The 115,343-nt window shown below is 58.9% G+C and carries 93 protein-coding genes, 1 tRNA gene and 2 pseudogenes (2 of these 96 running past the window's edge); 35 read left to right on the top strand and 61 right to left on the bottom strand.

From position 1 onward, the window contains the following. Nucleotides 1-1,329, bottom strand: the 5' portion of a protein-coding gene (locus ACOYW2_RS25845) for a long-chain-fatty-acid--CoA ligase (RefSeq protein WP_482768435.1). Its footprint begins 306 nt before the window's first position; only the first 1,329 of its 1,635 coding nucleotides appear in the window; its start codon is at nucleotides 1,327-1,329; the stop codon falls past the left edge of the window. A 220-nt stretch (nucleotides 1,330-1,549) separates the two neighbouring features. Next, the gene (locus tag ACOYW2_RS25840) at nucleotides 1,550-2,332 is read right to left on the bottom strand and encodes an acyl-[acyl-carrier-protein] thioesterase (RefSeq protein ID WP_482768434.1); all 783 of its coding nucleotides are present in this window, start codon (nucleotides 2,330-2,332) and stop codon (nucleotides 1,550-1,552) included. A 523-nt stretch (nucleotides 2,333-2,855) separates the two neighbouring features. Between ACOYW2_RS25840 and ACOYW2_RS25835 the strand changes: the two genes are divergently transcribed. Beyond that, the gene (locus tag ACOYW2_RS25835) at nucleotides 2,856-4,574 is read left to right on the top strand and encodes a SulP family inorganic anion transporter (RefSeq protein WP_482768433.1); all 1,719 of its coding nucleotides are present in this window, start codon (nucleotides 2,856-2,858) and stop codon (nucleotides 4,572-4,574) included. 581 nt (nucleotides 4,575-5,155) lie between these two features. Here the strand turns inward: ACOYW2_RS25835 and ACOYW2_RS25830 are convergent. Together ACOYW2_RS25830 and ACOYW2_RS25825 are read right to left on the bottom strand one after the other, a co-directional pair. Next, nucleotides 5,156-6,781 (bottom strand): FAD-binding dehydrogenase, encoded by a 1,626-nt coding sequence (locus ACOYW2_RS25830; protein WP_482768432.1) that lies wholly within the window; start codon nucleotides 6,779-6,781, stop codon nucleotides 5,156-5,158. Nucleotides 6,782-7,131: 350 nt separating this feature from the next. Further along, the gene (locus ACOYW2_RS25825) at nucleotides 7,132-7,728 is read right to left on the bottom strand and encodes a TetR family transcriptional regulator (RefSeq protein ID WP_482768431.1); all 597 of its coding nucleotides are present in this window, start codon (nucleotides 7,726-7,728) and stop codon (nucleotides 7,132-7,134) included. Between the two features lie 207 nt (nucleotides 7,729-7,935). Between ACOYW2_RS25825 and ACOYW2_RS25820 the strand changes: the two genes are divergently transcribed. From ACOYW2_RS25820 to ACOYW2_RS25770, 11 genes are all read left to right on the top strand, one after another. After that, complete coding sequence (locus ACOYW2_RS25820; RefSeq protein ID WP_180138406.1) at nucleotides 7,936-8,115, top strand: hypothetical protein; 180 nt, start codon at nucleotides 7,936-7,938, stop codon at nucleotides 8,113-8,115. Between the two features lie 109 nt (nucleotides 8,116-8,224). Beyond that, nucleotides 8,225-8,821 (top strand): biotin--[acetyl-CoA-carboxylase] ligase, encoded by a 597-nt coding sequence (locus ACOYW2_RS25815; protein WP_482768430.1) that lies wholly within the window; start codon nucleotides 8,225-8,227, stop codon nucleotides 8,819-8,821. 2 nt (nucleotides 8,822-8,823) lie between these two features. Then, nucleotides 8,824-9,225 (top strand): biotin--[acetyl-CoA-carboxylase] ligase, encoded by a 402-nt coding sequence (locus ACOYW2_RS25810; RefSeq protein ID WP_482768429.1) that lies wholly within the window; start codon nucleotides 8,824-8,826, stop codon nucleotides 9,223-9,225. A gap of 484 nt (nucleotides 9,226-9,709) precedes the next feature. Beyond that, nucleotides 9,710-11,371 carry a methyl-accepting chemotaxis protein gene (locus ACOYW2_RS25805; RefSeq protein ID WP_482418652.1) on the top strand — a complete coding sequence of 554 codons (1,662 nt, stop codon included), beginning with the start codon at nucleotides 9,710-9,712 and terminating at the stop codon, nucleotides 11,369-11,371. A 75-nt stretch (nucleotides 11,372-11,446) separates the two neighbouring features. Continuing rightward, nucleotides 11,447-11,701, top strand: a complete 255-nt coding sequence (locus ACOYW2_RS25800) for a CcdB family protein (protein ID WP_482768428.1) — start codon at nucleotides 11,447-11,449, stop codon at nucleotides 11,699-11,701. A gap of 174 nt (nucleotides 11,702-11,875) precedes the next feature. After that, nucleotides 11,876-13,087, top strand: coding sequence for an exonuclease SbcCD subunit D C-terminal domain-containing protein (locus ACOYW2_RS25795; RefSeq protein WP_482768427.1), 1,212 nt, complete (start codon nucleotides 11,876-11,878; stop codon nucleotides 13,085-13,087). Continuing rightward, a complete protein-coding gene (locus ACOYW2_RS25790; RefSeq protein ID WP_482768426.1) occupies nucleotides 13,084-14,769 on the top strand; it encodes an AAA family ATPase in 1,686 nt (561 codons plus the stop codon). The genes ACOYW2_RS25795 and ACOYW2_RS25790 overlap by 4 nt, the downstream gene beginning before the upstream one ends. Continuing rightward, nucleotides 14,739-16,535, top strand: a complete 1,797-nt coding sequence (locus ACOYW2_RS25785) for an SbcC/MukB-like Walker B domain-containing protein (protein WP_482768425.1) — start codon at nucleotides 14,739-14,741, stop codon at nucleotides 16,533-16,535. Before ACOYW2_RS25790 ends, ACOYW2_RS25785 begins: the two co-directional genes overlap by 31 nt. Before the next feature lie 761 nt (nucleotides 16,536-17,296). After that, nucleotides 17,297-19,462 carry an SF1B family DNA helicase RecD2 gene (gene recD2 / locus ACOYW2_RS25780; protein WP_482768424.1) on the top strand — a complete coding sequence of 722 codons (2,166 nt, stop codon included), beginning with the start codon at nucleotides 17,297-17,299 and terminating at the stop codon, nucleotides 19,460-19,462. A gap of 478 nt (nucleotides 19,463-19,940) precedes the next feature. Then, nucleotides 19,941-20,570: a hypothetical protein gene (locus ACOYW2_RS25775; protein WP_482768423.1), complete on the top strand. Its 630-nt coding sequence runs from the start codon at nucleotides 19,941-19,943 to the stop codon at nucleotides 20,568-20,570. Nucleotides 20,571-21,122: 552 nt separating this feature from the next. After that, the gene (locus tag ACOYW2_RS25770) at nucleotides 21,123-21,704 is read left to right on the top strand and encodes a GyrI-like domain-containing protein (protein ID WP_482768422.1); all 582 of its coding nucleotides are present in this window, start codon (nucleotides 21,123-21,125) and stop codon (nucleotides 21,702-21,704) included. Nucleotides 21,705-21,750: 46 nt separating this feature from the next. Here the strand turns inward: ACOYW2_RS25770 and ACOYW2_RS25765 are convergent. The 5 genes from ACOYW2_RS25765 to ACOYW2_RS25745 all read right to left on the bottom strand — a co-directional run bounded on the left by ACOYW2_RS25765 (nucleotide 21,751) and on the right by ACOYW2_RS25745 (nucleotide 26,442). Then, nucleotides 21,751-21,826: transfer RNA gene (locus ACOYW2_RS25765), tRNA-Val, on the bottom strand. A 137-nt stretch (nucleotides 21,827-21,963) separates the two neighbouring features. Next, complete coding sequence (locus tag ACOYW2_RS25760) at nucleotides 21,964-23,169, bottom strand: hypothetical protein (protein WP_482768421.1); 1,206 nt, start codon at nucleotides 23,167-23,169, stop codon at nucleotides 21,964-21,966. A gap of 15 nt (nucleotides 23,170-23,184) precedes the next feature. Beyond that, the gene (locus tag ACOYW2_RS25755; RefSeq protein ID WP_482768420.1) at nucleotides 23,185-24,165 is read right to left on the bottom strand and encodes a polyprenyl synthetase family protein; all 981 of its coding nucleotides are present in this window, start codon (nucleotides 24,163-24,165) and stop codon (nucleotides 23,185-23,187) included. Further along, complete coding sequence (gene rimO, locus ACOYW2_RS25750; RefSeq protein ID WP_482768419.1) at nucleotides 24,162-25,496, bottom strand: 30S ribosomal protein S12 methylthiotransferase RimO; 1,335 nt, start codon at nucleotides 25,494-25,496, stop codon at nucleotides 24,162-24,164. Before rimO ends, ACOYW2_RS25755 begins: the two co-directional genes overlap by 4 nt. Nucleotides 25,497-25,620: 124 nt before the next feature. Next, on the bottom strand, nucleotides 25,621-26,442 hold the full coding sequence (locus ACOYW2_RS25745) for a crotonase/enoyl-CoA hydratase family protein (RefSeq protein WP_482768418.1): 822 nt from the start codon (nucleotides 26,440-26,442) through the stop codon (nucleotides 25,621-25,623). Nucleotides 26,443-26,909: 467 nt separating this feature from the next. On the opposite strand from ACOYW2_RS25745, the gene ACOYW2_RS25740 reads away from it, so the two are divergent. Beyond that, nucleotides 26,910-27,932, top strand: a complete 1,023-nt coding sequence (locus tag ACOYW2_RS25740; protein ID WP_482420558.1) for a tRNA dihydrouridine synthase — start codon at nucleotides 26,910-26,912, stop codon at nucleotides 27,930-27,932. A 308-nt stretch (nucleotides 27,933-28,240) separates the two neighbouring features. Continuing rightward, complete coding sequence (locus tag ACOYW2_RS25735; RefSeq protein WP_482768417.1) at nucleotides 28,241-29,521, top strand: HD domain-containing phosphohydrolase; 1,281 nt, start codon at nucleotides 28,241-28,243, stop codon at nucleotides 29,519-29,521. A 262-nt stretch (nucleotides 29,522-29,783) separates the two neighbouring features. Here ACOYW2_RS25735 and ACOYW2_RS25730 read toward each other — a convergent pair whose 3' ends face one another. The 3 genes from ACOYW2_RS25730 to ACOYW2_RS25720 all read right to left on the bottom strand — a co-directional run bounded on the left by ACOYW2_RS25730 (nucleotide 29,784) and on the right by ACOYW2_RS25720 (nucleotide 34,305). After that, the gene (locus tag ACOYW2_RS25730; RefSeq protein WP_482768416.1) at nucleotides 29,784-31,079 is read right to left on the bottom strand and encodes a (Fe-S)-binding protein; all 1,296 of its coding nucleotides are present in this window, start codon (nucleotides 31,077-31,079) and stop codon (nucleotides 29,784-29,786) included. A 3-nt stretch (nucleotides 31,080-31,082) separates the two neighbouring features. Next, complete coding sequence (locus tag ACOYW2_RS25725) at nucleotides 31,083-32,465, bottom strand: FAD-binding oxidoreductase (RefSeq protein WP_180138375.1); 1,383 nt, start codon at nucleotides 32,463-32,465, stop codon at nucleotides 31,083-31,085. 145 nt (nucleotides 32,466-32,610) lie between these two features. Continuing rightward, on the bottom strand, nucleotides 32,611-34,305 hold the full coding sequence (locus ACOYW2_RS25720; RefSeq protein WP_482768415.1) for an L-lactate permease: 1,695 nt from the start codon (nucleotides 34,303-34,305) through the stop codon (nucleotides 32,611-32,613). Nucleotides 34,306-35,217: 912 nt separating this feature from the next. Between ACOYW2_RS25720 and ACOYW2_RS25715 the strand changes: the two genes are divergently transcribed. The 6 genes from ACOYW2_RS25715 to ACOYW2_RS25690 all read left to right on the top strand — a co-directional run bounded on the left by ACOYW2_RS25715 (nucleotide 35,218) and on the right by ACOYW2_RS25690 (nucleotide 41,814). Continuing rightward, on the top strand, nucleotides 35,218-35,397 hold the full coding sequence (locus tag ACOYW2_RS25715) for a hypothetical protein (protein ID WP_482420553.1): 180 nt from the start codon (nucleotides 35,218-35,220) through the stop codon (nucleotides 35,395-35,397). Continuing rightward, nucleotides 35,387-38,617, top strand: a complete 3,231-nt coding sequence (locus ACOYW2_RS25710) for a hybrid sensor histidine kinase/response regulator (RefSeq protein ID WP_482768414.1) — start codon at nucleotides 35,387-35,389, stop codon at nucleotides 38,615-38,617. The genes ACOYW2_RS25715 and ACOYW2_RS25710 overlap by 11 nt, the downstream gene beginning before the upstream one ends. Further along, nucleotides 38,614-38,841 carry a response regulator gene (locus ACOYW2_RS25705; RefSeq protein ID WP_482768413.1) on the top strand — a complete coding sequence of 76 codons (228 nt, stop codon included), beginning with the start codon at nucleotides 38,614-38,616 and terminating at the stop codon, nucleotides 38,839-38,841. Before ACOYW2_RS25710 ends, ACOYW2_RS25705 begins: the two co-directional genes overlap by 4 nt. Next, nucleotides 38,838-40,064 carry a sigma-54-dependent transcriptional regulator gene (locus ACOYW2_RS25700; protein WP_482768412.1) on the top strand — a complete coding sequence of 409 codons (1,227 nt, stop codon included), beginning with the start codon at nucleotides 38,838-38,840 and terminating at the stop codon, nucleotides 40,062-40,064. The genes ACOYW2_RS25705 and ACOYW2_RS25700 overlap by 4 nt, the downstream gene beginning before the upstream one ends. Before the next feature lie 854 nt (nucleotides 40,065-40,918). Beyond that, nucleotides 40,919-41,221, top strand: coding sequence for a Dabb family protein (locus ACOYW2_RS25695; RefSeq protein WP_482418635.1), 303 nt, complete (start codon nucleotides 40,919-40,921; stop codon nucleotides 41,219-41,221). 323 nt (nucleotides 41,222-41,544) lie between these two features. Continuing rightward, nucleotides 41,545-41,814, top strand: coding sequence for a hypothetical protein (locus ACOYW2_RS25690; protein ID WP_180138370.1), 270 nt, complete (start codon nucleotides 41,545-41,547; stop codon nucleotides 41,812-41,814). A gap of 147 nt (nucleotides 41,815-41,961) precedes the next feature. Here the strand turns inward: ACOYW2_RS25690 and nifJ are convergent, their stop codons facing one another. Next, nucleotides 41,962-45,501 carry a pyruvate:ferredoxin (flavodoxin) oxidoreductase gene (nifJ, locus tag ACOYW2_RS25685; protein ID WP_482418634.1) on the bottom strand — a complete coding sequence of 1,180 codons (3,540 nt, stop codon included), beginning with the start codon at nucleotides 45,499-45,501 and terminating at the stop codon, nucleotides 41,962-41,964. A 309-nt stretch (nucleotides 45,502-45,810) separates the two neighbouring features. Here nifJ and ACOYW2_RS25680 point away from each other — a divergent pair, with 309 nt between their 5' ends. Further along, nucleotides 45,811-45,993 (top strand): hypothetical protein, encoded by a 183-nt coding sequence (locus tag ACOYW2_RS25680; protein ID WP_482418633.1) that lies wholly within the window; start codon nucleotides 45,811-45,813, stop codon nucleotides 45,991-45,993. 727 nt (nucleotides 45,994-46,720) lie between these two features. On the opposite strand, the gene ldhH is transcribed toward ACOYW2_RS25680, so the two are convergent. After that, nucleotides 46,721-48,910, bottom strand: a complete 2,190-nt coding sequence (gene ldhH / locus ACOYW2_RS25675; RefSeq protein ID WP_482768411.1) for an L-lactate dehydrogenase (quinone) large subunit LdhH — start codon at nucleotides 48,908-48,910, stop codon at nucleotides 46,721-46,723. Further along, nucleotides 48,907-49,473: a LutC/YkgG family protein gene (locus ACOYW2_RS25670; RefSeq protein ID WP_482768410.1), complete on the bottom strand. Its 567-nt coding sequence runs from the start codon at nucleotides 49,471-49,473 to the stop codon at nucleotides 48,907-48,909. Before ACOYW2_RS25670 ends, ldhH begins: the two co-directional genes overlap by 4 nt. Before the next feature lie 658 nt (nucleotides 49,474-50,131). Between ACOYW2_RS25670 and ACOYW2_RS25665 the strand changes: the two genes are divergently transcribed. After that, entirely contained in the window at nucleotides 50,132-50,863 is a 732-nt protein-coding gene (locus tag ACOYW2_RS25665; RefSeq protein WP_482768409.1) for a FadR/GntR family transcriptional regulator, read from the top strand. Nucleotides 50,864-51,171: 308 nt separating this feature from the next. Here ACOYW2_RS25665 and ACOYW2_RS25660 read toward each other — a convergent pair whose 3' ends face one another. From ACOYW2_RS25660 to mobA, 6 genes are all read right to left on the bottom strand, one after another. Next, nucleotides 51,172-51,840 carry a YkgJ family cysteine cluster protein gene (locus tag ACOYW2_RS25660; protein ID WP_482768408.1) on the bottom strand — a complete coding sequence of 223 codons (669 nt, stop codon included), beginning with the start codon at nucleotides 51,838-51,840 and terminating at the stop codon, nucleotides 51,172-51,174. A gap of 723 nt (nucleotides 51,841-52,563) precedes the next feature. Further along, nucleotides 52,564-53,802, bottom strand: a complete 1,239-nt coding sequence (gene mltA, locus ACOYW2_RS25655) for a murein transglycosylase A (protein WP_482768407.1) — start codon at nucleotides 53,800-53,802, stop codon at nucleotides 52,564-52,566. Next, the gene (locus tag ACOYW2_RS25650; RefSeq protein ID WP_482768406.1) at nucleotides 53,799-55,214 is read right to left on the bottom strand and encodes a DNA recombination protein RmuC; all 1,416 of its coding nucleotides are present in this window, start codon (nucleotides 55,212-55,214) and stop codon (nucleotides 53,799-53,801) included. Before ACOYW2_RS25650 ends, mltA begins: the two co-directional genes overlap by 4 nt. 29 nt (nucleotides 55,215-55,243) lie before the next feature. After that, nucleotides 55,244-55,726, bottom strand: a complete 483-nt coding sequence (gene moaC, locus ACOYW2_RS25645; protein ID WP_482420543.1) for a cyclic pyranopterin monophosphate synthase MoaC — start codon at nucleotides 55,724-55,726, stop codon at nucleotides 55,244-55,246. Between the two features lie 442 nt (nucleotides 55,727-56,168). After that, entirely contained in the window at nucleotides 56,169-56,537 is a 369-nt protein-coding gene (locus ACOYW2_RS25640; RefSeq protein ID WP_482768405.1) for a molybdenum cofactor biosynthesis protein MoaE, read from the bottom strand. Between the two features lie 463 nt (nucleotides 56,538-57,000). Further along, complete coding sequence (gene mobA, locus ACOYW2_RS25635; RefSeq protein ID WP_482418624.1) at nucleotides 57,001-57,615, bottom strand: molybdenum cofactor guanylyltransferase; 615 nt, start codon at nucleotides 57,613-57,615, stop codon at nucleotides 57,001-57,003. Between the two features lie 335 nt (nucleotides 57,616-57,950). On the opposite strand from mobA, the gene pyrR reads away from it, so the two are divergent. Next, nucleotides 57,951-58,490, top strand: coding sequence for a bifunctional pyr operon transcriptional regulator/uracil phosphoribosyltransferase PyrR (gene pyrR / locus ACOYW2_RS25630; protein WP_482768404.1), 540 nt, complete (start codon nucleotides 57,951-57,953; stop codon nucleotides 58,488-58,490). Nucleotides 58,491-58,500: 10 nt separating this feature from the next. Then, a complete protein-coding gene (locus tag ACOYW2_RS25625; RefSeq protein WP_482420541.1) occupies nucleotides 58,501-59,004 on the top strand; it encodes a MogA/MoaB family molybdenum cofactor biosynthesis protein in 504 nt (167 codons plus the stop codon). A gap of 246 nt (nucleotides 59,005-59,250) precedes the next feature. On the opposite strand, the gene ACOYW2_RS25620 is transcribed toward ACOYW2_RS25625, so the two are convergent. Then, entirely contained in the window at nucleotides 59,251-59,862 is a 612-nt protein-coding gene (locus ACOYW2_RS25620; RefSeq protein WP_482768403.1) for a phosphate-starvation-inducible PsiE family protein, read from the bottom strand. Nucleotides 59,863-60,149: 287 nt separating this feature from the next. Here ACOYW2_RS25620 and ACOYW2_RS25615 point away from each other — a divergent pair, with 287 nt between their 5' ends. The 6 genes from ACOYW2_RS25615 to ACOYW2_RS25590 all read left to right on the top strand — a co-directional run bounded on the left by ACOYW2_RS25615 (nucleotide 60,150) and on the right by ACOYW2_RS25590 (nucleotide 66,727). Then, on the top strand, nucleotides 60,150-60,968 hold the full coding sequence (locus ACOYW2_RS25615) for a phosphate ABC transporter substrate-binding protein (RefSeq protein WP_482418621.1): 819 nt from the start codon (nucleotides 60,150-60,152) through the stop codon (nucleotides 60,966-60,968). 115 nt (nucleotides 60,969-61,083) lie between these two features. Next, nucleotides 61,084-62,061, top strand: coding sequence for a phosphate ABC transporter permease subunit PstC (gene pstC, locus ACOYW2_RS25610; protein WP_482768402.1), 978 nt, complete (start codon nucleotides 61,084-61,086; stop codon nucleotides 62,059-62,061). Nucleotides 62,062-62,063: 2 nt separating this feature from the next. Further along, a complete protein-coding gene (gene pstA / locus ACOYW2_RS25605) occupies nucleotides 62,064-62,948 on the top strand; it encodes a phosphate ABC transporter permease PstA (protein ID WP_482768401.1) in 885 nt (294 codons plus the stop codon). Between the two features lie 196 nt (nucleotides 62,949-63,144). Beyond that, nucleotides 63,145-63,921, top strand: coding sequence for a phosphate ABC transporter ATP-binding protein PstB (pstB, locus tag ACOYW2_RS25600; protein ID WP_482418618.1), 777 nt, complete (start codon nucleotides 63,145-63,147; stop codon nucleotides 63,919-63,921). Nucleotides 63,922-64,174: 253 nt separating this feature from the next. Further along, nucleotides 64,175-64,837: a phosphate signaling complex protein PhoU gene (gene phoU / locus ACOYW2_RS25595; protein ID WP_482418617.1), complete on the top strand. Its 663-nt coding sequence runs from the start codon at nucleotides 64,175-64,177 to the stop codon at nucleotides 64,835-64,837. A gap of 255 nt (nucleotides 64,838-65,092) precedes the next feature. Then, entirely contained in the window at nucleotides 65,093-66,727 is a 1,635-nt protein-coding gene (locus ACOYW2_RS25590) for a glycosyltransferase family 39 protein (RefSeq protein WP_482768400.1), read from the top strand. 87 nt (nucleotides 66,728-66,814) lie between these two features. On the opposite strand, the gene ACOYW2_RS25585 is transcribed toward ACOYW2_RS25590, so the two are convergent. From ACOYW2_RS25585 to ACOYW2_RS25465, 25 genes and pseudogenes are all read right to left on the bottom strand, one after another. Beyond that, nucleotides 66,815-68,581 carry an ATP-binding protein gene (locus ACOYW2_RS25585; protein ID WP_482768399.1) on the bottom strand — a complete coding sequence of 589 codons (1,767 nt, stop codon included), beginning with the start codon at nucleotides 68,579-68,581 and terminating at the stop codon, nucleotides 66,815-66,817. Nucleotides 68,582-68,639: 58 nt separating this feature from the next. Next, nucleotides 68,640-69,338, bottom strand: coding sequence for a response regulator (locus ACOYW2_RS25580; protein ID WP_482418613.1), 699 nt, complete (start codon nucleotides 69,336-69,338; stop codon nucleotides 68,640-68,642). Nucleotides 69,339-69,567: 229 nt separating this feature from the next. Then, complete coding sequence (locus tag ACOYW2_RS25575) at nucleotides 69,568-69,780, bottom strand: hypothetical protein (protein WP_482768398.1); 213 nt, start codon at nucleotides 69,778-69,780, stop codon at nucleotides 69,568-69,570. Between the two features lie 30 nt (nucleotides 69,781-69,810). Beyond that, nucleotides 69,811-70,053, bottom strand: coding sequence for a hypothetical protein (locus ACOYW2_RS25570; RefSeq protein ID WP_482420533.1), 243 nt, complete (start codon nucleotides 70,051-70,053; stop codon nucleotides 69,811-69,813). A 492-nt stretch (nucleotides 70,054-70,545) separates the two neighbouring features. After that, nucleotides 70,546-71,325 (bottom strand): alpha/beta fold hydrolase, encoded by a 780-nt coding sequence (locus ACOYW2_RS25565; protein ID WP_482768397.1) that lies wholly within the window; start codon nucleotides 71,323-71,325, stop codon nucleotides 70,546-70,548. Continuing rightward, entirely contained in the window at nucleotides 71,318-71,878 is a 561-nt protein-coding gene (locus tag ACOYW2_RS25560) for a DUF84 family protein (RefSeq protein ID WP_482768396.1), read from the bottom strand. The genes ACOYW2_RS25565 and ACOYW2_RS25560 overlap by 8 nt, the downstream gene beginning before the upstream one ends. After that, nucleotides 71,878-72,255, bottom strand: a pseudogene (locus ACOYW2_RS25555) (ketopantoate reductase family protein); the annotation flags it as partial. The pseudogene ACOYW2_RS25555 and the gene ACOYW2_RS25560, both read right to left, overlap by 1 nt. 15 nt (nucleotides 72,256-72,270) lie before the next feature. Next, the gene (locus tag ACOYW2_RS25550; protein WP_482768395.1) at nucleotides 72,271-72,660 is read right to left on the bottom strand and encodes a ketopantoate reductase family protein; all 390 of its coding nucleotides are present in this window, start codon (nucleotides 72,658-72,660) and stop codon (nucleotides 72,271-72,273) included. Between the two features lie 416 nt (nucleotides 72,661-73,076). Then, on the bottom strand, nucleotides 73,077-74,372 hold the full coding sequence (locus ACOYW2_RS25545; protein ID WP_482768394.1) for a helix-turn-helix domain-containing protein: 1,296 nt from the start codon (nucleotides 74,370-74,372) through the stop codon (nucleotides 73,077-73,079). A 212-nt stretch (nucleotides 74,373-74,584) separates the two neighbouring features. Continuing rightward, nucleotides 74,585-76,393 carry an acyl-CoA dehydrogenase gene (locus ACOYW2_RS25540; RefSeq protein WP_482768393.1) on the bottom strand — a complete coding sequence of 603 codons (1,809 nt, stop codon included), beginning with the start codon at nucleotides 76,391-76,393 and terminating at the stop codon, nucleotides 74,585-74,587. 283 nt (nucleotides 76,394-76,676) lie between these two features. Further along, nucleotides 76,677-77,306 carry a TetR/AcrR family transcriptional regulator gene (locus ACOYW2_RS25535; RefSeq protein ID WP_482418608.1) on the bottom strand — a complete coding sequence of 210 codons (630 nt, stop codon included), beginning with the start codon at nucleotides 77,304-77,306 and terminating at the stop codon, nucleotides 76,677-76,679. 200 nt (nucleotides 77,307-77,506) lie between these two features. Continuing rightward, nucleotides 77,507-78,514, bottom strand: a complete 1,008-nt coding sequence (locus ACOYW2_RS25530) for a radical SAM protein (RefSeq protein ID WP_482768392.1) — start codon at nucleotides 78,512-78,514, stop codon at nucleotides 77,507-77,509. 145 nt (nucleotides 78,515-78,659) lie between these two features. Next, the gene (locus ACOYW2_RS25525; protein ID WP_180138258.1) at nucleotides 78,660-79,214 is read right to left on the bottom strand and encodes a cyclic nucleotide-binding domain-containing protein; all 555 of its coding nucleotides are present in this window, start codon (nucleotides 79,212-79,214) and stop codon (nucleotides 78,660-78,662) included. A 352-nt stretch (nucleotides 79,215-79,566) separates the two neighbouring features. Continuing rightward, nucleotides 79,567-81,714 carry a carbamoyl-phosphate synthase large subunit gene (carB, locus tag ACOYW2_RS25520; RefSeq protein WP_482423837.1) on the bottom strand — a complete coding sequence of 716 codons (2,148 nt, stop codon included), beginning with the start codon at nucleotides 81,712-81,714 and terminating at the stop codon, nucleotides 79,567-79,569. Between the two features lie 22 nt (nucleotides 81,715-81,736). Further along, complete coding sequence (locus tag ACOYW2_RS25515) at nucleotides 81,737-82,765, bottom strand: ATP-binding protein (RefSeq protein ID WP_482768391.1); 1,029 nt, start codon at nucleotides 82,763-82,765, stop codon at nucleotides 81,737-81,739. 342 nt (nucleotides 82,766-83,107) lie between these two features. Then, the gene (gene carA / locus ACOYW2_RS25510) at nucleotides 83,108-84,244 is read right to left on the bottom strand and encodes a glutamine-hydrolyzing carbamoyl-phosphate synthase small subunit (protein ID WP_482768390.1); all 1,137 of its coding nucleotides are present in this window, start codon (nucleotides 84,242-84,244) and stop codon (nucleotides 83,108-83,110) included. Nucleotides 84,245-84,530: 286 nt separating this feature from the next. Then, nucleotides 84,531-86,873, bottom strand: a complete 2,343-nt coding sequence (locus ACOYW2_RS25505) for an FAD-dependent oxidoreductase (protein ID WP_482768389.1) — start codon at nucleotides 86,871-86,873, stop codon at nucleotides 84,531-84,533. A gap of 5 nt (nucleotides 86,874-86,878) precedes the next feature. Further along, nucleotides 86,879-88,018: an FMN-binding glutamate synthase family protein gene (locus tag ACOYW2_RS25500; protein WP_482768388.1), complete on the bottom strand. Its 1,140-nt coding sequence runs from the start codon at nucleotides 88,016-88,018 to the stop codon at nucleotides 86,879-86,881. Then, nucleotides 87,982-88,512: a 4Fe-4S binding protein gene (locus ACOYW2_RS25495; RefSeq protein WP_482420520.1), complete on the bottom strand. Its 531-nt coding sequence runs from the start codon at nucleotides 88,510-88,512 to the stop codon at nucleotides 87,982-87,984. Before ACOYW2_RS25495 ends, ACOYW2_RS25500 begins: the two co-directional genes overlap by 37 nt. Next, nucleotides 88,476-89,606, bottom strand: coding sequence for a class II glutamine amidotransferase domain-containing protein (locus ACOYW2_RS25490; RefSeq protein WP_180138248.1), 1,131 nt, complete (start codon nucleotides 89,604-89,606; stop codon nucleotides 88,476-88,478). The genes ACOYW2_RS25495 and ACOYW2_RS25490 overlap by 37 nt, the downstream gene beginning before the upstream one ends. Nucleotides 89,607-90,627: 1,021 nt before the next feature. Continuing rightward, nucleotides 90,628-91,737, bottom strand: coding sequence for an aspartate-semialdehyde dehydrogenase (gene asd / locus ACOYW2_RS25485; RefSeq protein ID WP_482768387.1), 1,110 nt, complete (start codon nucleotides 91,735-91,737; stop codon nucleotides 90,628-90,630). A gap of 191 nt (nucleotides 91,738-91,928) precedes the next feature. Next, nucleotides 91,929-92,462: a tetratricopeptide repeat protein gene (locus tag ACOYW2_RS25480; protein ID WP_482768386.1), complete on the bottom strand. Its 534-nt coding sequence runs from the start codon at nucleotides 92,460-92,462 to the stop codon at nucleotides 91,929-91,931. Between the two features lie 581 nt (nucleotides 92,463-93,043). Next, nucleotides 93,044-93,676: pseudogene (prmA, locus tag ACOYW2_RS25475) on the bottom strand (50S ribosomal protein L11 methyltransferase); the annotation flags it as partial. A 121-nt stretch (nucleotides 93,677-93,797) separates the two neighbouring features. Then, nucleotides 93,798-93,935 carry a hypothetical protein gene (locus ACOYW2_RS25470; RefSeq protein ID WP_482420516.1) on the bottom strand — a complete coding sequence of 46 codons (138 nt, stop codon included), beginning with the start codon at nucleotides 93,933-93,935 and terminating at the stop codon, nucleotides 93,798-93,800. Nucleotides 93,936-94,429: 494 nt separating this feature from the next. Then, entirely contained in the window at nucleotides 94,430-95,776 is a 1,347-nt protein-coding gene (locus tag ACOYW2_RS25465; RefSeq protein ID WP_482768385.1) for a radical SAM protein, read from the bottom strand. A gap of 420 nt (nucleotides 95,777-96,196) precedes the next feature. On the opposite strand from ACOYW2_RS25465, the gene ACOYW2_RS25460 reads away from it, so the two are divergent. The 3 genes from ACOYW2_RS25460 to ACOYW2_RS25450 all read left to right on the top strand — a co-directional run bounded on the left by ACOYW2_RS25460 (nucleotide 96,197) and on the right by ACOYW2_RS25450 (nucleotide 99,844). Then, a complete protein-coding gene (locus ACOYW2_RS25460; RefSeq protein WP_482768384.1) occupies nucleotides 96,197-98,707 on the top strand; it encodes a DEAD/DEAH box helicase in 2,511 nt (836 codons plus the stop codon). A 184-nt stretch (nucleotides 98,708-98,891) separates the two neighbouring features. Next, a complete protein-coding gene (locus tag ACOYW2_RS25455; protein ID WP_482768383.1) occupies nucleotides 98,892-99,500 on the top strand; it encodes an HAD family hydrolase in 609 nt (202 codons plus the stop codon). Then, on the top strand, nucleotides 99,497-99,844 hold the full coding sequence (locus ACOYW2_RS25450; RefSeq protein ID WP_482420511.1) for a TraR/DksA family transcriptional regulator: 348 nt from the start codon (nucleotides 99,497-99,499) through the stop codon (nucleotides 99,842-99,844). Before ACOYW2_RS25455 ends, ACOYW2_RS25450 begins: the two co-directional genes overlap by 4 nt. Nucleotides 99,845-100,452: 608 nt before the next feature. Here ACOYW2_RS25450 and ACOYW2_RS25445 read toward each other — a convergent pair. The 13 genes from ACOYW2_RS25445 to ACOYW2_RS25385 form a co-directional block, all read right to left on the bottom strand. Then, complete coding sequence (locus tag ACOYW2_RS25445) at nucleotides 100,453-101,250, bottom strand: 50S ribosomal protein L11 methyltransferase (RefSeq protein WP_482768382.1); 798 nt, start codon at nucleotides 101,248-101,250, stop codon at nucleotides 100,453-100,455. A gap of 336 nt (nucleotides 101,251-101,586) precedes the next feature. Continuing rightward, nucleotides 101,587-101,967: a hypothetical protein gene (locus tag ACOYW2_RS25440; RefSeq protein WP_246317736.1), complete on the bottom strand. Its 381-nt coding sequence runs from the start codon at nucleotides 101,965-101,967 to the stop codon at nucleotides 101,587-101,589. Further along, nucleotides 101,964-102,614, bottom strand: a complete 651-nt coding sequence (locus ACOYW2_RS25435) for a YkgJ family cysteine cluster protein (RefSeq protein ID WP_482768381.1) — start codon at nucleotides 102,612-102,614, stop codon at nucleotides 101,964-101,966. Before ACOYW2_RS25435 ends, ACOYW2_RS25440 begins: the two co-directional genes overlap by 4 nt. Before the next feature lie 136 nt (nucleotides 102,615-102,750). Beyond that, entirely contained in the window at nucleotides 102,751-104,130 is a 1,380-nt protein-coding gene (mnmE, locus tag ACOYW2_RS25430; RefSeq protein WP_482768380.1) for a tRNA uridine-5-carboxymethylaminomethyl(34) synthesis GTPase MnmE, read from the bottom strand. Nucleotides 104,131-104,460: 330 nt separating this feature from the next. Further along, nucleotides 104,461-105,276, bottom strand: a complete 816-nt coding sequence (jag, locus tag ACOYW2_RS25425) for an RNA-binding cell elongation regulator Jag/EloR (protein ID WP_482420508.1) — start codon at nucleotides 105,274-105,276, stop codon at nucleotides 104,461-104,463. Between the two features lie 15 nt (nucleotides 105,277-105,291). Then, nucleotides 105,292-106,536: a membrane protein insertase YidC gene (gene yidC / locus ACOYW2_RS25420; protein WP_482768379.1), complete on the bottom strand. Its 1,245-nt coding sequence runs from the start codon at nucleotides 106,534-106,536 to the stop codon at nucleotides 105,292-105,294. Continuing rightward, a complete protein-coding gene (yidC, locus tag ACOYW2_RS25415; RefSeq protein ID WP_482768378.1) occupies nucleotides 106,508-106,900 on the bottom strand; it encodes a membrane protein insertase YidC in 393 nt (130 codons plus the stop codon). The genes yidC (ACOYW2_RS25420) and yidC (ACOYW2_RS25415) overlap by 29 nt, the downstream gene beginning before the upstream one ends. A gap of 262 nt (nucleotides 106,901-107,162) precedes the next feature. Beyond that, nucleotides 107,163-107,411 carry a membrane protein insertion efficiency factor YidD gene (gene yidD, locus ACOYW2_RS25410; protein WP_425484394.1) on the bottom strand — a complete coding sequence of 83 codons (249 nt, stop codon included), beginning with the start codon at nucleotides 107,409-107,411 and terminating at the stop codon, nucleotides 107,163-107,165. Further along, nucleotides 107,368-107,724 (bottom strand): ribonuclease P protein component, encoded by a 357-nt coding sequence (rnpA, locus tag ACOYW2_RS25405; protein WP_180138225.1) that lies wholly within the window; start codon nucleotides 107,722-107,724, stop codon nucleotides 107,368-107,370. The genes yidD and rnpA overlap by 44 nt, the downstream gene beginning before the upstream one ends. 145 nt (nucleotides 107,725-107,869) lie before the next feature. Continuing rightward, nucleotides 107,870-108,004, bottom strand: a complete 135-nt coding sequence (rpmH, locus tag ACOYW2_RS25400) for a 50S ribosomal protein L34 (RefSeq protein WP_180138223.1) — start codon at nucleotides 108,002-108,004, stop codon at nucleotides 107,870-107,872. A 101-nt stretch (nucleotides 108,005-108,105) separates the two neighbouring features. Then, nucleotides 108,106-108,420 carry a hypothetical protein gene (locus ACOYW2_RS25395; RefSeq protein ID WP_482768377.1) on the bottom strand — a complete coding sequence of 105 codons (315 nt, stop codon included), beginning with the start codon at nucleotides 108,418-108,420 and terminating at the stop codon, nucleotides 108,106-108,108. After that, nucleotides 108,417-109,616 carry an Rne/Rng family ribonuclease gene (locus ACOYW2_RS25390; protein WP_482420504.1) on the bottom strand — a complete coding sequence of 400 codons (1,200 nt, stop codon included), beginning with the start codon at nucleotides 109,614-109,616 and terminating at the stop codon, nucleotides 108,417-108,419. Before ACOYW2_RS25390 ends, ACOYW2_RS25395 begins: the two co-directional genes overlap by 4 nt. Nucleotides 109,617-109,644: 28 nt before the next feature. Next, complete coding sequence (locus tag ACOYW2_RS25385) at nucleotides 109,645-112,173, bottom strand: TIGR03960 family B12-binding radical SAM protein (RefSeq protein WP_482768376.1); 2,529 nt, start codon at nucleotides 112,171-112,173, stop codon at nucleotides 109,645-109,647. 282 nt (nucleotides 112,174-112,455) lie between these two features. Between ACOYW2_RS25385 and asnS the strand changes: the two genes are divergently transcribed. Both asnS and ACOYW2_RS25375 read left to right on the top strand, forming a co-directional pair. Continuing rightward, nucleotides 112,456-113,817 carry an asparagine--tRNA ligase gene (asnS, locus tag ACOYW2_RS25380; RefSeq protein ID WP_482768375.1) on the top strand — a complete coding sequence of 454 codons (1,362 nt, stop codon included), beginning with the start codon at nucleotides 112,456-112,458 and terminating at the stop codon, nucleotides 113,815-113,817. 250 nt (nucleotides 113,818-114,067) lie between these two features. Further along, complete coding sequence (locus ACOYW2_RS25375) at nucleotides 114,068-114,514, top strand: methylglyoxal synthase (RefSeq protein ID WP_482418584.1); 447 nt, start codon at nucleotides 114,068-114,070, stop codon at nucleotides 114,512-114,514. Nucleotides 114,515-114,994: 480 nt separating this feature from the next. On the opposite strand, the gene ACOYW2_RS25370 is transcribed toward ACOYW2_RS25375, so the two are convergent. Beyond that, nucleotides 114,995-115,343 carry the final stretch of a response regulator gene (locus ACOYW2_RS25370; RefSeq protein ID WP_482418583.1) on the bottom strand. The gene runs 428 nt beyond the window's last position, so the window shows 349 of its 777 coding nt (coding positions 429-777); its start codon lies beyond the right edge, outside the window — the gene reads right to left on this strand; it ends in the stop codon at nucleotides 114,995-114,997.

Here is a 115,343-nt window from a genome sequence, read left to right as displayed (position 1 = left end):
ACCGCTTTTGATGACATCCTTCATGCGATCCGTGATCTGAATGTAGCCGTCCGGATCGATGATGCCCACGTCCCCGCTGTAAAGCCACCCGTCCCGCCACAGCTCGGTGCTTCGCTCCGCATCGGCCGCATAGCCCTGTGTCAGCCAGGGCGCCCGGAAAACCAGCTCCCCGGTGGAGACCCCGTCATGGGGCAGGAACCGGCCCACCTCGTCCACCACCTCCACCTCGGCAAGGGGAACCGGGCGCCCGGTTTTCACCACGGTCTCCATGAGCGCGTCGCGGTCCAAGCTCTCCCAGTCGGCCCCGGGCATGCCCAGGCTGATGAGGGGGCAGGTTTCGGACATGCCGAACCCCGCATACACCTTGATTCCGATCTTCCATGCATCTTCGGCCAGGCCCCTGGGGAGCCTCGCCCCGCCGATGATCACCTTCCAGCGGGACAGATCAAAGGAGGCCACCGCCGGGTTGGAGGTAATCATCTGAAGAATGGTGGGCACGCAGTGAGAGAAAGTCACCTTTTCGCCCACGATGAGCTTCAGGAGCATGGGCGGCTCGTACTTGCCGGGGTACACCTGCTTTACCCCCAGCAGGGTGGCCAGGTAGGGCATGCCCCAGGCATGGACATGGAACATGGGCGTCAGGGGCATGTACACGTCCCCGGAGCGAAAGCGCCCCACCGAGTCGAAGGCTCCCAGGGCCGCGGCACCGGCCAGGGTGTGGAGCACCAGCTGGCGGTGGGTAAACGACACCCCCTTGGGGTTGCCTGTGGTGCCCGTGGTGTAAAAGGTGGTGGCCACGGTACGCTCATCCAGGTCGGGAAACTCGTGGGCCGGGTCCCCGCCCCCAAGCACCCCCTCATAATCACCGGCAACGGGAAATGACGGGCTGACGCGGCTCTCCCCCTCCTGCATCAGCACCACGGACTCCACCGTCTCCAGGCGGGAGCGCATGGCCTCCACCAGGGGCAGAAAATCGGTGTTCACAAAAAGCACCCGGGCACGGGCGTGGTTCACCGTATAAACCATCTGCTCCAGGGAGAGGCGCCAGTTGACCATCTGCAGCGTGGCCCCGGTCATGGGCACGCCGAAAAAACATTCGAGGAACCGGTGGCTGTCATAATCCATCACCGCCACCACGTCTCCGGTCGAGACGCCCAGCTGCCCCAGGGCTGATCCCAGGCGACCGATACGCTGACGAAAATCCCGGTACGTGAACCGTACCTGGTCCCGATAGACAATTTCCTGCTCCGGTGAGTAAACAAGCGGCGTATTCAGAAGTTTCTTGAGAATAAGGGGGTAGTCATACGGCTCGCCGGGCTGATAGACCATGGATGATCCTCCTGTGCCTGGGGGTGCATGCTGCTGTTACGGAATCTGATGGGAGAGAAAAAGCCGAAAATCAATGAAAAGGAATGCCTTAATCATAGACAGAGAACATTGCGACTGTCAACCACCAGGTACAGTCATGACGTCACACGCAGAGGAGATATGGGAAAGCGACTCCCCCTGGACGGAGGTAACGAGCTTGTGATGCGCCGGGCCCGCCCGGCTAACAAAAGGACTGAAGCGCCTCCGGCATGTCAAAGGCTTCCATGGGCTGCCAGACGGTCCGCATGCGCATGAGCTCCCCTTCGCCGTTTTTGCCGGAGATGCGATGAAGAAACGCGTTATCGTCGGTTTCATCGACCTGGGCTTCGGAAACAACGCCCCGGCCGCGGGAGATCTCCCGGATAAAGCGCACCTCCAGCCGGGTGGGAAGGTGATGGCTGAGATAGGATTCAGGAAGGGCTTCCAGGGCCCAGCCGATGTAAATGGAGTTGTTCACGTGGCGGTTGAAATCAAGGTCTGAGATCCGCACACGGAAATCGGTGGTGTGCGCAGGCTCCTTGACCGGAAGGATCCGCTCAAAGCTGTCGGGGATGGCCCCGCCACCGGACAGCTGCTCAGGAGAGAGACACCGGCTCAGCCGTGTGGGTTTCCGGGTGGTGTAATCCATGATTACCCAGGCGCTGTTCACGGTGATGAGGGTCTCGCCCCAGGCATCCGTCACCCGGAACTCCCTTAAGTCGTAGAGGTCGTTCAAGGGCGACCGCCAGGAGGTGAGGGTCACCTCCTCGTTCCAGAAAGGATAGCGCGAAACCCGCACCTGATACTTCAGGAGCACCCAGGTACGGTTCTTGGCCAGAAGCTCTGCAGCGCTCATGCCCAGCTGGGAAGCATGCTCGCAACCGCCGTCCTGAAGCCAGTCAAAGAGGCTCTGCACCTTGAGCAGGGCCCGGGGGTCCACCTCGGAGAGCCTCACCTTCATTTTTCGTGAGAATATATCGGTCATGGCGTGTACGTTTCGATCCAGGGTTAAAGGTCAGCTCGCAGGCCGCATCAGGATTGAAATCGAACCGGACCGTCACTTTCCCGCCGTCCGTTTCGGGCGTCCCGCATCCGCCGTTTACCATACCCCATCTGCCTGAAGAATCAACAATAGTATGCCCCTTATTCCTCCTTGACATCACTGTGTGATGGCGTTACCGTAGCGGCGTCGTCTTGTTGGATACTTATTAAAATTCATAATTATCATAAGTATTTTTGATAGAACAAGCGGACCGCATCCCGCTGAACAACCCGGAGATATCACCCCATTCCGGGCCATGGCATGGTGCGCCCTCCCTTCGTATCAACCGCAACAAGCCCCATTCTAAAGGTTGTTATCCTTTGATTGGCCACGACCGAAGCAGCGCCCCGTCGCTGCCCGTGCCGCCCCATTGCCGCCTTGCCGTCACCGGCAACCCGACAGACCAATCAACCGATACGCATGACTCATAAAAAACTGGTGATTGTCTTCCTCAAGGAGTTGTCAGATGTTTTCGCTTTTTGTTCCGGAATCGGTGCGTGCGTTCAAGGAGGGGATCTCAAAAAAGATCCTCGTCAGTGACGTCATGGCCGGTGTCATCGTAGGTATCGTGGCCCTGCCCCTGGCCATTGCCTTTGCCATTGCCTCGGGGGTCAAGCCCGAACAGGGAATCTTCACGGCGGTTGTGGCCGGCTTTATCATCTCCTGTTTCGGAGGAAGCCGGGTCCAGATCGGCGGCCCAACCGGGGCCTTTATCATCGTGGTCTTCGACATCGTGGCCCAGTACGGCTACGAAGGCCTGGCCGTGGCCACCATGATGGCCGGGGTCATGCTCCTTATCATGGGTTTCTCCAAGCTGGGGGCCACCATCCGGTTTATCCCCTACCCCATGACCGTGGGCTTTACCAGCGGCATTGCCCTCATCATCTTCACCACCCAGATCCCGGACTTTTTCGGGCTCACCCTGGCAAACACCCCGGGTGATTTCATCGGCAAGATCGGCGCCTATATAGCGGGCATGGACACCCTGAACCTCCAGGCCCTGGCCGTGGGGGCCGTGACCCTTGCCATCCTGCTCCTCTGGCCCAAGGTCACCCGAAAAGTGCCCGGCTCCGTGGTGGCCATCATCGCCACCACCGTCCTCACCGCCCTTCTCGGCCTCGACGTGGAGACCATCGGGAGCCGTTTCGGCAGCGTGCCCTCCTGCCTGCCCTCCCCGTCCATCCCCGAGGTCAACTGGGAGATGATCAAGCAGCTCAGCTCTCCGGCCTTTACCATCGCCATGCTCGCCGCCATCGAGTCCCTTCTTTCAGCCGTGGTGGCCGACGGGATGATCGGCAAACGCCACAACGCCAACATGGAGCTGGTGGCCCAGGGCCTTGCCAACTTCGTGGTTCCCCTCTTCGGCGGCATCCCCGCCACCGGAGCCATCGCGCGAACCGCCACCAACATCAAAAGCGGCGGCACCACACCGGTTGCAGGCATGGTCCATGCCGTGACCCTGCTTCTCATCCTGCTCTTCTTCGGCAAATGGGCGGTGCTCATCCCCATGGCCACCCTGTCGGCAATCCTCATGATGGTGGCCTACCACATGAGCGAGTGGCGCTTCTTCGTCAAACTCCTCAAGAGCCCGCCCTCGGACATCGCCGTCATGCTGGTGACCTTCGGCCTCACCGTCTTCGTGGACCTCACCGTGGCCATCGAGGTGGGTGTGGTCATGGCTTCCCTGCTCTTCATGAACCGCATGGCCAACCTCACCCGCATCAAACGCCGCACCGACGACTTTGAAAACGACCCCCACGCCCTGGCCTGCCGCAAGGTGCCCCGCCGCGTGGAGATCTTCGAGATCAACGGCCCCTTCTTCTTCGGGGCGGCCAACCGCTTCAAGGACACCCTGCGGGTGGTGCGTGAAAAACCCCAGGTGCTTATCCTGCGATGCCGCCACATCCTCATGATGGACGCCACCGCCTTAAGGGCCCTGGAAGAGATGGTGGACGAGGCCAAGCGGGAAAAAACCCTGCTCATCCTCTCCGGCGTCCACGCCCAGCCCCTCATCTGCCTGGAGCAGTCGGGCCTCTACTACAAAATCGGCGAGGACAACGTCTACACCAACATCGACGACGCCTTAAACGGCGCACGGCGGTTCCTCGGCCTCGAAGAGATCCCCCGCCCCGTCCCCTTTGTCCCCACCGTCAGCCGGGAGATCGGGGCCGTGGAAGGACAGTAAAACGTAAACGCCTCCGGCGGCCAAGGGCTGAGCCCTTGGAACCCAAGTTCGCGAATGCTCCAGCCCTCGTTCCTCGGGCTGTCACATTCGCTGACGGGCTGCGCCCGTAACAGAAGCCGGAGCGTATAGCTCGCCTTCGTTGACGATTAACCAAAACAGGCCGTGGGCGATCCATTCGGATCACCCACGGCCTGTTTTGGTATACAGAGAACGCCAGCCCCCACCCCGCAGGTGACATGTGCTCCCCTCCCATTACCAGGTGATACCCTCGATTTTTCGGATGAATTTGGTATACGCGATGCGTTCGTTCTGGTGCATGGAATGCACCCTACGGAGCAGGGTACTTCCAATCGTTCTGCTCCATTTCCGACAGCGTCAGAGTGAACCCGACATTTGATGGACATGCGAAGCTTATGAAAATGCCTGCGTAGCCACCAGCCTTGATGGCGGGCGCAGCCCGCGGCGAACGCCCTTGCGCTTTTTCCTGAGGTACGAAGGAAAAAGCGCAAGGGCAATCAGCTTTCGAGGTGTTTTCGCTATTGTGGCTTCGCCACCCTCGCCGCCGGAGGCCTGCTTTTCTCCTATAAACCCTTGCCGCAGATATGGTGGGCGGCGATGCGGCCCATGAGGACACAGGAGCCGAGAAAGGTGCCTTCGAGGGAGCCTTTGCCGTGGATGCCCCCACCGCCGAAGCCGGCGGTTTCGCCGGCGGCGTAGAGGCCCTCCATGGGGTCTCCGTCTTTGTTCAGGACCCGGCAAAAGAGGTCGGTCTGGATGCCGCCCAGGCTTTTTCGGCTGAGGATGAACTCGCGCACGGCGATGAGGGGGCGGGCTTTGGGGTCGTCGATTTTTCGAAACTTGCAGGTCCGGAGGCGGTCGCCCCGGTAGGTGCGGAAGTTGGCGATGCGGCGGAGCTGGTCGTCGTTGAAAAAGGCCGGGCCCCGATCGATCTGGGCGTCGTAGGTTTTGACCGCGGTTTTGAGGGCGTCACGGTCCACGGTCAGGGGGTTGCCCATGTCGTTCATCCTGTCCACCAGCTCGTCCAGGGAGTTTGCGGCGATGAAGTCCCGGGACTCGGTCAGGAGTCGTTTCACCAGCTCGGTGTTGCCCAAAAGGAGCTCTTTGACAAGACGCACCTTGTCCCTGTTGCGAAAGGCTTTCATGTGCTCGCTCCCGGAGACGGCAAGCTCTTTGGCGGCGATTTTCCAGTTCATGATTTGATAGGAGTATTTTCCGGGCTGCCTGCAGATCTGCTCCACCAGGTAACGGGTGTCGGTGTACCCCACCAGGGGGGCCGGATCCATGATGCGCTCCCCCAGGGCGTTGACCCAGAGGGCAGACCGAGGCGGCACCAGGCTGAGCCCCTTGCCCGGCATATCCGCGTCGGGGTAGTCCACCCCGGCTGCGTAGTGCCACTGCTTGTCCAGGTGGGTGATGGTGGCCCCGGCAGCTGCGGCAGCGTCGTGGATCAGGCCGTCTGCGTAGCGGTGGGAGCCGTTGAGGAGCTTGTCCGGGGGCTCGCCCCAGGGGGCGTACCAGTTCTCCCGCACCTTGGACAGGTCACCGCCGCACATGCCCCCTGCAGCCAGGATCACGGCCTCGCCCGTAGCGGAAAAAGGGTCCCTGGTCTCCTCCATGGTTCCCCTCACGCCGGTGACGACCCCGGCCCTGAGGTCGAGCGCCTCGACCCTGCATCCGAAGTGCACCTCCAGGTTCCTCCGGTGAGGGTGGCCGCTCAACCCGGCTTCCATGGCCTCAATGATCCCGAACCCCGTGCCCCAGGCGATGTGCCAGCGGGGCACCGAATTCCCGGGTTTGAAAAGCCCCCGCTCCGGCCAGTTGACCACGGGAAGAAAGGTGACTTTCCGATCCTTGAGGAACTCATGGATGATGTCTGCGGACCGGTGCACATACAGCTCGGCCCATTTCCTGGGCCAGTGGGCGTCCTCTTCGAAATCGGCGCAGCTCAGCCAGTCGGCCAGGGCCAGTTCCGGGGAGTCCCGAATTCCGTTTTTTCGCTGCAGGGGCGTATCCACCATCATCACCCCGCCAAAGGACTCCTTGGCAAGGCCCCCGAACCGCTCCGGCACATCCCGGTCCAGGATCACGACCTTTGCCCCCAGCCCGAGGAGCTCAAAGGCGGCGGTCATGCCCGCCAGCCCCCCGCCCACAATCACCACATCCGCTTCAAACCGCCTGTGCGCCATCTCTCCCCCTTGTTCCATCGGTTGATTCAGGATTCACACCAGACATGCTCAGCATTTCCTCCTGTCGGTTAGCCTGAATTAAAGCAGGCGGCCACCGCGCCAACACAAAACAGACCACACAGTCTGTTTATGAATTTTCACACCTCAAGGCAATAAAGTAAAGAACTTATCCCATTTCAAGAAACATTGTTCCACAACACAAACGAAAAACATCATACTCGGGCAGACCCGCAGCGTGGGCGCTCCGTGGCGTTGCCGGTTTCCCGGAGAGGGAATGGATTTTCAGGAAGATCAACTCAGGTAACACAGGTCCCCGGCGGTCCTGCCGGAGGCAAGCGGAATGGTTCCGTTCAAGGTATGGAAGCAGCGGTATGTCGAATGATCGAAGCCCAGGCCTGCCTGAGATGGCGGTAGTGGTCGGGACGGTCCAGGGAGAGGGATTGGATGGCCATGCCCCGCAAAAGATAAAGGGAGAGGTCCAGAAGGTCTTTGGCCATGGCATAGGTGGCGGCATCGGGAAGCCGTGAGCGCCAGATGGCGTCCAGCTCGTCGAAAAAGCCTTCGATGACCGGTGTCAGCCGAATCCGCAGGTCGGCGTCGGTGCGGCAGGCAACGTTGAACTCCACCCAGACATCCCGGTACGGTCCCTGATAAAAACGGTTCCAGACCTCCTCCAGAATCGTTTCCAGATCAGGGGCTTCCGACGCCAGGTGGCCCCCCACCTCCCGGGCCTCTTCAAGGGCAATGGCTAAAAGGGCCTTGGCACTGTCGGCCACCATGGCCCGCTTGGTCTCATAATGGTGGCTCCAGGCCCCGCGGGAGACACCGGCCCGATCCAGGATCCGGGAGAGGCTGGCCCCTGCGTAACCGTAGTCCTGGAGGCACGACAGGGTGGCGTCCACCAGTTTTTTCCGTGTCCTGAGACTTCGCTCCTGTTGGGTGCTCATGGGTTTGGCCTTCCCGTGGGGATCACGTTGCCCTTTCCGGGGGTTGTGTGATAAGTAGCTCGAAGAGAGTGCGGCAGGCCGGGTACCATGCACGAGAAGGACCGAAGCAAGAACAAGACCAGTGTCTTTTCTTTTCGATCCCAAAACCCTGCCGCAGACACCCCAATGGTTCGTAAATAATACATAGAAATACAGGAAACACACCCCATGGGCAACAAGAAGAGCAAGAAGAACAACGTGGATCCGGAGCGTCAGATGGCCCTGGATGCCCTTCCCCCCAACATCCGGAAAAGCCTCACCGATGAAGAGGTGGAACTCTTCCTCCACGCCGAGGTCTGGCCGGAAGAGATGTGCGAAAAGCTCAACGAATTCCTCAGCCCGGAATAGCGTCGGCATCGCCCCACCCGGTTTTCCCTTCGCTTCCCGGGGCCCCCACGGGCCCGGCGAAGCGTTTCCGGGGACCGAGCCCAAATCCTTTCACCCCATGGGAGCCACCATGACCTTGTCTGGAAAACGCCAGGACCTTTTGTCCACCCTGCGCAGCCGCACCGGCCACTGGGTCTCCGGAGAAGAACTCAGCGGCGAACTCGGCATCAGCCGTGCCGCCATCTCCAAACACATCTCCGCCATCAAGGGGCTCGGCTACGCCATCTCCTCGGCGCCGGGCAAGGGATACCTCCTCACCGAAGCCCCCGACCTTCTCCTTGCCGAAGAGGTCCTCTTCGGGCTGACCACCTCGGTCATGGGAAAAACCGGCATTATCCACCACCACCTCACCGACTCCACCAACACCCGGGCCCGGGAGCTCGCCCGCGACGGCGCCCCCGAGGGCACCCTGGTGGTGGCCGAATCCCAGAGCGCGGGCCGCGGCCGTAAAGGTCGCTCCTGGCTGGCCAGGCCCGGGGAAGGCCTCCTCTTCTCCCTTGTACTGCGCCCGGACATGGACCCGTCACGCGCCGCCCTCATCACCCTGATGACAGCCGTCTCCGTTGCCGAGGCCCTCATCCGCGAGACCGGCATCGATGCTGGGATGAACCTGCCTGAACGACATTCTGGTGGGGGAGAAAACTCGCCGGGATCCTCACGGAGATGAGCATGGAGCTCGACGCCGTGGACTACGTCATCACCGGCCTGGGCCTCAACGTCAACACCCCCGCCGAAGCGTTTTCCCCGGACATCCGGGACATCGCCACCTCGGTCATGGCCGAATCCTCCGCCCCCTTTTCCCGGGTCGCCCTCCTGCAGGCCATTCTCTCCAGCTTTGAAACCCACTACCATACCCTGGCCACCCAGGGCCCGGAGTCCATTCTCACCCGCTGGAAGGAACTCTCCGACATTGTGGGACGACGGGTCCGGGTCTCCATGATGCGTGAAGAGATCGAAGGCCGGGTCACGGACATCGACGCAGACGGCGTGCTGCTGGTGACCACCGATGCCGGTGAGGCCCTGCGGATTCTCTCCGGAGATGTCACCTACCTCGACCCTTCCGGGCACTGACGTTACCAGCCCGAAAAACAGCACCCGGCGTTTCCGTGAAACAGGTTGACCACCTTATCGAGCGTTCGCTCTATGCAACCGTCGTTCTATATTCGAAATATCTATTTGCCCTTCCTTGAGCCACCCGAGTCCATATCCAGAACCTCCCTGTGCAAAAACTTTGTATACATAGTTTTTCTTTGACAAAAACCATTGATATCCTTTACCGTCTTTCTAATCTAGAAATATTATAGCTGAATAATTCTTTATTTTCGGACTATCATACTCGCCGTACAGCGGGTTAGTAACGAACAATACAGTGTCAAACAAATAGAACGAGACAAGTATAAAGAGTAATCACTGAACAGGCACAAAACACAAACGCCCGTTAAATATACGTTGAACAGGAACCGATATTAAAAAAGAGATCACCGATACCAAACGAAACACACCGTACGGACACAAACGTATCTGACATACAATTTACCAGTGGAGGGGAAACCATATGTGGCAATCGCTGAGCACAGGGAAAAAAATCTGGTGCAGTCTGTTGATCCTCATGGCGGGTTACGCCATTACCACGGGCGTCGGGCTCATCGGCGGCTATTCCATGCGGGGGGAGCTGAACCAAGTCTCGGACACCATGTTCCCTGCAGCCATGGAATCGTTGACCACCCTTGCCAAGTTCAAGGCCCAGGTCAAACTCTACGGTGATGCCGTCATGGCCGGTGACACCGAGCTCCTGGAAGCTGCTGGGCAGCGAGCAGACGAGGTCATCTCCCACCTGGACGCCATTGCAGGGCTGGACCCTGGAGCAGCACCCGAGGCCCGGGCCCTGGCCCAACAGATCCGCTCCTTCTCGGACAAAGCCCTTACCATCTACACCCGCGTGGCCGAAGACTTCGAAGGTACGGACACAGAAGCAGCCCGTGAATCCAAGGCTCTGGCCAATGAAACCCAGGTCCTCACCGAGGCCCTGGCCACCCTGTCCAAAACCCGCTCCGAGGCCCTCCAGAGCCGACTCCACGACGTGGGCCAGGAAGCAGGCCACCAGCAGATGATGAACCTGGCCCTCTTCATCGTGGTGGTGGTGGCCACCATCCTCTTTAACCTCATCATCATCCGCCGCTTTATCACCGGGCCCCTGTCGGACACCGTGGAGATGGTTAAGGACATCGCCCAGGGCGAAGGGGACCTCACCAAACGCCTCACCGTCCACAGCAAGGACGACGTGGGCCAGCTCGCCTTCTGGATGAACAAATTCATCGAGAACCTCCAGAGCATGATTGCCCGCATCGCAGACAACGCCACCTCCCTCAACGACTCCGCCGAAGAACTCACCCGGCTCTCCGGGAACCTCAAAGAGGGGGCCCACGGAGTCAAGTCCAAGTCCGAAGCCGTTTCCACCGCCTCGGACCAGATGAAGGGCAACATGGACTCTGTGGCCGCCGCCATGGAGCAGGCCTCCACCAGCACCACGGCCGTGGCCGCCTCCACCGAAGAGATGACGGCCACCATCCGCACCATCGCCGAAAGCTCGGAAAGGGCCCGGGAAATCACCATGGAAGCCGTCACCCAGTCCCGCAACGCCACCGAGCGCGTGGGTGAGCTGGGCAACCAGGCAGAAGCCATCGGCAAGGTCACCGAGGCCATCACCGACATCTCCGAGCAGACCAACCTCCTGGCCCTGAACGCCACCATTGAGGCGGCCCGTGCCGGTGAATACGGCAAGGGGTTTGCCGTTGTGGCCGCCGAGATCAAGGACCTGGCGCGCCAGACCGCCGATGCAACCCGGGACATCCGCGACACCATCGTCAACATCCAGACCTCCACCCAGGCCACCATCGGGGACATCGAAGGGATCTCCGGGGTCATCGACAAAACCAGCGACATTGTCTCGGAGATCGCCTCCTCCGTGGACTCCCAGGCCCAGACCACCCAGGGCATTGCCGACAACGTCACCCAGATCTCCAGCGGCCTGTCCGAGATCAACGAAAACGTCGCGGCCACCTCCGGTCTCTCCTCCACCATCGCCCAGGACATCGAAGACGTCAGCCACGCCTCCGGCGACATGAACGAGAGCTGCGCCCGATCCGACGAAGGGGTCTCCAGCATCCTGTCCATGAGCGAAAACCTTACCTCCATGGTGGGTCGGTTCAAGGTCTGATCACATAGAGCCCACGCCAGCCTGGAAACAACCATTAAAAAACCTCCGCCGGGCACCATTGCCTGCGGAGGTTTTTTGCCTTGGTTAGACTGGGTTGCGACTCCCATATCAAAGCAATCCCGCCTCATCACCACCCCCATTGAGAGGCTGCCCCCTGTGCTGTCCATTGAAAACACCCTCCACGTTCTTTTGACGCCCCAGCTCTCCGCCATCCCGGCATCTGAGCTTGGCGACGCCATTTGCACCCTCCATGAACACTGCCCCGCCATCATCGGTGCCCTGGACTTTCTATGTACCGGTTACGAAAGGCACGTGCTTATCCCCGTTTGACACCCCCACACCGGACTGCTAATTCTGGATATCAAATCGTTTCCCCCCGGCAGGGCCGCCGGAGGCCGCTTTTGGGAGCCGAATCGTTACCCTATTTTTTGCGGGCACAGCCCGTAAGCATATGTGAGGAGCCCCATAAGCGAGGGGTCGGAGCATATGCGAAACCGGAGAGCCATGCACATCATCCACACCTCGGACTGGCACCTGGGCCAGCACTTCTTCGACCGGGATCGCTTTGAGGAACACGAGGCGTTTCTGCGATTTCTCCTTGCTACCATTGAAACCCGCCGGGTGGACCTTCTCATTGTCTCCGGCGACATCTTTGATACGGCCAATCCGCCCAGGGAGGCCGAGCGCATGTACTACCGGTTCCTCACCCGCCTTGGGGCCATGGGGACCTGTTCTGCGGTCATTGTGGGAGGCAACCACGATTCAGCCCCCCACCTGGACGCCCCGGCTACGGTGCTGGAGACCCTCAACATCAGGGTGGTGGGCGCCCTGCCGGAAATCGCGGAAGAGGCGGTCTTTCATGTGCCCTGCCTGCGGGATGAAACCGATCCCGGTGTGTGGGTGGCGGCTGTTCCCTACTTACGGGACCGGGACGTGAGAAAGGCAGTGGCCGGGGAAAGCTTTGACGAGCTGTCGGCGCGAACCCGCGCAGGCATCCGGGCCGCCTACACAGAGATCGCCGAGGTGGCCCGCGCCAGAAGCAACGGCACCCCGGTCATCGGCACCGGCCACCTCACGGCCCTGGGCTCTTCGATCTCCGACTCGGAGCGCACCATCCACATCGGCAACCTGGGCAGCATCTCCGGGGGTGATTTTCCCGAGACCTTCGACTACGTGGCCCTGGGCCACATCCACACCCCCCAGGCCGTAGGGGGCAGCCAGACCATCCGGTACTCGGGCAGCCCCATTGCCTTAAGCTTCAGCGAAGCAAGCCACCCCAAGGAAATTCGGCTTATCAACACGGCAGGCGGAACCCTCACCCAGGAGGCCGTCATCGTCCCCACCTTCCGCCCCCTGCTGCGCATCAAAGGCGACGCCGATGCCCTCAAGGAAAGCCTGGCAACCCTTGAGGTAAGCGAAGAAGGCCTCACGCCCTGGGTGGAACTCACCGTCAAAGGGAGCCTTCCCTCCTCCACCCTCAACGAAGAACTGAGGACCCTGGCAGGAGAACACGGCGCAGAGGTCCTCAAGGTGGGTCTTGATACCTCGGGGCGCCCTTCTGCCGAGCTTGCACCGGAGGATCTCTCCATCAATGAACTGAAACCCGAAGAGGTCTTTCAACGGCGCCTGGAGGCCTATGAGGGCGACGTGCCCGCCGACACCCTGGGCCAGTGCTTTGCTCACCTTCTCACCCTGGCCCAGGAGTCGGAAAAATGAAAATCCTCCACCTTACCTTCCAGAATCTCAACTCCCTGAAAGGCCGTTTCGACATCGATTTTTCCGAAGGCCCCCTGGCCGAAGCAGGCATCTTTGCCATCACCGGCCCCACGGGCTCCGGCAAGACCACCATCCTGGATGCCATCACCCTGGCCCTCTTCGGCAAGGCAGCCCGGTACGACGACAACAAACGCAACAACCCGGAAAACATGATGTCCCGAGGCACCGGGGAGTGCTTTGCTGAAGTGAGCTTTGAGTGCGGAAAGGGAATTTATTCGGCCAGGTGGGACCTTGCCAGGGCCCGCAAAAAACCCGACGGCCGCATCCAGGGGACCAAGCGCCAGCTGGCGGACGCCTCAGGCGATGTGCTGGAGACAAAAATCAGGCTGGTGGACGAGGCCGTCACCGAACTCACGGGCCTTGATTACCACCGGTTTCTCAGATCCGTGCTCCTCGCCCAGGGCCGGTTCAAAGAGTTCCTCGACGCTGGCATCAAAGACCGGGGAGAGCTTTTAGAGCGCATCACCGGCACCGAGATCTACTCGGAGCTGAGCATCCTGGCCCACGAAGCGGCCCGGGAAAAAGAGGAGGCCATCAAGGACGCCCGCACCACTGCCAACCTCATCGCCCTTCTCTTCGAAGAAGACCTGAAACATCTCGCCGAAGAGCACGGTTCCCTTGCCGAACTGAAACAGGCCCTTGAAAGTGAGCTGAAAACCCTCACCGGCCGCCTGGACTGCCACACAGCCTGGGTAAAGGCAACAGCAGAAAAAGAGACCCTTGCAAAAGATCAACAGGCCTGGACAGAGCAAAACACAGGTTTTCAGCCGCAACGTGAAAAGCTGAAACGCCATCAGGCAGCGTCCCCCCTTGCAGGGGACTTGAAACTCTGGGCCTCTAAAAATAATACCCTGACAACCCTCAAGGGCCAGCTGGCAGAGCTTCAAACAAATCACACCAACGCCCGAAACGATGCGGCCACCGCCTTTGCATCGGCAGTTGCGGCCTGCACAAACCAGATCCAGGCCATTGAAACCAGAAGAGGCAAGGGTCTTGCTCAAAAAGAGGCCCTCACGCTTGACATAGCTGCCATGGAAGCCTGGCAGCAAGCCCACAGCAGCGATGAAGCCATCGAAAACAAGCTTGCCAAATTGCGCGGCAACGCCGAAGAAATCCGGTCCATGGCCCAGGGCCTGATGGAAGCGGACAAAGCAGCGGCCCTCACCCTTCAATCCATGGATCGCCTCCAAAAAGAGAAGGCAACAGCCAACGCCGAGGAGGCCCAAGCCCAAAAAGAGCTGGCAGACAAAGAGGGGATCGCAAAAAACCTGGCCACTGATCTTTCCGCCCTCAAGCCCAAGGCAGAGTGGACCCGGCAAAAGGACGCGGCTGAAAAGATGCGCGGTGCCCTTGAAGAGCTCACACGCCTCATGGACGCACACCTCGCCCTCTGTGCGGAACAAGAAACGCTGAAGGTCCAGCGGTCAGAGCAGGAGACCGAAAAAAAACGCCTGGACGCCAAAGCCGCCGAGCTGTGCAAAGCCCTGGAGACCGAACGAAGGATTCTTTCAGATAAAGAGTTGCTTCACACCCAGGCCACTGTCATAGCCAGCCTGGAGGAAAGAAGATTACAACTCGTGCCCGGAGAGGCGTGCCCCCTGCGGGCCACGACCACCCCTTAAGACACGACCTCCCAAAACCCTCGGACACCGAAGCGGCTTTAAAGACGCAGAAAAAAACCGTGGCCGATCTGGAGAAAAAAGAGCGGCACTGTGAAAAATGCCTCACGGCCACCCTCGCCACCCTCAAAGGCCTTGATGCGCAGCTCACATCCCAGGAGAAAAAAGCCAGCGAGATAAGCAAAAATGTTTCCCGTATCTCGTCTGAGCAGACCATTGAAATAGCCATCGGTGACCGTCCGGGACTTGACGCCCTGATCTCCAAAAACAGAGAAACACTCGACGCCATTGGCCGTCAGCTCAGCAGCATCGAAACCTTGGAGACCAAACTCACCGCAGCCGAAAAAGCGTGCATCGCAGCCCGCGGAAAAAGCGAGGCCATCGCTGCCCGGCTCGTGCATCTAAACGCCTCCCTGGTCGACACAGCCGCCCGCCTTGAAGAGCAAAGGGCTCACCAGGCGCGACTCAAAAAGGACACCAACCAGGCCCTATCCGCCTTTGGGCAGTCCCTTGCCCCGTGGGATCTTACGGCAACATCACCCGAAGAGGCGTCCAAGGCCCTTGCCGCCCTGGAAACCCGGACTGCAACCTGGAGATCAAAGGGAGATGCGCTGAGAACGGCCCGGCATACCCTGACCACCACCGAGGCCGGCCTTGCCACCCTTGCCGATCAGATCACCCGCATCGAATCAGAACGCAGCGAATGGACCGATAAAAGCGCCCCCTTCAGCGACATCGAGGTTGCCCCCTCCACGGTACCCGACGCGCTCCTTGCAGACCCAGCACGCCGCACCCTCTGCGAGAAGGCCCTCACCACGCTCTCCGCCCTTGCCACCCGCATCGCCACCACCGAACGAGAGCTTGCCGATGGCGAAACATCACGGGAAGCGTTTCACGTGGAACTGACCGCCAATGTCATCAAACGGGGGTTTTCAGACATCACGGACCTGGAGTCGGCCCTCCTGGATGAAGACACCCTGGCAGGCCTCCAAGCCGAAAGCCAGCGCCTCGAAACCCAGAAAGTCCGCCTGGAGACCCTGACCCGCCAGACCGAAAAGGCCCTCACCCGTCTCGCCGAGAAAAAGCCGCCCACAGATGAAGAAGCTTTAGAGCTCACCCGGCTGAAACAGGAAAAAGAGAAAGAACGGGACAACCTCTTAAAACGCATGGGCGAAATAAGCGCCGCCCTTGCCGCAGACAAAAAAGCCCGTGCAGACCAGGCCGATCAGCTCAAACAAATCGACGCGTTGGAAGCCGAAGCCCGCCCCTGGCTGGTTCTGAAAGACCTCATCGGCTCCTCCAACGGAAGCAAGTTCTCCACCTTTGCCCAGGGCCTTACCCTGGCCCAGCTGGTGAGCCTGGCCAACAGGCACCTCGTCACCTTGAATCCCCGCTACGAGATCCAGCGAATCCCGGGGGAAGACCTGGAGCTCGAAATCATCGACCGCTACCAGGCCGATGCCGTGCGCCCCACCAAAAGCCTCTCCGGTGGCGAGTCCTTTCTCGTGAGCCTCGCCCTGGCCCTGGGCCTCTCGGAAATGGCAGGCCGGAAAACCCGCATCGAGAGCCTCTTCATCGACGAAGGCTTCGGAAGCCTCGACTCAGACACCCTGGACACCGCCCTGGCCGCCCTGGAAAACCTGCGCCTGTCAAGCCGCACCATCGGTGTCATCTCCCACGTAGAACTCCTCAAAAACCGCCTGGGAACCCAGATCGAAGTGACCCGCACAGCCGACGGCCACGCCACGCTGGCGATTGTGGATGGATAGCTAAGGAAAAAAGCCTCCGGCGGCGAGGTGGAGCCACCTCGAAAGCTGGTTGCGCGTGCGCATTTTCCTTCGTTCCTCAGAAAAATGCGCACGCGCCTTCGGCTCGGGCTTCGCCCGATACGTGAGCTGGCAGTTTGTACAAACGGTCCCACAAGCATTGGAAGGCCAGGATGCGCTATCGTAACCCGTTAAGAATCAGCTTTAACCGGCCTGCTTCCGGCGACAAGGTTTAGCGCCTTGAAAGCACAGGCCGCAGGCAAAGACAAACCGCTTATCGCGCCGTAGCCCGTTGACGTAGAACAAATAGTGTCACATAGACACGGGCACAGGCGGTTTCCTCGGGTCAACTCACATCTCCCCTCAACATCCTTGTCCCCTGGAGCGCCGCACTCCTGTGCGGCACGGGTAACGACGGACTAAAATGCCGCACCGGAGTGCGGCGCTCCGTTTTGGTCGATCTTTCGTGGTTGTTTTGGAATCCGTGGCAGGGCACCGGAAGGCACACACCGAATCGTTACTTTTTAATTTTGCTCTTCCCTTGAATCTTGGCATTTCGCCGACTATGTAGTCTATTAGTGAATAACGTATAAAAGAACGGTTTCAACGTTCCGATAAACACGGGCGAAGCCCGTCAGCGAATGGGACAACCCGAGGCACGAGGGTTGGAGCATTCGCAATCCTGGGGTCAAGGGGCTCAGCCCCTTGCCGCCGGAGGCACGCTTTTCCACCGACGTTAACCATAGAAAGGCTCGCTTTTCATCATGACCGAAACCCTTTGTGGAGAGATTGTTCGCACCACGTTTACCAGTGAGGAGACGGGGTTTACCATTGCCAAGGTAAAGGTGAAGGGGCGTGGTGAAGTGACCATGGTGGGGCCGCTCATGGGGCCTCCAGACGGTACGTTTATCGAGGCATTGGGGCGGTTTGAATCCCACTCCCAGTACGGGTTGCAATTCAAGGTCGACAGATTCTCCACGGCCCTGCCGGTGACGCCCAAGGGCATCGAAAAGTACCTGGCGTCCAAGGCCATCCACGGCATCGGGCCGAAAATGGCCGAAAAGCTTGTGGCGGCCTTTGGAACCAAGACCCTGGAGGTCATCGACAAAGAGCCGGAAAAGCTTCTGGATGTGGAGGGCATCGGCAAAAAGAAGGCCGAGCAGATCTTGTCCGGCTGGGAAGAACAGATGGACGTGCGCCAGGTGATGGTGTTTCTCCACTCCCACGGGGTAGGATCTGCCTTTGCAACCCGCATTGTGAAGGCCTTCGGCAAAAAGGCGGTGTCTGTTGTGACGCGAAACCCTTACGCCCTGGCCACGGAAGTGGCGGGTATCGGGTTTCTTACGGCGGACCGCATTGCGCGCTCCACCGGGTTTGCCATGGACGCCCCCCAGAGGGTCCACGCAGGACTTCTCTACGTCCTCTCCCACGCCACGGACGAAGGCCACCTTTTCCTGCCCGCGGACCAGCTCCTCCAAAAGGCCGTAGAGCTTCTCCAGCTCCCGGCCGAGCCCATCGGACAGGGCATCGCCCACCTGGCCGAACACGAAAAGGTGATCACCAAAAAGGTGGACAACCCGGAGATCGGTGAGGCCGTCTACCTGCCCTGGCTCTTTCACTCGGAGCGGGGCATCGCCAACACCCTTGCCCAGGTGGCACGGGGAAAAAAATTTCCGGTGTTCGAAGATGCCCAAGGGGAAGTGGCTGCCATGGAAAAACGCCTCTCCATCCGCCTTGCCCCCCGCCAGCGGGAAGCGGTGCAAGGGGCCCTCTCGTCCAAAGCCATGGTCATCACCGGCGGCCCGGGTACGGGCAAGACCACCATCATAAAAGCCATATTAAAAATTTACCACAAGGCCGGGGCCAGGATGCTCCTGGCCGCCCCCACGGGCCGCGCGGCCAAGCGCATGACCGAGTCCACGGGCTTTCCGTCCAAGACCATCCACCGGCTCCTGGAATTCAGCTTTCAAAAGGGAGGCTTTCAGCGAAACCGGGAGAACCCCCTCTCCTGCGACGTCCTGGTGGTGGACGAGGCCTCCATGATCGACGTTCCCCTGATGTTCAACCTCTTGAAAGCCGTGCCCGACACCGCCACCCTCATTCTGGTGGGGGACGTGCATCAGCTGCCCCCGGTGGGCCCGGGCAACGTGCTCCGGGACATCATCGCCTCCAAATGCATCCCGGTCACCACCCTCACCGAAATCTTCCGGCAGGCTGAAAAAAGCCTCATCGTGGTCAATGCCCACCGCATCAACAAAGGGGAAAAACCTTTTTCCGGAACACGGGAGCCGGGCGGGGATTTTTTCATCATCGAGAGAAACGACCCCGAGGCCGTGGCCCGCACCATCGTGGAACTGGTGGCCCGGCGGATTCCCCGGCGCTTTAACCTGAACCCCATGGAAGACATCCAGCTCCTCACCCCCATGCACCGAGGCTCTCTGGGGGGCGAACGCCTCAACCAGCTCCTCCAGGACACCCTCAACCCCAGGCCACCGGGAGCCCCGGACGAAGCCGGATTCAGGTTCCGCCTTGGGGACAAGGTGATGCAGCTTAAAAACAACTACGACAAAGACGTCTTCAACGGGGACATCGGCCGCGTCGTCGACGCAGACCCGGCCGCAAAACGCGTCACCGCACGGTTCGACGACAACCAGGTCACCTACGAGGCCGCCGAGCTGGACGAGATCACCCTGGCCTACGCCGTCTCCATCCACAAATCCCAGGGATCGGAATACCCGGCCGTGGTCATCCCCGTCTCCACCCAGCACCAGATCATGCTCCAGCGTAACCTCATCTACACCGGCATCACCCGGGGCAAAGAGCTCGTGGTCCTCGTGGGCTCCTACAAGGCCCTTGCCATTGCCGTCCGTACCAACAAAACCATCAAGCGGTTTACCCGATTGACGGAACTGCTTCAAACGGTTGTGTAGCGGCAGGAAAAACCATGCCTCCGGCGGCGAGGTGGAGCCACCTCGAAAGCTGATTGCGCGTGGGCATTTTTCTTCGTTCCTCAGAAAAATGCCCACGCGCCTTCGGCTCGGGCCTCGCCCGACACAACCGCTGAAGGTGTGTACGGCCTGGCTCACAAGGTTCGACCCAACTGGATACGTTGTCGTTACTTGACCATTATGGATTTAACCGCACTGCCTCCAACGGCCCTGCCGCGAGGCAAGGAGTTCAGATGTTCGAGAAACGTAACTATTCAGCTCGCCTCCGGCGGGTCACTTTTTTGAAAAAAAGCCCCGCACAAAAACGTTCCAAAAGACGTGATAAATTTCTTTCGGCGAAGCCTGGAGTGACGTTCTTAATACCTGTTTGTCAAACTTTTTAAAAGTTTGGCCCCCGGCAGGGCCGCCGGAGGCAAACTGGAACTGAATAGCTATCTTGATTTTTCCCGAAAGGATGCCCATGAACCCCATGTTAGCCACTCTCTTCCGCCACATTCTCAAAAGCCTTCTGCGGCTCCGGTTCCTCTGGCTGCGCACCCTCAAGCGCGGGCCCCACGGCGAGGCGCCGCACCACCTCTCCCCTGCGGAGCTTGCGGCGCTCGGAGACAAAGACGGCCGGTTCAAGCGGCTTTTTGCCACGCGCACGCCCCAGGTCACTGAGTCTTCCTGTTCGGCGGCGGCCGTGGCCTGCGTTATCAACGCCATGGATGAAGGGGAAAAACCGCGCATCCAAAACCAGATGGATCTTCTGGAAACGATCCGTGCCGGGCGCTGGAAGGAGCGCCTTTCGCCGGAAGGATGGCAAGGCCGCCGGGGGCTGCCCCTGGAGGTCCTGGGGGAGGTGGTACCTGCGGCCTGGCTGACCACGGACATTCACGCCGACCGAGGTGGTGCCCTTTTACCCGGACAGGTCCTGGAAACACGGATGGCACGGGCCGGAACCCTTCTGGATCGGTTTGCCAACGACCCCGGCCTCTATCTCATCGCCCACTTTAGCCTGCAAGGTGCCTTCCTGCCGGCGACCATTCCCCACATCTCGCCAGTGGGCCGCTGGACCCCGAGACCCAGACCGTCCTCATGCTGGACGTAGACCCGGACCAGCCCGTCCCCGACGCAGGCTTCCTCTGCCCGCTTCTACGGCATCGCCAGTCACTACGGGGGCCTCCTGAAGCCCTACGGATACGGCCACGGCGGCCTGGTGGTCATCACAGCCGACTAGGCGCACATGCTCCCGTCCCTTCGTTCCTCAGGGGCGTCACATGTGCTGACGGGCTGCGCCCGTGGGACAGTTGCCAAACGGCCTTCATCGTATTTCCAGAAGAATAAAATCAACCTCTCCTTCAAAAACGGTTGCTACATATCACGCGAATGCCCCGAGAACACTGGCATAATGGCTGCCTTCATGCATTCGCCACAGGGTTTCCAGGTGCCCACACCGGGCCGCCGGAGGCAACTGGATTTTTACATGCGTTGGCCCTGGCCGGAAGCATTGCTCTTCTTGTCCCCACCTGGTTGTTGTGATAAAGGATATTTGCATCTGCTTACAATGGAATCAGGAAGAAAAAGCGGGTGCAACAGCACCGGCACCAGGGGCTGAGGCCCTTCTGCCGGGCCCTCACCCACCCACAATGAGGAATAGCGGATGAAACCGATACTCTCCGTCACGCTCATCGCCCTGGCCGCCATTGTTGCCATCCTTTCCTGGTACGGGCTCTTTGCCCCCATCACCTTATCCGAGCAGACCATCCCCTCTTTCAGCTTTGCGTACAAAAAACAGACGGGCAATTACCGCCAAAGCGGGCGCACCATGAACGACATGTACCTGGAGCTCGATAAAGAGGGCATCTCCACCACGCAAGGGGTGGGTCTCTACTTCGACAACCCCAGAAAAGTGGAGGTAAAGAACCTGCGTTCCCTGGCCGGATGCATCCTGCCTGACGAAAGCATTGAAAAGTGGGAAGGGCTTCGGGCAGACTACCTGATCGGCACCCTTCCCAGCGCAACCCTGCCGGTGATCACCTTCCCGTACAAAGGAAAGCTCTCGGTGGTGCTGGGGACCTTGAAGGTCTACCCCAGGCTCAATGCATGGTTCAAAACCCACCCCCATCAAAAAGGGCCGGTCATGGAGATCTACGATGTATCCAAAGGGGAGATTCGATACGTTGTGACACCCCCCATGGGGGACGAGGTGCTGGATGCGCTCTGGCGGGCAGAGCGGCCTTAAGGCAATAAAAAAAGGGATCCAGAAAACTGGATCCCTTTAATATGCATGGTAGGCACGACCAGACTTGAACTGGTGACTTCTACCGTGTCGGGGTAGCGCTCTACCAACTGAGCTACGCGCCTTCAGGTGTTACCTGTAAAAACAAGATACATTTAGCAGCGATGGGCCGGGAGTGTCAAGGGAAAAAGACCGAGCGCCCGAAAAACAGACCATCCCCGAGGTATTTCTCAAAACCTCCTCTCCAAAGGAGGATATGCCCTTACTGCATGAAGGTGTTTTTCCCTCCGGCCACCATGTCCACCTTGATGTGATCCCTGGAGACCTCGGAAAGGGTGATGGAAAACCCGTTGTAGTTCCTGGCCAGAAGCTGCTCGGCGAGCAGCCTGCCTTCCCCTGTGAAGTTCACCACCATCACCGCCCGCTCGATGCGACGCTCCCTGGGCCTTACGGAAATCACCCCTTTGAGCCCCTCCATGTCGCGAGAGAGCTGGGTAAAATTCTCGAAAAAGTTGGTGCCCTCCACCACCACCTCGATCATGGTGGTGCGGCTCTTCTTCTCCTTCATGGCGTCCACGATCTGGGCCGAAAGATCCCGGCCTGCGTCTGCGGCCGCATCGCTCATGGCCCGGGTGCCTACGTCCACAGGGTCGGTGCCCACGGCAATGCTGGCTCTGAGAACACCGTCTGTGGATCGGTCCGAGCCCACAAGAAACCCTTCCAACTCAACGGACGCCCTGATGGATCGTTCATCCCCCATGACGTTGCCGGACGGCTCGGTCCAGGCCCGTCCAACCACCACCACATCGGCACCAAAGGCCCGGCCGATGCGCAAGGCCTCCTCCCGGTGCACCAGCCCGTCGGGCCCCAGGGGAGCCGCGTCGTCGATGATCGCCCGATGGGGAAGCACCTCAAAGCCACGTTTGGCCATAATGCCTGTAATGGCATCATCGGAGACCGTGGAGATAATGGACATGCCCGGCCCCCACCAGTGCACAAAAGAGTCGCTACCCGACAGCTTTTCCGAGACCAGGAACAGCAGCTTGGGCTTGTCCGTGCCTTCAAGGACGATGCCCGAAGAGGTGAGACGCTCTTCCAGGCGATCCATGGCCACGGAGGCTTCCACGGCAACATGGTAATAGGTGCCGGAACGTCGCTCCGCCACCACCTTGTATCCGTCGATGTAGGTTGCAGGGGACTCGGTGAGTATCTCGGTCACCGCCTCAAAATGCGCGGCCACGGCCCGATCCGAGAGGATATCAAACAACGCCTCTTCCACGGCGGTGTACAACCCCTCCTTTACCGCCTTGTCCTTGGCGTCCGGGATGTTGCTGCGGGCAATCACGCCCTTGCCCAGGGCAAGAAAGACCTTGAGGGATCCCTCCCCTTCCGCACGCAGGGTGCAGGGCAGTGTCAGGGAAAGGGCGAGAAGCATGGCCATAGTCCATGAAAAGATCCGTTTCTGCATCAGGTGCTCCATCCTTTATGATTTACGTCCCAGGCTGTAGTCCCCCACGAGAAGCAACAGCTCTTTTTCACGGCTGTGGGGAAGCCCTTCCAACGCCTTCTTGGCCTGTGCCACGTGATCACTGGCGCAGCGCTCGGTGTACCCGATGCCGTCAAGCCTCGTGAGCATGGCCACCAGCTCGGCAAAGGCGTCCGCTGTAAAATTTGGATCGGCCATGATGGCCTCCATGCGCTCTTTTTCTCCGTTGGTGGCTTTGGAAAGGGCATAGATCACCGGCAGGGTGAGTTTTCCTTCCCTGAGGTCCGCCCCGGGCTCCTTGCCCAGGCTGGCCAGGTCCGCGGTGTAATCCAGCAAATCGTCGGCCATTTGAAAGGCCATGCCGATATGCCATCCGTAGCGCCCCAGGGCGTCCACCACCTCGTCGGGCTGACCGGCCAGGTGGGCGCCGGTCACGCAGGCCCCTTTGAGAAGGACAGCGGTCTTGCGCTCGATGACATCCAGGTACTCGGCCTCGGTGAGGTCCATGCGCCCTTTGTTGTAAAGCTGCTGAATCTCCCCCTGGCTCATGGCCTCGGTGATCCCGCAGATCTCGTCGATGACGGCAAAATTACGGGTCTCGGCCGTGAGCGTAAGGCACCGGGCCAGGATAAAATCCCCGGTCAGGACCGCCTCGGGAGCTCCGTACACCCCGTGGGCCGCAGGCTTGCCCCGCCGCATCACCGCCTCGTCCACCAGGTCGTCGTGGATGAGGGTGGCAGCGTGAAGGTACTCAAAGAGCACGGAGTAGCGCGCAAGGTCCTGGCGATCGGACCCGCAGGCCCGGGCAGCCAGGATCATCAGCAGGGGGCGAAGGCGTTTCCCCCCGGAAAAGAGGAGGTGCCCCGCCACCTCCCCGGCCAGCTCAGCCCAGGGATTCAGGTTCTCTTTCAACGCGGCTTCGATGGCGGCAAGCTCGCCGACCACCTCGCCCAGGATTCTCGCCTTCAAATCGCTCATACCACTTCTCCTGACAAATCGTAGACGATGGCGTCCGTGATGCGGACGTCCACAAAGGAACCGACGGTGATCCCGTCACCGTAGACAAAGGTGACGCCGTCCACCTCCGGGGCCTGAAAAAAGGTGCGACCGACAAAGACACCCTCTTCAGGGTTCTCCTCGATGAGCACCTTGGTGACCATGCCCACCCGCTCCATGTTCCGGCGGGCCGAGATCTCCTCCTGGGCGGCCATGAGGGTGTCCTGCCGCATCTGGGCGACCTCTTCGTCCACATGATCCGGCAGGGCGTGGGAAGCCTGCTCTTCGGAATCGGAATAGGTAAAGACACCCAGGTGGTCGAACTCCACCTCGGTGATGAAATCAAGCAGCTCCTGAAAATCCTCTTCGGTCTCCCCGGGAAAGCCCACGATGAGGGTGGTGCGCAGGGCCACGCCCGGGACTTCCTTTCGGAGCCGGGCAAAAAGGGCCTTCAGGTCCGCCTGGGTGTAATGGCGGCCCATCTTCTTGATGATGGGATCCGAGGCGTGCTGGATGGGGATGTCAAAGTAGGCGCAGACATTCTCCCTGTCGGCGGCCAGCTTGATGGTGGCATCGTCCAGGGTGTCCGGAAAAGCGTAGAGGAACCGGATCCATGCGTCCGGAGCCTGATCGGACAGGGTTTCCAGCACCTCGGCAAGCTTGCCGGGTTCGCCCAGGTCCTCCCCGTAATCGGTGGTGCTCTCGGCCACGAGGTTCAGCTCCTGAACACCCGCGTCCAGAAGGCGCCCTGCTTCGGCCGTGATATCCGCAACGGAGCGGCTGCGGTACCGGCCCCTGAGGCTGGGGATGATGCAGTAGGTGCAGTGCCTGCTGCAGCCCTCGGCGATCTTGAGGTAAGCCAGGGGGCCTGTGGTGGTGATGCGCGGCGAATGGGTCCGGGCTGGGGAGGTGCTGTTGGGATCGGGAAACAGGCAGGTGGCTTTGCCTATGCGCCCGTCCACGGCCATGAGCCGGTTGACCTCCTCGGCGATGCGCTCGTACCCACCGGTGCCGATGAACAGGTCCACCTCGGGAAGCTCGGGCACGGCATCTTCCTTGAATCGCTGGGGAAGGCAGCCCGCCACCACCAGGTAGCGACAGGTCCCCTTTTTTTTGTACTCCGCCATCTCCAGGATGGTGTCGATGGATTCGTCCACGGCGGACGTAATGAAGCTGCAGGTGTTGATGATGATGACATCCGCCTCTTCCGGTGAATCGATGATGGTGCAGCGGGCCTCGGTGAGGTGGCCCAGCATCACTTCGCTGTCGACGAGGTTGCGCGCGCAACCCAGGCTGACCAGGTAAATGTTCATGGGATCTTAAAAAAACTCCTGAAACAACGGCCCGTACCCAAGCACCGCGGATCGCCCGGGCGCTCTTTTTCCAAAAAAAGGGCGCCCGGGGATCATGGGAGAATCAGGGGACTTGCCGTCTGGGCTAGTTGCCCGTAAAAACCGGTTTTCGTTTTTCCGCAAAGGCGGTAAAGGCTTCAATCAAATCGTGGGACGGAATGATGTTTGAGCTGATGGAAGCCACGTACTTGAGCCCCTCGGCCACAGTGGATTCGGTGCCGTGGTTGAGGACGTCCTTGGAGGCCTGCACCGCAATGGGCGGGTTGGCCGCGATGGTGTCGGCCATGGCCTGGGCCTCGGCAAACAGGGTGTCGACGTCCTTATACACCTCATTGACCAGGTTGACGTCCAGGGCGCGCTGGGAATCAATGCTCTTGGCCGTGTAGGCCATCTCCCGGGTCACCCCCTGGCCCACAATGAAGGGGAGGCGCTGGAGCACGCCCACGTCGGCCACAAAGCCGATGGCGGTCTCCTTGAGGCAGAAGGTGGCGTCTTCCGTGCAAAGACGGATGTCGCAGGCGGTGACAAAATCGAGGCCGGCGCCGATGCAGTGACCGTGAATGGCCGCGATCACGGGCTTGCGGCACTTCTCCATGGCGCTCATGGTCTCCTGGAGAGGGTAGATCTTTTTAAGGAGCTTCCACTTAAGCCCCCCTTTCTGCTCGTTCTCCATCAGCTCGGGCATGGCGCCCACCATGCCGATGAGGTCGATGCCCGCGCAGAAGCAATCCCCCTTGCCCGCCACCACGATGGCGCGGATCTCAGGGTCTTCATCCAGCTCCTTGAACACGGCCGGGGAGTCCATCCAGGCGTCCTGGCTCATGGCGTTCTTTTTGTCCGCCCTGTTAAACCATACCCAGGCCACATGGCCTTTCTTTTCCACCAGATAGTACGTGCTTTCGCTCATCTCTTCCTTACTCCTTCTCTGTCGTTACACCAGAATCATCGCGTATCCATATCATCAGAGTCGTTTCCACTCATGCCAACGAAGGTCGAAGGTATCCCGCAACTATAGTACACTATCTAACCAAGATCAATCGGCATCCACCTTCCCGCCCCCTGCCGAATATGCTATGGTTCGCGAATGCTCCTCCCCCGTACCCCGGGGGATCACATTCCCTTGCGGGCAGTGCCCGTAAAGAAGGTTGACGCGCCCCAACCATGGATGTTGCGCCAGCATCCCGGTGAGATGCGTATGCCGCCAGTGGATCGCCTTGTGAAAAAATGAGGAGCCGAACGAACGTTTTTTAAAACCTGTTTATCAAACCCGACTCATAAAATCGGGCAAAAGTTTGGCCACCGGCAGGGCCGCCGGAGGCATGCGTTGACCATAACCCCAATAAAGAGAGACGTCGCAACACGGCAACACGAGCTATGACCACCATACCTGAAACCATAAAAACCCCCATCACCATCGGGGGCAAAGAGATCCCCAACCGCCTCTTCCTGGCCCCCCTTGCCGGTCTCGGCCACGTGGCCATGCGGCAGATCATCGACGAATTCGGCGGCTGCGGCCTCTTCTTCTCGGAGATGTGCAGCGCCAAGGCCCTGCCAGGAGAAAACCGGCTCATCTCCCCCATGTTCCGCTGGCGGGACCAGGAGGCCAAGCGCCTTGTCATGCAGATCGTCGGTGCCGCCCCACAGGAGATGGCCCTTGCCGCCGAGCGCATTGAAAAAGAAGGTCTTTTCGGAGTGGACATCAACTTCGGCTGCTCCGTGGCCGGTATCTGCAAAAAGGAGAGCGGGGCCGCTGTTCTCCGTGACCCCGACCGGGCCGAGGCCATCGTCCGAGAGGTCCGCAACGCCACCACCCTGCCCCTGTTCGTCAAGTACCGCACGGGCTGGACAGACGACCCTGTCTTTGCCTCGGACATGGCAAAACGCTTTGAAGACGCCGGTGCCGACGCCCTGGTCTTTCACCCCAGGGTCTCGCCGGACCGCCGCAGCCGTCCCCCGAAGTGGCAGCACATAAAAGCCGTGAAGGAGGGCGTCACCATCCCCGTCTTCGGCAACGGCAACGTCTTCACCCCGGCGGACCTTACCCGCATGGTGGACACCACCGGCTGCGACGGTGTCTCCCTGGGACGCATCGCCATTGCCCGGCCCTTTGTCTTTGCCGAGATGCTGGAGGGCAAGAGCTTCGGCCCCGACATCTACCCCCAGGTGGCCCTGCGCTTCCTCGATCTGGTGGAAGAGGCCTTTGACCCGGCCTACGCCGTGCGCCTTTTCAAGAAATTTGTCATCTATTTTTCCGCCAACTTCAAATTCGGCCACCCCGTGTTCAAACAACTCGCCTACGCCGACACCCTGGACGGCCTGCGGGAAAACGTCCGCCAAACCTTTGCCGAACCCCTGGACCTGGCCGCCACTCCCAACCTCAACCTCTTTACGGCCTGATCAAAAAGCCTTCAGGCTCCATTCTTTTGGTCCGATAAGAAACGTGTCTGATAAAAATGTACCGAATTCAGCTTATGCCTCCGGCGGGTCGCTTTTTGAAAAAAGCTCCGCAAAAACGTTCCGGTTGCATCGTCTTCTGCCGCCCTGCCCCGTTGGGGCTGGGCGGCAGAAGACGATGCCTGTTCGTTACGCGCAAAACAGTCGGGTAATCGGTAACGTTCGGCCGGGCCGCCGGAGGCAATTTTCAGCTAAATAGTTACATAAAAATAAGCCTTTTCTGATTTGATCAGTATGTGGAGCCTTACCCCATGTTGCGTGAAATTTACGTCGACTTAAACAACGTCTTTCTCTCCCTGTCCGATGCCATCGACCTGGCCAACCCGAGCATTGCCTGCCACCAGATGCGCTGTGCCTACATCGTCTGGCAAATGGGAAAAGCCGCCAAACTCTCCAAAGAGCGCATCAAGCGGCTCTACATGGCGGCCCTGCTCCACGACATCGGCGCCATGACCCCCAAGGACAAAATACGGCTCCACACCTTTGAGGAATCGGACATCCTGGCCCACTGCCTCCGGGGTGAGGTCCTCTTCGAATCCGTCCCCCTGCTGGCCCCGGCAGCGCCCCTTATCCGCCACCACCACCGCAACTGGAGCGACTGTGAAGCCCCCATCGGGGACCCGGACGTCCTCGACGCCCAGATCCTCCACCTGGCAGACTGGGTGGAAAGGCTTATTCAACGGGACGCCTTTATCCTCAGCCAGATGGAGGTCATCACCACACAGATCCGCACCATGGAGCACACCGTCTTTCACCCGGACGTCGTGGAGCTCTTCATCCGCACCTCGGACCGGGAGGAGTTCTGGCTGGACCTCTCCTCAACCCGGCTCTACGGGCTTCTCCTTCGAAACGGCCCCTTGCGGTCCATCGAGACCCCCATAGAAGAGATCGGCTCCATTGCCCGCGTCATACAGAAACTCATCGACTTCCGGTCCCCCTTCACCGCCACCCACTCCGCGGGCGTGGCCGAGTGCGCTTCCCTTCTCACCGAACACTTCGGCTACATGGAGAGCGAAGTCAAACTCATGCGCCTGGCAGGCCACTTCCACGACCTGGGCAAGCTCATCATCCCCAACGCCATTCTGGAGAAACCGGGCAAGCTCACCCGGGAAGAGTTCCAGGTGATGAAACAGCACACCTACTTTACCTACGAAGTGATCCACTCCATCGACCGCCTGGAGCGGGTGGCCGAATGGGCGGCCTTTCACCACGAAAAACTCGACGGCACCGGCTACCCCTTCCGCGTGGGGGCTGAAAAGATCAACACCGGTGCCCGCATCATGGCCGTGGCCGACATCTTCACCGCTCTCACCGAAGACCGCCCCTACCGCACCGGCATGCCCCTGGACAAAGCCCTGGGCATCCTGAAAAACCAGGCGGACAACGGCAAAATCGAACCCCGGGTGGTGAGCCTCTTGGGCGACCACGCCAAAGAGATCTCCCAACAGGTCAAGGCCACCCAACTCGAATCCATGCGCTTCTACACCGAACACTTCACCGACGCCGTCCTCGCCGAGCATCACGTGGCCTAAGTTAAAAAATGCCTCCGGCGGCGAGGTGAGCCACCTCGAAAGCTGATTGCCATTGCGGGCGAAGCCCGCCAGGGAATGCGATGGGCCTGAGGAACGAAGGCCCGAGAGCATTCCCGAACCTGGGGTGCAGGGGCTCAGCCCCTGCCCGCCGGAGGCGATTTTCCATTTTTTTCCACCAACCAAAAACCCCCGCCCCTGTGTTCACAGGAGCGGGGGTTTTTTGATTCGGCATCACGCCGATGGAGAGGCGCTTTGGTGGGGTTTAAAGTGCGTCGGCGTAGAGTTCGATGACGTGTTTGACGGCCACGTGGTCGTGGGCCTGGGAGAGCATGTCTGTCATCTGCATCATGCAGGCCGGGCACCCGGTGGTGACCACGTCGGCGCCGGTGGCGAGGATGTTCTCCCGCTTGCGGCCGCCGATGCGGCTGGAGGTGTCGTAGTGGGCCAGGTTGAAGCTGCCACCGTTGCCGCAGCAGGTGTCGGCCTCGTTCATCTCCACGAACTCGTAGCCGGGCAGGCCTTTGAGGATGGCCCGGGGCTCCTGGGAAACGCCGATGGACTTTTTCAGGTGGCAGGGATCGTGCCAGGTGACTTTTTTGGCCGCCCCCTTTCCTGCCTGGGCGGCGAGGTCCACGTTGAAATGTTTCACGAGGAACTCGCTGATGTCCATGGTGCGATTGGCAACCCGCTGGGCCTTTTTCTCCGCCTCAGGAGAGATCTTGGCCGCCATCTTGGGCCAGAGCTTCTTGATGGTGGAGGTACAGGTGGCGCACGGGGTGACCAGCACGTCGTAGTTGCCGCTGGAGAAGGGTTTCAGGTTGTGTTTGAGGAGTTTCAGGAAACTCTCCTCGTCACCGGAGGCCAGGGTGGGGATCCCGCAGCAGGCCTGGTTCTTGGGCAGGTAGATACCGCATCCGTGGTGTTCCAGCACCTTGATCACGGCGTGGCCCACCTGGGGGAGCATCTTGTCCACCACGCAGCCCGGGTAGAAGGCCACGCGAATGTTTGCGGTGCCCTTGCCTGTGTCCATGCCCGAGTAGTCCTTGCGGAAAGGCCGCTTGGCCAGGGGCATGAAGTGGCGGTCCCCGATGAGGGGGGACATGATCTTGGAGCAGGAGGTCCCCAGGAAGGTGTCTGCCTCACTGGTCATAAGCCCCTGGAACTTGGAGCCCATGGAGAGAAGCCCGGAAAAGAGCCTCGGATGTACCAGGGTACCGCGAAAAATGGCCTTTTTCATGGGCGACAGGCCGATGTATCCGGTGAGGATGGCGCGGGCCTTGATAAAGATATCGGTGATCTTTACCCCGCTGGGGCAGTTGGCTTCGCAGGAGCCGCACAGGAGGCATTTTTCCAGACGGTCCTTGACCTCCACGGGGCTGTCGATCATGCGTTTGGCCAGGCTGTCGATGAGGGCCAGCTTGCCCCTGGCCACGTCCCCTTCCAGCATGGAGTCCTTGAACACGGGGCACACCGACTGGCACATCCCGCAGCGCATGCAGGTCACCAGCAGGTCGTCCAGTTCGGCAAGGGTGGTTCGGAGATTGGCGATGTCTTTCATGGCTTAATCTCCTATGACCTTACCGGGGTTGAGGATGCCCTTGGGATCCACCGCCTGTTTGATCTTGTGGAAATAGGTAAGGGACTTCTCGCCCACCTCCCGGGCCATGAACCCGGCCTTGGCGATGCCGATGCCGTGCTCCCCGGAGAGGGTGCCCCCCAGCTTGAGAGCCAGGTCGAAGATGTCCTCAATGGCGGTTTCCACCTTGTGCCACTCTTTTTCGTTTCGGCGGTCACACAGGATGGTGGGGTGCAGGTTACCGTCCCCGGCGTGGCCGAAGGTGCCGATGGACAGGCCGTACTTGGCGGCCACGGTATCCAGGCCGCGCACCATCTCGGGAATCTTGCTCCGGGGCACGGTGGCGTCTTCGAGGACCAGGGTGGGCTTGAGCTTGGCCAGGGCCGACAGGGCCGCCCTTCGGGCTTCCCACACCTTGTTCTTCTCCTCTTCGTCCTTGGCCACCTGGATGCGGGTGGCGTTGTGCTTCTTGCAGATCTCCTCCACCTTGGCGGCGTCATCGGCCACCTGTCCGGCGTGGCCGTCCACTTCGATGAGCAGAAGGGCCTGGGCCTCGGTGGGCAGGCCTGCCTTGGCGTAGTCTTCCACGGCACGGATGGTGAAGTTATCCATGAACTCCAGGGTACAGGGGACGATCTTGGCAGCGATGATGGCGGCCACGGACTCGGTGGCATCAGCCACGCTGTCGTAGACGGCCATCATGGATTTGGAGGCGCTGGGGGGCGGAACGAGCTTTAAGGTAATCTCGTTAAAGATCCCCAGGGTCCCTTCGGAGGCCACCATAAGGCCCCCCACATTGTACCCGGTGACGCACTTCACGGTCTTGGAGCCGGTCTTCACCAGATTGCCCTCGGCGTCGAAAAAATCGATGCCCATAAGGTAGTCTTTGGTGACGCCGTACTTCAGGCCCCGCAGGCCCCCTGCGTTTTCCGCCACGTTGCCCGCCAGGGTGGAGACCTTCTGGCTACCCGGGTCCGGGGGATAGAAGAGCCCCTTGGCGGCCACGGCCGCGGCAAAGTCCGCGGTGACCACGCCGGGCTGGACAATGGCGTACATGTCCGCTTCGTTGATCTCGATGATTTTGTTCATGGCGTTGGTCAGAATCACCACGCCGTTTTTAAAAGGGATGGTCCCCCCGGAGAGATTGGTTCCGGCACCGCGCACGGTGACGGGGATGCCGTTTTCGCCGCACAGGCGGATGGCTGAGCCCAGCTGTTCGCTGGAGTCGGGCCGCAGGACCAGTGCAGGCATCACAGGGTCCAGGACCGCTGCGTCGTATGCGTAGTTCATGCGGGTGACTTCGTCACTCATTACGTTTTTCTCACCCAGCAGGGCCTCGAACTCTTTTTTCAAATTCTCAGAAATCATATAGCCCCCTCCCACAGGTTCCTTATGTTTCTTATGGGTTTTTGTCTCACAACTCAGGTCCGGACATGAAAAGGGGGCCCCTGCCGGACCAAGCCTGGTGGGGCCCCCTGGTGTTTTTTATACGTATGGCTTCTGTGCGGCCGGGTTAGAAGACCCCGGGGAACAGAACGTAGCAGAAAACGGTACCGATGGTACCGGCCATGATGCCATAGAGTACCAGCGGAATCATGGTGCGCCGAATGATGGTGCCTTCCATGCCCACCAGACCTACGGTGGCGGAGACAGCGACCACGTTGTGGACACAGATCATGTTACCCATGGCACCGCCCACGCCCTGGAGGGCGACAATGATCTCACGGCTGGCGCCGATGGTGGTGGCCAGGCCGTACTGGAAGTCGGCAAAGAGAAGGTCGGACACGGTACAGGACCCGGTGATAAAGGATCCCAGTGCACCCACATAGGATGCAAACATGGGCCATGTCTTACCGGTGATGGACGCCACAGCCTCTGCCATGGTCAAGGGCAGGGAGCTGTAGCCCAGGACGTTGTGCCCGGACTGCTTCATGATTTCTACCATGGCCACGGCAAAGAGCATGGCGATGGTGGGGTTCTTCATGCGGATGAAGCTCTCTTTCCATGCGCCGATGGCTTTTTCCGCCGGAATTTTGTGGAGGACGATGGTGATGAGGGCCACGAGCATAAACGGAATGGTACCGGGCAGGTAAAGGAGCTTGGTGGCAAAGTTAACGCTTTCATACCCCAGGATATGGGGGAAGCTGATTACCCATGAGGTGACCCATCCCTTAAAGGGCAGGGAACTTAAGCGGGTAAGCACCAGGATCACGGCAATAAGAACGTACGGCATCCAGGCCATGAGCTGGCTCATGCGGGGCTTGAGATCCGTTTTGCCGGGCTCGATTTCACCGACCCAATCCTTGTCCCAGGAAGCACGCTCGCCAAACTCCCAGATCTCTTCAGGCATGAAGAGCCCTTTTTTGGCAGCGGTCACAACAATACCGAGGCTCACGAGGCCACCGATAAGAGAAGGGAATTCAACGCCGACCAGAAAGGCCGTGGAGAGATAGACAACATCGAAGGTAACAGCGGTAAAAAGAGCAAATTTCCAGGCGCCCAGGCCTTCACTCCATTTCTTGTTCTTGCCGAAATAGCGGGTCAAAAAGCAGATCACGAAGACGAGAAGGAAGCAGGCGATGATGGCGTGGGTGATAGCGGCCCACTGGCCCACATGCTTGAGGAACCCATCAAAGGTGGTGAAACCGGTCTCGACAGCTCCGTCCGCCAGGGCCTGCTCGATGGGGGTTCGAAGGGTTTTAAAACCGAACCAGACCGGGGTACCGACGGCGCCAAAGGTTACGGGCACAGAGTTAAAGATCAGGCACACACACACCGCCGCCAGGGCGGGGAACCCCAGTCCCAGAAGCAACGGGGCCGCGATGGCTGCCGGCGTACCGAAACCTGCCGCACCTTCGATGAAGGCACCGAAGGTAAAGGCAATGATGATGGTCTGGATTCGGCGGTCCCGGGAGATTCCCAGGAACCCGTAACTGATCGTCTCCATGGCCCCGCTCACCTGCATGGTATACAGGATGATGATGGCCCCGAAGACGATGATCAAGACGTTAACGGCACTTCCGAAACCCGCAAGGGTCGACGCCGCAACAAAACCGGCCGGCATCTTCCAGACGGCCATGGCAATCACGGCACAGGCGGCCCAGGCCAAGGGCATCGCCTTGGTGGCAGGCCATTTCATACCAACCATGAAGATCAGTACGATGGCAATGGGAATAAAGGCAATGAGTGCTAATACACCTAACGACATTTCAAATCCCCCTAACTTTAGATTTGAGTGCGATGAACCCTGCACGTGCAGAGCATGTTTGGTACCCACGTTCACCCGCCTACACCATGGGGACGGCCCCGAGCCGTAAGAGAAGGAATGCAGATAAAGCCACAAAACGCTTCCACACCCGAGTTTCAATTTCCGTGCCTACAGCCCGTCCTTTTTTGTTTCGCCTTATCCGACGCTACGTTAGCCAGGGCCGGGGGTTGAATATCGTCCCGGGCGTGTAACGGTGTTCCCCCTAAAAACGCTCGGCCCTTTCCCGAAAAACAAACCGGTCTGACCAATTTCCCGGGATTTCCATGCGTGGGACGGTTCCAAAAAAAGGACTTCCTGCACCATCGACTCCGCCCCGGGCCTTCGGGGCTTTTGGCTTCTCCGCCATGGAGCAGGCCGACGAGGAACCCGAGATATCTCCTTGTATTCACCTGAAATAGAAGAGTAAGCCGCCATCAGGCGAGTTGCCGATCCCGCCCCCAAAAGTAACTGGTTTCAGGTAGAATCGGCAGGGTCTTTTTTTGCGGACCCACTGCCCGGGGAGGGGGCGGCGCCCTTTCTCCACATTGCCAGGTGGTGTAAGGTGATGAGGAACATCCGGTGTTTTCCACGCCACGGGGCCTTCGGGTTCCCGATCCCATCCCGGCCGGGGTCTTCCAAAGCGCTCACAGCACGTCACGGGAAGCCAAAACAGGGAACACTGGAAGGGGAGCGGCTGGCATGGATCTTGAACATTCAATTCTGTAGGGAGAGGCGAGGATCAAGGGGTACGGGAGCGTCCCCATGGACACATGGTACGGCGGGCGTTTTCCGGTATGCTTTGTCCATAATACGCTGATTTTCCGAAAAAAGGTACCATTGAGCAAACAGGATCCAAAAAGAGAGAGGAAGGTCATGATTCGCACGGTTACCCTCTGGCTGGCAGCAGCCGCGGCTATTTTCCTGACAGCCACACCGGCGTTGGCCGGTAAGACCAATGTGCTGATCCTCAACTCCTATGAAAACGGCTACGCGTGGTCCGACAAGATCCTGGAGGTCTGGTTAGGCCTTCAAAGAAAGCGGCGTGCCCATTGAGCTGCAGGTGGAGTACATGGACTCCAAAAGGTACCGGGGCGATGCCGTGGAGGAGACCCTGCTGGCCCTGTACCGGCACAAGCTCACCTTTTTCCGCCCCGATATCGTCATCGTCTCGGACAACAACGCCTTCCGATTTGCCGTCACCCACCGCCAGGCCCTCTTCCCGGAGGTCCCCATCGTCTTCTGCGGGGTCAACAACTACAGCCCGGAGCTGCTCCAGGGCCAGACCAAGATCACCGGCGTGGCCGAGTCCGTGGATATCTCGGGCAACATCGACATCGCCCTGAAGCTTCACCCCACCCGCAACCGCATCGTGGTGATCACCGACTCGTCGGCCACGGGGGTGGCGGTGAGCAGTGAGATCCGGGAGATCTATCCCGACGCCCACCGGCAGCTGCACATCGAATTCATCAACATGGCCAACCGGGACAACCTTTTTCAAACGGTCCGCGGGGCCACCGACGACACCATCTTCTTTTTCATTCCCCAGTACAGCGCAGGGGACGGCACCTTTTACGGTACAGCCGACATCGTTCCCGACCTGGAGAAAAACTCCCGGGCCCCCATCTACAGCTTCTGGAAATTCATGGTGGGCGAGGGGACCATGGGGGGCCGTGTCACCAGCGGTCGCCTCCACGGCGAGACCGCTGCCCACATGGCCCTGGAGATCCTGAGCGGGACCCCGGTCTCGGAGCTTCCTGTCTCCTACGACGCCCAGTACAGCTGGATCTTTGACCACAATCAGCTCAAAAAATTCAACATCCCCCTGACCGCCCTGCCCGACGAAGCCGAGATCCTCAACATGCCCCAGCCCTTCTACCGGCTGAACCGGGAGCTCTTCTGGGTGCTGGTGGTGAGCTTTGTCACCCTCACCGTGGTGCTGATCTTCCTGGTCATGAACATCATCATGCGCCGTCGGGTGGAGGAGGACTTAAAGGACCAGCTCTCCTTTCTGGAGATCTTCATGGAGACCGTGCCCGTCCCCATCTATGTCAAGGACCTCAACGGCCACTACCAGGGCGTGAACCGGGAATTTGAAAAGTGGTTCGGGGTAACCCGCGCAGAAATCCTGGGCCACACCGACGACCTCTTCTACCCCAAGGGGGTCCCGCCCCTTTCCGATGAGAGCGACACCCACCTTACCGCGGAAAACGGCATCCGGGCCCACCACGCAAGCATCTTCAAGCACGGCAGCGACAACCATCACGTGATCCTGCACAAAGCCACCTACCGCAACGCCAAAAACGAAATCTGCGGGCTCGTGGGGGCCATTCTGGACATCAACGACATGAAAAAGGCGCAATGGGACCTGCAGAAGGCCGAGGAGCGGTACCGGAGCATCTTTGAAAACGCCACCAAGGGCATCTTTCTCTCCGATCTTTCCGGCCGCCTCCTGAACATCAACAACGCCTTTGCCCAGATGCTGGGGTACGACGGGCGAAAGGAGGCCCTGGCCCATGTCGACAAGATCGAAAACCACTACGCCACCGAGGAGACCCGGAAAAAGCTCCGGGAGATGATCCGAAAGGGCGACACCATCCAGGGGCTGGAGATCGAATTTTACACCATCGGCGGCAAAAAGCGGTGGGCATCCCTCAATGCCGGCCTGGTGAGAAACAAGCACGGAGAGATGGAGCACATCGAGGGCATCGGCGAGGACATCACCCAGAGAAAGCTTGCGGAGATCGCCATGGAGGAGTCCAAAAACAAACTCCAGATCGTCCTGGACAACATCCCCCAGCTGGTCTACTGGCAGGACCCCTCCCTTACGTACGTGGGGGGCAACCGCTCCTTTAAGCTCTTCTACGACCTGGACCCGGCCCAAGAGGTCAACGTCACCTACACGGATCTCATGGCCGAACCCGAGGACATTCGCAACTCCTGCGAGGTGGATCGCACTGTCATCCGCTCGGCATCCCCGCGCTACCGGATCCGCCGCAACATCAAAAAACGCAACGGCAAGGAGGTGTGCCTGGAGATCAACAAGATCCCCTTGAGTGATGAGCACGGCCACATCACGGGCATCCTGGGCACGGCCGAAGACATCACCAAAAAGGTGAACCTGGAAAAGCAGCTCGTGCAGTCCCAGAAAATGGAGGCCCTGGGCACCCTCTCCGGGGGCATCGCCCACGACTTCAACAACATCCTGACCTCCATCATCAACTCCACGGAGCTGGCCCTGGAGGACATCGATCCCACGGCCATGGCCGCCGACGACCTCAAACGGGTCCTCAAGGCCAGCTCCCGGGGCAGCGAGCTGGTCAACCGCATCCTGGCCTTCAGCCGCCCGTCCCGGGAGGAACACCAGATCGTCAACGTCACCGACGTGGTGGCCGAGGCCCTCTCCCTGTTCCGCTCCACCATTCCGGGAAACATCGAGCTCAATGAGATCAAGAAGTGTTCGGAGTGCATCTGCCTGGCCGCCCCCACCCAGCTTCACCAGATCATCATGAACCTGTGCACCAACTCGTTTCACGCCATGAAGACCGGGGGCGGCACCATCACCGTCTCCGTGGCTCCGGCCGAGGTGGACGACCACCTGGCCGACCTGCTCAGCATCCAGGCCGGGGAGTACTGCCGCGTCACGGTCTCGGACAACGGCCCGGGCATCCCTTCAGAACTCATGGACAAGATCTTCGACCCCTTCTTCACCACCAAGGAGAAGGGGGTGGGAACAGGCCTTGGCCTTGCCGTGGTTCATGGTATATTCAAGGGGCACCGCGGGGGCATCCACGTCAGCAGCCTGCCCGGCATCGAAACCACCTTCGACATCTACCTGCCGAGGACGGAGAAACCCGATGTCCCGGCAGCCCAGCGCTCTTTCTCCCCTGCCACAGGCAAGGGAACCATCCTGTTCGTGGAGGATGACGAGGAGCAGCAACAAACTGTTCCCCGGGTTCTGGAGCGCCTGGGGTATCAAGTGCTGGTGGCCGGTGACGCCGCCACGGCTCTTGCCATCATCACCGCCCAGACCGAGGCCGTTGACCTGGTGATCACCGATTTTGACATGCCGGGGGACAACGGTTTTGTCCTTGCCGCCAAGCTCTGCAACATCGCACCGGCCTGCCCTGTCATCATCGTTTCGGGCCGCCAGAAAAGCCTCTCCATGGATCGCACGGAAAACGTCCGGAGCGTTCTTATCAAACCCTACAACCGCCAAAGCCTGTCCGAGGCCATCAACAGCGCCCTGCATCAGCAGCCCAAGGAGACCCCATGACCACCATCCTCATCATCGACGACGACATCGAGTTCTGCGAAACCATGGAAAGCCTCGTGGGGAGGATGGATCACCGCTGCGTCACCGCCCACACCCTGAAGGCAGGCTCGGACTTTCTCGCCGGAAACGACGTGGACGTGGTGTTCCTCGACGTACGCCTCCCCGACGGCAACGGACTCACGGCCCTGCCCCTCTCAAAAAAGCCCCTTCCGAGCCCGAGGTGATCATCCTTACGGGCCAGGGGGACCCGGACGGCGCGGAGCTGGCCATCCAGGGCGGCGTCTGGGATTACCTGGTGAAGCCCACCTCCATCAAACAGACCCGCCTGAGCCTCTCCAGGGCCCTGAAGTACCGGCAGGAGAAACAGGCCGAGACCCCGGTGGCCCTGAACCTGGACAACATCATCGGGGTGAGCCCGTCCATGCGCAAATGCTTTGACCTGGTGGCCAAGGCCGCCGTCTCCAATTCCCAGGTGCTCATCACTGGAGAAACAGGGACCGGCAAGGAACTCTTTGCCCGGACCATCCACGAAAACAGCGCCCGGGCAGGGCACAACTTTGTCATCGTGGACTGCGCGTCCCTCACCGAGACCCTCCTGGAGAGCACCCTCTTCGGCCACCGCAAAGGGGCCTTCACCGGGGCGGATGCCGACCGCACCGGCCTGGTAAAGGTGGCCGACGGCGGCACCCTCTTTCTGGATGAGGTGGGGGACATGCCCCTGTCCATTCAGCGCTCTTTCTTGCGGGTGCTCCAGGAAAAACGGTTCCGCCCCGTGGGCCAGACCCAGGAGGTGACCAGCAACTTCCGCCTCATCGCCGCCACCAACCGCAATCTGGAAGAGATGGTGGAAAAGGGCCAGTTCCGAAGGGACCTCCTCTTCCGCCTCTGGGCCGTTCACCTGGAGCTGCCCCCCTTGAGAAGCCGCAAAGGGGACATCAAGCGCCTGGCCATGTTCTTTGTGGACCACCTCTGCGAGGAGTACGGTGTGCCCAACAAGGGCTTTGACGCCGAGTTCTTTGAGACCCTCTCCGCCTACGACTGGCCCGGCAATGTCCGGGAACTCTTCAACGTCCTGGAGATGGCCTTCATCACCTCGGGGCGCACCACCACCCTGTATGCCATGGACCTGCCCAGCAACATCCGCATCAAGGTGGCCAAGGCCACCCTCACCCGGGAATCGGCGAGCACACCCGAGGCCGCCCCCGGGGACACCAACCCGCCCGTAAGCCGTATCCTCTCGGAAACCGAAGCCCAGGTGAGCCGCCATTTCGGAAACCGAATTCCGGAGATCAAGGAGTTCAAGGGGATCATGGAAGAGCAGTACCTGCGGGAGCTCATCCGCCACACCGGGGGCAACGCCAAAAAAATCATGCAGATTTCCGGGCTCTCCAAGTCCCATTTTTACACCCTTCTTAAAAAGAAGGAGATCTCCATCTCCTCGGACTAGCCTCCCTTGGCGGGGTTGAGCACCTCCTCTGTCAAGGTACCTTCGCCCCTGTGCGCATGCTTTCTGGGGCGAAGGAGGCCCGCCGGTCCTGCCGTGACGTATTTTTTTTACCAGGAAGAGGCGATACCCGAGCCATGAGGCAAACCACTGTTTCCCTTTCGGACGGAGTTCTGAATTTCGGACTTTCGGTCCTATTTTTCATAAGATGCGGCCAAAGGCGGCACGGTTTTTCCGATACACCGGAAGCCCCGTACTCCCAACACCTTACCTATCAACGCGTTACACTTTTCTATTGTGCATGGCATAATATTTGTATATTAACAAAGACAACCTGTTAGATTCTCTTTCTCCTGCTGGGTTTAACAGTGTTACACAGAAATACTCCAAAACTGCGTCTGATGGGGGGGACCCGTCCGGGTCCCCCCCATCAATCTCCCTTCGACCCCCATGCGCAGCGTCCCAAACTTCAGCCGTCTTCCCGTGCAGCACCACCGATGGCCGATCTGCATCCGGCAGCCCGGTTTTTCAATCGACGCACCATGAGCACGGCGGGACATATGAACCGAACAACACGGCTCTTTTCCGGGGCCTTTAACCATCGTCACTGAAAACCGACATCCTGTCTTCCGTGGGTTCCCTTCAGCCGGGGAACCTGAAGCCCGGCATCACCTTTCGGCCCGTCCCCATGGCGACCAGCGGTTGATGCCGGGCTTCATCTTTTTTTTTGGTGCCCAAAGGTGATATACCCCACGGATCGTGAACAGACGCCCTGCCATTCTTGCCGGGACGCCAGGCGGGAATGGTTCCAACGCACAACCGGACGGGTAACGCACCCGTTTTTTAAAGGAGGAACCATGCTCAAACATATTGTGATGCTCAAACTTAAGGACGAGGCCAAAGGCGCCAGCGCCGCGGAAAACGCAAACAAGCTCAAAGCCATGCTCGACGCCCTGGTGGGCAAGATCGATGAGATCCGGGCCTTTGAAGTGGGGATCAACATCTTCTCCGGAAGCCAGACCGCCCACATCTGCCTCTACTCCGAGTTCGACGATGAAGAGGCCCTGGACCGCTACGCCAACCACCCCGAGCACCAGCGGGTCGTGGCCTTTATCCAGCAGGTGATGAGCGAGCGCCGCGTGGTGGATTACCACGTCTGATCCTTATCCCTCTTCCCTTTGTTCAACCCCACAAGGGGGCCGTCCGGTCCCCCTTGTGCCCTACCCGCGTCCACGCCGGAGCCCCAGAGGTTCCCGGCCTTCTTCTTCCCCACTTTTTTTGTGCCCCCCCCGTTGCATGAAGACCTCCGTCCGCTGGCCTTTTCCATGAGAATTGGGCCTCATTATGCTGCACTGCAACATTTTTATACTTGACACAAGTACAGGCTGCGTTACATTGTTTATCGAAACAATACAAAGACGTTATACATCCACTTCACCCAAGCCAACCCATCCTTAACCCATCCATATAACGGAGGTGCAGCATGAGCGAGACCACCAGTTTTATCCGCAAGGCCTATGAGTTCAACAAAAACGGTTTTGAAAATGCTTACAACGCCATGGGCTCATTCCAAGAGCAGGCAGAAGAGGTCACCCTCCGGCTTATCGGTGACAACCCCCTCTTCCCCGAGCCGGCCAAAAAGATCGTCAAGAGCGGTTTCGATGCATGCAAGCAGGGCCGCGAGACCTTCAAGGGCCAGGTGACCAAGAGCCAAAAGGCCTTTGAGGACCTCTTGACCACAGCCAACCTCTGATCCCGGGCCTTGGGTTAGCCACCGCCTTTTCAAAAACAAAAAAGCCGCCCTTTCCAAATAATCCGGAAAGGGCGGCTTTTTTTTATTCGACCCGCATCAGGTGATGCGCGTTTTTTTCGTTTTTTACGGTGTCAGCTCACCGGGGGCCTACTCGCCGCCCATGTCACGCTCAGCGAGGTGCTTGTACATTTCGTACTTTTTGAGCATGTCCTCTTCGATCTTCGCACGAAGGGCTTTGGACTCTTCGGGGAAGCTCTTTTCCAGGGCTGCGTAACGGTTCTCACCGCCCAGGAACTCCTGGATGGTGCCGTTGGGCTCTTTGGACTCAAAGATGAAGGGGTTCTTGCCTTCGTCTTTGAGGAGGGGGTTGTACCTGTACAGGGGCCAGTAGCCGCACTCAACAGCCAGCTTGGACTCTTCCTGGGTTTTGCCCATGCCTTTCTTGATGCCGTGGTTGATGCACGGAGCATAAGCGATGACCAGTGAGGGACCGGGGTAAGCTTCGGCTTCCAGCAGGGCTTTCAGGGTCTGCTGCTTGTTGGCGCCCATGGAGATGTAGGCCACGTAGACGTAACCGTAGCTCATGGCGATGGCGCCGAGGTCTTTTTTGGAGACCTTCTTGCCGGAGGCTGCGAACTTGGCGATGGAACCGGTGGGGGTAGCCTTGGAGCACTGACCGCCGGTGTTGGAGTAGACCTCGGTATCCATAACGAAGATGTTGATGTCTTCGCCGGAGGCCAGGACGTGGTCCACGCCGCCGAAACCGATGTCGTATGCCCAGCCGTCGCCACCGAAGACCCAGAAGGACTTCTTGGTGAAGAGGTCGGCCTGTGCAGCGATCTCATCGATCAGCTCGTTTTCCAGGGGCTCGACAACCAGGAGGGCTTCCATGGTCTGGCCGGCTTTCTTGGAACCTTCGGCGTCGTCCATGTTCTCGACCCACTCGCCCATGGCAGCCTTGAGCTCATCGGAGATCTCAAGTTCCATGGCAGCCAGGACCTGGTTCTTCAGGGCCTTGCGGCGATGGGTGATGGCAACCTGCTTGCCGTACCCGAACTCTGCAGCGTCCTCAAAGAGGGAGTTGCCCCAGGTGGGACCGAAGCCATCCTTGTTGACGCAGTAGGGAGACGAGGGAGCAGAAGCAGCCCAGATGGAGGAGCAACCGGTGGCGTTTGCCACGAACATGCGGTCCCCGAAGAGCTGGGTGATGAGCTTGACGTAAGGGGTCTCACCGCAACCGGAGCATGCACCGGAGAACTCGAGGAGGGGCTTCTGGAGCTGGCTGCCTTTGACGCTGGTCTTGGGCATAACCTCATCTTTGAACTCGATGGTCTCGGAGAACTCGTGGTTGGGCACCTCAACGGCGGTCTGGGTAGCCAGGGGCTTCATGACCAGGGCAGGGGTCTTGGCAGGACAGATGTCTGCACAGTTGCCGCAACCCAGGCAATCCAGGGTGTTGACCTGAATACGGAACTTGTACTTGCCTTTGAGCTCCTTGCCGATGGCGGGCAGGGTGGTGAAGGTTTCGGGTGCGCCTTCCAGCTCCTCATCGGTAGCCACAACGGGCAGGATGGATGCGTGGGGGCAGACAAAGGAGCACTGGTTACACTGGATGCAGTTTTCAGCGATCCACTCGGGAACCTCGATGGCCACACCGCGTTTCTCGTACTGGCTGGTGGCAACGGGGAAGATGCCGTCGGGCTCGAAGGCGCTGACGGGCAGGGTGTCCCCTTTCTGGGCCAGGATGGGCTTCATCACGTCGGTGACGAACTCGGGCAGATCAGCCTGGGCGGGCTTCTCGATCTCAGCTTCGGCCCAGCTCTCGGGAACAGCCACTTCCACGAGCTTGTCCATGGCCTGATCCACGGCTTCGATGTTCATGTTGACGATCTTGTCGCCCTTCTTGCCGTAGGTCTTCTTGATGTCGGCCTTGAGGTACGCGATGGCCTCATCGATGGGAAGCACGTTGGCCAGCTTGAAGAAGGCGGTCTGCATCACCATGTTGATGCGGTTGCGCAGGCCCACTTCACCGGCGATCTTCACGGCGTCGATGGTGTAGAACTTGATCTTCTTGGTGGCCAGGACACGCTTCATGCTGCCGGGGAGACGGGTCTCCATCTCATCGGCGCTCCAGGAGGAGTTGAGCACGAAGGTGCCGCCCTCTTTGATCCCTTCCAGCACGTCGTACTGGTTGACGTAGGCGGGCACGTGGCAGCCCACGTAGTCGGGGGCGGTGACCAGGTAGGTGGAGCGGATGGGTGTGTCACCGAAACGCAGGTGAGACACGGTGATGCCGCCGGACTTCTTGGAGTCGTAAGAGAAGTAGCCCTGGGCGAACTTCTCGGTGTTGTCCCCGATGATTTTGATGGCGCTCTTGTTGGCGCCGACGGTGCCGTCGGAACCGAGGCCCCAGAACTTGGCCTGAACCGTGCCCTCGGCATCGGGGTGAATCTCGTCCACCACGTCAAGGGAGGTGTAGGAGACGTCGTCCTTGATGCCCACGGTGAAGTGGTTCTTGGGTGAGGTGGCCTTCATGTTGTCGTAGACAGCCTTCACCATGGAGGGGGTGAACTCCTTGGAGCCGAGGCCGTAGCGGCCTGCGGTGATCTGGGGAGTCAGGACGTTGCTCTCCATGAAAGCGGTGCAGACGTCGAGGTAGAGGGGGTCGCCGATGGCGCCACGCTCTTTGGTACGGTCCAGAACGGTGATGCGGTCGCAGGTGGCGGGCAGCACGTTGAGGAAGGCTTCGGTGACAAAGGGACGGTAGAGACGAACCTTGACCAAACCGATGCGCTCGCCCTGGGCGGAGAGGTGGTCGATGGTCTCTTCGATGGTCTCACAGGCAGAGCCCATGGCAACGATGACGCGCTCGGCTTCGGGGTGACCCACGTAGTCGAAGGGGCGGTACTTACGGCCGGTAACCTCGTACACCTTGTCCATGTAATCGGTGACGATGGCGGGGATGGCATCGTAGTAGAGGTTGGCGGCTTCACAGCCCTGGAAGTAGATGTCGGGGTTCTGGGCGGTGCCGCGGATCTCGGGGTGCTCGGGGTTCATGGCGTTGGCCTTGAACTCCTGAACGGCGTCCATGTTCACCAGCTCTTTAATGGCGTCGTACTCCAGCACGTCGACCTTCTGGATCTCGTGGGAGGTACGGAAACCGTCGAAGAAGTGGAGGAAGGGCACGCGGCCTTCGATGGTGGCCAGGTGGGCTACCAGGGCCATGTCGTGGGCTTCCTGAACAGAGTTGGAGCAGAGCATGGCAAAACCGGTCTGACGGGTGGCCATGACGTCCTGGTGGTCTCCGAAGATGGAGAGAGCGTGTGAAGCCAGGGCACGGGCCGTGACATGGAAGACACAAGGGAGCAGCTCCCCTGCGATCTTGTACATGTTGGGGATCATCAGCAGGAGGCCCTGGGAAGCGGTGAAGGTACTGGTCAGCGCACCGGCTGCAATGGCACCGTGAACCGCGCCCGCCGCACCGGCTTCGGACTGCATCTCCTTGATGGTGAGGGTTTCGCCGAAGGCGTTCTTCTTACCGCCGGCAGCCCACACATCGGCATTCTCGCCGATGGGAGTAGAGGGGGTGATCGGATAGATGGCCGCCACGTCGCTCAGGGCATAGGCCACATGGGCCGCTGCCGTGTTACCGTCAATCGTCTTTTTAAACTGTTTCGTCTGATTCACAAGAAGACTCCCTTGTCTTTGTTTGTTCTCATGCCGCAGCCCTGGCTGGTGCGGTCCGCCGGCTGCACCGCCCCGAAGGGGACGGACGGATGCACGTCGTTGTTATATGAACCCCGCCTGAGTTAACGCAAACGGAGTGTGTTGCCTGTGTCGGTGCTGCCGGTTGGCACAAAAATCAAAATCTCTGCCTCCGGCCCCCGGACCAATCAGAAAAAACCGCCTGAAAAACCAGGCAGTTGATTGATATGGGCATTATGAGAAGTCGAAAACCACCCATGCGGAGTGGAATTTTTCATATAAGGAAAGAAGGTGAAAAATGTTCTGGTGTTTTGGCATTACGCCCGCACGGGCGGTTTTCGACAACCCGGGAAACATACAAAAGTCGTGCCACAATTTCAAGCAAACAAAGCTTACCTGCTGGGATCCCGTGATCAAGCAGAATGTACCTTAAAAAAACGACGCAAAAAAAAGGCTATTTCAATAGGAGGTTAGCGTCAGGAGAGGAGGAACCTTGTGGTTGAAACGAAAGGGAAATCAATTTTGCCAAAACACGTTTTTTGGTCCCCAGGGCCCGCATTGGTCGCCCCGGGGACTGTTATCCACGCGAAACAGCCGTCCGTTGCGTATCCCGCGGTGAGCACCATGGACGCCATGACCGATGGCCATACACCCTGTGAACGAAACGTCATGAAATGATCCACGTTACCGGCTGCAACGGGCCTTTCAGGCGGCGTTGCGCCCCTTGGGCGCCGAAAAAGGGAGCACAGAAATATATCCGTATATAACCGGCATGTTAATCACACATCCTCCATTTTTAACATCTTTGATACACCGGGAAAAGTCCGATTTTTCGAACCCCGCGTATGGAAAAAAGGAAGGCCCCGTTCCGGGGAGAGGCACCTACGGGCCGGCTCCCCTCTGGGGTGGATAAAAAAAACCCGCCCCGGTGACACCATGATCCTGTGGGAGGGGGCTATGGTCGTCAACACCGGGGCGGGCGAGGTCAGAACAATCAAATGTGGTGGGTCTTTTTTCAGCGACCCCTTGCTTTGGGGGGCCAACCGTTTAATACGTTTGACAAACAGGTCGTAAATACCTTTTTTCCGGGTGTCTCTGAAACAATACCGGCATGTTCCTGAAAAATTTTTTTTCGGATCTTTTTTTAGTAAAGCGACCCGCCGAAGTCATAAGCCGACTAATCGGATGGTAAACCAGGGGGTCACCGGGCACTTTCGTGCCCGGAGCCCCTGCTTATTTCTTTTCCTCCAGCAGAACCTCGGCCATGTGCTTGACGGTGACGTTCATGCCCCGGGCCTTGATGCCGCCTTTGAGCTGGAGAACGCACCCCGGGCAGTCCGTGACCAGGGTGGTTGCTTGGGTGGCTTCCACGTTGTCCAGCTTGTGGGCCAGCATGTTTCTTAGAGATCATGGGAAAATCCACGGAAAAGGACCCGGAAAAACCGCAGCAGACCTGGCTTTCGTCGCACTCCGTAAAGTTTACCCCGGCTTTTTCAAGAAGGGCCATGGGGGCCTCGGTGACATCCAGGCCCCGCACCAGGTGACAGGGATAGTGGTAGGTCACCTTGCGTCCCAGGTTCATGAAGTCTTCGGCCTTTACTTTGACCACGTCGTTCATAAAGGAGCTGAAGTCGATGAGCTTGTCGGCCATGGCCTGGACATCGGCTGGGACCGCACCCTTGGTTGTCAGGAGCTTGGGAAAATTCTCCTTGATGTGGGAACCGCAGGAGGCGCACAGGGTCACGATGTAGTCGTAGTTACCCGCATGAAAAGCCTTCACGTTCTGGGCGGCAATCTCCTTGGCCGTGTCCATCTGGGCCATCATCATGGTGGGAAGGCCGCAGCAGGTCTGATCCATGGGGTAGTCCACGGCGATGTTGTACGCCTCGCAAAGCCTGGCAAAGGCCTTGCCGTGCTCGGGGTAGATGAAATCCCCGGCGCAGCCGCCGAAAAGGGCCACCTTCAGAGCGGGTTTGGTTACCTTGGGTTTCACCTTTTTCCAGTCGTCCCGAAGGGAACGGTCGGCAATGGCCGGAAGGCGCCTGAAGTTGTGCTCTCCCATGAGAAAGGTGGGCAGATGACGGATGTAAGGCCCTTCGGTGGCCGGTCCCTGGATCTTGGAGGCGGTCTTCAGGGCCGCGTGAAAGAGTCGGCGGTTTTTCAGGAGCATGGATGTCATGCGGGTCTTGAAGGGCTTTTTGCCGTCTTCGTCCTGAACCTTGGCGTACACGTTCTTAATAAGGTAGGGCAGATCGATCTTGGACGGGCAGACGCTCTTGCAGGACTGACAGTTGAGGCAGCACTTCACGATCTCCCGGGCTTTTTCCTTGCCGTGGAAAAAGGGCGTGAGGATCAGGCCAATGGCACCGATATACACATGCCCGAAGGTGTGCCCCCCCACCATGCGGTAGATGGGGCAGACGTTGGCGCAGGCCCCGCACCGGATGCATCGGAGGGCCTCGGCAAAGATCGGGTCCTTGGCCAGCTCCAGGCGGCCGTTGTCCAGAAAAACGATGTGCTGGACCTTGCGCCCGGCAGGCCCGGTGGCGCACTCGTTGGTGCCCTTGATCCAGGTGACGTAGGAGGTAAGGGCCTGGCCTGTGGCGTTTCGGGGAAGGATCTTCAGGATCTTCATGGCCGCTGCCATGTCCGGCACCAGCTTGTCAAAGCCCATGAGGGCCACGTGGACCCTGGGCAGGGTGGTGGTGAGGCGGGCGTTACCTTCGTTGGTCACCAGGCCGATGGCCCCGGTGTCTGCGATGGCAAAGTTCCCCCCGGAAACCCCCATGTCCGCGTTGATAAACTTGGGGCGAAGCTCCTTGCGGGCCACCTTCACCAGTCCCTCGATGTCCTCGGGGTCCTGCTTTCTGGCGGTAACACCGGAAAAGAGTTCCCCCACCTGGTACCGGGAGAGGTGGATGGCGGGCATCACCATGTGGGAGGGGCCTTCGTGGCGCATCTGGATGATCCACTCCCCAAGGTCGGTCTCCACCACCTCGTAGCCGTCCTTTTCCAGGTGGTCGTTGAGGAAGGTCTCTTCGGCGGTCATGGACTTGGACTTGACGATGCTCTTGACGTTGTTCTCTTTGGCGATCTCGGCAATGATCCGATTGGCCTCGTCGGCATCCCGGGCCACGTGGATCACGGTGCCTGCGGCCTCGGCGTTTTTCTTGAAGGCATCAAAAAGCTCGGAGAGATGGGGAATACCCTCGTCCTTCATGCAGGCCACGTCGTTTCGCAACCCGTCAAGGTCGAGCTCGGCAAAGGCGTTGGCGCGGGACTGGCGGTAGGCCACGGAAAAGGTGTTGAGGGTCTTGCGCATGAAGTCCTTGTCCAGGGACTCCTTGATCTGCTTCTTAAAGGCTTTATCGGTTTCAGGGGTATGGATCATTTGTCACCTCCGTCCGCAAGGTCTGCCAACAAAATATGAAGTCGTTCAGGCCCGTGCACCCCGATGGTGAGGATCCTCTCGATGTCCGCGGTGCGGCTGGGGCCGGTGATAAAGGCCACGTAGCCCGCGCCCTTTTTGAAATGATCGCTCATGTACCCCTCCAGGGCGTCCATGTCCGGGACCACCTTGTCCGTGGGAAGGACCGCCACATGGGTTTCGCTGAGCATGGTGGCCAGGCGAAGCTCCTCGGAGTCGGAGTTGAGCACCAGGGTGCCGGTGTCGGCAATGCCCCGGTCCGCCCAGGTAAAGGCCGTGTGGATCCCGTTCATGTGGGCCCGCAGGGGGGACTCCAGAAAGACAATCCCCTTTTCGGCGCAGGCTGAGGCCAGGGCCTCACGCGCTTCCCCCTCCATGCCCGGGGCCGCCATGGTGGTGCCGCCCTCCTCCGCCGTCAGATTCACCGCGTAGGTTATCGCCTCATCAAGGGATGCAGCCGGCGCCACAACCGCAGCCACCTTCTCCGCCCCCGCTTTCATGGATTCAAGAATCTCACCCTGACTCACGTTGCCCTCCTTGCTTGTGGATGCCTCGGCCCGGACCGCCCCGCTTATGTGGGGCCCCTGACACGTGCGCCCTCCGTTACCCCGGAGGCCGCGGCCTTAAAACGCCTGGGACCAGGCACCCTTCGTTACCGCCTGAAACGAATCGGGACGTCGTCGTCCCTTCAAACACCCATCGGCGCCTAACGCGCCGAACAGCCTGCTGAACAGCGTTCGTTTCAAAGGCATTGTCCTGATGGCATGGCAACGGCCCGAAGCCCTCTTTCCCCCCGGACCTCTTCCGCGTGTGGAAGCTGGTCACGGGCCTGGGGTTGCCACCATGTCGTCATTGGTACTACCAAAAATTGGTAGTACCAATATGAAGCACACATTGCCCCCCTGTCAAGAAAAAATCCAAAACCCGCAGGAAATACACCGCCATAACCCGAAAAAGCCACGCCTGATTTGTTTTGATTCCCGGTGCGGATTTTGATAAAACACCAAGTCAGAAGGGGTTCAGCAAAAAGGTACGACCATTTCCAGGCCAAAAAACCCCACACAAAAAATCCGCCTTCGTGATAACGAATGGCGGATCATCGCCCCCGGGCCCTGCAAAGCACCCGGGACGCAAAAAACGGTACGGCTTTTTATCAGACGTTCTCCAAGCAAAGGACCCGACCCCATGAACAGCCATCTGGCCCCTGTCAAACCCAAACGCGTTGCCGACCAGGTCTTTGAACAGATCCGTGACCTCATTTTCCGTGGAGACCTGAAACCGGGGGAGAAGATCATGCCCGAGCGAGAGCTCATGAAAGAGATGGGCGTAAGCCGGAACTCGGTGCGGGAGGCCCTGAACAAGCTCGTGGCCATGGGGCTGGTGGATCAGCGACAAGGCCAGGGCACCTTTGTCCGCGGCCTCGGGTCGGTGCACGACAACCCCATCATGGACCTCATGGCCTCCCACAACGCCACCATCACGGACCTCCTGGAGGTGCGCATGGGCCTGGAGTGCAACGGCGCAGCCCTGGCAGCGGAAAAGGCGACCCTGGACGACATCCGCACCATGGAGAAAAGCATCGCCACCATGGAGGAAGCCATCGCCGAAGGGCGGGTGGGCACCGACGAAGACGCCCACTTCCACATGGCCATCGCCCACGCCACGAGAAACCCCCTGCAGGTCCACATGATGAAGTACTTCCACGACTTCATCTTCTACGGCATCAACGAAAGCCTGAAACGCTTCTTCGACATGCCCGACCGCACCGAAGAGATCCTCACCCAGCACCGCCGCATCCTTGAGGCCATCGCACGTCGCGACAGCGGCAACGCCTATGCCGCCATGGCCGAACACATTCTGTATATCAAAGATTTCTTTGAGCATACCCGGGAGGGGAACATGCCGGCGGTGAAATAAAAGCAAAAAAAGCAGGCCTCCGGCGGCGAGGTGTACCACCTCGAAAGCGGGTTGCGAATGCTCCGAGCCCTCGTTCCTCGGGCACGTCACATTCGCTGATGGGCAAAGCCCGTAAAAACAAAAAAGCCGACCTTGATCCACGCACCAGGAACCCGGCACCGATCCTCTTCTGCAAAAAGAAGACGGGCCGCCCTTTTCAGGTACGGCCCGTCCATCAACTCAAGGTTATCCAGGACCACGTCCTTGCCATCCTCAAAAATCTCGGTAGCTACGCGAAGTGCACTGAAAAAAACTCAAAGGCCTTTCGCCTACCCTGCCTGCTCTTTTTGGAACATCAGCTCCACCCCCAAGCAGCCTGTCATAAAACCGTGTTTTTTGGTGGCGGGGTATTCCCGACAGATGGCGGGCTTCACATCATGGATGGCGCATTTGGCTTTGCCCCCTTCCATGGTGAGAAAGGGACAGGGGTCCTGGGGCTCGCCTGTGCGGGGGTCGATCCAGATGGTGTAGCCCCCGTCCACCTTGTCTTTGCCCACCCAGGCCAGGAGATCATCCCGTCCGGCCTTCTTCCACATGGCAATGTCCTCGGCGGTGAGGGCTCGGCTGTAGTCCAGATTGGTGCAGCACTGGCCGCACTGGAGGCATGTAAAGTCGTGGAGTTCTGTGGTTAAGGCCACCCCCTCTTCTCCTTCGGGCCCCCTTGCCTTTCGCACCTCCGACCAGAACATGAGGGAAAAGGCCCGGCACAGGGTCTCCTCGGTGAGGGTTGGGCTGTTCAAAAACTCCTGGACCAGGGCGATCATCTCGTACAGACTCCCCTCCCCCCCGCTCATGACCTCCCGGAAGCGCTCCGGCCACCCCCCGCCGGCCATGGCAGCCATCTCTTCCAGGGTGTCCTCCTGGAGACCGTACTGCTCCAGGTCCAGGCATACGGCATCTTTGGCTTCTTCTGTGGTCAAAAAGATCTCAGCGTCCATCCGGTCCCCCTTTTTCATGAAACCTTCGTCATTTCAGGTATGCGAGTGCTCAGCGGGTGGTGTTGGTCAGGCCGTCTTTTGCGGGCGGCTGCGGGCCCGGTTCCAGGGCACGAGAAGGAAACCGGGTGCGCTCAGGTCGGATGCAAGACACAAAGTTCCGACCCAGAAGGGTAATCGATGAGGAAAATCCGCCAACGCCCGGGGCGTCGACAGTCTGCCACCATTGAATCACCGGGCCTGTCGGTTGTCAAATCAATTCACGGAAGAGATCATTGCTCAATTACATGAAATAACTATTAAACCAAACCAGAGATCAACTTAATTTGAGTGCGGGGGTAAAAATTAAGGAGGAAACCGAAAGATTGGGGTGCGGCCTGTCCGAGCCGAAAGCCCTGCCAACGAAGGAGAACGAGAGATTAACCACCCGTTATAACTTTGTTTTTCAGCAACAACTTTGACTGATCTTGAAACGTTTTTCCAGGAAAGATAAGGTAAATATACGCTAAATGAAAAATTGAGATTACCGCCGAGCTTCAACACCATTCATGTAACCTTGGGCAGGGTGAAGGCCCGAAAGGTTAACGTACAACAAAGGGAGTTCCGGTGGTATTCGGGGAGGTTTGCTCACTCTCCAAGGGTGGCCCGCTGGCAGGGGCCACCCTTTTTTTTGTTCTCACATCCGCTTTCGAGGTGGTTTCGTGTTCGTGAATTTCCCGTAGGGCGTCACCTCACCGAGGGCTTCAACACGAGAAAATAGAGGGACCCGGTCTGCTTCATGTGGCCAGCCGTAAGTTCCGCTTCTTCCCCATGGCCGGTGAACAGATCCACCCGCCCCGGGCCTTTGATGGCCCCGCCCGTGTCCTGATTCATCACGAACCTGCCGAAGGACTCCCAGGAAAGAACTTCATCCGGCCTTGTTTCCCCGGGTTTTTCCGTGGTGATAAAGGCGATGCCGCAGGCGGGAAAGGGCCGCTTATCCGTAGCGATGGAGCGGTTGGGGGTCACGGGCACGTTGTAGCAGCCCAAGGGCCCCTTGGCCTCTTCCATAAAAAAGACCATGCTGGGGTTGTAGTTGAACACCTCCTGCCTGCGCTCGGGATTCTCCTCCAGCCACCTGCGGATGGACTGCATGGAGACCGCCTCCCTTTCCAGGAACCCCTGCCGAATCATGTACCTGCCGATACTGCGGTAGGGATGGCCGTTTTTGGTCTGATAGTGAACCCTGAGCTCCTCCCCGTTCTCCATGGTGATAACCCCCGAACCCTGAATTTCCAGAAAAAAGAGATCCACGGGATCATCCACCCAGGCCAGGGGCTCGGTGCGATCGAGAAGAGCGCTGCCGTTGTCCGCCTCATGACGGGTGTAGTAGGGCACCACCGTTCCCTTTTCCGTCACCCGGCCGATGAGGTGCCGCTTTCCCGAGGCCTTCACCCCGGGAAACCGGGAGATATCGATGGTCACCAGGTCGTCTGGCCGGGTGAGCACGGGGTAGCGGTATCGCTCGGTCTCTTCGGTGTGGCCGAAAAGTGAGGCTTCGTAGTACCCGGTAAAGAGAACCTCCCCTTTTCCGTCCCGTCCCGTGGACCGGTACACACGATAGTTGTCCCGGATAAATCCCGCAACCGCCTCAGGGGAAGGGTCCTCGTGGATGGCGTAGAGAAGGGCCACGGCCGAACGGATCATCTCCGAGACGCTGTAGCGATCCTCTCCCACAGTAAAGGTACGCGTCTTGGGAATCCTGTTGTAGTAGACCAGGCTCCGGAGCAGGGCCTCTTCAAGCCCTTCGAAATCCAGGTCGTCCTCAAAGGAGGGGTACCCCGCCTCCCCCGGAACCACGGGCACCAGCGCAGGAAGCGCCTTGCTCTTCTCTTTGCCCGTGGTGATGCAGCCAAAGCACAGAAAAACCAACGCAGCAGCCACGAGGCACCACCGTGCACCGGTTCGTTTAAAAGCGTCCATCATCCTGCCTCCACCTTTCTGGGCACCGTTTCGACGGGATCCGGTGCTTCAATAACGGCCGTATCCTTCTCCCGCACCCCCAACTCTTCAAACCGCCGTGCCGAGACAAAGAGACGCCGTTCAAAGGAGCCTGCCAGCTGGTTGTAGGTGGAGGTCACCTTGCCGATCTCCCCGCCCAGCTTGTTCAAATGGGAGGCAAAGGTAACCACGCGGCTGTAGAGTTCCTTGCCCAGCGCCTGGATCTCGTGAACGCTTTCAGCGGCCTGCTCCTGGCGCCACCCGTAGGCCACGGCCTTGAGCAGGGAGATCAGGGTGGTGGGGGTGGCCAGCACCACCCCTTTTTCAATGCCCTCTTCAATAAGGCCGGGCCGCTTGGCAAGGGCCGCGGAGAAAAAGCTCTCCCCCGGGATAAAGAGGACCACAAACTCCGGTGCGGGCTTGAGACCCGCCCAGTACGCCTTGCCCGAGAGGACCTGCACATGGTGATGAAGGGCCCGGGCATGTTCGTCCAGATGTTTGGCTTTTTCCCCTTGGGTGGTGGCCTCCATGGCCCGCAGATAGGCGGCCAGGGGGACCTTGGAGTCCACGGCAATACGCCGCCCTCCGGGGAGCTGTACCACCATGTCCGGTCGCATGGCACCGGCCTCGCCCTTCATGCTCACCTGCTCGAAAAAATCGCACCGGTCTACCATGCCGGAGAGTTCGGCCACCCGCTTCAGGGTGATCTCCCCCCAGCGACCGCGCACGTTGGGCACCTGGAGGGCCCCGGAGAGCTTGGTGGTCTCCTTCTGGAGCACGGCATGGGTCCGGGCCAGGGTCTCCACCTGCTCGGTGAGGGCCCCGTACGCCTTTTCCCGCTGCATCTCCATCTGACGGACCTTCTCGTCGTAGGCTTTCATGGCCTCGGCCACAGGGGCCACGATCTCTTTGACCGCTTCCCCCCGCCGGGTAAAATCACGCCGGGCCTCGCCGACCACCGCCTCCAGGGTCTCCTTGGAGAGCTGGGCAAAGGTCTTTGCGTTGTCGGCCAGGGCATCGGCGGAGAGGGCCTTGAGCATCTCCTGGCAGGTCGGTTTCCTGGGCGAGCGAGGCCACCTTTCACGCGCGGATTCCCGCTCTTTCACAAGCTCGGCCTCAAGGCGCGCCATGCGGGACCGCAAGGCGATCTCTGTTTCTCCCTTCTGATGAAGGGCGGCATCCCTCTCTTTGATGCCCTCCTCCAGGGTGAGAAGATTGGTCAGGCGGCCCCGGGCCTCGGCCGCTTCATCAGCCAAGGCAAAAAGGCGCTCCTCCTGGGCATCCCGGCTCTCCAGGGCCTCGTCCAGGGCGCGGGCCGTCCGGCGATGCCGGAGTCCGGCAAGGCCCCAGGCTACGGCCGCACCGGCCACCAGCCCTGAACCAAGGGCGGGATGCATCAGCGTATCCAGCAAGCCACTAAATGCCATCACGCCCCTTCCCGCTGATACACGCCAGACTTTCCGCCGCTCTTGGCCATGAGACGAATCCCCTCAATGGTCATGCCCTTGTCGTAGGCTTTGCACATGTCGTAGATGGTCAGGGCAGCCACAGACACCGCATGGAGGGCCTCCATCTCCACCCCGGTCTCCCCCTTCACCCGCACCTCGGCCTCGATGCGAAAGGCATGGTTCTCCGGCTCAGGGGTAAAATCGACACGGGCCCCGGTGATGAAGAGCGGATGGCACATGGGAATGACCTCGCTGGTCCGCTTGGCCGCCATCACCCCTGCAATGCGCGCGGTCTCAAGGACGTTGCCCTTTTTCACCCGGGTGTCCGTGATCCGCTCAAAGGTGTCGCGAGTCATAACAATGCGGCCCTCGGCCACAGCCCGACGGTCCGTGGCCGCCTTGTCCGTGACATCCACCATACGAACCGCACCGTCCTCATCAATATGCGTAAATTCTTTCATGAAAAAATCCTTTTTTAAAAACCAGGGGATACATCCCCAGGACCCCAGGTTCGGGAATGCTCTTTCGCCTTCGTTCCTCAGGCTCATCACATTCCCTGACGGGCTTCGCCCGTATATGGGGCGGTGAAGGGTATTCAAGCACCCTCGCCTGAATCAATCGCTGCCGTAATGATTCAGCTTATGCCTCCGGCAGCCCTGCAGGGGGCTTCACGTTTCCCCGAGTTTAGGAATTGGCCTTCATAAACAGGTCATTAAAAAATATTGGTATGAATGTCGTTTTAAAGGCGAATGTGATTTGACCCGAGGAACGAGGGGCAAAGCGCATCCGCTACCTGCTTTCAAGGTGGCACACCTTGCCGCCGGAGGCTTGCTTTTGCTCCCGACTTTAACCATAGAAAGGCTGTTTATTTGAGCTGAATAGTACCCCCCAGCCTATGACAACCTACCCATCGGTAAAATGCTCTGTCTTGGAGGTCACCTCGGCCTTGACGGCGTTCAAGAGCCCTTCAAGGGTGGCCAGCACGTTCTCGCGGATGTCCCCTGCCACCACAATGGCCATGACGTCATCCCCCACGGCCAGGGGCTTCTCCTCTTCAATGGCAATGAGGATCTCCACGATACCCGCCCGGCTCCGGTACTCGGCCATGAGCTCGTCAAGGCGTGCGTGGTTCACATGGACCGTGAGGCCTGTGACGGGGCGTCCGTCACGGGAGCTTTCCCGAACCACCCCGTTGTGGGCCAGTACCATGCCCGCCTTGCCGAAATCAGGGTGGGCCTTTATCTCTTGAATCATCTCAGCGATATGAATCATTCTTTTTCCTTATGTGTTTAACCTGGTTTGTAAGGACGTGATTACCCCCTGCTTGTCAACGGGTTGGCCGCCGGAGGCAGTGCGGTCAAAGATGCCTCCGGCGGCCCTGCAGGGAGCCAAGCTTTTGAAAAGCTTGACAAACAGGCTTTAAAATTGCCCCACTACCTTGGGGGTAGTCCGGTTAAAGCTGATAATTAACGAGTTCCGATAATAAATCTTAGCCCTTCAAGGCTTGTCGTATCGCTCGTACAAACCACCAGCATATGTTTCGGGCGAAGCCCGAGCCGAAGGCCCTTGCGCTTTGGCCCGAGGAACGAGGGACAAAGCGCAAGGGCTATATGCTTTCGAGGTGTTTTCGTTATCGTGGCTTCGCCACCCTCGCCGCCGGAGGCACGCTTTTTCCACTCACTTTTACCATAAGAAGGCTGTTTTTTTCTGCGGCTTTGACCATAAGAAGACAACGTTAACTCTCGCCCTTCCGGGCAAGCATGTCCAGGGCCCATTGGTAGTCTTCGGGGGTGTTGATATTGAAAAAGCTGCGCAGCTCCGGGTCGATGCGCCGGATCTCATCTTCCGGGACCTTGCGGGTCCTCTTCTTACGAAAGAGGCTCTGGATCTTGTAGCGGCCTTCGGCCAGCCTGTTTTCGGCCAGGGTGAGGTTTTCTCGGGAGTAGGCGGCGCAAAGGGGCTCCATGCCCTTGGAGGTCTCGGGCACCACGATGGTGGCGCCGTCCGTGCGATACGAGAGCACCAGCTCCACCATCTCCCGGGAGAGAAAAGGATTGTCGCAGGGGGCCACAAAGATCCAGGGGGTTTCCGCGTGGAAGAGGGCGGCGTGGATGCCGGCCAGGGAGCAGCGCTCGGGGAAGAGGTCCGAGACGACCTTGACGTCAAAATCAAGAAAGTCCAGGGGGTTGTTGGAGACCACCAGCACCCGGCCGAAGATGTCCTCAAACAGGGAGAGGGTGCGCGCCATGATGCTCTGCCCCCCGATGTCGAGGAGGGCCTTGTTTGTTCCACTCATTCTGGAATTCAACCCACCGGCCAGAATCACGCCGGTACAATCAAAAATCCCCATTGCACTCGTTGCTCCCTCTTTGGTTTCTGAGGGGAGTCTGTCAAAAATAATGCGCAAAATCAAGGCATTTCAAAGAGGTCAAACCAAGGCGTTTACGCCCCATTTCGCCACATTTGACTTGATCAATGACCCATCAATAGGATAAAAATAAGGGGTTGATGCCTGCGGCACCGGCCGCTTGGCATCCCACCTCCATCGGACTGCGAGCCGATGGCATCGTCAACCCTTTGCATGCCCGTATGTGAACTGCCCTTCCACACCCACGCGTGACGATCCCCCGACAAGGTATCGGCGAAATGTTCCTACACAGGCATCCACCCATTGGGAACCCTGCTATGACCACCGCAACCGTTCTTCTCGATGCCACGGACATTAAACGTGCCATCACCCGCATGGCCCACGAAATCATCGAGCACCACCGAGGGGCCCAGGGGCTCGCCCTCATCGGGATCCAGACCCGCGGCGTCTTCATCGCCCGCCGCCTGAAACGCGAAATCGAAGCCATCGAAGGGCTTGAGGCCAACTCGCTTCCCTGCGGTGAGATGGATATCAACCTCTACCGCGACGACTGGACCCGCATCAGCCACCAGCCCATCGTCAAGCCCACGGAGATCCCCTTTGAGGTCAACGACCGGGAGATCCTCCTGGTGGATGACGTTCTTTATACCGGCCGCACCATCCGAGCCGCCATGGATGCCCTCATGGACTTCGGGCGCCCGTCGCGCATCGGCCTGGCCGTCCTGGTGGACCGGGGGCACCGGGAATTTCCCATCCAACCCGACTACACCGGCAAGAAAGTGGACAGTGAATACGAACAGCATGTCGACGTCCTGCTCAGCGAGCACGATGACTCTGACCTGGTAACCCTAAACTGAGAGGTAGCCTATGGGAACCCGAGAGCACAGAAGCCAAAGCAAGAAACAACTGAAAGTAGCCGTCGTCTCCGTCTCTTCCACCCGCACCATGGACACGGACGAGAGCGGCGCCTGGATTGAAAAACTGGCTAAAAAAGAGGGCCATGAGGTGGTGGACCGCCTGGTGGTCATGGACTCGGAAGGGGAGGTGCGAAAGGCCATCCGGGACATCATCCGGGATCACAACGCCGACGGTATCATCGTCACCGGCGGTACCGGCATCACCGCAGGGGACCTTACCTTAGAAGCGGTCCGGCCCATGTTCAGGAAAGAGCTCACCGCCTTCGGCCCCATCTTCGCCCAGCTGAGCTTTGACGAAATCGACTCGGCAGCCATCCTCTCCCGCGCCACCGCGGGCATCGTCTCGGACACCGCGGTCTTTGTCATCCCCGGAAGCCTGGCCGCCTGCAAACTCGCCTGCAAAAACCTCATCTTCCCGGAACTCGGCCACGTCTCCAAACACGCCAGAGGATAAAGGGTCACACATGATGCCTCCGGCGGCAAGGTGAGCCACCTTGAAAGCCTGTTTCTGCTGTGATTTACCCCTCGCGTGTCACGGCGTAGCCGGATTCATAGGGGTAAATCACAGCGGTATTTTTCGTAAAATTGGGTCTTAATCATCCTTTGGACCGCGACCTGCAAAGAGCCGATTCCTCAAAGCGAACTCCGTACACCAACATCAAAGCCTTGGGTGGCCCGGACACGGTGCACAGAGTGCACCCTACGGGCTGTCGGCCTTTTGGGGCGATGTCATCAAGAACACCCTGGTGACCAAACGATGAGCAAGGCCTGAAATTGTGTCTGTGTGACGCCGGTCATCCTGTGTCGTCGAGCTACGGCGCGGCAAACGATGGCTGGGAGCATTCACGACCCCGGGGTGTATCGGACGGCCAGGGTGCGGATGACGCCCAGGCTCACAAGGAGCAGGGCAAATCCGGTGAGGACCTCCCAGGAGGGACCCTTGGCTTCGTCCCGGTAGGACGATCACCTCGCGCACCACAAAGAGAATGGCCGGGTCCATCATGGTGTGGAGCCGGATGCGCCGGGTGCTGAAAAAATCCACGAACCCCCTGAAGAGCTCCAGCATGACGAGAAAGGAGAGGATCTCGGCCACCACAAAGGTGAACCCCTCTCCGTCCATCATGTGGAGCAGGTGCCTGGCGTCCAGAAGGGTTTTGCCCAGGCCTGCGGCCAGCACCACGATGATATAGACGGTCATGATATTGACCATCACCTCCTGGGTCTTGAAAAAAATCGCTCTGGGATGAATGGTTTCCAGAATCCGGCCGGTCCGTGCCGGCCCCTCTTGGTCTCTGTTTTGTTGCCACGCCATCTAATTGTTCCATGGGATCAAGGGTGCACCGGGTATGTGTGAAACATGTCAGCATCCTGCAAGAACTCGGCGATCAGCGCTTCCGACACAGGCATTTTCCCCCGAACCTCGCCCCCAAGGGCAAACACATCAACCGCTCACAACGCCCTAACCAAACCCTAACACGCCGACACTATCTTCCTGTGGAACATGTCAAGGCCCACCGCCCCCAAGGTGCGGAAAACATGCCGTTGCCCGACGGCAACGGCTCGCGACATACCATCACCAACCTCCACAGGAGAGATATCATGAAAAAAAGTCTTTGGTTCACCGCCCTTGTTTCCACCGTTTTCCTTGCGGCATCCGTTGCCACGGCATCGGCCGAAAGGCTTGTTCTGAAAGGCTCCACCACGGTTCTTCCCATTGCCCAGAAAATCTCCGAGGCGTACATGGCCTCCCACCCTGAGGTAAAAATCTCCCTTTCCGGGGGCGGCTCCGGTAACGGCATCAAGGCGGTCATCGACCAGACCGCAGACATCGGCAACTCCTCCCGCTTCATCAAGGGCAAAGAGGTGAAGCTGGCCACGGGCAAGGGCGTGCTTCCCGTGCCCCACCGCATCGCCCTGGACTGCATCGTCCCGGTGGTTCACCCGGACAACCCGGTAAAGGACCTCTCCCTGGATCAGCTCAAGCAGATCTACCTGGGCAAGATCACCAACTGGAAGCAGGTGGGCGGCTCGGACAAAAAGATCGTGGTGATCTCCCGGGACAGCTCCTCGGGCACCTTTGATGCCTGGAAGAGCCTGGTCATGAAAAAAGAGAGGGTCACCCCCCGCGCCCTGACCCAGCCCTCCAACGGCGGCCTAGTGACCCAGGTGGCCACCACCAAAGGTGCCATCGCCTACATCGCCCTGGGGTACATGAACGAAGAGGTGAAAGCCCTTCGGGTAAACGGGGTCATGGGCTCTGCGGAAACCACCCTGAACGGCCGCTACCCCATCAGCCGCCCCCTGTTCATGTTCACCAACGGATGGCCCAAAGGAGAAACCCTTTCGTTCATCAACTTCATTCTCTCCAGAAAAGGCCAGGCCCTGGTGGAAGAGGCCGGAAGCATCTCCCTTTACTAACCAAGACACCTCCCGCTGAGCGGGACCGTGGGTTCACGAAGCCGACACGCCAACCCAGCACACGGCGCGTCGGCTGCGTGTTCGCTTTTTTGCCACAAGCCAAGGACGGCCTTTCATGACACACAGCGAGTCTACCGCAGCACCCCACGCCCCGGTGTCCCCCCCGGGCCGGGTTCCACGTGAAACAACCGCCCCGGAGCGGGGAAGCCTCACCGGGCGGCGCACCGCCGTAGGGGAGTGGGTGGCCGAATCTTCCCTTCTGATCATCTCCCTGATCTCCATCCTCACCCTGGGCCTGATCATGCTCTTCCTGATCCTGGAGGGAAGCCCCACCTTCTCCTTTGTCTCGGTGCGGGAGTTCATCGGCGGTGTGCTCTGGTACCCCACGGACGAGCCCCCTGCCTTCGGCATCCTGGCCCTTATCGTGGGCTCCTTTGCCGTGACCCTGCTCTCCTCCCTCATCTCGGTGCCCTCCGGGGTGATGACGGCCATCTACCTCTCGGAGCTGGCCCCGCCCAGGGTGGCGGAGTGGCTCAAACCCGCCATCGAGCTTTTGGCCTCCCTTCCGTCGGTGGTCATCGGTTTTTTCGGTATGGTGGCGGTGGCACCCCTCATGCAGAGCCTCTTTGACATCCCCACGGGACTGAACATGTTCACGGCCTCCATCATGCTGGCCTTCATGTCCATCCCCACCATCTGCACCATCTCCGAAGATGCCTTGCGAAGCGTCCCGGTCACCTACCGGGAAGCCTCCCTGGCCCTGGGCGCCACCCCCTTTGAGACCATCTCCAGGGTCACGGTGCCCGCGGCCCTCTCCGGCATCACCACGGCCATCATCCTGGGCATGTCCCGAGCCATCGGCGAAACCATGGTGGTGCTCATGGTGGCCGGAGGCGCGGCCATGGTGCCCGAATCCCTCTTCGACCCCATCCGCCCCATGCCGGCGAGCATCGCCGCGGAGATGGGGGAGGCCCCATTCCGGGGGGACCACTACCACGCGCTCTTTGCCACGGGCATCACCCTGTTCCTCTTCACCATCATTTTTAACGTTCTGGCCATGGCCGTCTCCCGCAAGTATCGGCTCAAGGGGTAATCATGACCATTTCCATTTCCCAACGCATCCAGTCCGGAAGGCGCGGAACCACCCAGACCCTCTGGTTCACCCTCTTCCGTGTGGCCGCAGCCATCAACGTGTTGGCCCTTTTTTCCGTGATCCTCTTCATCATCACCCGGGGCCTCTCCGCCATCAGCTGGGAGTTCCTCACCCAGATGCCGAGGAACTCCATGACCGAAGGAGGGATCCTTCCCTGCATCGTGGGCACCGCCTCCCTGGCCTTCGGGGCCCTGGCCATTGCCTTTCCCGTGGGGGTGGGCACCGCCATCTACCTTAATGAATATGCCGGCCAGGGCAAGATCGTCTCTGTCATCCGGTTTGCCATCGCCAACCTCGCCGGGGTCCCCTCGGTGGTGTTCGGCCTCTTTGGCCTGGCGTTCTTCTGCACGGTACTCAAGATGGGGGTGAGCCTTCTGGCAGGAGCCCTGACCCTGGGGGTCATGAGCCTTCCCGTCATCATCGGAGCCGCGGAAGAGGCCTTAAAAGCCGTGCCCGATACCTACCGGGAAGCCTCCCTGGGGCTCGGGGCCTCCAAGTGGCAGACCATCTGCCGGGTGGTGGTGCCGTCTGCCCTGCCGGGGATCCTCACCGGTTCCATCCTGGCCCTGGGCCGGGCCGCGGGCGAGACAGCCCCCATCATGTTCACCGGTGCCGTCTTCTTCACCCCGGACCTGCCCACCTCGATTTTCGACGAGGTCATGGCCCTGCCCTACCACATCTACGTCCTGGCCACGGCAGGCACCCACATCGGAGAGACGCGCCACCTTCAGTACGGCACGGCCCTGGTCCTCATCGCCCTGGTCCTCGGCATGAACCTGTGCGCCATCCTCTTGCGCTCGCGCCTGCGCAAACGGAGCCGCGTATAAGGGCACCTAGGGTTAAATAAGCCTCCGGCGGCGAGGTAGAGCGCAAGGGCCTTCGGCTTGGGCTTCGCTCGACATAAACGCTGATGGTTTCTACGGGCTGGCTCACAAGCGTCGAGGCTACAGGACACGTTCTCGCCGCGTGTTTTTAAGCAGAACCGTTACCGAAAAACGTATCATTCATAAAAAGTGACTTAACATGACCCAACAAAACGAGACCCACGACACCATTATCCACGCCAGGGACCTGAGCCTTTTCTACGGAGACTTCCAGGCCCTCCACGGGATCACCCTGCCCTTTGCCGAACGGCAGGTCACCGCTCTCATCGGCCCTTCGGGGTGTGGAAAGAGCTCTTTTCTCCGGTGCCTGAACCGCATGAACGACCTCACGGCCGGCACCCGCAGCGAGGGGGAGGTGATCTTTGAGGGGAAGAACATCCTGGAGAAAAAGATCGACGTGGTCTCCCTCAGGCGGCACATCGGCATGGTGTTCCAGAAGCCCAACCCCTTTCCCAAGAGCATCTACGACAACGTGGCCTACGGCCTCAAGGTGAACGGCATCACCAACAAATCCATGGTGGCCTCGCGGGTGGAGCGAAGCCTGATCCAGGCCGCCCTCTGGGACGAGGTCAAAGACCGGCTCCACAAACCCGCCCTGGGACTCTCCGGGGGGCAGCAGCAGCGCCTCTGCATTGCCCGGGCCCTGGCCGTGGAGCCCGAAATCCTGCTCATGGACGAACCGGCATCGGCCCTGGATCCCATCGCCACCCAGAAAATCGAGGAACTCGTCCTGGAACTCAAGGAGCGCTACACCATCATCATCGTCACCCACAACATGCAGCAGGCGGCCCGGGTCTCCGACACCACCGCCTTCTTCTACATGGGCAAACTCGTGGAGGTGGGGGACACCAACACCCTGTTCACCAAACCGGTGAAAAAAGAGACCGAAGACTACATCACCGGCCGGTTCGGGTAAGGGAAAAAGCTTGCCTCCGGCGGCGAGGTGAGCCACCTCGAAAGCAGGTTGCGAATGCGCTTTCCCCTTCGTTCCTCAGGGAAAATCACATTCGCCTATGCTTCAAATTAAACCGAATCTGTTTTTTTAGCCTGTTTATCAAACTTTTCAAAAGTTTAGCCCCCGGCAGGACCGCCGGAGGCCTCTTTTTAAGCATTTATTGTTTTTTTACCTTCAAGGAGGCACCCGGTGTACCGGGTGATAGAGAGTAACCATGACCATCCATCTGCAACGGGAACTCGATAAAATCCGGCGCATGCTCCTCTCGTTGGGAGCCCTCACCGAAGACCGCTTCCGGCTGGCCATCCGCGCATTAAACGACATGGACCTGGACCTGGCCCGTGAGATCATTGAAAAAGACGAGGAGATCGATTTAAAGGAGGTCCAGATCGAAGAGGAGTGCCTCAAGGTCCTGGCCCTGCACCAGCCCGTGGCCGGTGATTTGCGATCCCTGGTGGTGGTCATCAAGATCAACAACGACCTGGAGCGCATTGCCGATCAGGCCGTCAACATTGCCGTACGCATCAAAACCCTGGCGGCCAAAAAAAATCCGGGCTTCACCTACGATTACACCGAAATGGCGGACAAATCCGGCCTGATGCTCAAGATGAGCCTGGATGCCTTTGTCCGCCAGGACGACGAGATGGCCGAAAAGGTCCGCTTCATGGATGAAGAGGTTGACGCCATGCGCAACGCGGCTTACGACCGCATCAAAGAGGCCATCTCCCAAACCCCGGACGAAGCCGGGTACCTCATCAACCTCTTTCTTGTCTCCCGGCACCTGGAGCGCATTGCCGATCACGCCACCAACATCGCAGAAGAGGTGATCTACATGCGCAAGGGAGAGATTATCCGCCACACAGAAGCCCTGGATTAACCCCGTTGCCGACCGAGCCCCTTAACAAGGGGCTCTTCGGCCCCCCTCAGCATTTCTACTTCCCCGCCCCATGAAATTATCTTGACTTTTCCAGTTTTATAACCAATGTTCTTTAATTAAAACACTCAACCAACATAATAAACATACGCTTCAAAACCTGTCCTGTCTGGTGAAGGACGGGTCCGCCCCTGCACCCTTACAACCCAAACCACCCGACTGCGGCCCCATTCCGACGGGCCCATACAGCAGAGAGCCATGGTCCGAATCAACAACCCGCGGGTCGCCCTGTTCCTGACCCTGGTGCTGGTGTCAGCCTTCACTCTCCCCATTACCGGCCTGGTGGGCGAGGCCCCCCTGGCCACCGATGACCCGGTGACTGCGGCAGCCGCCCTGCACATGGCCGCGGCCCCCACCCTCACCCTGGCAACGGTTCAGGAGTACCTCGCAGGCCTTCCCCCGCTCTACCCCCTTGCCGCGGCCGCATTGTCCCATGCCACAGCCCCCTTTCTGGAGGGTATGGCTCCCCTTCGCCTGACCTCGGCCCTTTTCAGCCTGGGTACCCTGGTGCTCTTCTTCAGCTTTGCCCTGCGTTACGGAAAAAGCAGGTTTGCGCTCCTGGCCACAGCCCTTCTGGCCACCATGCCCGGTTTTGCCTTCGGTGCAGGGTGGATCGGCCGGGACCCGGCCCTGCTTTTTTTCCTGATGGCTTCGGTGACGGCAACCTTTAGAACCTTTGTGGACGATTCACCTCCCTGGATCCTCATGGCGGGAACGGCAACGGCCGGAGCCTTTCTCACCAGCTCATGGGACGGGCTCCTGCTCATCGCCTGTGTCTGGGCCGCGGGCATTGTCTGGTTTATCAGCTCCCGAGGCCCGGGAAGAACCAGCCATGTCAGCCATCTCTTTTTTCACCTGGCCGCCCTTCTGGCCATCCTCGTCCTCACGAGCGGTGGCATGGTTACCCAGGTCATCGGCCATACGGCGGCCCCCATTACCCAGGGATTCTGGATCCCCGCATCAACCCCCGGCCCGCCACCGTCGCCCACCAAGCTGGCCCTGCAGATCCTTGCCCAGACCTGGCCCTGGACGCCCCTGTTCTTTATCTATGTGGGGCTCGTTACAGCCCGCACCTTACGGAGCGGTACCCTGTCTCCAACCCCCATGTTCATTATCTTCTGGTTCCTTGCCTCCCTTCTTCCCACCATCACCGGTGAGACGGGGCTCAGCCCGGTACTCCCCCCCCTGGCCCTCATGGCAGCCTTTGTCCTGAAGGACGGAATGCCCATGTGGGTCCGCCCCTTTGCCGCAGCCTGGTCCTGGGCGGTGATTCTGATCCTGTTCATCCTGGCCTTCTCCCCGGGCCTGCGCCTTTTTAGCCTTCGCACCGACCACGCCATCCTGCCGGGGCTCCTCCGGGGCGACCTCTTCTCTCCCTTTGCCGCCGCAGGGCTGGTCCTGGCCGCCGTCACCTGCGTGGTAAAGGCCATCCCCCTCACCCGCACGGGGCGACTCCTCACCGTCACCGCCATCCTCTGGGTAACCCTGGCCAACGGCCCCTTTTCCGCCATGACCGGTCACCGGGCCTCGGAGATCCGCCCCCTGATCACCGCCATCCAAACCCACCCACACAAGGGCACCGCAGCGTACGGGGTGGACCGCCGCCTACGGGCCTCCCTCTGTTTTTACGGGCGGCTTCACCTGCTCAACACCGACAACCTGGATCGCTGCTTTGACATCCTCAAAGGAGGAGACCCCGATTATGACACCCTGCTCATGCAGTCCGATGCCGCAGATCACCTCCCGGAAGCACTCTCCATGGTCCCGGTGACCATTGTGGAAAAGGTTTCCCTTGAAAAGGGCGGAAGTCTCCTGTTTGTACGGGGACGATAAAGCAGAATCGCAACAAAAAACCCGGAGAGCTGGGCGGTGTGGGTTCGCTCAGCTCTCCGGGTTTGTTTTTCCTTGTCCTTTGGTTTTTCAGCTTGGAACAACCAGGGTAAAGGTGGAACCTTTTTCAGGGGTGCTTTCCACCCTCACCTCTCCGTTGAGCAGGTGCATCACGTGCTTGACGATGGCAAGGCCCAGGCCTGTGCCCCCTAGCTTTCGGCTCCGGGCGCTGTCCACCCGGTAAAAGCGCTCAAAGAGCCGGGGAATGTGCTCGGCAGGAATTCCGCACCCCTGGTCCGACACCCGGATCTCCACCCTGTCCTCGGTTCGTGCCACAGCCACGGTGACGGTGCTCCGGGCCGGACTGTACTTGATGGCGTTGTCCAGTAGGTTCACCACAGCACGCTCCAGAAGCATGGGGTCGAAGGTGGCCATCACCCCTTTGGCCCCTGTCACCTCCAGCGTCACATCCTTGGCGTCGGCGCTTCCCGAAAGAAGAAGAAGACTGGTCTCCAGCACCCCGTCCACCTGAGACGGCGTCAGGGAGAGCTCCCCTTGCTGCTGCTCGATGCGGGAGAGTTCCAGAAGGTCCTCAATGAGGTGGGTCATCCGCTCCACGTTCTTTTCGATAATGGTGTAAAAGCGATCATGGCTCTCGGGAAGCTTCTCTTTTTCCAGTAGGATCGTCTCCACGGCGCCCTTGATGCAGGTCAACGGGGTGCGCATCTCATGGGACGCGTTGGAGGCAAAGTCCCGGCGCATACTCTCCAGCCGACGCATGCGGGTGACGTCGTTAAATACGATGAGGGTTCCCAGGCGCGCCTCCCCCACACCCTTCAAAGGAGTGCTCCGGCTGTGGAGCAGGGTCTCCCGGTTGTCCCAGAGCTTGATGTACCTCTTCCATGCCTCGGCCTGCCCTGCTGCGTTTTTCGCAAAACCGAGGAAAGCGATGTTGCGTATCGCTTCGGACACCCCGAAGCCCACGGCCTCCCCCGGCACCAGGCCGAAAATCCCGTGGGCCGCAGCGTTCATGCTGATGATGGAAAAATCCGCGTCCACGGCCATCACCCCTTCCACCATGCTCGACAAAACGGCCTCCATCTCGTTTCTCTGGCGGGTGGTGGTGCGGATGCGCTCATCCAGCTGATGTGCCATCAGGTTCATGGACTCAGCGAGCCCGCCGATCTCTAAAGAGTCAGGGACGTAGAGCTTATGACTGAAATCCCCTTCGGCAAAAAGGCGCGCACTCCGCTGCATGTCGGAGATGGGACGGCTGATCTTCCGGGAGACCACGAGACTTATAAACCCGGCCACCAGGGCAGTGGCCAGGCCCCAGAAGAGGATGCGTTTCTGAACGGAGCGGACTTCGCCTTCAAGGGCCGTCATGGGAAGCGCCGTACGCACCACCCCCAGCACCACGTTGTCCTGCTCAATGGGAATGGCCACATACATCATGTTGGTGGTCAAGGTGGCACTGAAGCGGATGGACAAGCCCGTCACGCCTTCCAGGGCCTTCACCACCTCCGGGCGGGAGCCATGGTTCTCCATGGCGGCCGAATCCTTTGTGGAATCCCCCAAAACCCACCCGTCCCGGTCAATAACCGTCACGCGGCTGCCGGAGCGTTGGGACGACGCCTTGCAGTAAGCGTCGATGTCGGCTACACGATCCCCGTCCATGAGGGGGCCCACCCGAAGTCCCATGACCCCGGCAAGGGACTCCAGATCCCGGAGGGTCTGCTGGTGATAAAAGGAGGTCATGGAGGAGATGGCCAGAAGGCTCACCGCCGTAAGGGCCAGGACAAGGATCCCCACATAGGAGGGAAAAAGCTGCCAGAAAAGACGTTTACGCTGCATCATGGATCTATCATTGCCTGTGTATAAGGGGTAAAAAAGAAACCGCGGCCTTGACCGGATGTCAGACCTCTTTGAACCGATAACCGATGCCCCGGACCGTTTCGACATATTGGCTGCAGGGCCCGAGTTTCTTGCGCAAACCGGCCACAATCACGTCCACGCTGCGATCCGTAACCGCGTAGTTGTCCCCCCGGATGCCGTCCACGATCTGGGACCGGGTGAAAACCCACCCGGGTCGCCGGGCCAGGAGCAGCAGCAGGGAAAACTCGGAGAAGGTGAGTTCCACCCCCTGGCCCTGCACCTTCACCTGGACCCTGCCGGGACGAATCTCGATCTCCCCCAAGAGGAGCACCTCGTCCATGGTCGCGTCCCTTTCCCCCTTGTCGGTGCGTCTCCTCACCGCCCGGACCCGTGCCAGGAGCTCCCGGGGGCTGAAGGGCTTGGCCACGTAATCATCGGCACCCAGCTCCAGACCGGTGACGATGTCGGCCTCTTCTCCCTTGGCCGAAAGCATCACAATGGGAATATCCGCGGTGGCAGGGCTCCCTTTGAGGCTGCGGGTCACCTCCAGCCCGTCGATGCCGGGCAGCATGAGGTCCAGGACAATGAGATCCACGGTTTCACGCCTGGCGATCTCCACGGCGCGCTCCCCGCTTGCCGTACAGGTCACCTTGTAGCCTTCCCGTTCGAGGTTGTATTTCACTAGGTCCAGAATGTCCTCTTCATCATCCACGACCAGCATATGTGCTTTGGGTTTCATCACGTTCTCCATGGAAAGGGTGGCTTTGACGGCCAACGAGCCCGTCAAGGGTGCTGTAGGTTGTAAACCTGTTGTGTTAGGCTTGTGTTAGGCAGGTGTATGGATCGTGTAATCTCCCCGTTTTCCAAGGGCCCCCATGCCGCCACGGGATAATAAAAAGGCGAGGTTCCATGGAACCTCGCCTTGTTGTCGTAGCCCCGGCACCCGAAGGCCGGGGCCTTTGATATGGTTACCTATCTTCGGGAAATCCCCTGGGAAAGATGTACCGTGAGATGCGCGCCAGAAATCCGATGCGCCGATCCCCGGGCCGACGCCGAAAGAGCCCTTTCCCCTCGAAAGTGCCCCGTTGACGCCGTTCGTCGCCCCGGCGTCTCCATTTCGGATAGGTATCAAAGTGAAATCGCTTGTTATTCCCGTCTCTCCTCTCCTGGGTTTCTGCCATACGGCCCCCCTTTGCCGTTTCGACGGTACCTCATGCGGGGCCTTTATCGCAGGAGCTGCTCCATCGGCCCATGCGAAACCATCCGAAACGACGCTCACTGGAACGTCTCCGTTCCAAAATACACCGATTCTCCACCCCGCCCACTTCGGCGCTGTGGAGCACCCCATACCCCTGTCGGCGCTCAAACGGTTCACGCCGATCCAGCCCGAAGCGCCGCTCCAACGTCGCAAGGCGGGACATCGCTTCCGGGTCGAGATGAATAATGGTACTCATAGGACCTCCCGGCACAGGGCGTGTCAGGCACGAAACGACTCACGGCACCGGGCTTTGGCCCACGGCCGTGACCGCCCTTTGCAGGCGACGCACCGCCCGCAAGGATTCCGCGCCTATCCAACTGATTCCACTTCAATATACACCCCTTACCCCAAAGGTTCAAGGCGGGTTCACACCCCGCCAGAGCCAACGCATTTGTAACTATTCAGCTCAAAAAAAACAGCCTCCGGCGGCAAGGTGTGCCACCTTGAAAGCAGGTTGCGGATGTGTTTTGCCCCTCGTTCCTCGGGTCAAATCACATCCGCCTTTAAAGTAAAAATTCACTCAAAAAGATTTTTTAAAACCTGTTTGTTAAACCCGCCTTTATAAAATCAGGCAAAAGTTTAGCCCCCGGCAGGGCCGCCGGAGGCATAAGCTGAATAGTTACAAGTATTTAACGATTCAACTTGCCTCCAACAGGGCCATCGGAGGAAAATCTCAATGCGTTTTCCCTCACCCGGCAGCGCCATCGTAAAAATCAACCAGGGCGGCCACCACCTCGTCCCGCTTCTCGTGGTGGGCCACGTGGCGGCAGTCGCTCACCTTAAGGGCCGTGGCCCCGGCCACCGAGCGGCAGATGGCCTCCACCTGGCCCCAGGTGCCGTACTGGTCGTGTTCCCCCTGGATCACCAGGGTTGGGGCCGTCACCGCGGAGATGGCCCCGGTGATATCCCAGGTTCGATGGGAAGGAGAAAGCCAGGTGTCGGCCCAGCGCCTAAAGGCTTTTTCCGTGTTGTCCCCATGGTGCCGTGCGAGTTTTTCTCGAAAGGTGCCCTCAGCAAAGTAGCTGTCGGCATCGGCAATGCCGTCGATGGTGAGCTCGTCCACATACACATGGCAGGCCTCCACCACAATCCCGGCTGTCCGGTGGGGAAACATGGCCCCGAACAACAGGGCAATGGTGCCGCCGTCGCTGTGGCCAAAAAAGAGGGCCTGGGAAAGGCCCAGGGCATCAAGCACCAGCGGCAGCATGGTCTCCGCCTCAAAGGCGGGGTACTGGGAGTTGGCTTCCCACTCTGTCAAAGGGGATGATTTGCCGTATCCCCAACGATCCCATGCCCAGACCGTCCGGCCCGTGGCCCGGCTGAGGACCTCGGGAAAGTCGTGCCACATCCCCACGCACCCCAGACCTTCATGCAGCAGCACGATGGGCATGGCACCGGGGCTCTCCCCTTTCACACACACGGTGTAAAGGGTCTGGCCCAGAACAGAAAGCACCCGCTCCTCACGCATGGGCCTCTCCTTTTACGGAGGCGGCAAGGGCCACCAGGGCCATGGTTACGGCAGGAACCATGTAGTCGGCACGGGTCACGGCCCCGTTTGAGAGAAGGCCGATGATCCCTTCGGCATAGCCGATGCGCCGGCTCTCTGAGAGCCCGGCCCGGTGCACGGCCTCATCCAGCTCGCAGCCCCCGTCCACAACCATCCGGCACACCTCGCCGGGGAGCTCAAAGGCCGGGCCCACGCCCCGGTGAAACCGCTGGCCGTCATAGATCACGCAGGCGGTGAGGTTCATGTATCCGGTCTCGGTTCCGGCGACGGGTACCAGGCCCGACTCCAGTCCCACGCCGAAGCCCGAGCCGCCGTAGGCCCCCAGGGCTCTGTTGTCGGCTCCGCTGAGGGTCTCCTCATAGCCCACCGGCTGGTCCGACACCCCGGAGGGAGAGGCCACCGACACAAACGAAAGGTTGTTGAATCTGTTAAAGCCTTGAAAAGCCCTTTTTACCGCATCAAGCTTGTTGGGGTTGGCCGATCCCACGGCCACCCGAACACTGTCCTCTGACATCACGCACAATCCTTTTCCATAAACCCGATGATATCCAGCACCGTCTGGTTCACGGGCACCGCCACCCCGTGTTTTTCCCCTAAGCGCACCACCTCGCCGGTGAGGGCGTCGATCTCGGTCTTCTTGCCCGCCTTGAGGTCCTGGAGGGTCGAAGAGACGTGGGTGGCTGCCGTGGGAAGAAGGTCGCCGGTGAGTACCTGAAAATACTCCTCCGGGGTCTCCCACCAGGTACGGTACCCGGCCGCGGCCATCACCGCAAAAATCTCGTTGACCACGGACCGCATCAGGCGCAGCCCTTCGGGGTGGTCGGAAAGCTTGCCGTAGGGCACACCGAAGATGGCCCCCAGAGAGTTCAGGGAACCGTTAAAAAGCATCTTGGCCCAGAGGTCTCCTCAGCCAAGATCAAGCCTGGCTGACCTGCTGGCCGCCTCTACGACCGCCACCAACTCCCCGTCCATGGACCTCTCCAGATGCCCCATGGAGATGGGGGCCACATGGACCGTAATGTGGCTGGTGTTGGGTGCCGGCCGGGAAAACCCGGTGATGACCCGGGCGTTGTAAACCCGGTCGGGATCCACCCAGCGGGAAACCCGCTCCCGGTTGCCCCAGCCGTTCTGGCAGAGCACCACGCAGGTGGCTGGCCCCAAAAGCCCGGGAACCGCTGAAAGGGCCTTTCCCGCCTCCCCCGTGGCGCTGGACTTGGTGCAGACAAGCACATAATCATAGGGCCCGTTTGCCGAAAAATCATTCGGAGTCACCCCGGCCCGCACGTTGCGAAACACCGCCTGCCCCAACAGCCCCGTGCGCTTGAGCCCCTATAGGCAATAACATCAGCGCCTTCTTTCCGGGTCACAATATCCGGGGTCACCCCCGCCTCAGCAAGGCACGACGCCAGTCCCAACCCCACGGCACCGCCCCCAAACACCAGTACTTTCATATTATGAATATCCTTTCGCTGCCTCCGGCGGGTCGCTTTTTGAAAAAAGCGCCGCAAAAACGTTCCGGTTGCATCGCCTTCTGCCGCTCAGCCCCAGTGAGGCTGAGCGGCAGAAGGCGATGCCTGTTCGTTAATTTTATATAGTCGAATAGTTACGATCTTCCAAAAGGTCCAAGCAATTCACAAAAACCAGTTTGTCAAACGTTTCAAAAGTTTGGCCCCCGGCAGGGCCGCCGGAGGCTTTTTTTCTTCCCGTACGCTTTACACCTGGCGCAGTTTGAGCCAGAGGATCACCGCTTTTTCCTCCCCTTTGTTTTTCCAGCGGGAGGGGGTGCGTTCCACCAGGTGGATGAGGGAGCCTTCCACGGCTTCGAGGTCGCGGCTGCCGCTCTGGAAGAGGACGCTGCCCTTGATGACGTAGCCCACCTCTTCGCACTTCTCGTCGAAGAAGTGCTGTTTGATGACCCGGCCCGGCTCGATCTCCAGGAGCCACACCTCAAAGCCCGTGTCCCCGCCCGAGGGGATCACCTGGCGCACGGATCCGCCTTTTCCTGTGATGCCCGGGATGTTGATGTCCTGCCACTGGGAGGGCTCGTAGACAGGGGTGGCCTCTTCGGCGGAGTTGTCCGAGAAGAAGGAGCCTGTTTCCACGGCAAGGAGCTCTGCCATGCGGAAGAGGGCGGGAAGGGAGGGGTAGATCTGACCGTTTTCAATCTGGCTGATGGTGCTGGGGGTAACCCCCACCTGCTTGGCCAGACCGGTCTGGGAGAGGCCGGCGGAGGTGCGGAAGTGCTTGAGGCGGCTCCCGATGTCGATGCGGCCCCAGCCCTTCTGGTCCCCGGAGCCGAAGACCACCTCGCCATCGCGCACCCAGTAGCCCTGGGGCTTGTTCAAGGGGCCGTGCTCCCGTCCTTCGGCTTTGATGAGGTTGAAGAAAAATTTGCCTCGTTTGACGGAGAGCTCGATGACCACCTGGGCGATCTGGGCGATGCCCGCTTTCAGCCGGTCGCTGTGGGCCCGATGCTCGATGAGCCAGTACGCAATGGTGCTCAGTTCATAGAGCTTGGGGCAGGTGCGGGTGTAGAACTTCAGGATCCGCTCCTCATCTCCCCAGAGGTCCTGCATGCCGGTGATGGACTCAAAGATAAACCGGGTGTCCAGGCCGTGGTCCGCCAGATTGCTCTCCAGGGCGTCGGAGAGGGCCGAAGGATCCGAGGGGTTCTCCACCAGGATCACGTTGGCATTTCGTTCCCGCGAGCTGTAGTACTTGAGGAACAGCTCACTGCCCCCGCCTTTGCCGTGGGTGAAACAGTCCAGGATGGTGAGCCCCGGGGCATTGGCCAGGGGTCCCAGCTTTTTCACGAGGTTGTTGGGAGACCGGTCGAAACTGACATAGATCACCGGCTTGTCTTCCCGTGCGGATGCTTCCATGAGTTTCAGGCAGTAATCGGAAGCCAGGCTCCCGGAATCATCATGCCAGATGACGTTGTCTCCCACCCGAAGTCCGTCAAGTATCTCGTCCACTTTCCCGATGCCGGTTCCCGCTTTTTGGTGCATTCTTACGTCCTCAAAATGGTTGTGAGCCCTAAAATTAAAGATCCCGTTCATGGTTCGCCACGCATGCGGCCGAAGGCGTCCCCTCCAAACGCCCGCGCCGGTAACACGCGTCTCCCCATAATAACAAAGCCCGGAAGAGGATGCGAGGCACACTCTTCCGGGCTTATATATAGCACTGATCAGGGATGAAATCCCCTATAACCTCTTATCGGTTAGCCGATGAATGCGTCTTCGGGCATCTCCATGATGGAGCCGGTGAGGCCTTTGACGGAGTCCATCTTGCCGAGGCCGATGGGCAGCATGTGCTCGATGAAGAACTTGGCGGTAACCACCTGACCTTCGTAGAAGGCTTTGTCCTTCTTCTTGGCTTTTTCGATCTTGGGCTGAGCAACGGCAGCTCTCCAGAGATGCATCCAAGCCATGATCAGGTCACCGCAGCACTCCTGGAAGAGGGTAGCGGAACCGAAGGCATCGAGGAGCTTCTCGCTCATGGCGGCGCCGCCGATGGCCATGGCGCACTCACCCACTTTGTTCAGGGCGGCTTCAACCTTGGCTGCCATGTCTTCGAGACCGGCTTCCTTGGCCAGGGCGATGGCAGCCTGGATCTCACCCATCAGGTCCATCATGGGCTTGCCTTTCTTCATGCCGAGCTTACGGCCGAGGAGGTCCATGGCCTGGATCCCGTTGGTGCCTTCGTAGATGGAGGTAATCTTGCAGTCACGAAGGAGCTGGGCCTGGGGATACTCTTCGATGAAGCCGTAGCCGCCGTAGATCTGGATACCCAGGGAGCAGACTTCGAAGCCCTTGTCGGTGCCGTAGCTCTTGGCAACGGGGGTCACGATCTCGATGAGGCCGTTGTACTTGTCACGAACTGCTTCGTCTTCGGCGGTGGAGACCATGTCGAAGCAGAAGCCCATGTAGTAGAGCAGGGAACGCATGCCTTCAACGTAGGACTTCATGATGAGCAGGTTGCGACGTACGTCGGGGTGCTGGATGATGGGCACACCCTTGGGCTCGGCGTCGAGCATGGAGAGCAGGTTGGGGCTCTGGATACGCTCTTTGGCGTAGTTTACGGCGTTCATGTAAGAGGTGGTGGCAAAGCCGTGACCCTGGAGGGCCACGCCCTGGCGGGCTTCGTTCATCATGAGGAACATGGCCTTCATGCCTTTGTTCTTCTCACCGATGAGGGTACCGCGGCACTTGCCCTTGCCGCCGAAAGCGATGGAGCAGGTGGCGTTGCCGTGGATGCCCATCTTGTGCTCAACACCGGTAACGACCACGTCGTTGTCTTCGCCGAAGCTGCCGTCATCGTTGACCCAGAGCTTGGGCACGATGAACAGGGAGATACCGCGGGTCCCTGCGGGGGAGCCTTCGATACGGGCGAGAACCGGGTGGATCACGTTGGGAACCATGTCGGAGTCGCCGCCGGAGATGAAGATCTTGTTGCCCACGATGTTGTAGGTGCCGTCGTCGTTGGGGGTAGCCACGGACTCAAGGGCGCCTACGTCGCTGCCTGCGTTGGCTTCGGTGAGACACATGGTGCCGCCCCACTCGCCGGAGTAGAGCTTCTTGAGGTAGAGCTCCTTCTGCTTGTCGGAACCGAGGCTGGCGATGATGTTGCCGCAGCCGTGGGTGAGGCCGGGGTACATAAGGAAAGCGCAGTTGGCGCCGGTGAAGAGCTCACCGCAAGCCAGGGAAACAGAGTGGGGAAGGCCCTGGCCGCCTACTTCCGGGGCATCGGCCATGGCAACCCACTCGTTCTCGCAGAAGAGCTTGTAGGGCTTGTGGAATGAAGGGGGTACCTTCACCTGGCCGTTTTCCAGCTTGACGCCCTCTTCGTCACCGGTCTTCTGGGTGGGAAGAATTTCATTGACGGCGAACTTCCTGGCTTCGGACAGAACCATGTCGATGGTTTTCTTGTTGAAATCACCGTACTTCTCGGTCTCTGAAAACTGAGCAACGTTCAGCATTTCGTGAAGAACGTAATCCTGGTCCCTGCGGTCTGCAATCTGTTGTGCCATAACAAAATCTCTCCTTATATTAAGACATTTTAAGATTATTTAAGGCATATTAAGGGCCTTGTCAGCTCTGAAATCTAATGAATTCCCTTCCAATACAGCACTTTCGACCAAATCATTATTACTCAAAGCAGAACTATGTTTATGGTTTTACACAAAAAACCATTTTCTCGTCTGCCTTGTGCGGCAACGCCCTGCACAGGCCTGAAATAAGCCAATTGTCAGCGTTAACGCGGTATTATTCCAGATTTTTACCTGTCGGTCAATAACTATCCCGACCTCTCCCTCACTTGGAGACACAAAAGCCGTTGGTGAGAAGCTCAAAGGCACGATTCAACCAGGCTTCGATGTCATACGTCTCCCTGCTCCCGGAGACCCAGGGCCAGATGGCAGAAAAGATCACCCCGTAGAACAGGGCCGAGAGGTCTTCGGCGGGGTAGGGCCTGAACTCCCCTTTTTCAACCCCCTCCTGAAAAATCTCGGTGTAGGTCTCCACCATCTTGTCGTTGAGGCGATTGATGTCGGCGTTGAGCTCCGGGGAGAGGATCATGTCGACGCTGCTCCGCAGGGAGATATACACCCGCACAAAGGCCTGGTTGTTCCTCAGGAACCGGGCATTGGCCTGGAGACATGCGTATGCCCTGTCCCTGGGGGCCAGATCCTTTCGCGAGGCGGCCTCGGCAATGAGGCGCCCAAGGCGGATGCCCCGGTCCATCACCATGTCATGGAAAATCTGCTCTTTTCCACTGAAGTACTTGTAGATGGTGCCCAGAGGGTATTCGGACTTCTGACTGATCTGAGCCATGGTGGTCCCGTAGTACCCCCTCTCCGCAAAAACGGAAAGTGCTGCTTCCAGAATCTCTTCCCGACGCCGTTTGTACTCCCGTTCCTTTCTGCTCAGTCCCGAATCCGCCACGCCCCCTCCCAGTTAGTGAAGTAAATTTTATTATTATTTTGACTTATAATTCTGTCAAGTTGTTTCTCTACGAACCATCGGAAAACCGCGAAGGGCGCACTGTTCCGGCGCCCTCCCCCTGCCGCTGAAATCTACTCGATCTGGTATCAAGGGTGTGTATGTTACCCAATACCTTGGGGAATCGCCCGACCTACCCCGACTCACTTCGGGGTGATCTCCTCCTTGAGCAGGCAACACGCCACGCGCCACTCCGGGGTCCCATTTTCTTTGTATACAATGTTTCCAGGCTGGATGATCCGGTTCATGACGCACCCCTCGGCAATGGAGAGATCAAAGAGATCGGTCTCGTTGATGCGGGGGGCGTCCTTAAGCTTTCCGTCTTCGATGACCATGGAGTGAACGGGAAAATCTTCGCACAGGGGGCAGCGGTAGACCCTGCCGTTGGGAAAGAGAAAGAGGTTGTCCGCCACATGGCCTGCGCACTCAAACGCCTCGTCCTCCTCCAGGAACACCTTGGGCCAGGTGACCTTGATTCCCCTTCGGGCCACCTCTTCGGCAACCTTGGGGACCACCTCCATCCAGCTGTCCCGGGTGACGCGCATGAGGCCTTCCTCTTCGGCCTCTTCCCGGGCTGAGTTGCCTCGGATTCCCAGCACCTGGATAAAAAAGTGATTCACCCCGAGTTCTTCCAGGAGGTCGGGCATCTGATCGAGTTCGTGGAGGTTGGCCCCGCTCACCGTGTAGATCAGGCTGGTGGAAAAGCCCTTGGCCACCCCTTTTCGAACGCCCGCCATGCAGGTCTCCCAGGAGCCCTTGCCCCGAATGGGGTCATTGGTGGCGGCAGTGGCGCCGTCCAGGCTGAAGGAGAGGGCGTCCACCTCGGCCGGTGTCACCTTGTCGAGGATGTCGTGAAAGAGGTAGCCGTTGGTATCGATGGTGATGGAGGCGTAGCCCAAAGCCCTGGCTTTTTTCACGGCCCGGGCAAGGTCGGGATGCATGGTGGGCTCCCCGCCGAGGAAGATGATGTTGGCCTCCTTGGAGCGTGTGGCAAACAGGGCCAGCCACTCTTCGATGGTCTCAATGGGCAGGGTCTGGGTTCCGTGCTGGGTGGGATTGATATAACAGTGGCGGCAGGAGAGGTTGCAGGCCGTCAGGATATGGAAAAAGACGTTGGTGGCGTCTTTGGTAAAGGATACGGTCTTTCTCATTGTTTGTCCTTCTCATCCGGACCTTCAGGCAGGGGAAAAGACTCCCCACGGCAATCTGCCGATCCGAACACGGACAAAAAACGCGGCACAGGAAGAAATGGGGTTGTGACTCCCTGGTATTTCCCGGAGCTGTCTCAGTCGGCCATCATTGCTGGGAGCCTTCGATGTGGCGCCTGATGATGACGTTCATTTTCTCTTCTCTGATGCGCTGAAGATCCTGTTTGGTCTTGATCAATTCCTCGTTGGTTGCCCGAAGGCGAATGGACATGTACTCGGCAAAGATGCGGTAGAGAAGCAACAGGAAATCGAGGCGTTCGTCGTGGTCGGCCCCGTCCCCTTCCAGCTTCTCCCCGGCCATGGTGTTTACGGCGATGCAGGTGGTTCGTCCCACGGCCGTCACCGTGGCGGATCGCTTCAGGGAGTCGATGATGCGCATCTCCCCGAACAACTCCCCGATGTTGGTCAACCGGGTAATCTCCACATCCTCTTTGGATACACGGACAGAACCGGCCAGTAAAAAATAGAGCCAGGGATCCCGATCCCCTTCTTTGATGATCTTCTCACCGTCCTCGTACTCACGGATTTTACTCAGCTTCAGGAGTTTACCGAGGTAACGGGTTTCGAAATTCTTCAAAGCCGGAATGCTCATGAGTTTCTGGATATTCTGGATATTATCCTTGAGATATCGCGTCTCAATCATGAAGCCTCCTGCCTCCTTTCCATAGAGAAATCCACAGCGGTCCCGTCGGCACATCCGACACAGACTTCAAATTAATCCCTGTTTGCAGATTATTCAATAAAAATTGTCACTATTCAGCTCAAACACGTCTCCGGGGGCCAAACTTTTAAAACATTTGACAAACAGGTCGTTGGTGAGCCCTTCCGGGCTTCGCCGAAATAAATTCGACCGGTTCCTGAAAAAATGGTGTGCGGCCTGCCGTGAGCTAGCCAAATACGGGGGATAGGCGAAGAGCCTTCCGGACCATTATTGCCCGGGTCAATGATGGGGGGTGTGAAAGGCGCGGCAACGCCGCGCCTTTCAATGGGCGGGATTAGCTATGGTAGTCCTGGAGCGGTTTCACCGCGCAACTCTCCTCTTTCAAGCGGGCAATGGCGCGGGCAACGGCCATGGCACCGGTGAGGGTCGTGGCAAAGGGCACCTTGAACTTCAAGGCGGCCCTGCGGATCTTATACCCGTCATGGGTGGTCTCGCTCGTGCCGGACGGGGTGTTGATCACCAGCTGAATCTCGTTGTTCTTGATGGCGTCCACCACGTGGGGGCGTCCCACCGAGACCTTGTTCACCAGCACGTTGGCCACCCCGTTCTTGGTGAGGAAGTCCGAGGTGCCGCTGGTGGCCATGATGGTAAAGCCAAGGGCCTTGAACAGAGAGGCCGTGGGCAGCATCTGGCCCTTGTCCCCCTCCTTGACGCTGATAAAGACGGTGCCCTCGGTGGGCAGGTCGTCTCCGGCAGCGATCTGGGCCTTGGCGTAGGCAATGCCGAAGTCATCGCCGATGCCCATAACCTCGCCCGTGGATTTCATCTCGGGACCCAGCAGGGTATCCACATGGGGGAACCGGTCAAAGGGCATCACCGCTTCTTTCACCGAGATGTGGCTGGGAACGAACTCCTTCTCCAGGCCAACCTCGGCCAGGGTTTTGCCCAGCATCACCTTGGTGGCCAGCTTGGCAAAGGGGATGCCCGTGGCCTTGCTCACAAAGGGAACGGTACGGGACGCCCTGGGGTTGACCTCGATGATGTAGAGGCGGTTGTCCTTAATGGCGTACTGAACGTTCATCAGCCCCACCACGCCCAGCTCTTTTGCCATGGCGCGGGTGGCTTCGTGGATCTCGTTGAGCAGGCGGTTGGGGATGCTCATGGGCGGGAGCACGCAGGCCGAGTCGCCGGAGTGGATCCCCGCCTCTTCGATGTGCTGCATAACCCCTGCGATGATGGTCTTCTCTCCGTCGGAGATGGCGTCCACATCAAGCTCCACCGCGTCTTCCAGGAACTTGTCGATGAGCACGGGGTGGCCCGGTGAGGCCTCCATGGCTTCGCGGATAAACCCTTCCAGGTCCTCTTCGGAGTAGACCACACGCATGGCCCGGCCGCCCAGAACGTAAGAAGGACGAACCATGACGGGGTAGCCGATGCGGCGTGCCTCCACCAGGGATTCCTCGTAGTTCATGGCGATGCCGCTCTCGGGCTGGGTGAGTTTCAGCTTCTTGAGCATGGCCTGGAACTCGTCGCGGTCTTCGGCGCGGTGGATGCTCTCGGGCTGGGTGCCGATGATGGGCACCCCGGCGGCCTTGAGGCCCAGGGCCAGGTTCAGGGGAGTCTGCCCCCCGAACTGCACGATGACCCCGTAGGGGTTCTCCTTTTCCACGATGTGCAGGACATCCTCTTTGGTGAGGGGCTCGAAGTAGAGCTTGTCCGAGGTGTCGTAGTCCGTGCTCACGGTCTCAGGGTTGGAGTTGACCATGATGGACTCCACCCCCTCTTCGCGCAGGGCAAAGGAGGCGTGGACGCAGCAGTAGTCGAACTCGATGCCCTGGCCGATGCGGTTGGGCCCGCCCCCTAAGATCATCACCTTCTTATTATCTGTGACCCTTGCCTCGCACTCCTCTTCATAGGTGGAGTAGTAGTAAGGGGTCGAAGCCTCGAACTCGGCGGCACAGGTGTCCACCAGCTTGTAGACGGGTCGGATGCCCAGGGCGTAGCGCTGAGCACGCACCCAGTCTTCGTCCGTACCGTTGAGCACACCGATTTGCACATCGGAAAAGCCGTTGCGCTTGGCGCGTTTGAGAAGGTCGGCGTCCATCTTCTTGCCGGCCTCGCGGATCACGTCTTCCATGTCGCTGATGCGCTTGATCTGGTGGAGAAACCAGGGATCCACCTTGGTCATGGCGTGGATCGCCTCCAGGGAGATCCCTGCCTTCATGGCCTGGCGCAGGTAGAAGAGGCGCTTGGAGTTGGGGGTCACCAGGTGGTGCTCGATGTCGGTCTTGGAGAGCTCCTCCACCTCGCGACCGTCGCTGCCCAGGCCGAAGCGTCCGATCTCCAGGGAGCGGATCGCCTTCTGGAGGGACTCGGTGAATGTACGACCGATGCTCATGGTCTCGCCCACGGACTTCATGGCCGTGGTGAGGTAGTCCTCGGTCTCGGGAAACTTCTCAAAAGTCCAGCGGGGCACTTTCATGACCACGTAGTCGATGCTGGGCTCAAAGGAGGCCAGGAGCTGCTCGTGACGTCGGGGCTCTTCCAGTCGTCCAGGGTGGGAAGCAGCACAACAGCCAGTTTGGCGGCAATCTTGGCAATGGGCTCGCCTTGGAGGCCAGGGCCGAGCTTCGGGAGACCCTGGGGTTCATCTCCACCACGATGATCTCGCCGTCGGCCGGGTTCACGGCAAACTGAACGTTGGAGCCGCCGGTGTCCACCCCGATCTCCCGCAGGATAGCGATGGAGGCGTCACGCAGCTTCTGATACTCCTTGTCCGACAGGGTCTGGGCCGGGGCAACAGTGATGGAGTCCCCGGTGTGGACCCCCATGGCGTCCAGGTTTTCGATGGAGCAGATGATCACGACGTTGTCCGCCTTGTCCCTGACCACCTCCAGCTCGTACTCTTTCCAGCCGAGGACGGACTGCTCCAGCATCACCTGGGTGTTGAGGCTTGCCTCAAGACCTGCCTTGCAGAAGGCCTCCAGCTCCTCGGGGTTGTAGGCCACGCCCCCGCCGGTGCCGCCCAGGGTAAAGCTGGGCCGGACGATGATGGGAAAGCCGATCTCATCGGCAACCTGCCTCACCTCGTCCATGGTGGTGGCAAACCCGCTTCGGGGAATGTTCAGGCCGATCTTGTTCATGGCGTTGCGGAAAAGCTCGCGGTCCTCGGCCTTCTTGATGGTGGCCACGTCCGCGCCGATCATCTCCACACCAAACTTATCCAGAACGCCCATCTCGGCCACGCCGATGGCGGTGTTGAGGCCGGTCTGGCCCCCGAGGGTGGGAAGGATGGCGTCGGGCCGCTCCTTTTCGATGATCTTGGCCAGGGTCTCCGGGGTCACCGGCTCAATGTAGGTGCGATGGGTCATGATGGTGGCAGGGTTGGAGTTCACCAGAACCACCTCGTACCCCTCTTCCCGCAGCGCCTTGCACGCCTGGGTCCCGGAGTAATCAAATTCACACGCCTGGCTGATGATGATGGGCCCGGCGCCTACGATCAATATCTTATTTATGTCGGTGCGTTTTGGCATGATCCCTTGCCTCTACTAATCTATCGGTTATGGTTGCCTCCGGCGAGCCTGCCGGGGGCCAAACGTTTGCCCAATGTATATGAGCTGGGTTTGACAAACAGGTTATCAACACGTGAGGTGCCTTCGTCTTCCTGACCTGCACAGGTTTAAACATGACCGGAAGCATTTTGACCTCATTCAAGTCACCTCAGCCCCACCACGGGCGAAGCCCGTCAGCGAATGTGATCGACCTGAAGAATGAAGGTCGGAAGCATTCGCGAACCTGGGGTCCAGGTGATCATCCCCTGGCCGCCGGAGGCAAACTTTCGGGCATAAAAAAACAGGGCAACAAGTGCCCTGTTCTTAAACAGTGAAACGTTCCATCATGGAAACAAACTCATCAAACAAGTACTGGGCATCGTTGGGCCCCGGAGACGCCTCCGGATGGTACTGCACACTGAGCACGGGGTGAACCTTGTGTCTCAAGCCTTCCACGGTGCGGTCGTTGAGGTTCACATGGGACACTTCCACGTCGGCTGCGGACAGGCTGTCCATGTCGGCTGCAAATCCGTGGTTCTGGCTGGTGATCTCCACCTTGGATGTTTCGGTGTTCTGCACGGGCTGGTTGCCGCCGCGGTGGCCGAACTTCAGCTTGTAGGTCTTTCCGCCCAGGGCCAGGCTCATGATCTGGTGGCCGAGGCAGATGCCGAAAATGGGTCGGTACCCGATGAGGGCCTTCACCGTCTCCACGGCGTAGGTCACGGGCTCGGGGTCGCCGGGGCCGTTGGAGAGAAAGATCCCGTCGGGGTTCATGGCCTTGACGGTCTCGGCGGTGGTATTTGCGGGCACCACGATCACCTCGCAGCCTGCGGCTTCCAGAAGGCGGATGATGTTGAACTTGATGCCGAAGTCAAAGGCCACCACCGTTTTTTTCTCGCCTCGGGCGGAAAAGAGACCCTCTGCCAGCTCTTCCTGAATGAAGACCGGGGTGTCGTTGACCAGGCGGTAGGGCTTGTCCGTGGAGACGCCGCTGGCCAGGTCACACCCTTCCATGGAGGGCAGTGCCTTGGCTTTTTCCACAAGGGCCTCGGGGTTGGCCACATCCGTTGAGATGATGCCGCGCTTGGCGCCGTGGGTTCGGAGGTGCAGGGTCAGTGCCCGGGTATCGAGTTCATCGATGCCCACGACATTGGCTGCCTTGAGGTAGTCAGCCAGGCTCATGTCGGCCCGCCAGTTGCTGTAATCGTCCTGATACTCGCGGACGATGAGGGCGGAGGCCTGGATCCGGGAGGACTCCACGTCCTCACGGCTTACGCCGTAGTTTCCAATGAGGGGATAGGTCATGGTGACCATCTGTCCACGGTAGGAGGGGTCGGTGAGAATTTCCTGATACCCCGTCATGCTGGTGTTGAAGACAACCTCTCCACCCACCTCGCCGGGACCTGTAAAGCTGCGGCACGAAAAAATTCGTCCGTCTTCGAGGGCAAGCAGTGCTTTCATGAAAGGTGATTCCTTATTTGACAAACGATGCGGGACACTAAAAGGGCGGCCCTGCATGGCCCGTCCATAATGCATGAATCATGGTGAGACGGATCACGTGGATCCATCGTCATTACGGCTCTTTGAAGGGGTGTTTTCCTTTACCGGAGTCCGCGCGCAACTATCCCGCTTCTTACGCAGGCGGTAAAAAGCGGGATAGCAATAAACCAAATGGAAACTGTCAGCTGTTGTGTCGGTGAAGATAAAAGGGCGATCCCCTCACCTTGAAACCGATATAAAACCGGTTTTACCCCATGGGGGTGTTGGTGATCAGGGTCCAGATCCCGCACGGGCAGGCATCGGCGCAAAATCCGCAGCCAATGCAGCGATCCGTCTTCACCACATACTCAAAAGGCGAGCTCGGATTCCCCGTCTCGCGTCTTTCAATCGCCTCTTTGGGGCACAAGGTAACACAGATACCACAGTCTCTGCAACTCCCACATGACGAACATTCGGTTCCGCAGGTCTGGAGATCCTCAAAGACGGAGAGCCTGGGGTCGAAATAGGCCAGGTTCATGCGGTCCTTGGCGATCACCTCCCGGGGGTCCCATCCGGACGGACGCTTGCCCTTGCTGATGGCGTCGATGGTCTCTGCAGCCCGCCTGCCAGCGCCAATGGCGTCCGTGATGAGCCCCAGCCCCGTGATATCGCCGATGGCAAAGATCGAGGGGTCGGTGGTCTGACAGTTCTCGTCCACGGAGACGTAACCGTTCTGAGCGATGCTGACGCTTCGGGGCAGAAACTCCGCGTCGGCCACATCCCCGATGGAGAGGATCACGGTATCGGCTTCAAGGAGTTCACCGTCCGTAAGGAGCACGCCTTTGTCCGTGATCTCCCGGGTAAAACAGGGCCACTTGAAGATGGCGCCGGCCTGTTCAGCGGCCTCTTTCTCTTCGCCAAAAGCAGCGGGTTCCTGAATGTCGATGAGGGTGACCGTTTCGGCCCCGCAGCGCACAGCCTCGGTGGCTGCATCACAGGCGGAGTTGCCTGCACCGATGATCACCACCTTTTTGCCGGGCTTGGCCTTGTCTTCCTTGGCGTCGGCCAGAAAGTCGTTGCCGGTGACGAGGCGCTCTTTTCCGGGCACGTCGAGCATGCGCGGTTTCTGGGCCCCTGCCGCTACCACGATAAAGTCGTTGTCCGCCTTCATGCGGTCCAGCTCCACAGCGGTCAAGGGCTGCTGAAGATGGATATGGGGCAGAATCTCGCTGATGCGGGCCAGTTCCGCGTCCAGGACCTCTTTGGGGATCCGGCTCTCGGGGATCACCGAGGCGATCTTCCCGCCCAGGGTGGGGGCGGTGTCGTAGACCACGGGATCATGGCCGGCCATGCGCAACTGCCAGGCCACGGAGACCCCTGCGGGACCGCCGCCGATGACCGCCACCTTGCGGCCGGAAACCTCGGGCACGCTGGGAACCTGGGCGGCAATGCTTGCCTTGCCCAGCTGCTTGATGTCGATGGAGGGCATAAAGGCCGACTGCTTGGTACAGGCTGCCATGCAGGGGTTGGGGCAGAGGTAGCCGCACACCGTCGCGGGAAAGGGCGTGTAGTGAAGGGCCAGCTCAACAGCTTCGTCCACCAGGCCGTTTCGCACCAGGCCCCAGCGCTGCTGCACGGGAATGCCCGAAGGACAGGCTCCCTGGCAGGGTGCCACGTACTTCTGGTTCTCCCACACCGGCACAAAGCGCCGGAGCTCCCCTGTGGTGATAACGGGAATATGGCTCATGTCCAGGTCGGTGAGGTCTCCGATGAGCCCTCCCTCCCCCAGCTCGCTGTCCCACACCTCATGGCGGAAGGATGCCATGGACCGGGTGGCGCTCCCCATCTTCTCCTGGGGGGTCCGGGCCACCAGGAGCTGCCAGTCGTCGCGACGGGCCAGCTTGGTGTAGGCGTCCTCTTTCCCGACGCGCGTCAGAAAGGCCTTCAGGTTCGTGGAAAGCCATTCCCACGCCTCATCCGAGATGGGCGCCATGCGGGCATCGCCCTGGCTGTACCCTTTGATGGGTCCGCGGAAAAAGACGCGCCCGCCCACCATGCCCACCAGGGGACGGTAGCCCAGGACGTTCTCTTCGTTCTGGGGATTCCAGCCGCAGACCACGGCGGTACCGCCTGCCATGAACTCGCCGAAGTAGTCCCCGGCCGATCCCAGAACCCAGAGTTCGGGGGGTTCAAAGCGGGGGTTCTCTTTGGTCATGGTCATGCCGCGGGCACCGATGTTTCCGGCAACGGACACCCGGCCCTGGGCCATGGCGTTGCATGCACCGTTGGAGGCGTTGCCGTGGATGATGATCTCGGCCCCGGCGTTAAGCCAGCCGATGTCGTCGGAGGCCGCCCCCATGATTTCAATGGTTGTATTGGGAAATCCCATGGAACCGGTCCGCTGGCCGCAGGTACCGGTGATCCTGACGGAAATCTTTTCATCGCCGGCGCCGTGCAGGCGCCCGCCGATGCCGTGCTGCCCTAAGGCATCCACCTCTATCTGGCGGTATCCCTTGGCGATGGCCTTCTGGATCTTCTCCTCCAGCAGGCGCGACGCAATACGGGTTCCCTCTTCCTTTCCATGGATGGTAATTTTCGTCTTGCTCTTCATGTCGGTTACACCATGTATTTGATATCGAGACGTTCTGCCGCGTCGCGGTCGTCAATTCCCAGGGCATCGGACATGCCGATGGGCAGGGAGGTGGATCGGCCAAGGGGTGCGATGATCTTCTTGAGCTCGGTGTCAAAGGAGACATACATGTCCACCACGCGCTGGGCCACATGCTCCGGATCGAGCCTTCGGTAGAGCCTCGGATCCTGGGAGGTGATCCCCTTGGGGCAGATGCCCAGGTTGCACACATTGCACCGGTCGGTTTCTGAGCCGATACACCCGGCCGCCGCCTGCATGATGTACTTGCCCGTCTGCACCATGCTGGCCCCCAGCATGATAAGAGACGCCGCGTTGGCCGCCAGGTTCCCGTTCTTGCCGATGCCGCCGCCGGCAGCCAGGGGCAATTCGTTCTCCATGCCGATCTCCACCAGGGTCTTGTAGCAGTCCCTTAAGCTCGATGCGATGGGGTGCCCCATGTGGTTCATGGAGACGTTGTACGCCGCCCCGGTCCCCCCGTCTTCCCCGTCGATGGCAAGGCCAGCCGCGTAGGGGTTTCGGGTGAGGTTGTTCAAGACCGCCAGGGAGGTGGAAGACGCGGAGATCTTCGGATACACCGGCACCCGGAATCCCCAGGCCATGGACATGGACTGGATCATCTTGGCCACGGACTCCTCAATGGAGTACTGGGTCTGGTGGGTGGGCGGGCTGGGCAGGCTCACCCCTGTGGGGACGCCTCGGATGGCCGCAATCAGTTTATTGACCTTGTGCCACATCAGAAGACCGCCGTCTCCGGGCTTGGCGCCCTGGCCGTACTTGATCTCAATGGCGCAGGGGTCCACCTTCATCTCTGGAATGGCGTGGATGATTTCGTCCCAGCCAAAGTAGCCGGAGGCCACCTGGAGGATGACGTACTTCAGGAACTCGGAGCGGAGCAGGCGCGGAGGGCAGCCGCCCTCACCGGTGCAGATGCGCACGGGCATGCCCAGCTCTTCGTTGAGGTAAGCCACCCCCATCTGGAGACCTTCCCACATGGTGGGGGAAAGAGCCCCGAAGCTCATGCCGCCGATGACCAGGGGGTAGATCTCCCGCACCGGGCCTTCCTCGCCCTTCATCTGGCGCTGGATCTGCTCCTTGGGGGGCAGCACCCGGCCCGAAGAGTCTTGATATCAAACTCGTGGCGTCCGGCATCCAGGGCCGGGTCCGTGAGCATGGAGATACGGGTGAACTTGATGCGGTCCAGGATCCCGGCGCCTTCGGCCTTCCTTCGACCGCCCCGCTTCAAGGGCTGGCCGCCCTGGTCGATGTGGTAGCGCTGCTTGTCCGCTTCGTCGTTCCGCCTCGGAAGGATGGCGTCGTTGGGACAGACCTGGGAGCACATGGCGCACCCGATGCAGGCGTGCTTGGGCTCGGTCTTCTGACGAATGCCGTAGAACAGGGAAAATTTGTTTTCCACCTTGCCGCTGAGCCCCATGGGGACGTCGACGTGCCGCTTGCGGAAGACCCCCAGCTCAAGGGCCTTCACAGGGCAGACTGCCGTGCACTGGCCGCAGAGGGTGCAGGCATCCTTGTTCCAGTCGATCTGCCAGTGCAGATCCTTGATGCTTAATGAGGAAGGTGTAATCGTTCCGTTTGCCGACATATCTGAACCTCCTGACGATCGGGACCCACAATGGCCGTGTCGAGATACATGGGTTGAAAATCTTTGGACTTGTCTCGGTCGGGAATGGCTGAATCCAGGCCGCAAATCTCAGATGAGTAGGCGAAGATTCCGGGCCGTCCCCCGATGACCCCGGGGCGCAGCTTCTTTCTGTCCTGCACCATAAACAGGCTGTGGTCCGGGAGGCTCCCGATGACACAGTTGGGCCCGTCGATGATCAGGCGCCTGCAGGTGTGCTTCAGCTGGGTGAGCAGATCGCTGTTGGCGTGGGAAGCCAGGGCCTCTCCTGCCAGGGGGGTGATGATGTGCTTGTAGAACTCCAGCCCCAGGCCCAGCTCTTTTTGCATGTAGTGCAGAATATGGGTGAACACCTCGGAGTCGGAGTTGAACCCCATGTACCCCTCAAAGCCCCTCTTCTGAAGGAATTCCCGAATGGGAATAAAGGCGGTGTTCTCCCCGTTGGTCATGGTGGAGAAGCCCTGGACAAAGAAGGGGTGGCACGCGTAGAGGTTGATGGCGTAGTTGGTGTTCTGGCGTCCCTGGGCCATGATGATGCGGGCCTGGATGTCGTTGGCGTCGAGCTTGAGGTAGCGTCCGACAGTCAGAGGATCGCCGATCTCTTTGATCATGATGACATCGGGCCAGAAGGAGAAGACGATCATGTCTTTCTCCTCTTCACCCATGGCGCGGAGTTCCAGGCGGATGCGGGTAAGCTCCTCCTGCTTTTTCTCCCAGCTCCAGTCCTCCCACTCCTCGGGGTATTCATAGGCGCGGATGAGATAAACGTCCCGCTTGGGCACCCCTTCGGGGGGGGTCTTGTCGAGTTTGAAGGAGATCTTGTATTTGGTGATAAAACCCTTCTCCATCATCTTGACGTCAAGGCGACGGAGCCCGGCCTCGGTAAAGATCCCCGAGAGGATGGGCGCATCCTTCATGGTTTCAAACGGTCCGCCGAGGTCCCTTAAAAAGAGCCCGACACCGGAGCCGTCATGGCCTTCCCGCATCACATCCAGGGCCTCAAGGGCCACCATGGGCGATACGGGATCTTCGCTGGTGATTGCAAACAAACGACACATCTTTGTCTCTCCTTACACGGGTGCGAATCCATATCTCACACGAGAAAAGATCATTTCACGCCAGCGAGACATCCGCCGGCGCAAAGTGATCTCGAAGATTTTCAAACAACCCCCTTGGTCCCACATCGGTTAGCTGCCTCCATGCCTGACTGAGGCATGGGGCCTATTCTCTGCCGGGTATCTCCCTTTTTGCTGCGGCCAACGGGGCCACAAGACGGAGACATCCAAAGCCACCACTCCCTATGGGGCGGGCTCTTGGCCGTCCTTTCGGGAAACACCGCAAGGTGGTATGCATGAGATAAACCAGGTCGTGGTTTCGCAAAAGCCATCGCTGGGAAGCCCTTCCGAAACCGTCCATCGTGGGTGGTAAATCGGTATTATTACCGAACTCGAACAAGAAAAGCAATAATTTTAGTTTATTACACAGATATATCAGATACCAGATACGAAATACACCCATTCAGCCATCGTGCCCTGTTCCGCGTTACGAAGCCGGCGACGGGCGAGGTTCCGGGGTCAGATTTTTTGGTAGCAAATCTGAAAAAAACGCATTCGCAACAGTTAAAGTGACGATATTTGCGTGATATCAAAAGTATCAGATTCCATCGATGGTCTGACTCCCGGACTCCCATGCTGCGGATCGGGCACGTATAGCCTGCCCAAGGCCCCATATTCAAGGCCATGATGACTGCCTCCATGCATGAGCCACAGGGTTTCAAACTACCCCACCTTGACGCCGGAGTTATTCCGGTTCAAATCAAGGGAATCCAAAATACCCTTCATCATGTTTCCAGAAGAATAAAAGAGGCTTCTCCTCCAAACACGGTTGCCACATGTCACACCCCACGTGAATGCTTCGATAACGCATGCAGAATGGCAGCCTTCATGCATTCGCCACAGGGTTTCCAGGTGCCCCCACCTGGCCGCCGGCAACAAAAAAAGCCCCCGGCAGGTATGCCGGGGGCTTTCTTTACAACTGACAAATCTCTTTATGGGATGCTTCCCGCAGGAAGCAAAGGGATCAGGCGGAGAGCTTCTCCACAGCAATATTCAGCATGCGGCGCACGGGCTCGGCCGCTCCCCAGAGGAGCTGGTCACCCACGGTAAAGAGGCTGATGACCCCGGGACCGAGGTTCATCTTTCGGATACGGCCCACGGGCACGGTGAGGGTCCCGGTGACGGCCGTGGGGGTGAGGTCTTTCAAGGTGGCTTCCTTGGTGTTGGGGACCACCTTCACCCAGTCGTTGGCTGATGCCAGCAGGCGTTCCACCTCGGCGATCTCCAGGTCGTCCTTAAGCTTGACGGTAATGGCCTGGCTGTGGCAGCGCATGGTACCGATGCGCACGCAGATACCGTCGATGGGAATGGGCGTCTCGTTTTCCAGGATCTTGTTGGTCTCGGAAACCCCTTTCCACTCTTCCCGGGTCTGACCGTTCTCCATGGGGCTGTCGATCCAGGGAATGAGGCTGCCGGCCAGGGGAGCACCGAAGTTGTCCGTGGGAAAGGCGTCGCCCCGCATGGCACCGGCCACGGCAGTGTCCACGGCAGCCACAGGGCCGTCAAGGATGGGCTGTGCCGCTTCGTTGATGGCGCCCATCTGGGAGACCAGCTCTTTCATGTTTTTGGCGCCGGCACCGGAGGCCGCCTGGTAGGTCATGGTAGAGAGCCACTCCACCTGGCCCGCTTCAAACAGGCCGCCCAGGGCCATGAGCATGAGGCTCACCGTGCAGTTGCCGCCGATGAAGTCCCGAATGCCTGCATCAAACCCTTTGTCGATGACCTCACGGTTTACGGGGTCCAGGACGATGATGCTTTTTTCGGACATACGAAGGGCAGAGGCCGCATCGATCCAGACACCGTTCCATCCGCCCTCGCGGAGCTGGGGGTGTACCTTTTTGGTGTAGTCGCTGCCCTGGCAGGAGACGATGACCTCCATGCCTTTAAGGATCTCCACATCAAACCCGTCCTGGAGCACCGGGATCTCTTTTCCGATGTCCGGTCCCTTCTGGCCTGCCTGGCTGGTGGTAAAAAAGACCGGGTCGATGCCCTGAAAATCATTTTCCGACCGCATTCTCTCCATGAGAACCGAGCCGACCATTCCTCTCCATCCGACGATACCTACCTTCACCATGATTTTCATGCTCCTTACGATATGTTTGAATAACGATCAGCCTGGGTCATCAGACAGTTTCCATCCCCCCTTCAGGGCCTCGGAAGCTGATCGGTGTGGTGTCACATCGCCCAGGCAGCCGCATTGTGCGCCTCAACGAGTGCATTAATATGAAACCTGCTTAGCTGAACACGGCCCCCACTTTTGCTTTGTCAATCCATGCCCTGGATGATCCGCAGCAGCTTCGGGGCCAGGGGGGACCCGGCTCGGTGCAGTTTCCGGTATACCTCAAGGGCTTTTTCCATCTGAGCTGTTTCGTCATAAGCCATGCCCAGCCGAAAGGTGGTGGGCAGGTCATCGGGCTTCAGCTGAGATGCCTGATAAAAAGCGGACAGGGCCCCGAAGTAGTCCCCGGTCTCCTCCTGAAGGTTGCCGAGACGATAGTGGATCTCCCAGCTCTCCGGGTGGCGTTCGGCCCCCTTTTTCAGCACACTGACGGCCTTCCAGCGTTTCTTGAGCCGAAGGTAGCAGTCGCTCAGAAGCAGGGTCGCCGACTCATTGCTCTCGGTCTCGGCCTCCAGGGACTGCTTCAACACCTTCGAGGCCTCTTTGTATTGCTCCTTTCCGTACAGGGTCCGTCCCTCGTTAAAAAGGGGCCCGGCGTACAGGGCAGAAGACCAACCGGCAATCAGAAGGGCCGCCAGCCATATGCACCCCCACCTGCGATTCCTGCGAGATATCATCATGATTCATTCCATCCGTTCACTGATCCGGTTCACATCATGTCGCCGCCCCTTGAATACAGAAGAGCACCCACAGATATCGACAAAGCCATATCGCTTGGTCAACACGTTGCGTGGTCATCATGAAAGATGTCGGCGATTCTCAAGGAAGCATTTCCCAGCGGCGAGGTACATACGATAAAGATCTTATAGATAAACACAAAACGTCAAGAAACGGCAAGCTATTCCTGACACGCCTGCTGTTTTAAGGCATGGCCCCCAGGAGCGGGAGTGCTCTTTTTTGCCTTGGCTTGTGGAGCCGTGACCCGGTGACATGGGCTGGCTGGTGACATGATGATGGGCATGTGAAGTTCACCTGGATTTAGCCGGAATATCTCCGGCGGGACGCTTTTTGAAAAAAGGTCCCCTTCGCGTTCAGCTTTGCGTAAAAAAATGTTCTGGCGCAGGTGAAAAACGAAAAAGGCGAGGCAGTGTTGCGGGGCGTCAACAAAGAAAACCAGGCTACCAAACCCAGCTTGAAAAATAGGCAAGGGTATGGCCCCCGGCACGGCAGCCGGGGGCTTCTTTTTTTTTGAACGGAACCGTTACGATGCTTTTTTCTTTGCCACCATCACGAGCCAGGACTCTTCAAGGTGACTCTCCACCAGGTCAAACCCGGTCTCATCGAGGCGGGCTTCCACCATGGGGCCCTTCTCATCCAGGATCCCGGAAAGGATCACCAGGGAGTCATCATGGACCACCTTGTGGATGTCACCGAGAAGCTCCACCACCACCTCGGCCAGGATATTGGCCACCACCAGGTCATAGGCTTTTCCCGCCTGGGAGATGAGATCGGCGCAGATAACCGAAAAACAATCCGGCACCTGGTTGAGGGCAAGGTTCTCGGCGGCTGTCTCAACAGCCACGGGGTCGTTGTCCACCCCCAGCCCCTCTTTTGCCCCGCAGAGGCTGGCCGCCACCAAAAGAATCCCGGATCCGGTGCCCACATCCAGGACCGTCATGCCCTCTTTGGTGTGGTGCTCGATCATCTCCACACACAGTCGAGTGGTGGGATGGGTGCCCGTGCCGAAGGCCATGCCCGGATCGATGGAGATCACCTTCTCGCCTTCGGCGGGCTCATACGCCTCCCAGGTGGGACGCACCACAAACCGCTCAGTGAGGTGAACCGGTTTGAAGTTCTCTTTCCAGGCCTCGTTCCAGTCCGTGTCGGGAATGGTGTCGGTGGTTACAACACCGGGGGGTGGTGTTGTCGAGGGTGGCCGGCTTGTGGAGGCTGCGGGGGGGGGGGGGGGGGGAGACGGAGATCACAGTGACAGCGTATCGATTGTGCTCCTAGCGTTATCCAGATGCACCTGGGCAGCCGTCCGGAAGGTAGCGACTGATGATCCCCACTGCGGTAAATTCATCGGCGATGAGCTCATCAGCCGGAAGGTCCCCTTTCGGGGTATAGGTCACGCGTATCTCAAGCCATGCCATGGCGGTATTCTCCTTAACTGTGTTGCTGATTTGGCCCCTGGAAAACAACCAAAAACGATGCCTTCTATGGTTAAAGGGACCGACAAAAAGCGTGCCTCCGGCGGCGAGGTGAGCCACCTCGAAAGCTGATTGCCCTTGCGCTTTGTCCCTCGTTCCTCGGGCCAAAGAGCAAGGGCCTTCGGCTCGGGCTTCGCCCGACATAAATGCTGATGGTTTATACAGGATAGCTCTCAAGCTTCGACGTCACAGGATACATTGTCGTTACTTGCTCATTGTTGATTTAACCGAACTGCCTCCGGCGGCAAGGTGTGCCACCTTGAAAGCAGGTTGCGGATGTGTTTTGCCCTCGTTCCTCAGGACGAAGAAGATCGTATCCACCTTTAAAGTAAAAATTCACTCAAAAAGATTTTTTAAAACCTGTTTGTTAAACCCGCCTTTATAAAATCAGGCAAAAGTTTAGCCCCCGGCAGGGCCGCCAGGAGGCATAAATGAAATCAGTATCCATTTCTTGGACCCGCTTGCTGCCTTGCCCACGGCTTTTTTGGGCACGTTCCGGCCCCTGGGCGGGTGTCATACATCGTGCGGGAGGGGTTGAAGTAGCCGTGTTTGAGCTTTGGAAACCGTTTTTCCAGCTTCATGATCATGCGCCGGATGCCCACGGGCAGGCCCACGGGACCGGCTTCCTGCATCAGGGTGTAGTACCTTAAGGGGTCAAAGTTGAGGTTGCGCCACTGGATGAGGTCCACGGAGCACGCCTCCACAAATGCGTTTAAGGCCTCCACCTCCTCCAGGCAGTCGGTGACTCCGGGCACGTTGAGGTAGTTGATGGCCTTGTAGGCCCCGTGCTCCTTTGCCACGGCAAAGCTCTCCACCACATCCTCGAAGCAGTAGCCATTGGGACGGAAATAGGCGCTGTAGATCTCTTTTCTCACGCTGTTCATGCTCACCCGGATGGAGTCCAGGCCTGCTGCAAAGAGGCGATCGAGCACCTTGGGCAGGCTGCCGTTGGTGTTCATGTTGATGGTCCCAGTGGTGTTTTGAGCACGGATCAGGGCAATGGCCGGTTCAATCACATCTGCGGCAAGCAAGGGGTCCCCTTCGCATCCCTGGCCAAAGCTCACCACCCCGTCGGGTACCCGTTCAAAGTGGGTGAGGGCCACCTGGCTGATCTCTTCGGGGCTGGGGGTAAAATCGATGCGGTCCTGGCAGGAGGAGAGGGAGGGGCCGCTCTGAAAGGAGATGCACCCCAGACACCGGGCGTTGCACTGGCGCGAGGTGGGCAGCGGGGCTTCGCATCGACCGATGTAAAGGTTCTTGGCCGCCGGGCACCCGTAAGAGAGAGCGCAGCGCTCCAAGTGGCGGAACAGGCGGTTGTCGGGAAACCTTTCACGCATCTCCTCCACCCCATCCTTGACCTTGGGGATGGGCATGAGACGGAGCTCCTGGCGTTCTTCCGCATCCACCCTGAAGGAGGCCGTGCGAAACCCCTCGTCATACCACCCCACGGCGCAATAGGAGAAGAGAGGCAGGGGCTCTGCGCCGTCCTCTTCCACAGCCGCGGCCTGGGCGGTGTTCACGTATCCCGGGGAGTTGAAGGCCGCCACCGGAAAAATGCGCTCTTCGGGATTGTACGGGTTGTGGGAGAGGGTCTCTACCACGCCCTCTTCCATGTTCCAGACCAGGGCGTACCGGTCGGGAAGCCGCATCAGCTCGCCACCGTCCGGCATAAACAAGGTCTCCCCCACGGTGAGGGGAATGAGCATCTCTCCGCATCGTCCCACGGCGGCGTAACCTTCCAGATCGAAGATTTCACCTTTTTCGTTTGCCACCAGGGCGGTCACCAGCCTCTCTTTACCATGCGCTCTTACCACTGGAATTGTTTCCCGTTATCTATTATATTTAAAAGGATTTATCAAAAATATTGCCTAAATGGGCCTCTTGCCTGTATATAAGGTACATCCTAAAGCGGGATGCCCTGGTTGTAGCACAAAGGACCGGGGCGTCAAACCGTCTTTTTTTCACAGGATGACCGCTCCGATATCCCCCCCACCGAAGGATCGTGATGCCGGCAGGCCGCACCCGCATCCATCCATCGACGAAAGGGATGTGCTCTTCGAAGGCCTCATCGGAATCTGAGCCATCCAAAGCGATCAGGGCACGACTCCCCGAGCCACACGTACGCCTGACTTTACGCACCGTGGCCATGGTCTCAATCACCAATCACACGCAACATAACTGAAACGATTTGGGAAGAAATACGATTGATACGAAACCTATTTAAACGCATAGCGGAATTTGTCACAGGATCGAGCAAGGACGACGACTCGTCGGCCATACCGTTCGCGGAACTCTCACGCAAAAAAGCGGAAGAACAGGCAAAAAAAGAGCGGGCTGAACGAAAACGACGGCCCCGGGACAAGAAGAACACCGACCAGAACAAGGACGCGGCCAAGTCCAAACGCGGTGATTCCCGACAGCGCTCCAAGGGCAAGACAACCAAGCAGGCCCCTGCCAAACGCGCCTCCGAAGGCCAGAAACCCCGTGAAGAGAAAGCACCAAACCGGAACGGCCGCAACTCCCAGGGCCAGCGACCCCAGCGGGAGGCCTCTCCCAAGAAAGAAGCCCCAAAACGAAACGGGGCCCAGAAGCAGCCCAAAAAGCCTGCCTGGAAGCTTGAAGATTTTCAGGTTCCGGAAAAAGAGGGCGAGGTCCGTTTTCACGACCTTGCCCTGCCCATCAAGCTCATGCAGGGCATTGCCGACCTGGGCTTTCAGTACGCCACCCCCATTCAGGCAGGCTGCCTGCCAGAAACCCTGAAGGGCCGGGACGCCATCGGTAAAGCACAGACCGGTACCGGAAAGAGCGCGGCTTTTCTCATCACCATCATCAACCACATTGCAAAGCACCCCATGCGTGGCGGCCCCGAGCGCGGATTTCCCCGTGCTCTGATCCTTGCCCCCACCCGCGAGCTGGCCCTTCAGATCGAAAAAGATGCCCGGGCCCTCTGCAAGTTCACCCCCTACACCATCGTCTCCCTCTTCGGGGGCACCGGTTACGACAAGCAGAAAAAAGGCATGGCCGGTCCCGTGGATATCATCGTGGCCACCCCGGGCCGCCTCATCGACTTCAAGAACCAGAGGCTGGTGGACCTCTCCCGCGTGGAGATCCTGGTCATCGACGAAGCCGACCGCATGCTGGATATGGGCTTCATCCCCGATATCCGCAAGATCGTCTACGCCACTCCCCACAAAGAGCAGCGCCAGACCCTCTTTTTCAGTGCCACCTACTCCAGTGATGTGATGCGCCTGGCAGAGCAGTGGACCCGGGATCCCCATCACACAGAGATCGAGCCTGAAACCGTGGAGTCCGCATCCGTGGACCAGAAGATCTTCCTGGTCACCACCGATGAGAAGTTCCCCCTCCTCTACAACCTCATTACCTTGAGAAAGCTCACCAAGGTTCTGGTCTTCACCAACCGAAGGGACCAGGCACGAAACCTTGCCGAGCGCCTCAATAAGCTCAAAATCAAGGCCGACCTGCTCTCCGGAGAAGTGGCCCAGAACAAGCGCATCCGTGCCCTGGAGGATTTCCGCTCCGGTAAGGTCGAGGTGCTCGTGGCAACGGATGTGGCCGCCCGCGGTCTCCACATCGATGAGATCAGCCACGTCATCAACTACAACCTGCCCCAGGACCCCGAGCACTATGTCCATCGTATCGGACGTACCGGCCGGGCAGGCGCCACCGGAACCTCAGTAAGCTTTGCCTGTGAGGACGACTCCTACTACATCCCGGCCATTGAGGAGCTCCTCGGCCACAAGCTGAGCTGCGAGTACCCCGCTGACGAGCTGATCCAGGAGGTGAAGTCTCCCTCACGCAATCAGCGCCAGAGATCTCGAAAGCCTCAGTCCTCACGTCAGGAGCCTAAGGCACAGGAAGCCGATACCCAGAAGCCCGACCTTGAAAGTGCTCAGAAAGAGGAGACTCCCCGTGAGGAGTCCGCCCCCAGAGAGCCTCGTAAATCAAGGTCACCCCGTTCCAAAAAAAGCCCGGCCAAGGCCAAGGGCCCTGCCTCCCACTCTCCCTGGCTCGATCCTATCGCCATGGAAGAGCCGCCGGAAGATGAAGGAACCTCGGATACCCCAGAGACCTCCACTGTAGCCATGCCCGAGTTAACCCTTACGGACAAACCCGAGCCTGAAGCGGCCCCAGTGGAAGAGCCTGAAGCTGCTCCTGCGGAAGAGCCTGAAGCTGCTCCTGCGGAAGAGCCTGAAGCTGCTCCTGCAGAAGAGCCTGAGACTGCTCCCGTGGAAGAGCCCGAAGCGACTCCTGCGGAAGAGCCCGAAGCGACTCCTGCGGAAGAGCCCGAAGCGACTCCTGCGGAAGAGCCCGAAGCGACTCCTGCGGAAGAGCCCGAAGCGACTCCTGCAGAAGAACCCGAGGCTGCTCCTGCGGAAGAGCCTGAAGCGGCTCCTGCAGAAGAGCCCGAGGCTGCTCCCGTTGAAGAACCTGAGGCGACTCCTGCAGAAGAGCCCGAGGCTGCTCCTGCGGAAGAGCCTGAAGCGGCTCCTGTAAAAGAGCCTGAGACGGCTCCTGTGGAAAAGTCTGAAGCAGCCCCTGCAGAAGCACCTGTCCAAGAGGAAAATGAACCCAAGGCCCCTTCGCGTCAGCCGAAGAGTCCCCGACCGGTTCGCCAGACCCGTCGTCCCAACGCACCTAAGTATCGCAAGCGTTCGGGAGGCCGGTACACGAGCAAGCCTCGCACCGACAGATAACCCCCCCTGATGACACAAAGCGCCGCTTGAAAAAGCGGCGCTTTTTTTTTGGTTTTTTGATAACAATGCATGTGAACCTCCGGCCACCCGGAAGGGCTCCATGGATTCGTTTCCTCCGGGTCATCGGTTTTCTTCACACAAGCCATCGCGTGGCAACGCGATCCAACTGGTTGAGGTGCTCCCAATGAACCAACCCGTCAAGCTGCTGCTCTTTGATATCGGCGGCGTCTTTATCCAGCTCACCGGTGTGGACCAGATGCTCTCATGGACAAAGGGCCTCCACACGGAAACAGAACTGTGGAGGCTCTGGATCAATTCCCGGGCCGTAAAAGAGTTTGAAACCGGTCGGATCACACCCGACACCTTTGCCGCTGAGTTGATCCGTGAATTCTCTCTTCCTGTGGATGTCCCCACCTTTCTGGAAGCCTTTGTATCCTGGACCACCCAGCCTTTTCCGGGGTTTAATGAGCTCATGGCCGAGCTCAACGGCGACTACCAGACCGCCTCCCTTTCCAACACCAACGAGCTTCACTGGAACAACCTCTGCGAGAGCCTGCACATCCACCGGTTCTTTGACCACAACTTCCCCTCCCATGAACTGGGATGCATGAAGCCTGACAAGGCCTCCTTTTGCCACGTCCTCGACACCCTCCAGGTGGCCCCGGAAGAGACCCTTTTTTTCGATGATACCCCTGTCAACATCGACGCAGCCCGCGCCCTTGGTATCAAGGCCCATCAGGTCTGCGGCGTGGACAACCTCTCTCAGACACTCAAGGAGCTCGACATCCTGTGACCCCACTTCAGCGCCAGGGACTCAAAGCCCATATGGAATCGGAACTCACGCAGCTCAAAGAGGAGCTCGCTGCCACCGAAGCACACACCAAGCCCGCTGTAACCCCGGACAGTGCCATCGGGCGTATCTCCCGGGTGGAGGCCATGCAGAGCCGCCACATCGGAGAAGCCTCAGCCCGGGCAAGGAAAGCGCGTATCGCTCGACTGGAGCACGCCCTGGCCCATGTGGATGACGAGGACTACGGCCTCTGTATTGCCTGCGAAGAGCCCATTCCCCTGGCCCGCCTGCGCCTCATACCCGAAGCCACCCACTGCGTGGCTTGCGCCGCTGACATGGAGAGCTAAAGACACCCTCCACGGGTGCCTTCCGGTCGGTCTGGTCGGCACCCCACACCTTTCTGTGGATGATGTTTCACGTGAAACACCATCCACAACACCACGCTCTGCCCCAACAAACCCTCTGTTAAATCGTCCTTCATAATTGCCTCCGGCGGGTCGCTTTTTGAAAAAAGCTCCGCAAAAACGTTCAGGTTGAATGGCCGTTATGGGTAGATCACTCGGCTCACCGAAAGTTCCCGGCAGACACAGGTCGCTGCCAAAATCTGTTTGTCACACGTTTTAAAATGAGGAACCCAGCAGGACAGCCGGGACAAAGATGAGCTGAATAGTTACGCGTCATAAAGATCAAGGCAACCGGTATCGCGCACCTGCTCACGGGTTGCTTCCAAAAAGCCCGGGTTGTGATCCGATAAAAAGATGTCAGGGGATGACAAAGGGTGGGGATGGGACAAACCTGCCCTCAATGTGCACAAAATGCGAGATTTCGGGCAAAATAACGCTATATAATCAGTGCATTATAAAGAAATTGGTCAAAATCACAAGATCTCGGCCTCTTTATGGGATAACCATCCATAATCAGAAAAAAGGGCAAAACGGGGAATTATGCGCAAATATCAAAGAGAGCTCTTTTTCATGTGCAATCCAACCCATCCCTGGCGGGTTTTTTCCGCTTTGAGATCAAAATGAGACGCGTAAGCCTCTATCACCCTGCCCTCTTCCCCTGACTTGATGCCCGACAGAACCAGATCCCCTCCCGGTGCAGTCCACCGGTGGATGGAGTCCTCCAGGGAGATCAAGGTGGGGTATCTCAGGTTGGCTGTGACCACATCATAATTGTAGTCAGACGAAAACCCATCGGCGTGATGGACGTGAAGGCAATGGGAGCACCCGTTGAGCACGGCGTTCTCCCGGGCATCGTGCATGGCAATGGGATCAATCTCCGTGGCGTCCACATGGGAGCACCCGAGCTTGATGGCCAGAAGGGAGAGCACCCCAGTGCCGGTTCCCAGGTCCAGAGCACGGTTCCAACGGGAACCGTTGTTGTGTGCAGTGGTCATAAACTCCGCACAGAGGCGGGTGGTGGGGTGGGTTCCGTTGCCGAAACTGATCCCCTCTTTCATGGTGATGCAACAGAAACCGTCGGTGGAGGAAGGAAGGTGGGGCGGGGCCAGAACAACCCCCGGGACCAGGGGATGGTACCGGTTGAGGGACGGAACCACCACGGTGCGTCCCAGCTGCTGGCGATAGGCGAGATGGTTGTTCTCCACGCAGCGGGTCAGACAGGCCCGGGCCGTACGTCGGTTCATGCCGTGATCGGCCATGAGGGTGGCCATGATCTCAGCGGGCGTCAGGGAACGGGTGGTCCCATTAACATGGGCAATCACAACATCATCAACACAGATCGTTTCCATACAGTTCCCTGCTTTGCCTCGGGCGACTCGCTTATTGAAAAAAGCTCCGCAAAACCGTTCCGGTTGAATGGCCGTTATGGTTAAAACAGTCGGTTCGCCGAAAGCTTGCGGACGGTCCACGTGGTTCGTAAGACCTGCTTGTCAAACCCAGTCCATAAAATTGGTGAAAGATTGGCCCCCGGCAGGAGCGCCGGAGGCTTTTTTGGGGGGCTGAATAGTTCCCTTGGGTCTAACAAACAGGTCATAAAAAACATGTTTATGACTGTCATTTAAACGCATCCGCATCCTGCTTTCAAGGTGGCACACCTTGTCGCCGGAGGCTTATTGCTCCCCTGATTAATCAAAGGTCAGGGTCTTCCCCTCTTTTTTCAAGAGCTCGTCGTACCAGTGAACAAATTCAAAGGCAGCGCGCACCTTGTCGGTGTTGTTCATCACCCCCATGGCCATCTCCATGACCGACTGGGAGTACTGATTGGACGGATTTTCGGGACCCACCTCGGCCAGGAACTCGCGGATGAGCTGGTCCACGGTGCGCTCGGAACCGTCCACCCGGATATCCAGGGGATCTTTGGGATCACCAAAGGGGTTCCAGTTCTCGTAGCCCTGCTTCATGATCATCTTCTGGCCACGTTTTCCCATGGAGTCGAAGATGGCCTTCTTCTTGGCCTCGACCTCCTCATCGGTAAACTCGTTGTGGGTCATGCCGACGGTGCTCATACCTTGACCTCCACCCCTAAGTACTCTTCGTTAAAATCGGTTAACAGGACCATGGACAGGGGCATGAGCACGCTTCCCATCTTGGTGAAACGGGAGTCGAGCTTTCTCACCAGTTCCGCTGAGACTTTGTAGAGACGGTTGTAAACCAGATCCATGTTGAGGGTGGGGTACGCCTTGCCCTGGTCAAACCCGGAGAGACCGCAGGTGTGTCCCTGGCCCCCTGCGGAGGTGGGGATCCCGTACACCCGGCAGGCGATGGGACGGTAGTCGTACATCAGGCAGGTCCCCTCTTCCCCGAGAAGGGGGCAGCGCATGCGCGCTTTGGAGACCTCTTCGATGATGGCCGCATCTGTCTCTCCGGCTTCATGGCGCTTGTACGCTTCTTTCTTGAGCTTGGCCAGAGCCCGGTCCACGGTGTTGGCACGTTCGGTGATCTCAAAGCGCGCCTTGCCCGTGAAGTGCTCATCAAACTTGCTTTTGATGTAGAGGGCCTCCACAAAGGTGAGGTCGAACAGGGCATGGCAGCAATCGTCGCAACCGGCCTTGCAGGTCACCTCGGTGGGAAACTCTGAGCTGACCTTGGTGAACACCTGGCCGACCTGATCCACCAGCGCTTCGTAACGGGTAAATGCCTCTGAAAAATCCATGACCATTCCATCCTATATCTTTGGCCCAGGATGCCGTCACCCCAAAAGGGTCGGCAGTCCCCATGACGGTCCTGCCCTTGTCCTGGGTAATCAATGTTTCACGTGAAACAACCGGCCACCTTCCGCAGGCGCCGGTCTATTTTCCAATGCAGAAATTACTGAAGATCTCATCCAGAATATCCACCTGAACCTCCTCGCCCAGGATCTCACCCATCAGGTCCATGGCCGAACGGATGTCGATGCTGATGGCATCAAAAGAGAGATGAGAATCTATACCCTCTACAGCATTTTCCACATTATTTAAAGCCTTTCTTACCAGGGCCACCTGCCGCCTGTTGGGAACCAGGGCGCTGCGGTCCTCGGGAAGCCGGGCCAGGATCCTGGCCACCACCGCCTCCTTGACAGCGGTAAGCCCCTCCCCGGTCTTCACAGAAACCACCAGGTGTTCAATGCCCTGGGCGTTGAGCCCGTCGGCCGCTCCCCCCGGAGTCAGATCGGCCTTGTTCACCAGCACAAGACACTGGCGGGTGGCCACATGCTCCCGGATCTGCTCAACGGACTCGCCGCCCAACCCTTCGGACCCGTCCACCAGATAGAGAACCAGGTCCGAGGCCTCGATGCTGGAGAGGGTCCGCTCGATGCCGATCTTCTCCACTGGATCATCGGTATGCCGGATCCCAGCGGTATCGGTGACCTGAAAGGCAATGCCGTCGATGTGAATAAACTCCTCAATCAGATCCCGGGTGGTGCCCGGCACATTGGTGACAATGGCCCGGTCCTGTCCGGAGAGGCGATTCAGCAGGCTCGATTTTCCGGAGTTGGGGGGGCCTGCAATGACCACGCGGATCCCATGACGGAAAATATCCGACTGATCGAAATTCTCGATGAGTGAGACCAGGGTGGGAACCACGGAGCCGGAAAGCTGGTCCCGAATGGCCTCGGCCTGGATCTCTTCGTCCACGTCATCGGGAAAATCAAGGATGGCCTCCAGGGTAACGGAGATCTGCTTAAGGGTCTCCCGAAGGCCTGCAACGGCCTCTCCGAGCTCTCCCTTCACCATGGAGATGGCCATCTCATGGGAGGTGGTGGTCCGGGCGTTGATCAGATCGATAACGGCCTCGGCCTGGGAGAGGTTGATGCGCCCGTTCAAGTAGGCTCGCTTGGTGAACTCCCCGGGCTCGGCAAGGCGTGCTCCGGCTTCGATGAGAAGGTCCAGGATCTGACGCATAACCACGGGGCTGGCGTGGGACTGGATCTCCACGCAATCTTCAGCCGTATAGGACTTGGGTCCTTTCATGTAAAAAAGGATCACCTCATCCAAGGCGACCCTTTTGCCGTCCTCAAAGGTGCCGTAATAGACCCGGTGACTCTTGGGGTTGGTGACGCCGGAGGCGGACCTGAAAAAGGTCATGGCAATGGAAACGGCCTTTTGGCCGGAGACCCTTATAATGCCGATGCCGCCACGCCCCACGGGCGTGGCAATGGCTGCAATGGTATCAAGATCCAAATAGCTCATAGCTCTTTTCTGCTGTTGTGTTGTTATACCTGCTGATCATAATGCCTCCGGCGGCCCTGCCGGGGGCCAAACTTTTAAAAAGTTTGACAAACAGGTCTTAAGTAAGCCTTTCCAGGCTCCGCCGAAATAATTTCCCCTTTTTTACATTAGAAAAGTTTTTTGCGGAGCTTTTTTTCAAAAAAGCGACCCGCCGGAGGCAAAGGGAGACCACGTCACTGAGGCAATTTATCACATTTAAACTACCACGTCGCCTGCGGGGCGACCATAAAAAAAGCCCGTTTGACCGGGGAACGGCCAAACGGGCTTCAATAGCGTCAAAACCCAGACTATCTATCTGTTTTTATTGCGCATTCCCTTATTTCTCTTGGGGAAAATCACAAGGCGCCGGTAGTATCCCTCGCCCATGGACTGGGTCCGCACTCCGCGATCATCCTTCAGGGTAAGATGGATGATGCGGCGGTCGTGGGAAGACATGTGCCCGATGGTGTGGGGCTTGCCTGTTTTCTTGACCTTTTCAGCCATGCGCTGGGCGTGCTGACGGAGTTTTTCCTTGCGCATCTCCAGATAGCCTTCGATGTCCACCTGGACCCGTACACGCTCCATGCTGTGCTTGTTGATGATCTTGTCCAACAGGTACTGGATCGCTTCGAGGGTCTGGCCTTTTTTACCGATCATCACGGCCGCGTTGCCGCCGGTGACGTTGTAGGTGAGGATGTCCCCTTCCACGCTGTAGGCGATCTCGGACTCCTCGGAAATAAAGGAGGCGATCTCTTTTAAAATCTCCACACCCGCCTCGGCAGGTGTGAGTCCTTTGAAAAATCCCTCTTCAAAGGTCCGCTCGGTGTACTCGTAGGTGCGGTCTTCCCCTTTGAAGCCATCGGGTTCCGCAGTGGTGCGTTCCTCGGACTTGGGAGTCCCGAAGGCCTCGTCTACGAGGGATTTGGCTGCCCGGCCCTGCTTGGCCCGGGTCTGTTTGAGGGTCACGGAGATCTTGGCTTTCTTGGCCCCGAAGAGGCCGAACAGACCGGCACTCCCCTTGGTCACCACGTTGTAGTCCAGCTCCTCTCTCGGGATATCGAGTTCCTGCAAGGCAGCATCAATGGCTTTTTCCACGGTTCTGCCCTCAAATTCCCTAAGCGAATTCATACACTCCTCCAGAGGTTACGAGAGTTTCTTGGTGATATAGTACTGCTGAGAAATCGAAAGGATGTTGTTTACAAGCCAGTAGAGTACGAGCCCGGATGAAAAGTTCACGAAGATAACCGTCATCACGAGGGGCATCATCATCATCATCTTGGCCTGGGTGGGATCCCCGGTGGAGGGGGACATCTTCTGCTGGAGAAACATGGTGGCACCCATCAGAAGCGTCAGGACCGGAATCCCGGAGGGCTCGGCCATCATGGGGATGTTGAACCCGAAATGGAAGAGACGGTCCGGAGCGGACAGGTCGGTGATCCATCCGAAAAACGGAGCGTGACGCAGCTCAACCGCGGAGTAGAGCATACGGTAGAGGGCAAAGAAGATGGGCATCTGTACCACCAGGGGCAAACAGCCGCTCATGGGGTTGACCTTGTAGGTCTTGTACAGGGCCATCACCTCCTGGTTCATGCGCTGCTTGTCGTCTTTGTACTTCTCCCGGAGTTTGGCCATGATGGGCTGGAGCTTTTTCATCTCGTGCATGGAGGTGTAGCTCTTGTTGCCCAGGGGCCAGAAGATCAGCTTGATGAGAATGGTCAAAAGGATAATGGCGATGCCGTAGTTGGCAATCACATGATCGTGGATCAGGTTCATCAGGCTGAGGCAGGGCTTGGCGATGATGTCAAACCAGCCGAAGTTCACCGCCTTGTGCACGGAAGAATCCAGCTTCTTGAGCATGCGGTAGCTCTTGGGGGCTGCCAGGATGTCCACGGTGAGGGTCTTCTCCCCGCCGGGCTGGATCATGCCCGTGGGCAGGTTCATGGCTGCGGTGATCACCCCGCTGTTGTCGGCCAGGGCCATGGAGGTACCGGCAATACCCTTGGGAATGACGGCGGTCATAAAGTAGCGGCTCTGCTGGGCCACCCACTCCACGTTCCCTTTAAAAAGGTTCTTGTCCTCGATCTTCTTGACCTTGACGTTTTCAAGGTGGCCGTCCACAAAACCGCTGGGACCTTCGAACCCGTAGGTCCTGCCGCCTTCCACCGTGGAGATCAGACCGAAGGCCAGGTTATCGTTGATGGCAAGGGAGCTTCCGTTGCGCAGGGTCACCGTGGAGCCGATGTCGTAGGAGTCCGGGCTGAAGTTGAAGCTGCGGACCACTTCCACGCCGGAGGCGCTGACCCAGCGGTAGGTAAGGCTGGCACCGTTCTCGCCGACCAGAACCTTTTCCTTGTCCACTTCAAACAGGGCGTCCACTGCGCCTTCCACACCGCTGCCCGTAACCATTGCCAGGTTGACGGTTAGTGGCTGCCTCGGGCACGAGGTTTTTAAAGGCGTCCCCTTTCAGGGTCTCTTTGTATTTCTTCAGTTCGAACCGTTTCACCGCGGCTCCGCGGTTGGTGAACTCGATGCGGTAAAGGGGAGACTCCACCACGGTGATGTTTTCCGCCACCACCGTCACAGGCTTGATATCCACGGCAGGTGCTGCCGGCTCCCCGGGTTGGGCCACGGGTTGTTCCACCTGTGTCTCCTGGGGAACGTCCACGGGCTTTTGGGGGGGAAAGAGAAAGTTCCACCCTACAAACACAATGATGGAAAGAATGATTGCTGCAAAGAGTCTGACTTGTTCCATTAGGTTCTCCGTTGTTCATCTTCTTTGTATAAGAAAGATGGTGCCTTGTTCATGTGCCAATGGCCCGTCCCTGCCCCGTGGGTTCACAAATGGTGCAACATCAAGGTGCCTGTTGCCGGGCGCTGGAATCTTCTGGACGGTTTCGTAATATTACGGATGATGCACGGCACAGCCATTCATGCGCAGAGGGGCTGGCGTGATCATCGGGTGTTTGCGGGTTCTTCTGGTCGGTGGGTGGGTGCTGAAGCTCTGATGAAGGATTTTATGGAAGCGGGTCGAACCCTCCGGGATGAAACGGGTGGCACTTGAGAATGCGTTTCACCGCCAAAAAGGACCCCTTAAGGATTCCATACCGTTCATAGGCCTCAATGGCGTATGCCGAACATGTGGGATAAAAACGGCATCTGGGACCAATCAAAGGGGAGATCAAATACTGATAGGCCTTTATCAATCCGACAAAGACCTGCTTAAGACTCAGTACTTGCTTTAATTTTTTGAAAAATATGCTCAAGGGATAAAAGGGTCTCTTTATTGCTGAGTTGAGCCGCTGTGCGCTTGGCAATAAGTTGGATATCCCGATTCTCAAAAAAGTGTCGACCGTTTTTCCGAAAATACTCGCGTACAATCCGTTTGATGCGGTTACGCGTGACAGCACCCCCAACCTTTTTTGATACAGTGATGCCTATGCGGGATGTCTGAAGGTTGTTTTCCAGGATATTGGCAACGAAGTGGCGGTTATGGACGGCTGCCCCTTTTCGGTAGAGTTCCTGGAACTGATGTCTCTTGAGAATCCTCAGCTCTTTTGTAAAGGCGTTCGCTCGCAAGTCTTATGTATCCCTGTATCATCGTACACTCCGTCGTGCCTCGTTCCGGCGGACCGTAAAGCAAGCCGTTACCGGCCTGCCGATCCCCCAAACGAGGCCCTCGGAGCTACCCTTTAACGAAGGCATCATAAAAATCAAGTGCGTATCAGGCGGACAGGCGCTTACGGCCTTTCGCACGACGACGCTTGATAATACGACGACCACCGGGAGTGGACATACGATTCATAAAACCGTGCTTTCTGGATCGCTTAAGGTTGCTTGGCTGAAATGTTCGTTTCATATGTGAATACCCCTATTTTACGTTTGATTTCACACTTTTGTGACGTTAAAATAAACCCGGTAACTTAATCATAAAATGCGACGGGTGTCAACAGCCATATTTTACTTGAATTTCTCGGTGAGTTCAAACTCTTCACGGTGAAAACGGCGGATGGGATAGATTTCGATTTTCTTTCCCAGCCGGTACTCTATGGCGCTGATGGTGCTGACCTCGTCTCGATGCAGGTAATCGGCCATCTCTTCGCTCACCTTGAGGGTAAAAATATCCCCCATCATGTCCCGGGCGTGACGATGGATCTCCCGATAGATCTTCTGGGAGATGGTGGTTTTTGAGATGGTGTATCCGTCCCCGTAACACAAAGGACACTCCTCGCAGAGCATCCGGGTCAACGATTTTCTTACCCGCTTTCGGGTCATCTCGTAGACCCGATCTCGCTCATGGGAAGGATGTTTGTCCGGCACTTGTCCTTTTTAAACGCCTCCTTCAAGGACTCAAAGACACGCTCCCGGTTCTCCAGATTCTCCATGTCGATAAAATCGAGGATGATGATTCCCCCGATGTTCCGGAGGCGCACCTGGGCAGAAATTTCCCGGATCGCCTCCAGGTTGGTCTTGAAGATGGTCTCTTCAAAGTTGTGCTTGCCCACGTAGCGACCGGTGTTGACGTCGATGGAGGTCAACGCCTCGGTCTGCTCGATGACAATGTACCCCCCGCACTTGAGCCACACCTTCTTTTTCAGGGCACGGGTGATGTCCCCTTCCAGGTTGAAGGCCTCAAAAATAGGCTCGGACCGATCGTAGTACTCCACCTTCACCTTGAGCTCGGGCATGATCTTTCGGATGAAGTTGTTCACCGAATCGAACCCGAACTTGTTGTCGATGGTGAGGCGGTCCGCCTCGTGGGTCAACAGGTCCCGAATGGCGCGAAAGGTCACGGTGAGGTCTCGGTGGAGACGGTAGGGGGCTGAAAAGCTCCGGTACCGTTTCTTGATGTTCTCCCATGAGTTGACCAGAAGGTCCATCTCCCGCTTGAGCTGCTCTTCGGCGATCCCCTCCCCTGCAGTACGGAAAATATACCCGTAAGGGACATCCCGCTTGTCGCTGATCAGATCCCGCAGGCGGGTGCGCTCCTCCTCGCTGGAAATGCGCTTGGAGATGCCGATGTGATCCACGTTGGGCATGAGCACCAGGTAACGGCCCGGCAGGGAGATGTAGGTGGTGATGCGGGCCCCCTTGGTGCCGATGGGGGACTTGACCACCTGGACCATGATCTCCTGGCCCTCACGGAGCAGCTCTTCAATGGGAATCTGCCGGCCGGTGTTGTCCGGGGCAAACTCCTTGTTGCCGTTTTCGCTGTACGGCGCCTCGTGTTCCCCGATGTTCTGCTTCTTCTGAACGTCGTCCACATAGATGAAGGCCGCCTGGTTGAGGCCGATATCCACAAAGGCGGCCTGCATGCCCGGCAGGACACGCTGCACACGGCCTTTATAGATATTGCCGTTGATGTTGGTATCATCGCCGCGCTCCACAAAAAGCTCAACGATATTACCATCTTCCAGGAGGGCCACACGGGTCTCCTGTTCCGTTACGTTAACAACCAGTTCCTTGTACATGTATAGGGACCACGATTCGGTTATCGGGTTAAGAGACTTCGTCAATCCGGCAGATTTTTACCAGACCCAGGTGAGCAGCGGCGTCATCGGCAAGGGAGAAAATATGCTTCACTGCGAGATCAGGACGGATGACCACACCATCAATCCCTTTGAGATCGATGGTCAACTGAGAGGGGGAATGGATCTCCACCCCTCTGACAAACAGCTTCAAATCAACCTCTTTTATATTTCCTTTTTTGCCCTTTTTTTCAATTATAAAATTATTTAATTCCATAAATTTACTTAAACAATGGGCATCAAAAAGATCAGATCGCGCGTGTACCTTGTATCTGAACGTATCGTCTTTCGGGCCTTTGGATTTAACAAAGGGCTTGATATCCCGAATTTCTATTCCTTCAACAAGATGTTGGTTCAATTTATTTTTTATCTCACATGAAGAGAGCTCAGAGGCCACGGAAACCACGAACGTCTCCTCCAGGCTTTCCATGCCCAGGGGCATGGGATCGGAAAAGGTAATCCGGGGCCGGGGGTTGTACCCGTGGGACTTTTCGATGGTAAGGCCGGCCCGACGAAAGGCCTTGGTGACGATGTTGACCAGCTCCAGGTGACCGAAAAAACGGGCATTGCCCACCTTGGTGTAGGCCATGCTGTACTTCACGAAGGAGCCCGGTTCAGAGGCCTGAACCGGGGCAGCCGGAGCCTCGTCTTCCAGGGGAGCGCAGATCACGGGCCGGATGGTCTTGAAATCGCAGATCCCGCAGCCGGAACAGTCTCCGTAGCGGCAGTCCGGGGTCAGGGAGGCACACAGGGCCCTTGCCCTCTCCTTCTTCAGGTACGCCTTGGTGACACCGGAGTCGATGTGATCCCAGGGCAACGGCTCGTCCAGGCTGCGATGGCGACGACATAAAAGATCCCAGTCCAGCCCTTCCTCTTCAACGGCCTCACGCCAGAGCCCAAGGTCCATGTACTCGCTCCAGCCGTCAAGGCGGCATCCCTTTTCCCAGGCCCGGATCAACAGGGAGGTCAGGCGACGGTCCCCGCGGGACCAGATCCCCTCCAGCCAGCTGATGTCCGTGCTTCCCCACTTCAGGGTCACACCGCGCATGCGCAGGCTCTCTTTGAGCCAGCAGATCTTCTCCCACGCCTCGTCCCGGGTAATCTGCCCCTCCCACTGAAACACCGAGTGGGGCTTGGGAATAAAGGTGGAGACACTCACGTTGATGGCCGCCCGCTTGTTCCGGGTAAGACCGCGCAAGGTCTTCACCAGATCCACAATGCCCTGGAGGTCTTCATCGGTTTCCGTGGGAAGCCCGATCATGAAGTAGAGCTTGATGGTGGTCCAGCCCAGTTCAAAAGCGCTCTTCACCGTGCCGATGATGTCCTCTTCGGAGATCCCCTTGTTGATCACGTCCCGAAGGCGCTGGGTCCCCGCTTCCGGGGCGATGGTGAACCCGGTCTTGCGAACGTTCTTGATGATCTCCATGAGTTCACCGGTCAGACGGCCCGCCCGGATGGAAGGAAGGGAAACAGCAACCTTCTCCCCATCGGCACAGCACCCCGAGGTGATCCCCCGCATGAGCTGGGCCAGTTGCTCGTAGTCCCCGGTGCTCAACGAGAGAAGGGAGATGTCGTTGTACCCCGTGGTCTCAAGGGATTCGCCGCTTAAGCTCAAGAGATCGTCCACGCTGCGCTCCCTCACCGGCCGGTAAATCATGCTGGCCTGGCAGAAACGACAGCCGCGGGTGCATCCCCGGGAAATCTCAAGGCGAAGCCGGTCATGCACAGGCTTGCCAAAGGGAATCACCGGCTTTTCAGGAAAGGAGTCCTTGGAAAGCTCAGGGACAATGGCCCGTTTTACCCTGGGAACCGACGGGTTCCTGGGCTTGACCACGGCCACCGTGGCGCCTTCGTCGCCCATGGCCTCGTAACTCACATCAAATCGCGAAGGCACGTAAACCCCGGCAATCTGCTCCACCTGGCTGAGCAGGGCCTCTTTGTCCGCACCGCTCTTGCGCCAGACGGCAATGGCCTCGGCCACCTCCACCAACGCCTCTTCCCCGTCCCCGATAATCAGAAAGTCGAAAATCTCGGCCACGGGCTCGGGGTTGAAGGTGCAGGGGCCCCCTGCGATCACCAGGGGATGGGATGCATCCCGGTCCTTGGCAAGGAAGGGAATCCCGGACAGGTCCAGCATGGTCAGGACGCTGGTGTAGTTCAGCTCGTAGAGGAGGCTGAACCCCACCACATCAAAGTCACCCAGGGGCGTCCGTGTCTCCAGGGAGAAGAGAGGCTCTCCCTTCTCTTTGAGCAGGGCCTCCATGTCCGGTGCCGGGGCAAACACGCGCTCGGCATAAATGTTCTCCCGCTTGTTGAGCAGGGCGTAGAGAATCTGGATCCCGAAATGGGAGGTGCCGATATCGTAAAGGTCCGGAAACGCCAGCACCATGTGCAGGTCCACGGCTTCCGGGTTTTTCACCACACGGTTCACCTCGGTCCCCAGATAACGGCTCGGCTGGGCCACCTCGGTGAGGATATCTTGAATCGTTGTATCGTCCATGTTACGTTATTTTATAACCTTCTGAAATCTTGAGGGTTTTATTTTACATCGAATTGTAAACATTTCATAATAGACTACATTTCAATAAAATACCATATGCTAAATCCCCAGGGTTAACGCATTTAGATTTTTGCCTCCGACGGCCCTGCCGGGGGACAAACATTCTGGCCGTCTGCACATGTGACAACCCCGTGATACATCTTTCTTGTTGTCCGGGATGGGCCTGGGTATTACACTACGGTCTACCTTAATTACACGAACCAACCAACACACAGGTGTTTCATGAATCGAACAAAAATCAAGGCGCTTCTGGCACGAACCGCTCCCCTGGAAAAAGTCCTGATAAAAGGCTGGGTCCGCACCCGGCGCGACACCAAAGAGTTCTCTTTTCTTGAAATCAACGACGGCTCCTGCCTGGCCTCCATCCAGGTGATCGTGGACGCAGGCAGCCCCGGCTCCGAACACCTCCCCGACCTCTCCACCGGAGCGGCCGTTGCCGTCACAGGAGAGATGGTCCCTTCCCCCGGCAAGGGCCAGGCCTTTGAGATCCGCTCCCATGCCCTGGAGTTCGTCGGAGGCTCCGGAGGAGACGCCTACCCCTTACAGAAAAAACGACACAGCGACGAGTTCCTGCGCACCATCGCCCACTTAAGGGCCCGTACCAACAAATACGGGGCCATCATGCGCATCCGCTCCCGCACCAGCCACCTGATTCACCGCTTTTTCGAGGAAGAGGGATTTTTCCTGATCCACACCCCCGTCATTACCGGGTCGGACTGCGAAGGCGCGGGGGAGATGTTCCGCATCACCACAGTCAAAGGCACCACCCCTGCCTCCGAAGATTTTTTCGGCAAAGAGACCAACCTCACCGTCTCGGGCCAGCTCTCCGCTGAGATGATGGCCCTGGCCCTGGGAGATGTCTACACCTTCGGCCCCACCTTCCGTGCAGAAAACTCCCACACCAGCCGCCACGCCGCCGAGTTCTGGATGCTGGAGCCCGAGATGGCCTTCTGCGACCTGGCCGGCAACATGGACGTGGCAGAAGCCCTCATCAAATACGTGGTGAAAGGGGTTTTAGAGACCTGCAGCGAGGACATCACCCTCTTTGCCAAGTTTGTGGACAAAACCCTCATGGCCACCCTCACCTCTCTGCGGGACGACACCTACGAGCGCCTGCCCTACAAAGAGGCCGTGGAGATCCTCCAGAACGCAAAGAAAAAATTCGAGTACCCGGTCTCCTTCGGCACCGACCTCCAGTCCGAACACGAACGCTACCTGGCCGAAGAGCACTTTAAAAAGCCGGTCTTTGTTTATAACTACCCCAAAGGGATCAAGCCTTTTTACATGCGGGTCAACGACGACGACGAAACCGTGGCCGCCATGGACCTTCTGGTCCCACGCATCGGTGAGCTGGTGGGCGGCAGCCAGAGGGAAGAGCGGGAAGATATCCTGCGCAAACGCATGGCCGACATGAACCTGCCCGAAGAGGAGTACTGGTGGTACCTGGACTCCCGCCGCTTCGGCTCAGTCCCCCACAGCGGCTTCGGCCTGGGCTTCGAGCGGCTGCTCATGCTCCTCACCGGCATCACCAACATCCGTGACGTCATTGCCTTCCCCCGAACCCCGGGAAGCATCGATTTTTAGAAAGCAAGCCTCCGGCGGCCCAGGTGGGGGCACCTGGAAACCCTATGGGTCCGTAAAAACAAGCTACGCCGTGACAAGCCGCAAAAAAAGAACTGCTGGGAAAGTGTCTGAATTGTTTCGGCGTAGCCGCGAAATGATGCTTTAAAACCTGTTTGTCTAACTTTTCAAAAGTTTGGCCCCCGGCAGGGCCGCCGGAGGCTTGTTTCCCCTGTTTGACCATGAAAACCGTTTTTCAGAAATGAGGAGAGATATGGAAGCCAGGAAACGGATTGCCCTTGTGGCACACGATGAGATGAAGCCCAAGATGATGGCCTGGGCCTTGACCCACAAAGCGGAACTGGAAAAGCATGAGCTCTACGGCACCGGCACAACCGGCGGGCTCTTGACCTCGGAGGTGGGCCTTGAGGTGACCTGCCTGAAGAGCGGTCCCCTGGGCGGGGACCTGGAACTGGGCAACCTCATCGTCAACGACGGCCTGGACATGCTCATCTTCTTCTGGGACCCCATGACCGCCCAGCCCCACGACGTGGACGTCAAAGCCCTCCTGCGCATCTCCGCTGTCCACAACATCCCCATCGCCTGCAACCAGGCCTCGGCAGACTTTTTTGTCACCAGCCGCTGGTTCAGCTCACCCTATGAATCAGCCCAGCCCGATTACACAGCCCACATCAACCGAGCCGTCCAGGCTGACACATAACAAAAAAAGCAGCGAAAAACATGCATCCGGCGGCGAGGGTGGCGAAGCCACTATTGCGAAAACACCTCGAAAGCAGGTTGCGAATGCTCCGGGGCTCATCCCTCGCCCCGTCACATCCGCTGACAGGCTTCGCCCGTGACTTAACAGGGCTGTGGATGACATGCTTCAAAGGCGAAGCCTATAAACGAGCAAATACCTGATAAAAAATATTCGCGATTCGCTTGGCGTTGAACGAAATGGGCTCTGGCGACAAAGTATGCCACCTTGAAAGTAAACTGCGGATGCACTTTGCCCCAAAAAACGACCTGCCGGAGGCAAGCTGAGTCGTTACTTCAGAGGAATGACATGGACCTCTCCTGCAAAACCGGTTGTCACATGTCACACCACGCGCGAGTGCCTCGAAACCAAGTGCATCATGTCTGTCTCCATGCATTCGCCATAGGGTTTCCAGGTGCCCCACCTGGCCGCCGGAGGCGGTTTTTAAGAAGGGCTCCGCAGGAGTTTGCGGACTTCGTCGGAGAGACGGGCGAGGCTGAAGGGTTTTTTGATGAACCCGGTGTTGGGTTCGGTGAGGAAGGTTTCCACCCGCTGGTCTTTTCGGTACCCGCTGGAGATGAGTACCTTGACCCCGGGGTCGATGTCTTTGAGCAGGTGGTAGGTGTCGATGCCGTCGATGCCCGGCATGATGAGATCCAGGATAACCAGGTCGATGGTCCCCTTTTCCCGTTTGTAGAGTTCCACAGCCCCGGCCCCGTTTTCGGCGGTGATCACGTCCAGTCCGATCTTGGCCAGCATCTGGGCCCCCACGTCCAGGATAAGGGCTTCGTCA

This window comes from Desulfoluna sp. CLI2B, from assembly GCF_056847375.1.
Note: the sequence above shows the minus strand (reverse complement) of the source record. Positions and strands in the feature narration are given on the sequence as shown.

Coding starts and splice junctions, on each gene's coding strand:
- ACOYW2_RS25690 (WP_180138370.1), top strand. CDS start 41,545: ATGAGCGAGACCACCAGTTTTATCCGCAAGGCCTATGAGTTCAACAAA.
- ACOYW2_RS25575 (WP_482768398.1), bottom strand. CDS start 69,780: ATGGCAGAAACCCAGGAGAGGAGAGACGGGAATAACAAGCGATTTCAC.
- ACOYW2_RS25570 (WP_482420533.1), bottom strand. CDS start 70,053: ATGAGTACCATTATTCATCTCGACCCGGAAGCGATGTCCCGCCTTGCG.
- asd (WP_482768387.1), bottom strand. CDS start 91,737: ATGGTGAAGGTAGGTATCGTCGGATGGAGAGGAATGGTCGGCTCGGTT.
- ACOYW2_RS25580 (WP_482418613.1), bottom strand. CDS start 69,338: ATGAAACCCAAAGCACATATGCTGGTCGTGGATGATGAAGAGGACATT.
- ACOYW2_RS25530 (WP_482768392.1), bottom strand. CDS start 78,514: ATGAGAAAGACCGTATCCTTTACCAAAGACGCCACCAACGTCTTTTTC.
- ACOYW2_RS25395 (WP_482768377.1), bottom strand. CDS start 108,420: ATGACCCGAAAGCGGGTAAGAAAATCGTTGACCCGGATGCTCTGCGAG.
- ACOYW2_RS25505 (WP_482768389.1), bottom strand. CDS start 86,873: ATGAAGAGCAAGACGAAAATTACCATCCATGGAAAGGAAGAGGGAACC.
- ACOYW2_RS25560 (WP_482768396.1), bottom strand. CDS start 71,878: ATGTCAGAGGACAGTGTTCGGGTGGCCGTGGGATCGGCCAACCCCAAC.
- ACOYW2_RS25455 (WP_482768383.1), top strand. CDS start 98,892: ATGAACCAACCCGTCAAGCTGCTGCTCTTTGATATCGGCGGCGTCTTT.
- ACOYW2_RS25735 (WP_482768417.1), top strand. CDS start 28,241: ATGTTGCGTGAAATTTACGTCGACTTAAACAACGTCTTTCTCTCCCTG.
- ACOYW2_RS25790 (WP_482768426.1), top strand. CDS start 13,084: ATGAAAATCCTCCACCTTACCTTCCAGAATCTCAACTCCCTGAAAGGC.
- carA (WP_482768390.1), bottom strand. CDS start 84,244: ATGAAAGCACTGCTTGCCCTCGAAGACGGACGAATTTTTTCGTGCCGC.
- ACOYW2_RS25695 (WP_482418635.1), top strand. CDS start 40,919: ATGCTCAAACATATTGTGATGCTCAAACTTAAGGACGAGGCCAAAGGC.
- ACOYW2_RS25815 (WP_482768430.1), top strand. CDS start 8,225: ATGACCTTGTCTGGAAAACGCCAGGACCTTTTGTCCACCCTGCGCAGC.
- ACOYW2_RS25390 (WP_482420504.1), bottom strand. CDS start 109,616: ATGTACAAGGAACTGGTTGTTAACGTAACGGAACAGGAGACCCGTGTG.
- phoU (WP_482418617.1), top strand. CDS start 64,175: ATGACCATCCATCTGCAACGGGAACTCGATAAAATCCGGCGCATGCTC.
- mobA (WP_482418624.1), bottom strand. CDS start 57,615: ATGGGGATTTTTGATTGTACCGGCGTGATTCTGGCCGGTGGGTTGAAT.
- mnmE (WP_482768380.1), bottom strand. CDS start 104,130: ATGAGCTATTTGGATCTTGATACCATTGCAGCCATTGCCACGCCCGTG.
- pstC (WP_482768402.1), top strand. CDS start 61,084: ATGACACACAGCGAGTCTACCGCAGCACCCCACGCCCCGGTGTCCCCC.
- ACOYW2_RS25385 (WP_482768376.1), bottom strand. CDS start 112,173: ATGGACGATACAACGATTCAAGATATCCTCACCGAGGTGGCCCAGCCG.
- ACOYW2_RS25810 (WP_482768429.1), top strand. CDS start 8,824: ATGGAGCTCGACGCCGTGGACTACGTCATCACCGGCCTGGGCCTCAAC.
- jag (WP_482420508.1), bottom strand. CDS start 105,276: ATGAATTCGCTTAGGGAATTTGAGGGCAGAACCGTGGAAAAAGCCATT.
- ACOYW2_RS25660 (WP_482768408.1), bottom strand. CDS start 51,840: ATGGACGCTGAGATCTTTTTGACCACAGAAGAAGCCAAAGATGCCGTA.
- ACOYW2_RS25615 (WP_482418621.1), top strand. CDS start 60,150: ATGAAAAAAAGTCTTTGGTTCACCGCCCTTGTTTCCACCGTTTTCCTT.
- ACOYW2_RS25590 (WP_482768400.1), top strand. CDS start 65,093: ATGGTCCGAATCAACAACCCGCGGGTCGCCCTGTTCCTGACCCTGGTG.
- rimO (WP_482768419.1), bottom strand. CDS start 25,496: ATGAACATTTACCTGGTCAGCCTGGGTTGCGCGCGCAACCTCGTCGAC.
- ACOYW2_RS25740 (WP_482420558.1), top strand. CDS start 26,910: ATGACCACCATACCTGAAACCATAAAAACCCCCATCACCATCGGGGGC.
- ACOYW2_RS25705 (WP_482768413.1), top strand. CDS start 38,614: ATGACCACCATCCTCATCATCGACGACGACATCGAGTTCTGCGAAACC.
- ACOYW2_RS25440 (WP_246317736.1), bottom strand. CDS start 101,967: ATGAGCACCGTCGGCATGACCCACAACGAGTTTACCGATGAGGAGGTC.
- ACOYW2_RS25755 (WP_482768420.1), bottom strand. CDS start 24,165: ATGAGCGATTTGAAGGCGAGAATCCTGGGCGAGGTGGTCGGCGAGCTT.
- moaC (WP_482420543.1), bottom strand. CDS start 55,726: ATGAAAGAATTTACGCATATTGATGAGGACGGTGCGGTTCGTATGGTG.
- ACOYW2_RS25830 (WP_482768432.1), bottom strand. CDS start 6,781: ATGGCGCACAGGCGGTTTGAAGCGGATGTGGTGATTGTGGGCGGGGGG.
- ACOYW2_RS25760 (WP_482768421.1), bottom strand. CDS start 23,169: ATGCAGAAACGGATCTTTTCATGGACTATGGCCATGCTTCTCGCCCTT.
- ACOYW2_RS25775 (WP_482768423.1), top strand. CDS start 19,941: ATGAACCCCATGTTAGCCACTCTCTTCCGCCACATTCTCAAAAGCCTT.
- rpmH (WP_180138223.1), bottom strand. CDS start 108,004: ATGAAACGAACATTTCAGCCAAGCAACCTTAAGCGATCCAGAAAGCAC.
- ACOYW2_RS25730 (WP_482768416.1), bottom strand. CDS start 31,079: ATGAAAGACATCGCCAATCTCCGAACCACCCTTGCCGAACTGGACGAC.
- ACOYW2_RS25820 (WP_180138406.1), top strand. CDS start 7,936: ATGGGCAACAAGAAGAGCAAGAAGAACAACGTGGATCCGGAGCGTCAG.
- ACOYW2_RS25515 (WP_482768391.1), bottom strand. CDS start 82,765: ATGCCAAAACGCACCGACATAAATAAGATATTGATCGTAGGCGCCGGG.
- pstB (WP_482418618.1), top strand. CDS start 63,145: ATGACCCAACAAAACGAGACCCACGACACCATTATCCACGCCAGGGAC.
- ACOYW2_RS25720 (WP_482768415.1), bottom strand. CDS start 34,305: ATGTCGTTAGGTGTATTAGCACTCATTGCCTTTATTCCCATTGCCATC.
- ACOYW2_RS25840 (WP_482768434.1), bottom strand. CDS start 2,332: ATGACCGATATATTCTCACGAAAAATGAAGGTGAGGCTCTCCGAGGTG.
- ACOYW2_RS25725 (WP_180138375.1), bottom strand. CDS start 32,465: ATGATTTCTGAGAATTTGAAAAAAGAGTTCGAGGCCCTGCTGGGTGAG.
- ACOYW2_RS25525 (WP_180138258.1), bottom strand. CDS start 79,214: ATGATTGAGACGCGATATCTCAAGGATAATATCCAGAATATCCAGAAA.
- recD2 (WP_482768424.1), top strand. CDS start 17,297: ATGACCGAAACCCTTTGTGGAGAGATTGTTCGCACCACGTTTACCAGT.
- ACOYW2_RS25825 (WP_482768431.1), bottom strand. CDS start 7,728: ATGAGCACCCAACAGGAGCGAAGTCTCAGGACACGGAAAAAACTGGTG.
- ACOYW2_RS25620 (WP_482768403.1), bottom strand. CDS start 59,862: ATGGCGTGGCAACAAAACAGAGACCAAGAGGGGCCGGCACGGACCGGC.
- ACOYW2_RS25625 (WP_482420541.1), top strand. CDS start 58,501: ATGGGAACCCGAGAGCACAGAAGCCAAAGCAAGAAACAACTGAAAGTA.
- pyrR (WP_482768404.1), top strand. CDS start 57,951: ATGACCACCGCAACCGTTCTTCTCGATGCCACGGACATTAAACGTGCC.
- pstA (WP_482768401.1), top strand. CDS start 62,064: ATGACCATTTCCATTTCCCAACGCATCCAGTCCGGAAGGCGCGGAACC.
- ACOYW2_RS25770 (WP_482768422.1), top strand. CDS start 21,123: ATGAAACCGATACTCTCCGTCACGCTCATCGCCCTGGCCGCCATTGTT.
- ACOYW2_RS25545 (WP_482768394.1), bottom strand. CDS start 74,372: ATGCACCAAAAAGCGGGAACCGGCATCGGGAAAGTGGACGAGATACTT.
- ACOYW2_RS25480 (WP_482768386.1), bottom strand. CDS start 92,462: ATGATGATATCTCGCAGGAATCGCAGGTGGGGGTGCATATGGCTGGCG.
- ACOYW2_RS25490 (WP_180138248.1), bottom strand. CDS start 89,606: ATGTGTCGTTTGTTTGCAATCACCAGCGAAGATCCCGTATCGCCCATG.
- ACOYW2_RS25585 (WP_482768399.1), bottom strand. CDS start 68,581: ATGATGCAGCGTAAACGTCTTTTCTGGCAGCTTTTTCCCTCCTATGTG.
- yidC (WP_482768378.1), bottom strand. CDS start 106,900: ATGGAACAAGTCAGACTCTTTGCAGCAATCATTCTTTCCATCATTGTG.
- ACOYW2_RS25745 (WP_482768418.1), bottom strand. CDS start 26,442: ATGAGCGAAAGCACGTACTATCTGGTGGAAAAGAAAGGCCATGTGGCC.
- asnS (WP_482768375.1), top strand. CDS start 112,456: ATGAATCGAACAAAAATCAAGGCGCTTCTGGCACGAACCGCTCCCCTG.
- mltA (WP_482768407.1), bottom strand. CDS start 53,802: ATGATGGACGCTTTTAAACGAACCGGTGCACGGTGGTGCCTCGTGGCT.
- ACOYW2_RS25540 (WP_482768393.1), bottom strand. CDS start 76,393: ATGGCACAACAGATTGCAGACCGCAGGGACCAGGATTACGTTCTTCAC.
- ACOYW2_RS25715 (WP_482420553.1), top strand. CDS start 35,218: ATGATTCGCACGGTTACCCTCTGGCTGGCAGCAGCCGCGGCTATTTTC.
- ACOYW2_RS25445 (WP_482768382.1), bottom strand. CDS start 101,250: ATGGAAACGATCTGTGTTGATGATGTTGTGATTGCCCATGTTAATGGG.
- ACOYW2_RS25835 (WP_482768433.1), top strand. CDS start 2,856: ATGTTTTCGCTTTTTGTTCCGGAATCGGTGCGTGCGTTCAAGGAGGGG.
- ACOYW2_RS25470 (WP_482420516.1), bottom strand. CDS start 93,935: ATGGCATGGCTTGAGATACGCGTGACCTATACCCCGAAAGGGGACCTT.
- ACOYW2_RS25495 (WP_482420520.1), bottom strand. CDS start 88,512: ATGTCGGCAAACGGAACGATTACACCTTCCTCATTAAGCATCAAGGAT.
- ldhH (WP_482768411.1), bottom strand. CDS start 48,910: ATGATCCATACCCCTGAAACCGATAAAGCCTTTAAGAAGCAGATCAAG.
- ACOYW2_RS25665 (WP_482768409.1), top strand. CDS start 50,132: ATGAACAGCCATCTGGCCCCTGTCAAACCCAAACGCGTTGCCGACCAG.
- ACOYW2_RS25435 (WP_482768381.1), bottom strand. CDS start 102,614: ATGGATTTTTCAGAGGCATTTACCCGTTACGAAGCGCTGGTGGATCAG.
- carB (WP_482423837.1), bottom strand. CDS start 81,714: ATGAAAGTGCCCCGCTGGACTTTTGAGAAGTTTCCCGAGACCGAGGAC.
- ACOYW2_RS25805 (WP_482418652.1), top strand. CDS start 9,710: ATGTGGCAATCGCTGAGCACAGGGAAAAAAATCTGGTGCAGTCTGTTG.
- ACOYW2_RS25565 (WP_482768397.1), bottom strand. CDS start 71,325: ATGCGTGAGGAGCGGGTGCTTTCTGTTCTGGGCCAGACCCTTTACACC.
- ACOYW2_RS25650 (WP_482768406.1), bottom strand. CDS start 55,214: ATGCATCCCGCCCTTGGTTCAGGGCTGGTGGCCGGTGCGGCCGTAGCC.
- ACOYW2_RS25640 (WP_482768405.1), bottom strand. CDS start 56,537: ATGATTCATATCGCTGAGATGATTCAAGAGATAAAGGCCCACCCTGAT.
- ACOYW2_RS25795 (WP_482768427.1), top strand. CDS start 11,876: ATGCACATCATCCACACCTCGGACTGGCACCTGGGCCAGCACTTCTTC.
- ACOYW2_RS25375 (WP_482418584.1), top strand. CDS start 114,068: ATGGAAGCCAGGAAACGGATTGCCCTTGTGGCACACGATGAGATGAAG.